Annotated in this window: 99 protein-coding genes and 2 pseudogenes (2 of these 101 cut by a window edge); 51 read left to right on the top strand and 50 right to left on the bottom strand. The window is 40.7% G+C overall.

The genetic code is table 11. From position 1 onward, the window contains the following. The 3 genes in view from CSC79_RS00315 to CSC79_RS00325 are tightly spaced (at most 14 nt apart) and all read left to right on the top strand, a layout consistent with a single transcriptional unit that may run on beyond the window. Positions 1-450 carry the 3' end of an extracellular solute-binding protein gene (locus CSC79_RS00315; protein WP_099292799.1) on the top strand. The gene continues 591 nt to the left of window position 1, outside the view, so only the last 450 of its 1,041 coding nucleotides appear in the window; the start codon falls outside the window, past its left edge; its stop codon occupies positions 448-450. Continuing rightward, a complete protein-coding gene (locus CSC79_RS00320; RefSeq protein WP_099292801.1) occupies positions 450-1,949 on the top strand; it encodes an iron ABC transporter permease in 1,500 nt (499 codons plus the stop codon). Before CSC79_RS00315 ends, CSC79_RS00320 begins: the two co-directional genes overlap by 1 nt. A gap of 14 nt (positions 1,950-1,963) precedes the next feature. Then, positions 1,964-2,974 carry an ABC transporter ATP-binding protein gene (locus CSC79_RS00325; protein WP_099292803.1) on the top strand — a complete coding sequence of 337 codons (1,011 nt, stop codon included), beginning with the start codon at positions 1,964-1,966 and terminating at the stop codon, positions 2,972-2,974. Between the two features lie 57 nt (positions 2,975-3,031). On the opposite strand, the gene CSC79_RS00330 is transcribed toward CSC79_RS00325, so the two are convergent. Then, positions 3,032-5,170, bottom strand: coding sequence for a TonB-dependent siderophore receptor (locus CSC79_RS00330; protein WP_099292805.1), 2,139 nt, complete (start codon positions 5,168-5,170; stop codon positions 3,032-3,034). Between the two features lie 172 nt (positions 5,171-5,342). Next, on the bottom strand, positions 5,343-5,747 hold the full coding sequence (locus tag CSC79_RS00335) for a hypothetical protein (protein WP_237113929.1): 405 nt from the start codon (positions 5,745-5,747) through the stop codon (positions 5,343-5,345). A 543-nt stretch (positions 5,748-6,290) separates the two neighbouring features. Here CSC79_RS00335 and CSC79_RS20150 point away from each other — a divergent pair. Beyond that, positions 6,291-6,539 (top strand): annotated as a pseudogene (locus CSC79_RS20150) (hypothetical protein); the annotation flags it as partial. A gap of 74 nt (positions 6,540-6,613) precedes the next feature. On the opposite strand, the gene CSC79_RS00350 reads toward CSC79_RS20150, so the two are convergent. Continuing rightward, entirely contained in the window at positions 6,614-9,388 is a 2,775-nt protein-coding gene (locus tag CSC79_RS00350) for a collagenase (protein WP_099292809.1), read from the bottom strand. Positions 9,389-9,681: 293 nt separating this feature from the next. Here CSC79_RS00350 and CSC79_RS00355 point away from each other — a divergent pair, with 293 nt between their 5' ends. Further along, the gene (locus tag CSC79_RS00355) at positions 9,682-10,713 is read left to right on the top strand and encodes a LacI family DNA-binding transcriptional regulator (protein ID WP_054452207.1); all 1,032 of its coding nucleotides are present in this window, start codon (positions 9,682-9,684) and stop codon (positions 10,711-10,713) included. A 373-nt stretch (positions 10,714-11,086) separates the two neighbouring features. Here CSC79_RS00355 and gtfA read toward each other — a convergent pair whose 3' ends face one another. Beyond that, positions 11,087-12,559 (bottom strand): sucrose phosphorylase, encoded by a 1,473-nt coding sequence (gtfA, locus tag CSC79_RS00360; RefSeq protein ID WP_099292811.1) that lies wholly within the window; start codon positions 12,557-12,559, stop codon positions 11,087-11,089. A 175-nt stretch (positions 12,560-12,734) separates the two neighbouring features. Between gtfA and CSC79_RS00365 the strand changes: the two genes are divergently transcribed. From CSC79_RS00365 to CSC79_RS00385, 5 genes are all read left to right on the top strand, one after another. After that, positions 12,735-13,964 carry an MFS transporter gene (locus CSC79_RS00365; protein ID WP_099292813.1) on the top strand — a complete coding sequence of 410 codons (1,230 nt, stop codon included), beginning with the start codon at positions 12,735-12,737 and terminating at the stop codon, positions 13,962-13,964. Between the two features lie 168 nt (positions 13,965-14,132). Further along, positions 14,133-16,529 (top strand): TonB-dependent receptor, encoded by a 2,397-nt coding sequence (locus CSC79_RS00370; RefSeq protein ID WP_099292815.1) that lies wholly within the window; start codon positions 14,133-14,135, stop codon positions 16,527-16,529. 65 nt (positions 16,530-16,594) lie between these two features. After that, a complete protein-coding gene (locus tag CSC79_RS00375; RefSeq protein ID WP_099292817.1) occupies positions 16,595-17,545 on the top strand; it encodes a carbohydrate kinase in 951 nt (316 codons plus the stop codon). Between the two features lie 179 nt (positions 17,546-17,724). Continuing rightward, positions 17,725-19,263 (top strand): catalase, encoded by a 1,539-nt coding sequence (locus tag CSC79_RS00380; protein WP_099292819.1) that lies wholly within the window; start codon positions 17,725-17,727, stop codon positions 19,261-19,263. Between the two features lie 107 nt (positions 19,264-19,370). Further along, complete coding sequence (locus CSC79_RS00385; RefSeq protein ID WP_099292821.1) at positions 19,371-19,847, top strand: ankyrin repeat domain-containing protein; 477 nt, start codon at positions 19,371-19,373, stop codon at positions 19,845-19,847. 53 nt (positions 19,848-19,900) lie between these two features. Here CSC79_RS00385 and CSC79_RS00390 read toward each other — a convergent pair whose 3' ends face one another. Beyond that, positions 19,901-22,399, bottom strand: coding sequence for a S8 family serine peptidase (locus tag CSC79_RS00390; RefSeq protein ID WP_099292823.1), 2,499 nt, complete (start codon positions 22,397-22,399; stop codon positions 19,901-19,903). Between the two features lie 572 nt (positions 22,400-22,971). Here CSC79_RS00390 and CSC79_RS00395 point away from each other — a divergent pair. From CSC79_RS00395 to CSC79_RS00415, 6 genes and pseudogenes are all read left to right on the top strand, one after another. Next, a complete protein-coding gene (locus CSC79_RS00395) occupies positions 22,972-24,486 on the top strand; it encodes a curlin (protein WP_099292825.1) in 1,515 nt (504 codons plus the stop codon). A gap of 42 nt (positions 24,487-24,528) precedes the next feature. Then, positions 24,529-24,927: a curli production assembly/transport protein CsgE gene (locus CSC79_RS00400; RefSeq protein ID WP_099292827.1), complete on the top strand. Its 399-nt coding sequence runs from the start codon at positions 24,529-24,531 to the stop codon at positions 24,925-24,927. Next, complete coding sequence (locus CSC79_RS00405; protein WP_099292829.1) at positions 24,917-25,357, top strand: curli assembly protein CsgF; 441 nt, start codon at positions 24,917-24,919, stop codon at positions 25,355-25,357. The genes CSC79_RS00400 and CSC79_RS00405 overlap by 11 nt, the downstream gene beginning before the upstream one ends. After that, entirely contained in the window at positions 25,358-26,131 is a 774-nt protein-coding gene (locus CSC79_RS00410) for a CsgG/HfaB family protein (RefSeq protein WP_099292830.1), read from the top strand. Between the two features lie 137 nt (positions 26,132-26,268). Then, positions 26,269-26,427 carry a hypothetical protein gene (locus CSC79_RS20025; RefSeq protein WP_180270362.1) on the top strand — a complete coding sequence of 53 codons (159 nt, stop codon included), beginning with the start codon at positions 26,269-26,271 and terminating at the stop codon, positions 26,425-26,427. Positions 26,428-26,570: 143 nt separating this feature from the next. Further along, positions 26,571-26,911, top strand: a pseudogene (locus CSC79_RS00415) (DoxX-like family protein). Positions 26,912-26,917: 6 nt separating this feature from the next. Here the strand turns inward: CSC79_RS00415 and CSC79_RS00420 are convergent. The 6 genes from CSC79_RS00420 to CSC79_RS00445 all read right to left on the bottom strand — a co-directional run bounded on the left by CSC79_RS00420 (position 26,918) and on the right by CSC79_RS00445 (position 32,852). Beyond that, on the bottom strand, positions 26,918-27,289 hold the full coding sequence (locus tag CSC79_RS00420; protein ID WP_099292832.1) for a hypothetical protein: 372 nt from the start codon (positions 27,287-27,289) through the stop codon (positions 26,918-26,920). A 44-nt stretch (positions 27,290-27,333) separates the two neighbouring features. Continuing rightward, on the bottom strand, positions 27,334-27,795 hold the full coding sequence (locus tag CSC79_RS00425) for an HIT family protein (RefSeq protein ID WP_099292833.1): 462 nt from the start codon (positions 27,793-27,795) through the stop codon (positions 27,334-27,336). Between the two features lie 45 nt (positions 27,796-27,840). After that, positions 27,841-28,521 carry a LuxR C-terminal-related transcriptional regulator gene (locus CSC79_RS00430; RefSeq protein WP_099292834.1) on the bottom strand — a complete coding sequence of 227 codons (681 nt, stop codon included), beginning with the start codon at positions 28,519-28,521 and terminating at the stop codon, positions 27,841-27,843. A gap of 463 nt (positions 28,522-28,984) precedes the next feature. Then, positions 28,985-30,490, bottom strand: a complete 1,506-nt coding sequence (locus CSC79_RS00435) for a trehalase family glycosidase (protein WP_099292836.1) — start codon at positions 30,488-30,490, stop codon at positions 28,985-28,987. Continuing rightward, entirely contained in the window at positions 30,490-31,734 is a 1,245-nt protein-coding gene (locus CSC79_RS00440) for an MFS transporter (RefSeq protein ID WP_099292838.1), read from the bottom strand. The genes CSC79_RS00435 and CSC79_RS00440 overlap by 1 nt, the downstream gene beginning before the upstream one ends. 110 nt (positions 31,735-31,844) lie before the next feature. After that, positions 31,845-32,852, bottom strand: a complete 1,008-nt coding sequence (locus CSC79_RS00445) for a substrate-binding domain-containing protein (RefSeq protein WP_099292840.1) — start codon at positions 32,850-32,852, stop codon at positions 31,845-31,847. A 260-nt stretch (positions 32,853-33,112) separates the two neighbouring features. On the opposite strand from CSC79_RS00445, the gene CSC79_RS00450 reads away from it, so the two are divergent. Beyond that, positions 33,113-35,383, top strand: a complete 2,271-nt coding sequence (locus tag CSC79_RS00450; protein WP_099292842.1) for a TonB-dependent receptor — start codon at positions 33,113-33,115, stop codon at positions 35,381-35,383. A gap of 435 nt (positions 35,384-35,818) precedes the next feature. After that, on the top strand, positions 35,819-37,672 hold the full coding sequence (locus CSC79_RS00455; protein WP_099292844.1) for a S8 family serine peptidase: 1,854 nt from the start codon (positions 35,819-35,821) through the stop codon (positions 37,670-37,672). Between the two features lie 260 nt (positions 37,673-37,932). On the opposite strand, the gene CSC79_RS00460 is transcribed toward CSC79_RS00455, so the two are convergent. Further along, complete coding sequence (locus tag CSC79_RS00460) at positions 37,933-41,082, bottom strand: M1 family aminopeptidase (protein WP_099292846.1); 3,150 nt, start codon at positions 41,080-41,082, stop codon at positions 37,933-37,935. Next, positions 41,073-41,945 carry an ABC transporter ATP-binding protein gene (locus CSC79_RS00465; protein ID WP_099292848.1) on the bottom strand — a complete coding sequence of 291 codons (873 nt, stop codon included), beginning with the start codon at positions 41,943-41,945 and terminating at the stop codon, positions 41,073-41,075. Before CSC79_RS00465 ends, CSC79_RS00460 begins: the two co-directional genes overlap by 10 nt. Before the next feature lie 226 nt (positions 41,946-42,171). On the opposite strand from CSC79_RS00465, the gene CSC79_RS00470 reads away from it, so the two are divergent. Next, entirely contained in the window at positions 42,172-43,671 is a 1,500-nt protein-coding gene (locus CSC79_RS00470) for a histidine kinase (protein WP_099292850.1), read from the top strand. After that, positions 43,641-44,345 (top strand): LytTR family DNA-binding domain-containing protein, encoded by a 705-nt coding sequence (locus tag CSC79_RS00475; RefSeq protein WP_237113930.1) that lies wholly within the window; start codon positions 43,641-43,643, stop codon positions 44,343-44,345. The genes CSC79_RS00470 and CSC79_RS00475 overlap by 31 nt, the downstream gene beginning before the upstream one ends. Here CSC79_RS00475 and CSC79_RS00480 read toward each other — a convergent pair. Genes CSC79_RS00480 through CSC79_RS00490 form a run of 3 tightly spaced genes read right to left on the bottom strand, consistent with a single transcriptional unit; the run spans position 44,342 to position 45,984 of the window. Continuing rightward, a complete protein-coding gene (locus tag CSC79_RS00480) occupies positions 44,342-44,941 on the bottom strand; it encodes a GDSL-type esterase/lipase family protein (RefSeq protein WP_099292854.1) in 600 nt (199 codons plus the stop codon). The genes CSC79_RS00475 and CSC79_RS00480 overlap by 4 nt on opposite strands. 2 nt (positions 44,942-44,943) lie before the next feature. Continuing rightward, positions 44,944-45,468 carry a DsrE family protein gene (locus tag CSC79_RS00485; protein WP_099292856.1) on the bottom strand — a complete coding sequence of 175 codons (525 nt, stop codon included), beginning with the start codon at positions 45,466-45,468 and terminating at the stop codon, positions 44,944-44,946. A gap of 51 nt (positions 45,469-45,519) precedes the next feature. Beyond that, entirely contained in the window at positions 45,520-45,984 is a 465-nt protein-coding gene (locus CSC79_RS00490; protein ID WP_099292857.1) for an NAD(P)H-dependent oxidoreductase, read from the bottom strand. A gap of 101 nt (positions 45,985-46,085) precedes the next feature. Between CSC79_RS00490 and soxR the strand changes: the two genes are divergently transcribed. The 3 genes from soxR to CSC79_RS00505 all read left to right on the top strand — a co-directional run bounded on the left by soxR (position 46,086) and on the right by CSC79_RS00505 (position 48,443). Further along, positions 46,086-46,550, top strand: a complete 465-nt coding sequence (soxR, locus tag CSC79_RS00495; protein ID WP_099292858.1) for a redox-sensitive transcriptional activator SoxR — start codon at positions 46,086-46,088, stop codon at positions 46,548-46,550. A gap of 179 nt (positions 46,551-46,729) precedes the next feature. Beyond that, on the top strand, positions 46,730-47,368 hold the full coding sequence (locus CSC79_RS00500; protein ID WP_099292859.1) for a hypothetical protein: 639 nt from the start codon (positions 46,730-46,732) through the stop codon (positions 47,366-47,368). Then, positions 47,358-48,443 carry a rhomboid family intramembrane serine protease gene (locus CSC79_RS00505; RefSeq protein ID WP_099292860.1) on the top strand — a complete coding sequence of 362 codons (1,086 nt, stop codon included), beginning with the start codon at positions 47,358-47,360 and terminating at the stop codon, positions 48,441-48,443. Before CSC79_RS00500 ends, CSC79_RS00505 begins: the two co-directional genes overlap by 11 nt. 30 nt (positions 48,444-48,473) lie before the next feature. Here the strand turns inward: CSC79_RS00505 and CSC79_RS00510 are convergent, their stop codons facing one another. Continuing rightward, positions 48,474-49,664, bottom strand: a complete 1,191-nt coding sequence (locus tag CSC79_RS00510) for an iron-containing alcohol dehydrogenase (RefSeq protein WP_099292866.1) — start codon at positions 49,662-49,664, stop codon at positions 48,474-48,476. A 45-nt stretch (positions 49,665-49,709) separates the two neighbouring features. Next, entirely contained in the window at positions 49,710-50,072 is a 363-nt protein-coding gene (locus tag CSC79_RS00515; RefSeq protein ID WP_099292868.1) for a DUF1294 domain-containing protein, read from the bottom strand. Between the two features lie 44 nt (positions 50,073-50,116). Here CSC79_RS00515 and CSC79_RS00520 point away from each other — a divergent pair, with 44 nt between their 5' ends. Further along, positions 50,117-50,647 (top strand): hypothetical protein, encoded by a 531-nt coding sequence (locus tag CSC79_RS00520; protein ID WP_099292870.1) that lies wholly within the window; start codon positions 50,117-50,119, stop codon positions 50,645-50,647. Positions 50,648-50,690: 43 nt separating this feature from the next. On the opposite strand, the gene CSC79_RS00525 is transcribed toward CSC79_RS00520, so the two are convergent. Then, a complete protein-coding gene (locus CSC79_RS00525; protein ID WP_099292872.1) occupies positions 50,691-51,233 on the bottom strand; it encodes a carboxymuconolactone decarboxylase family protein in 543 nt (180 codons plus the stop codon). 109 nt (positions 51,234-51,342) lie between these two features. Between CSC79_RS00525 and CSC79_RS00530 the strand changes: the two genes are divergently transcribed. Next, on the top strand, positions 51,343-51,930 hold the full coding sequence (locus CSC79_RS00530; RefSeq protein WP_099292874.1) for a TetR/AcrR family transcriptional regulator: 588 nt from the start codon (positions 51,343-51,345) through the stop codon (positions 51,928-51,930). Between the two features lie 196 nt (positions 51,931-52,126). On the opposite strand, the gene CSC79_RS00535 is transcribed toward CSC79_RS00530, so the two are convergent. From CSC79_RS00535 to CSC79_RS00550, 4 genes are all read right to left on the bottom strand, one after another. Further along, positions 52,127-52,567, bottom strand: a complete 441-nt coding sequence (locus CSC79_RS00535; protein ID WP_143483804.1) for a hypothetical protein — start codon at positions 52,565-52,567, stop codon at positions 52,127-52,129. A gap of 99 nt (positions 52,568-52,666) precedes the next feature. Beyond that, positions 52,667-53,116, bottom strand: coding sequence for a hypothetical protein (locus tag CSC79_RS00540; protein WP_099292889.1), 450 nt, complete (start codon positions 53,114-53,116; stop codon positions 52,667-52,669). Positions 53,117-53,393: 277 nt separating this feature from the next. Then, complete coding sequence (locus tag CSC79_RS00545; protein WP_099292891.1) at positions 53,394-55,514, bottom strand: methyl-accepting chemotaxis protein; 2,121 nt, start codon at positions 55,512-55,514, stop codon at positions 53,394-53,396. A 187-nt stretch (positions 55,515-55,701) separates the two neighbouring features. After that, entirely contained in the window at positions 55,702-56,130 is a 429-nt protein-coding gene (locus tag CSC79_RS00550; RefSeq protein WP_099292893.1) for an organic hydroperoxide resistance protein, read from the bottom strand. A 121-nt stretch (positions 56,131-56,251) separates the two neighbouring features. Here CSC79_RS00550 and CSC79_RS00555 point away from each other — a divergent pair, with 121 nt between their 5' ends. Both CSC79_RS00555 and CSC79_RS00560 read left to right on the top strand, forming a co-directional pair. After that, on the top strand, positions 56,252-56,689 hold the full coding sequence (locus CSC79_RS00555; protein WP_099292895.1) for a MarR family transcriptional regulator: 438 nt from the start codon (positions 56,252-56,254) through the stop codon (positions 56,687-56,689). Positions 56,690-56,777: 88 nt separating this feature from the next. Next, positions 56,778-57,788, top strand: a complete 1,011-nt coding sequence (locus CSC79_RS00560; RefSeq protein ID WP_099292897.1) for a zinc-binding alcohol dehydrogenase family protein — start codon at positions 56,778-56,780, stop codon at positions 57,786-57,788. Positions 57,789-57,853: 65 nt separating this feature from the next. Here the strand turns inward: CSC79_RS00560 and CSC79_RS00565 are convergent, their stop codons facing one another. Together CSC79_RS00565 and CSC79_RS00570 are read right to left on the bottom strand one after the other, a co-directional pair. Further along, the gene (locus CSC79_RS00565) at positions 57,854-58,867 is read right to left on the bottom strand and encodes an acyltransferase (protein ID WP_099292899.1); all 1,014 of its coding nucleotides are present in this window, start codon (positions 58,865-58,867) and stop codon (positions 57,854-57,856) included. A 9-nt stretch (positions 58,868-58,876) separates the two neighbouring features. After that, positions 58,877-59,566 (bottom strand): alpha/beta hydrolase, encoded by a 690-nt coding sequence (locus CSC79_RS00570; protein ID WP_237113931.1) that lies wholly within the window; start codon positions 59,564-59,566, stop codon positions 58,877-58,879. A gap of 487 nt (positions 59,567-60,053) precedes the next feature. On the opposite strand from CSC79_RS00570, the gene CSC79_RS00575 reads away from it, so the two are divergent. Both CSC79_RS00575 and astB read left to right on the top strand, forming a co-directional pair. Continuing rightward, positions 60,054-60,284 carry a hypothetical protein gene (locus CSC79_RS00575; RefSeq protein WP_099292901.1) on the top strand — a complete coding sequence of 77 codons (231 nt, stop codon included), beginning with the start codon at positions 60,054-60,056 and terminating at the stop codon, positions 60,282-60,284. A gap of 59 nt (positions 60,285-60,343) precedes the next feature. Beyond that, complete coding sequence (astB, locus tag CSC79_RS00580) at positions 60,344-61,684, top strand: N-succinylarginine dihydrolase (RefSeq protein WP_099293549.1); 1,341 nt, start codon at positions 60,344-60,346, stop codon at positions 61,682-61,684. Positions 61,685-61,767: 83 nt separating this feature from the next. Here astB and CSC79_RS00585 read toward each other — a convergent pair whose 3' ends face one another. Both CSC79_RS00585 and CSC79_RS20030 read right to left on the bottom strand, forming a co-directional pair. Beyond that, positions 61,768-62,073: a hypothetical protein gene (locus CSC79_RS00585; protein WP_135473409.1), complete on the bottom strand. Its 306-nt coding sequence runs from the start codon at positions 62,071-62,073 to the stop codon at positions 61,768-61,770. A gap of 304 nt (positions 62,074-62,377) precedes the next feature. After that, the gene (locus tag CSC79_RS20030) at positions 62,378-62,521 is read right to left on the bottom strand and encodes a hypothetical protein (RefSeq protein ID WP_167850786.1); all 144 of its coding nucleotides are present in this window, start codon (positions 62,519-62,521) and stop codon (positions 62,378-62,380) included. Positions 62,522-62,778: 257 nt separating this feature from the next. Between CSC79_RS20030 and CSC79_RS00595 the strand changes: the two genes are divergently transcribed. The 3 genes from CSC79_RS00595 to CSC79_RS00605 all read left to right on the top strand — a co-directional run bounded on the left by CSC79_RS00595 (position 62,779) and on the right by CSC79_RS00605 (position 67,385). Next, complete coding sequence (locus CSC79_RS00595; RefSeq protein ID WP_099292905.1) at positions 62,779-63,774, top strand: DUF4382 domain-containing protein; 996 nt, start codon at positions 62,779-62,781, stop codon at positions 63,772-63,774. Positions 63,775-64,247: 473 nt separating this feature from the next. Beyond that, a complete protein-coding gene (locus tag CSC79_RS00600) occupies positions 64,248-64,928 on the top strand; it encodes an SDR family oxidoreductase (protein WP_099292907.1) in 681 nt (226 codons plus the stop codon). Positions 64,929-65,312: 384 nt separating this feature from the next. Then, the gene (locus CSC79_RS00605) at positions 65,313-67,385 is read left to right on the top strand and encodes a bifunctional diguanylate cyclase/phosphodiesterase (protein WP_099292909.1); all 2,073 of its coding nucleotides are present in this window, start codon (positions 65,313-65,315) and stop codon (positions 67,383-67,385) included. Between the two features lie 48 nt (positions 67,386-67,433). Here the strand turns inward: CSC79_RS00605 and CSC79_RS00610 are convergent, their stop codons facing one another. The 3 genes from CSC79_RS00610 to CSC79_RS00620 all read right to left on the bottom strand — a co-directional run bounded on the left by CSC79_RS00610 (position 67,434) and on the right by CSC79_RS00620 (position 69,867). Beyond that, on the bottom strand, positions 67,434-68,153 hold the full coding sequence (locus tag CSC79_RS00610) for a Sir2 family NAD-dependent protein deacetylase (protein ID WP_099292911.1): 720 nt from the start codon (positions 68,151-68,153) through the stop codon (positions 67,434-67,436). After that, positions 68,150-69,172: a kelch repeat-containing protein gene (locus CSC79_RS00615; RefSeq protein ID WP_099292913.1), complete on the bottom strand. Its 1,023-nt coding sequence runs from the start codon at positions 69,170-69,172 to the stop codon at positions 68,150-68,152. Before CSC79_RS00615 ends, CSC79_RS00610 begins: the two co-directional genes overlap by 4 nt. A gap of 62 nt (positions 69,173-69,234) precedes the next feature. Then, the gene (locus CSC79_RS00620; RefSeq protein ID WP_099292915.1) at positions 69,235-69,867 is read right to left on the bottom strand and encodes an NAD(P)-dependent oxidoreductase; all 633 of its coding nucleotides are present in this window, start codon (positions 69,865-69,867) and stop codon (positions 69,235-69,237) included. A 124-nt stretch (positions 69,868-69,991) separates the two neighbouring features. Here CSC79_RS00620 and CSC79_RS00625 point away from each other — a divergent pair, with 124 nt between their 5' ends. The 4 genes from CSC79_RS00625 to dld all read left to right on the top strand — a co-directional run bounded on the left by CSC79_RS00625 (position 69,992) and on the right by dld (position 73,752). After that, a complete protein-coding gene (locus tag CSC79_RS00625) occupies positions 69,992-70,876 on the top strand; it encodes a LysR family transcriptional regulator (protein ID WP_099292917.1) in 885 nt (294 codons plus the stop codon). Between the two features lie 178 nt (positions 70,877-71,054). Continuing rightward, positions 71,055-71,612, top strand: coding sequence for a DJ-1/PfpI family protein (locus tag CSC79_RS00630; protein WP_099292919.1), 558 nt, complete (start codon positions 71,055-71,057; stop codon positions 71,610-71,612). Between the two features lie 39 nt (positions 71,613-71,651). Further along, complete coding sequence (locus tag CSC79_RS00635; RefSeq protein WP_099292921.1) at positions 71,652-72,050, top strand: ribbon-helix-helix domain-containing protein; 399 nt, start codon at positions 71,652-71,654, stop codon at positions 72,048-72,050. 13 nt (positions 72,051-72,063) lie between these two features. Continuing rightward, on the top strand, positions 72,064-73,752 hold the full coding sequence (dld, locus tag CSC79_RS00640; RefSeq protein ID WP_099292923.1) for a D-lactate dehydrogenase: 1,689 nt from the start codon (positions 72,064-72,066) through the stop codon (positions 73,750-73,752). A 68-nt stretch (positions 73,753-73,820) separates the two neighbouring features. Here dld and CSC79_RS00645 read toward each other — a convergent pair whose 3' ends face one another. Next, the gene (locus tag CSC79_RS00645; protein ID WP_099292925.1) at positions 73,821-74,066 is read right to left on the bottom strand and encodes a YfhL family 4Fe-4S dicluster ferredoxin; all 246 of its coding nucleotides are present in this window, start codon (positions 74,064-74,066) and stop codon (positions 73,821-73,823) included. Between the two features lie 593 nt (positions 74,067-74,659). On the opposite strand from CSC79_RS00645, the gene CSC79_RS00650 reads away from it, so the two are divergent. Further along, positions 74,660-75,391 (top strand): FCD domain-containing protein, encoded by a 732-nt coding sequence (locus tag CSC79_RS00650; protein ID WP_099292927.1) that lies wholly within the window; start codon positions 74,660-74,662, stop codon positions 75,389-75,391. A gap of 253 nt (positions 75,392-75,644) precedes the next feature. On the opposite strand, the gene CSC79_RS00655 is transcribed toward CSC79_RS00650, so the two are convergent. From CSC79_RS00655 to CSC79_RS00710, 12 genes are all read right to left on the bottom strand, one after another. Further along, complete coding sequence (locus CSC79_RS00655; protein WP_099292929.1) at positions 75,645-78,599, bottom strand: TonB-dependent receptor; 2,955 nt, start codon at positions 78,597-78,599, stop codon at positions 75,645-75,647. A 651-nt stretch (positions 78,600-79,250) separates the two neighbouring features. Next, on the bottom strand, positions 79,251-80,219 hold the full coding sequence (locus CSC79_RS00660) for a class 1 fructose-bisphosphatase (protein ID WP_099292931.1): 969 nt from the start codon (positions 80,217-80,219) through the stop codon (positions 79,251-79,253). Beyond that, positions 80,219-81,298 carry a class II fructose-bisphosphate aldolase gene (fbaA, locus tag CSC79_RS00665; RefSeq protein ID WP_099292933.1) on the bottom strand — a complete coding sequence of 360 codons (1,080 nt, stop codon included), beginning with the start codon at positions 81,296-81,298 and terminating at the stop codon, positions 80,219-80,221. Before fbaA ends, CSC79_RS00660 begins: the two co-directional genes overlap by 1 nt. 10 nt (positions 81,299-81,308) lie before the next feature. Beyond that, complete coding sequence (gene eda / locus CSC79_RS00670) at positions 81,309-81,929, bottom strand: bifunctional 4-hydroxy-2-oxoglutarate aldolase/2-dehydro-3-deoxy-phosphogluconate aldolase (protein ID WP_099292935.1); 621 nt, start codon at positions 81,927-81,929, stop codon at positions 81,309-81,311. 85 nt (positions 81,930-82,014) lie between these two features. Next, positions 82,015-82,941: a sugar kinase gene (locus CSC79_RS00675; protein ID WP_099292937.1), complete on the bottom strand. Its 927-nt coding sequence runs from the start codon at positions 82,939-82,941 to the stop codon at positions 82,015-82,017. Positions 82,942-83,007: 66 nt separating this feature from the next. Continuing rightward, positions 83,008-84,306 carry an MFS transporter gene (locus CSC79_RS00680; protein WP_099292939.1) on the bottom strand — a complete coding sequence of 433 codons (1,299 nt, stop codon included), beginning with the start codon at positions 84,304-84,306 and terminating at the stop codon, positions 83,008-83,010. A 1-nt stretch (position 84,307) separates the two neighbouring features. Continuing rightward, positions 84,308-84,655 (bottom strand): cupin domain-containing protein, encoded by a 348-nt coding sequence (locus CSC79_RS00685; protein WP_099292941.1) that lies wholly within the window; start codon positions 84,653-84,655, stop codon positions 84,308-84,310. An 11-nt stretch (positions 84,656-84,666) separates the two neighbouring features. Continuing rightward, positions 84,667-86,871, bottom strand: a complete 2,205-nt coding sequence (locus CSC79_RS00690; protein ID WP_099292943.1) for a heparinase II/III family protein — start codon at positions 86,869-86,871, stop codon at positions 84,667-84,669. A 17-nt stretch (positions 86,872-86,888) separates the two neighbouring features. Then, positions 86,889-89,144: a polysaccharide lyase 6 family protein gene (locus CSC79_RS00695; RefSeq protein ID WP_099292945.1), complete on the bottom strand. Its 2,256-nt coding sequence runs from the start codon at positions 89,142-89,144 to the stop codon at positions 86,889-86,891. A 116-nt stretch (positions 89,145-89,260) separates the two neighbouring features. Further along, positions 89,261-90,139 (bottom strand): NAD(P)-dependent oxidoreductase, encoded by an 879-nt coding sequence (locus tag CSC79_RS00700; RefSeq protein ID WP_099292947.1) that lies wholly within the window; start codon positions 90,137-90,139, stop codon positions 89,261-89,263. Positions 90,140-90,740: 601 nt separating this feature from the next. Further along, positions 90,741-92,129: a tRNA 5-hydroxyuridine modification protein YegQ gene (gene yegQ / locus CSC79_RS00705; RefSeq protein ID WP_099292950.1), complete on the bottom strand. Its 1,389-nt coding sequence runs from the start codon at positions 92,127-92,129 to the stop codon at positions 90,741-90,743. Positions 92,130-92,247: 118 nt separating this feature from the next. Next, positions 92,248-92,844 carry a hypothetical protein gene (locus tag CSC79_RS00710; RefSeq protein ID WP_099292952.1) on the bottom strand — a complete coding sequence of 199 codons (597 nt, stop codon included), beginning with the start codon at positions 92,842-92,844 and terminating at the stop codon, positions 92,248-92,250. Positions 92,845-93,074: 230 nt separating this feature from the next. Between CSC79_RS00710 and ndk the strand changes: the two genes are divergently transcribed. The 11 genes from ndk (at position 93,075) to CSC79_RS00765 (ending at position 104,449) form a co-directional block, all read left to right on the top strand. Beyond that, complete coding sequence (gene ndk / locus CSC79_RS00715; protein ID WP_008111339.1) at positions 93,075-93,506, top strand: nucleoside-diphosphate kinase; 432 nt, start codon at positions 93,075-93,077, stop codon at positions 93,504-93,506. Positions 93,507-93,662: 156 nt separating this feature from the next. After that, positions 93,663-94,793: a bifunctional tRNA (adenosine(37)-C2)-methyltransferase TrmG/ribosomal RNA large subunit methyltransferase RlmN gene (locus tag CSC79_RS00720; RefSeq protein ID WP_099292954.1), complete on the top strand. Its 1,131-nt coding sequence runs from the start codon at positions 93,663-93,665 to the stop codon at positions 94,791-94,793. A gap of 111 nt (positions 94,794-94,904) precedes the next feature. After that, complete coding sequence (gene pilW, locus CSC79_RS00725) at positions 94,905-96,839, top strand: type IV pilus biogenesis/stability protein PilW (protein ID WP_099292956.1); 1,935 nt, start codon at positions 94,905-94,907, stop codon at positions 96,837-96,839. Then, positions 96,836-97,675 (top strand): RodZ domain-containing protein, encoded by an 840-nt coding sequence (locus tag CSC79_RS00730; RefSeq protein ID WP_099292958.1) that lies wholly within the window; start codon positions 96,836-96,838, stop codon positions 97,673-97,675. The genes pilW and CSC79_RS00730 overlap by 4 nt, the downstream gene beginning before the upstream one ends. A 5-nt stretch (positions 97,676-97,680) precedes the next feature. Beyond that, positions 97,681-98,799 carry a flavodoxin-dependent (E)-4-hydroxy-3-methylbut-2-enyl-diphosphate synthase gene (ispG, locus tag CSC79_RS00735; protein WP_099292960.1) on the top strand — a complete coding sequence of 373 codons (1,119 nt, stop codon included), beginning with the start codon at positions 97,681-97,683 and terminating at the stop codon, positions 98,797-98,799. 121 nt (positions 98,800-98,920) lie between these two features. Then, positions 98,921-100,201, top strand: a complete 1,281-nt coding sequence (hisS, locus tag CSC79_RS00740; protein WP_099292962.1) for a histidine--tRNA ligase — start codon at positions 98,921-98,923, stop codon at positions 100,199-100,201. Between the two features lie 16 nt (positions 100,202-100,217). Beyond that, positions 100,218-100,838, top strand: a complete 621-nt coding sequence (locus CSC79_RS00745; RefSeq protein WP_099292964.1) for a tetratricopeptide repeat protein — start codon at positions 100,218-100,220, stop codon at positions 100,836-100,838. Between the two features lie 9 nt (positions 100,839-100,847). After that, positions 100,848-102,026: an outer membrane protein assembly factor BamB gene (gene bamB / locus CSC79_RS00750; protein WP_099292966.1), complete on the top strand. Its 1,179-nt coding sequence runs from the start codon at positions 100,848-100,850 to the stop codon at positions 102,024-102,026. A 73-nt stretch (positions 102,027-102,099) separates the two neighbouring features. Further along, positions 102,100-103,563, top strand: coding sequence for a ribosome biogenesis GTPase Der (gene der / locus CSC79_RS00755; RefSeq protein ID WP_099292968.1), 1,464 nt, complete (start codon positions 102,100-102,102; stop codon positions 103,561-103,563). Positions 103,564-103,719: 156 nt separating this feature from the next. Beyond that, positions 103,720-104,100 carry a VOC family protein gene (locus tag CSC79_RS00760; RefSeq protein ID WP_099293551.1) on the top strand — a complete coding sequence of 127 codons (381 nt, stop codon included), beginning with the start codon at positions 103,720-103,722 and terminating at the stop codon, positions 104,098-104,100. A 112-nt stretch (positions 104,101-104,212) separates the two neighbouring features. After that, complete coding sequence (locus tag CSC79_RS00765; RefSeq protein ID WP_099292970.1) at positions 104,213-104,449, top strand: hypothetical protein; 237 nt, start codon at positions 104,213-104,215, stop codon at positions 104,447-104,449. A 59-nt stretch (positions 104,450-104,508) separates the two neighbouring features. Here CSC79_RS00765 and CSC79_RS00770 read toward each other — a convergent pair whose 3' ends face one another. Next, positions 104,509-105,387: a LysR family transcriptional regulator gene (locus CSC79_RS00770; RefSeq protein WP_099292972.1), complete on the bottom strand. Its 879-nt coding sequence runs from the start codon at positions 105,385-105,387 to the stop codon at positions 104,509-104,511. Between the two features lie 98 nt (positions 105,388-105,485). On the opposite strand from CSC79_RS00770, the gene CSC79_RS00775 reads away from it, so the two are divergent. Together CSC79_RS00775 and CSC79_RS00780 are read left to right on the top strand one after the other, a co-directional pair. Next, positions 105,486-107,057, top strand: a complete 1,572-nt coding sequence (locus CSC79_RS00775; protein ID WP_099292974.1) for an NADH-quinone oxidoreductase subunit L — start codon at positions 105,486-105,488, stop codon at positions 107,055-107,057. Further along, positions 107,054-109,474, top strand: a complete 2,421-nt coding sequence (locus tag CSC79_RS00780) for a DUF2309 domain-containing protein (RefSeq protein WP_099292976.1) — start codon at positions 107,054-107,056, stop codon at positions 109,472-109,474. Before CSC79_RS00775 ends, CSC79_RS00780 begins: the two co-directional genes overlap by 4 nt. A gap of 511 nt (positions 109,475-109,985) precedes the next feature. On the opposite strand, the gene CSC79_RS00785 is transcribed toward CSC79_RS00780, so the two are convergent. The 6 genes from CSC79_RS00785 to CSC79_RS00810 all read right to left on the bottom strand — a co-directional run bounded on the left by CSC79_RS00785 (position 109,986) and on the right by CSC79_RS00810 (position 114,933). Further along, a complete protein-coding gene (locus CSC79_RS00785; RefSeq protein ID WP_099292978.1) occupies positions 109,986-110,579 on the bottom strand; it encodes a DUF4202 domain-containing protein in 594 nt (197 codons plus the stop codon). Between the two features lie 62 nt (positions 110,580-110,641). Next, positions 110,642-111,100: a thioredoxin gene (locus tag CSC79_RS00790; protein WP_099292980.1), complete on the bottom strand. Its 459-nt coding sequence runs from the start codon at positions 111,098-111,100 to the stop codon at positions 110,642-110,644. A 14-nt stretch (positions 111,101-111,114) separates the two neighbouring features. Continuing rightward, positions 111,115-112,776 carry a diguanylate cyclase gene (locus tag CSC79_RS00795; protein ID WP_099292982.1) on the bottom strand — a complete coding sequence of 554 codons (1,662 nt, stop codon included), beginning with the start codon at positions 112,774-112,776 and terminating at the stop codon, positions 111,115-111,117. Positions 112,777-113,111: 335 nt separating this feature from the next. Beyond that, the gene (locus CSC79_RS00800; protein WP_099292984.1) at positions 113,112-113,939 is read right to left on the bottom strand and encodes an alpha/beta hydrolase-fold protein; all 828 of its coding nucleotides are present in this window, start codon (positions 113,937-113,939) and stop codon (positions 113,112-113,114) included. A gap of 34 nt (positions 113,940-113,973) precedes the next feature. After that, positions 113,974-114,285, bottom strand: coding sequence for a hypothetical protein (locus CSC79_RS00805; RefSeq protein ID WP_099292986.1), 312 nt, complete (start codon positions 114,283-114,285; stop codon positions 113,974-113,976). A 162-nt stretch (positions 114,286-114,447) separates the two neighbouring features. Beyond that, the gene (locus tag CSC79_RS00810; RefSeq protein WP_099292988.1) at positions 114,448-114,933 is read right to left on the bottom strand and encodes a VOC family protein; all 486 of its coding nucleotides are present in this window, start codon (positions 114,931-114,933) and stop codon (positions 114,448-114,450) included. Between the two features lie 120 nt (positions 114,934-115,053). On the opposite strand from CSC79_RS00810, the gene CSC79_RS00815 reads away from it, so the two are divergent. After that, positions 115,054-115,343 carry the start of a LysR family transcriptional regulator gene (locus CSC79_RS00815; protein ID WP_099292990.1) on the top strand. 601 nt of this gene lie beyond the right edge of the window, so the window shows 290 of its 891 coding nt (coding positions 1-290); the start codon lies at positions 115,054-115,056; the stop codon falls past the right edge of the window.

The raw sequence follows: 115,343 nt of genomic DNA on the forward strand, positions 1-115,343 counted from the left end.
GATGATAAAACCGTTAAGTGGCTTAAAAAAACCAAACAGCGCGCCAAAACCTATGCGGGTGAGCTAGGTGTTGTCATGGCTGTTGAGCGTGGTGAAGTGGATATTGGCTTTGCCAATCATTATTACACCTTACGATTAAAATCAGGGAAGCCTGATGCTAAGCTTGATTTAGCCTTTACTGAGCAAGATGCAGGCTGTTTAGTTAATGCTTCAGGTATTTTGGCTTTAAACCAAGATCCACTGGCAACCAACTTTATGCGTTACTTATTAAGTACTCAAGTACAAAGCTACTTAGCTCAAGAGGCCTATGAAATACCTTTGGTTAACGGTGTAGCGCAACCAGAAGGACTGCCTTCTTTAGCGACTATTTCACCACCAAAAATTGATTTAACTCAGCTAGCTGATTTACGACCCACCATAGATTTGATGCGAAATAGCGGCGTACTTTAATGCGATTACCAGCCTCCTACCCGATGGCGCTGCTTGCAGCGCTTATCACACTAACACCTGTTTTTATTTTAATTACGCTGGCCTCTGATGCCAGTTCTTTTTTTGATAGCCATCATTTAACCATACTTGGCAATACCTTATCTTTAATGCTACTAACCGTACTTGGCTCAATTTTAATTGGCGTACCGCTGGCCTTTATAAGTGCCTATGTTGTGCTGCCATTTAAAAAGTTTTGGCTTGTTTTTTTTGCCGCCCCGTTAGCTATTCCAAGTTACATAGGCGCATTTACCTTGTATGCTGCATTTGGCACAGGAGGAGAAATACATAACCTCCTCGGTATTGAGCTCCCTGCTATGGATGGCTTGAGCGGTGCTGCGATTGTTATGACCTTATACACGTTTCCTTTTGTGATGATGACGACGCGTTCTGCCCTGCTCAGCCTTGATGCGAGCATGGTTAATGCGGCTCGTACGTTAGGTATGTCGATGACGCAAAGTGTATTTAAGGTCATTTTACCCCGCGTAGTGAACGGTATCGCTGCCGGTTCATTACTCGTTGCCTTATATACACTCTCTGATTTTGGCACCCCAGCCATGATGCGACTTGATACATTTACGCGCGTAATTTATGTTGAATACAATGCGTTTGAGCTAAGCCGTGCTGCCATGTTGTCTTTGCAGTTAATGGTCATTGTTGGCTTTTTATTACTGATTGAATCACAAATAAAAACAGCCAGTGAACGCCATGGTCGCCCCTTAATTTTACTCCCAAAAAAATGGCAATTAGCCGCAATGTTTGCCACTTTTGCACCCATCCTTTTGCTCGCAATAGGCCTGCCTTTAGCAATTTTTGCACTTTGGCTCGCTCGCGATGGCTTTAACAGTTTTGATTTTAGTATTGCGTGGCACTCTGCTTACGCCTCTGCCATTGCTGCGGTGGTTGCAGTTATTGTTGCCATTCCGGTTGCTCATGCCGCGCTATCAGGAAAAGCCGGCAAAGTGATGGAACGTGTGACTTATTTTGGTTTTGGTATTCCGGGTATCGTGATGGGCACCGCGCTGGTTTATGGGGGCTTACAGTTGCCATTTTTGTATCAAACATTGGGGCTATTGATTATTGCCTACATGCTGCGTTTTTTACCTCTGGCGGTGGGTTCGGTAAGAACTAGCACTGAACACCTTGACCCTAGTTTAGTTAACTCTGCCAGAGTGCTTGGCGCAAGCCCCCGTGAAGCTTTTACGCGTATAACATTACCTTTGACAATGCGTGGTATTGTCGCGGGTGCAGCTCTGGTTTTTTTAGAGTCAATGCGCGAATTAGAAGCCACACTTTTACTTGGCCCTACGGGGTTTGAAACCCTCTCAACTTATTTATGGCGAGTCTATGAAGCGGGCTACTTTGGCCGCGCTGCTATACCTGGATTATTACTAGTGGTGATTTCTGCGTGTGGCTTAGCTATTATGATGTCTGGCGAAAAACGCCAGCAGCTCGATCATTGAGGATATAAATAATCATGTTATCTGTAAGTCAGTTGTCTATAGATTACGGCAGTAACCGTGTTGTGAGTGACCTTAATTTGTCCCTCGAAAAAAGTGAAATCCTCATGCTTGTTGGCCCAACAGGCTGCGGTAAAAGTACAATATTACAAGCGCTCGCTGGGCTTATCCCAATTAGTGAAGGCAACATTAAAATGGGCAAGTGGCATGCAACGCCTAAACACACTGTTCCGCCAGAAAAGCGAAGTGTGGGTATGGTGTTTCAAGACTTTGCCTTGTTTCCCCATTTAACGGTTAAACAAAACATCTGCTTTCGGTTAAAAGACACAGCCATTGCCAATCATTGGATTAAATTGCTGGGCCTTGAGGCATTTGTTGACAAAAAGCCTGCGACTCTTTCTGGTGGCCAAAAGCAACGCGTAGCACTTGCCCGAACCCTTGCTCACGAGCCTGACTTTGTATTATTGGATGAACCCTTATCAAATCTTGACGCAGCGCTGAAAGATATGTTGCGCTGGGATATTCGTAATGCGCTTAAAGAAGCAGGCGTACCGGCTATTTGGGTAACTCATGATCAAGAGGAAGCCTTATCCGTTGGTGACCGTGTCGGTATTTTACAAGCAGGTAAAGTGCAGCAAATTGATACGCCTGAACGTTGCTTTAGTCTACCTAAAACACGATTTGTTGCGCGCTTTTTAGGTGAGGCCAGCTTTATATCAGGGCACTTTGCCAACAACCAAGCAACCACAGCAATAGGCAATGTACCAGCACATGCTATTGATACAGAAGAAGGCAATGTAGACGTTTTATTACGACCTGATGATGTGGTATTAGTAAAAAGTGACGTTGGCAATAATGGGACTATTGTGTGGGTTCGCTTTGAGGGAACGAGCCGACTATGCGCCATAGAACTTGCGTGTAAAACCATTGTTACTAGCCGTATCAGCCATGAACTGATAGTAAAACCGGGTGATAACGTACACGTATCGTTGAGCACTTCTCATCCATTAGCAGTGTATAAGCGCTAAATCCGTGTAATAAAAAAGCCCATTTCCATGGGCTTTTTAGCTTCAAAAAAACTAAACTTAAAACTGATAGCTAACGGTAAAATCAACTGTTCGAGGCTCGCCTGGCTGCACCCAAATTTGTGTATATGCATTAGGGAAGTATTTACGGTCAAACAGGTTATCAACCTGTAACTTAACCTCTAACTCTGAGCTAATGTCATATTTAGCAAACATATTTGCCACAGTATACGATGGCAAGTAAAAATCAGAGCCCCGCTGCCCCAAGCGCTCATCAACATAATTAGCACCCGCGCCTAGAGTTAATGCACGGTCAAGCACTGAGAATTGCTTGCTGATTTGTAAGCTTGCGCTATTTTTTGGAATATTAAGCAGCTCGTCACCTCGTTTTAAAGCAACACCTAAGCCTGTATCTTTTGCATCTTTATCTACTTGTGCATCAATGTATGCGTAAGAGAACCAAACATCAACATTACCCGGTAACTGCCCTGTTACATCAAACTCAAAGCCTGTGCTGCTGGCTTGGCCTATAGCAGTGTGAAAGCCTGGATTTGCGGCATCTGCGACGATGATATTTTTTTGTGTGCTATCAAAATAAGCAAACGTAACGCCTAGGTTATTATCGAGCAGATTAAATTTAGTGCCTATTTCTGCAGATTGAGTTTCATTTGGTTTAAAACCTTGGCCTTTTGCATCTGTGCCAAAGTTGAGGCGATAACCTTCGCCATAACTTGAGTATAAAGACCAACTATCACTTAACTCATAGACCACACCAGCTTGAGGGCTAAAATGAGTTTCAGATTGTTCAGCATCAAAATTTGTAATTTTATCATCAAGTGTTTGCTTTAAACGGTCAATTCGTCCACCAAGCCTAAGGTGTAAATTATCAGTTAAACGCATCTGATCTTGCAGATATAACCCTGTCGCAATTTGTTCTTGCACTCTTACAATTGCCGGAATAGGCGTAGGTAATGGATGTTGTCCATAAAGCGGCTGATGAATATCAATTGCATGTAACATTTCATTCGTTGGATTTGTAGATAGTGCTGGCGAACGGTAAACGCGGTAATCACGGTCATAATCAAACAAATCGTAGTCAACACCCACTATTAGTTCGTGTGCAATTGAGCCGGTATCAAATTGCCCAGACACTTCTGAACGGATCACAAACTGATCGGTATCATAATCACGCTGACGTCTTTGGCGTGTTAGCGTACGACCATTGTAATACAGCTTTTGTCTCGCGGGAGATACTTCTGCGTCACTCGATGTGCCTGTTAAACGTGTTGAGCGATAGCTTAAACCCGAATTTAAGTACCAATCATTAGACAACTCATATTGCCATTGCAATTGGTGTCCAAGTACTTCTGTAACTGTAGCGCCATCGTCGGGCTCGCCTAAAAAGCGCTCGATTGGCATCATATCAAAATCGCCACCTAGGGCTAATATTCCCCTGTCAAAAGGAATTTCTTGACGTGCAGCTTCTAATTCATATTGCCATACGGAGCGATCGCTCTGCTCAAATAAAACTGACGCCATCACACCTTTTTTGTTTATTTCAATGGTATCGCGAAAGCTATCACCCGTTTCATAATAGCCGATAACACGCGCAGCTGCTTGCTCAGTTAAACCACCACTATAGTCAGCCTCAAATCGGCGTTTATCACGGCTTCCAACTTCTAGAGCTATTTTTCCTTGCTGCTCGAACGTTGGTTTTTTAGTAACTAAATTAATTGTCCCTCCAGGTTCTCCTCGACCATAAAGAGCCGCTTTTGGACCTTTTAGTACTTCAACCCGTTCAATACCTGATAAATCTCTGGGCCCTGAAAAGCCACGCCCTGCGTTAAAACCATTAACTAAATAGCCACTTGGTACATTTTCATCACCAAAAAAGCCGCGTATAGCAAAGCTGTCCCATAAGCCGCCAAGACTATTTTGTCTTGATACTGATGCTGATAGGTCCAACGCTTGAGTTAAGCCTGTCACACCGGTATTTTCGATTAACTGCTGGTTTATCTCAGAAATAGCTTCAGGTGTTTCCAGTACATCAAAGTTGCCACGATAAGCCTGACGCTTTGCTGTAACTTCTATTATTTCGAGTGATTCGTCTTGTTTTGCGTAGGCTGGAGTTGAGCATAAACTCAGTGCAACCCCTAGGTGGAGGGAGCAAAGTTTAAATGAGCGAAGAGAAAAGTGCATTGTAGTTCCTTTAACAATATAGCGCTTGAGGTTTGTTATATCATAACACTTACTGTACCCATATTGTAAATAGCTTATTTATAGATTAGTTCTTTCGCTGTTTAAAATTAATATACTTACACATCATTTTAAAGGCACCATAAAGCTTGCACTGCCAATAAACGCGCCAGATTCAACAATTATTTTTGCATCTTTGTAATACACTAAATCCTCTGATAATTTCTTTTTTGCAGTGTTTAGGGAAAAAACCTTCAAAACTCACTTGCTCTGTTTTATTAATCGTACGTTTAAACTTAAGATCAATATCTCTCAAATACACTTCACCTGCTTTGGTCTCTAATTGATTATCCCAACAGCCATATATTATCCCTAGCTGCGAAATCCAAATCATTGCACTTTGCGCACTAAAATGAAACTCGCCATCTCCTGGCATTTGAAAATATTTAACATCTATTAAGCCTTTGATATAACCAGGTTCAAGGTGAACGGATGAAAACTCCATCACTTCTTGTTTCCAGCCTTTTTGCAAGTAATCAGACATCAGAGCCTGTTGTTGCTGTGTATTTAACTGTTGCATAAATTATCCTTTTAAATGTTGAATGTGTTTAGGGCGTGTTGACCTTTGTGGATTGAAATTTGTTCAATCTAGGGGCGATTTAATCGCAGCGCGAGGTTTGTAACCTAGCGGGCTAAGTAAAAACCGAGCAAAGCTACCGCGTCCTGCTAGCGCCCCTTACCTACATCCATGTAGGTAACAAAGAGTCAATCGCCCCTAGGAAGAACCCTTTGAGCAGCGCATGTTTGGCATTTATACTGCGTTATCGCCTATTTATGGGGAACACCACACTGCATAGGCGCTGCCTTGCCTAAATACCAAACAGACTGCTGCAAAATTAATCACGAAAGGTCAACACGCCCTAGCTTTTCTTCTTTATTTGGCGAGCTTAAATATAGATGTGCAAGTGCGCTGACTCCTCCTATTGAAGCAAATAAATACCAAATTAAGCCCGGTACTTGTTGCTCTAAATCTAAGGCATAACCAGCTAAAGCACTGCCTATGATTAATCCAAAACCTGCAAACAAGTAAAAGAATCCGTAATGAGTAGACACCGTTCCTGCCGCTCGCTTTAAAGCAATTTTAATAACATCACTCACTACATTCATTGGTTTATTACCCTTGATGTTTGAAAGCAGTTTACAAGCACAGTTTGTGATCCCAATGGCTGTTTCATTAAGTTTTGCTGTGCTATTTGCCACGCTAACGCCTTTGATTCTTTTGCCTTGCTTGCTTTATATTGCGAATGAGCTTAAAGCCATACCGCAGCAAGGTGCAAAAGCAATAAAACGACAGCTATCAAAGGCATTTTAACTATTTAAAAAATCTACAAAAAAGCCCATTTACATGGGCTTTTTGTGGATTTTTATTAAATAATTGGTTTCACTTTAACGGCAACCACCGCTGTTAAAGTCAACGACTAGGCTTGCACCCGTGCTATTGCCTGATACTTTTAAGTAACCCCAGTATTCGCTTTGATTGGTGATATATATACATTCACTGTTACCGCTATTGGTCGACACATCAATTTCATTGCTACCATTTGGCCAGCCACTTGCAGCGTAGCTTAAGCTGATATCGCCAGAGCCATTGGCCGTTGTAATTGCAATACCACTTTGGTTTTGCACATCAGCAATACTAAACCACATTGGATCGCTGTTGCCTAAGCAAATCACCTCGCCATCATTTAAGCGGCCATTGCTTCGGCTACCTTGCGTTGCGCACACATCAGGCACATTTGAGGTTACTTCAGTGTAAGAGGCCGTTAATTGAACACTTTCAAATGTGTTGTAACCTCTAAGCATGACGTTGTAGGTACCGACTTGCACTGGGTTAATAGTGCACTGCTCTTCATTCCCACCAACGTAAGGACGACAATCAAATATTGCTTCTGTCGGTGTTGCTTCGTAACTGACATATAAATCAGCATCACCCGTACCACCTGAGATAACAAAGGCTAAGTCAGTTGCGCCTTGTGGCACTGCAAAAGTGAAATATTGCAGCTCATCTTGTGCACCACTGACACTAATAGTTTGGTTATTTTGTAAAACACCCTCTCCAACACTGCTATCTTGCTCAATAGTCGCAGTTGTTGTTGTTGTTTGACTTGCACCTTGATTATCGGTGACTGTTAAGCTTACGTTGTACTCACCCGAACTGGTATAGACATGGGTAGGATTTGCTTGGTTAGCGCTGCTGCCATCACCGAAGTCCCATAGGTAATCTGTGATTGTGCCATTACTATCACTGCTGCCATTACTGGTAAAACTTACTTCACTATTTTGAGTGCCTAAGTAAGGCCCGTTAATTTGTGCAACTGGCGGTGGATTTGTCGTTGTACCCGCAACTAAATCGTCACACCACTGCACAAATTCATTTTCGTAGCTGTTAGCCCATTGCACTGTTTTGGCTTTATATGCGCTCCAATCACCAACACGGGTATGTGCGAGCATAGTGTTGATTTCATCATTATGGCGCTCAAACATAAAGCGAACGGCTAAATAGCCCCAGCGATAAATTCGGTCTTGATCAAAGCCATCATAATTAGTGGCAAATACCTGCGCGAGTGTATAACGAGAGCCATCACTGATGGTTGCTTTTGCGGCATCGTTATCATTTAAATTAGCCACATACTCTGCAACCCCTTCAGACCACCAAACTATATCTTCTGTGGGAGAATTAAAATTACCATAGAGATCAAAGCGACCATCGAGATAATGCACATACTCGTGCTCTAAGTTCCATACATAGTGATCGGCTTTTGCATAGCTAGCTTCATACGCAATAAAGTTTGCTTGGTTGCCAGCTACGGATGGATCGCCTTCTAAATACATGCCGCCGTTATTGGTATTGATACCAAAAATCACCCCCGCATATTTACTGTAATCATCACTACTATCGAAAATATTAACTTGTAAAAAACTATTATTATCATCTGCAACGGGGGTGTTATTTGTTGCTAACTTAGTATGAAATAAGCCTTCCTCTGCGCCCATTGCATCACACGCGGCAGCATGTTGTGCTGCGGTCATATTTTGTGAACGAATTTTGATAGTGTTGCTACAGCTATAATTTTGTGACAATGCCTGAGTTATTAAGTTATCAACAAATCCACAAATACCATAATCATTACAATCAGCGTAATAACTTACAGAGTCTGCCGCAGCGAGCCAAACAGCATCACCGAAACCAAAACTGTTATACGTAGTAAAAATAGCATTTAAGCCAGAATCTACAGTATTTTGAATGGGTGTATTTGAATACTGCTTTAACCGTGCAAGCTCACTAGCTGCATTAACAAGCAAGTACTGCGCATCCGAATCAATCATCCACTGTTTTTGAGTAAACGCATTAAGTTGGGTGACTAAATCGGTATTGGTGCCAACAGCTGAAACAAATGCATCATTCCATTGTCCCCGGTACAGTAGCGTAAAGATACCATTCACCGCGCCACGAATATTCCATTTAGCCGCATAGCTTTCGTTAAAACGGCTCAACCACTGTTTTACAACACCAATATAACGATGTTGTTGCTCTGAACTGTCCATAGTAATGATAACTTCATTAAGTGTCTTTCCGTGACCATCGTTATCGTCGTAAAAGTGACTATTGGCAACAAATGCATCAATGGCATCCACAACAGCAGGGGTAACCCAAGTGGCAAACCTAACATTGTCATTGTAGAATTCAGCATAGAAGCCTGTACGCAAATATAAAAACAGCGCTTCTAACTCTACATCCCCCCCACCTGCATAAGTCTGTGAGAGCGACTTTGCATGGTTGGCAACAGCGAACATTTTATCAGACGTAAACACCTGACTTTGTATTGATGCTGAGGCACTAAATAGTTCATTAATGCATTGTGAACCTTGGTTTTTAACTTCAGTAATAATGGTTGATGTACTCGCCGTTGCTAATGCATCCAAGTCACATGTAACAGCCGCGGCTTGCATTGTCATCATACGCGCGCTCAAAAGCTGCGGTTGGCTCTGCACTTTAGCAATTGGTGCTTTTTCGTTATGGTTTTGTTCAACACCATGATGATGTACACGCTCAACAGCTGCTGACTTAGGCTTAAATGTACGCTCCCCTACTTCCTCAGCCAATGCCATTGTACTCATGCCCCATATTGGTAACGCCAGAATCAGTGTATTAATTTTCATACTCTACCTTCAATTATTAGTGTGTTCTCAATCCAGAACGGGTTATTGAGGTACGTTTTGTAACATTTAATTATCATTGCATACAATATATTTTATATAACATTAACGAATATTCATATATTGGTTTTAACAAAATATTAAAAGGCAGTTCTTTTGGATTGTTTTTTTCAAAGGGGTTGAATAAACACAGACAGGAACCCTAAACCGGCGTTTTTCATAGAATTAGTGCTTTGATTTAAAGCCAAGTATGGTAATTTACTCTTTCAATCAACATCCTCGTTTGAGTAGGTTATATGAGTACAAAAAACCATTGGACACTAAAAAGTATTGCAAAAGAATTAGGTGTTTCAAATGCCACAGTGTCAAATGCGTTTAACCGCCCGGATCAATTATCTAAAAATCGCAGAGAATCAATTTTAGCGGCATGTAAAGAGTTGGGATATTTTGGTCCGAACAAAGCCGCTCAGTCTCTACGCCGAGGTAAATTTAATATTATTGCGTTAGTGCTTCCTGATAGCGTTGAATATATGGTGTCAGATCCGGTGGCGAGTAGCTTTATGAGAGGGGTCGCGTCTGTGCTAGAAAAAAGCGGCAATAATCTTTTGTTGTTTTCTGGCAATAGTGACAATTTAAACAGTGTGGTTGATTTTGTTGATGGCTTTATTTGCTATGGCCGCCCACGAAACCAGCTCTTAGTAGAACAACTAAAAACTGTGCCTAAACATGTGGTGACTGTTGACTTTGACATAGGCCGCAATGCCTCTGTAAATATAAATAATGAACAAGCTAGCTACGAAGTTGCAAAACATGCCCTGCAACATAAAGATGACCAAGTCGCTATTTTAGGCCTGCGTTTGCTCGATGAAAATGTATTATGCCGCGTATATGAACACCATGAATTTGAAGCGGGGCAATCAATCGCGCACCAACGATTACGCGGCTATCAAAAAGCCCTAGCAGAACAAGATATTACCATTGGGGAAGATCGCATTTGGAATATTCCTGAAAGTACTGAGCGCTATGCAAGTATTGCTGCTAAAGAGGCGCTGAGCTGCCTACCTCGCCCTTCAGTCATGCTGTGTATGAGCGATCTTATCGCCCTTGCGACAATGCGAGAAGCGATTAAAATGGGCCTAACAATTCCTGACGATATAAGAATTGTGGGGTTTGATGGCATTGATGAAGCGCAGCGATTCGTACCTAAGCTAACCACAATCCACCAAAACAGTGAAGAAAAAGGCGCATTAGCTGCTAATTTGTTTATTACCAAAGAAGAAAATAAAGCACTCATTAACCACGAACTGCAATTGGGTCAAAGTGGCTAGGGGTTGTTGACTTTTGCGGATTAAAATTTGCTCAAACTTGGGGCGATTTAACCGCAGCGTCAGGTTCGTAACCTTGTGGGCTACATCAAAACCAAGCAAAGCTTCCGCGTTCTGTGCACGCTTTTTACCACCCTCCATGTAGGCAACAAAGAGTAAATCGCCTTAGGCAAAACCTTTTGAGCAGCGCCTGTTTGACATTAATGCTGTGTTATCGCCTATTTATGGCGAATAACCACACTACATAGGCGCTACCTTGCCTAAAGAACAAACAGACTGCTGTAAATTCAACCTTGAAAGGTCACATACCTTAACCTTTCAAGGTTAACACCTGTTTAATTTTCAAAGGTAACCACACGCACTGTCTGAGCTCTCATTAAGCTAATAAATCATTTAACGAAGTAAGTACTTGCTCTGATGGGGTATGCTCAATGATGAGTGCTTCACGAGTTTCAAAGTTTATTTTGAATTCAATAGCATTGTCATCTTTACGCCATTTTAGGCAACAACTATTTGTGTTTCCTGTAACACTAAACTCGCCATTAAATGCGTTATGTGTATTGCGAATAGCAATCAATTTAAGAAGCCCTTTAACCACTGGCTTTGCTAATGATTCACAGATGATATCGGCATCTAAATACGGGCGGTTAATATCGCGACCCACGTTTGATTTTGCCAATAATGTCATATCATTTTCACAAGCAAACAGTCCGCTATAATAAACTTGGGGCACACCTGGGGCAAAAAACTGGATTGCTCTTGCAACTAAGTAATCAAAATCACTCGCGCCTAAGGCATTATAATAGGTGCAATTAACTTGATATAAATCGACATTACTCGCAGCAGCCCCAGTCGCTTGGCGACTTTGGTTATTACTATTTGCGTGAATAGTCTCGACTAAGTTATCTATTTGCGCCGCATTTAAAAGGCCCGGCTTCTCGCCCATAGGGCCGGCATCGATAATGCCAATGCCATCGTGTGTATCAAGCACGGTTAGGCAGTTTCGAGGTGAAATTTTAAGCCATTGCACTAATGCATCGCTATTATTAGTAAATAAGCTATGCAAAATCAGCGGCGGTAATGCAAAGTCATATACCATATTAACGCGTTTAGCGACTTCAACCTGTGTTTGGTAGTGGCTATGAATTTCAGCAATAGTTTCCATGCCTAAATCATTAGCCTGTGCTGATAACTTATCTAAATAATCAAAAGTTTGATCTAGCATAAAACAGTTAGTTCCAGCTTCTTTTATCGCATAACCTGCGGCATCTAAGCGGATGATATTGACATTATTCTGCGAAAACTTTGTCAAAACATTATCTAAATACTCAATACCTGGCGTTGACTTTACATTGATATCTATTTGATTATCAGTAAATGTTGTCCAAAACTCATACGTTTCCCCATCTTCACAGGTAATAGGCGTAAAACAACTCCCTGGACGTGGACGGTAGATTGCTTTTTGCTCTTGTTCACTCATACCACCAGGGAACACATCTTCTTTTGTTAAGAATAGATCCCAGTAATCTGATTTCTTACCATTTTTTAATACATCTTTAAACTGAAAAGACTGTGCTGAAACATGATTTACAATTAAGTCAGCCATTAAATCATAATGTTCACCTAACGCTTGAATATCTTGCCATGTGCCAATTCGCTCATCAACAGCACTATGGTCTATCGGGTCAAATCCCGCATCACTGCCATCTATTGGATTATAAAAAGGCAGTAGATGTACACCACCAAACACATTTTCTAGCGGGCCATTGAGTAAATTGGATAAAGCATTGATGCCTTGTCCTGTGATGCGATCTGCATAGGTGATCAGTTGAACTTTATTCTTCATCATGTGTAAATACCAAGTTGAATCTTAATCGATTAAGATATATCTTTAACTAGGAAACCAATTTTTACAAGAAGTTTTTACAACTTTGATACAAAAACGGGATGGTTAAACTATCATTTTATAATTAATGTACTGAGTTAATTATAAAAATGCTTAATCACCTAACGAGGATATAAAGATGAATAAAACGCACACTCTCGTTAGCAATACTTCATTGCAACACATACGTTGGCTCACATATATGATGTTCTTTATGTTTGCTATGACCTCAGATGCAGTTGGCATGATCATCCCTGAGCTTATAAAAGAATTTAACCTAACGATGACACAAGCCAGTGCATTTCATTATGCTCCCATGGCTTTAATCGCTCTAAGCGGGCTTTTCCTTGGGTTTTTAGCTGATAGCTTTGGCCGCAAACAAACTATTATGTTGGGCTTATTACTATTTTCTATCAGCTGCTTTTTGTTTGCCGTTAGCAGCAGCTTCATTATTTTTGTATTACTTTTATGCTTAATAGGCTTAGCCATCGGTTTATTTAAAACCGGTGCACTGGCGCTACTTGGCGATATTTCACAAAGTAATAACGAGCATACAAAAACCATGAATAAGGTAGAAGGGTTCTTTGGTATAGGCGCTATTGTTGGCCCAGCTTTAGTAAGCTTTTTACTAACCCAACAAGTAAGTTGGACTTATTTATATGTCATTGCAGGTATTATGTGCTTAATTTTAGCTGTACTTGCTTGGCGTGCTGACTACCCACCCGTGGTAAAAACCACAGCAAAACCAACCTCACTTGCAACCACCATGAAGATGGTGAAAAACCCTTATGCACTGGGCTTTTCATTAGCTATCGCACTGTATGTGGCAACTGAAGTGGCTATTTATGTATGGATGCCGACCTTACTCGCAGATTACACAGGATCATGGACACTCATGGCAACATATGCTCTGACTATCTTTTTTATCCTGCGTGCCGCTGGCCGTTTTATCGCCGTGTGGTTACTTAACCGCTTTAGCTGGCAAAGTGTCATGGTTTGGCTAAGCTTAGGGATAGCTGGTTGTTATATCGGAACATTGATAGGAGGCGTCAATGCAGCAGTCCTGCTGTTGCCTCTTTCAGGCTTGTTCATGTCGATGGTATACCCAACACTTAACTCTAAGGGTATTTCATGCTTTGCGGTGCAACAACATGGTGCCGTTGCAGGTGTTATTTTGTTTTTTACCGCCTTGTCAGCGGCTTTAGCGCCTCTGTTTATGGGTATGATTAGTGACATCTTTGGACATGTAAAATACGGCTTTATTCTAGCAACAGGCTTTGCAATATTGCTCTTTGTCGCCATGTTATATAACTACTTTAAAGACCCTTCAGCACAGGCATTGCATCAGATTAACGCACAACTCGATTAATTTGGTGCAAAAAAACAATATAAAAAGTTGTTTAAAAACAATGAAAGAGTAAAAAACAAACATTTAAATACAAAAATAAGTTGCTTAATGTAAAATCTTTGTTATTTTTACTTAATCGATTAAGTAAAAATAACAAACCCATTGGGTCAGTAATCAACGAGGCATATTATGACAACACACAACACAACACTTTATTTACTAAGCACACTTGCTTTAGCTGTGAGCCAAGGTTTATATGCGCAAGAAGCACAGCAAGAGACCGAAGCTAAAAAAGGCCTTGAAACCATTGTCGTAACCGGTGTACCAAGACGCACTACTATCATGGCTTCAAGCGTTTCAGTTAGCAGTGTTTCTTTGAATGAGATTCAAGTTGCAACTCCTCGTTCAACAGCAGAAGCCTTTAGAATCATTCCGGGTGTTCGTTCAGAATCGACCGGTGGTGAAGGCAATGCAAATATTGCTGTTCGTGGTTTACCTGTTGCCTCTGGGGGCGCAAAATTTTTACAACTCCAAGAAGATGGCCTTCCTATTATGCAGTTTGGCGATGTTGCATTTGGTAACGCCGACATTTTTATGCGATTAGACAGCACAGTACAAACGGTGGAGTCAATTCGTGGCGGGTCAGCTTCTACCGCGGCCAGTGATGCCCCTGGCGGTATTATTAATATTATTTCAAAAACAGGTGAAGAAGAGTCTGGCTCTGTTGCGACCACAATTGGACTTGATTATGACTCGTTACGAACTGATTTTGAATACGGTACTTACTTAAACGACAGTGTGCGCTTTCATGTAGGCGGTTTTATTCGTCAAGGTGAAGGCCCTCGTGAAGCGGGTTATACCGCTAACAAAGGCGGTCAAATCAAAGCAAACCTGACAAAAGAATTTGATTCAGGCTATGTTCGCCTTTATTACAAGCATTTAGACGACCAAAGCATTGGCTACTTACCAATGCCAATGTACGCTGATGGTAGCTCAATTAAAGGGTTCGATGCACAAACAGACACGCCACATTCAGCACAGTTTCTATCTACCACTCGCTTAGATGGTAATAACCAAATTAGCCGCGGTGATATGCGCAACGGTATGAACCCGCAAGTCGACGCAGTTGGCTTTGAAGCCGTGTTTGATTTAGACAACGATTGGCGTATTGAAAACCGCTTCAGAAAATCATCCGTTAGCGGTAACTTTACTTCTTTGATCCCTGCAGAAGTTGGTAACGCAGGTGATATTGCCGCAAGTATTGCGGGCAGTGGCGCAACATTAAACTACGCAACGGGCGGTTCAAAAGGGCAAGCCTTTACAGACGACCTTGCTATGCGTATTCATACCTTCGATGTCACCATGAATGACTTTGGCTCAATCGTTAATGACTTAAAACTAACCAAAGAGCTCAGCGACGATACCAGTGTAACCCTTGGCTATTATGCATCGAGCCAAACAATTAGTATGTCGTGGCTTTGGAACTCATACCTTATGGAGCTAAAAGGCGATAATGCAGCGCTCCTTGATGTTTTTGCACAAAATGGCGACAGCTATTCTGATAGCGGATTATATGCCTATGGCACTCCTTTTTGGGGTAATTGCTGCCAACGTAACTACGACACTGATTACGAAACCCGCGCACCTTATGTTGCCTTTTCAACCAAGCTTGGTGATGTAAGCATTGATGCCAGTGCTCGTTATGACAGTGGTGAAGCACGAGGTACTTATGCTGGCGCTGTAACATCAACCGTTGATATGAATCGTGATGGAGCGATTTCAATCCCAGAACAAAATGTTGCCGGTATTGATATCAGTAACCCTAGTATAGTTGATTACGACTGGAGCTACACTTCTTACTCTGTCGGCGCTAATTATCAAATTGACTCAAGTCTTGCTGCATTTGCACGTATTAGCCAAGGTGGCCGCGCCAATGCTGACCGCTTATTGTTTGGTAAAGTTCAAGCAGATGGCTCTGTTGCTGATGAAGACGCCGTTGATGAGGTAAACCAATACGAGTTTGGTGTTAAAAAGCGCTTTGATTCACTCTCAGTATTCGCAACCGCATTCTATGCTGAAACAGAAGAGCAAAACTTTGAAGCAACATCACAAAAGTTCTTTGATCGTGAATACGAAGCAAAAGGGATTGAGCTTGAATCCACCTACTTTTTAGATGCGTGGGATTTTCGCGGTAACTTTACGTGGACCGATGCTGAAATTGCAAAAGATGCGCTAACACCTGAAGTTGTGGGTAATACACCACGCCGTCAAGCTGACTTTATTTATTCATTGATGGCCCGTTACAACTTTAGCAAAGGTTCTGCTGGCATGAGCTTTATTGGCACCACTGACGCCTATGCTCAGGATAATAATGATCTTAAATTTGACGGCTACACGCAGGTCAATGGCTTTGTAAGCTACGATCTAACTGAAAACCTTAACCTTGCTTTGAACGTAAACAATCTGTTCGATACTGTTGGAATTACTGAAGCTGAGGAAGGCAGCGTGCCAGATAATAATATTATTCGTGCCCGCGCCATCAATGGTCGTACAACGTCATTAACGTTAAAGTATTTATTTAACTAAACGAATACTCTCTCTCCCTTGTTGAGTGCCCAGCTATTTTGCTGGGCTTTTTAAGGTTTTAACACATGAAAAAATTATTGAGCTTTGGCGAACTACTGATAGATATGCTGCCGGTTGATAATGACAATAGTGCCTACGCACCTATCGCTGGCGGAGCACCTGCAAATGTCGCTGTTGGGTATCAAAAATTAGGCGGTAACGCTTATTTTTGTGGTGGCATGGGCGATGATCATTTTGCACGTCAATTGCGACGCTCACTCGATCATTATCAAGTCGATACCGAGTATTTGTTTACCATCGAGAAGGCACAAACAGCGCTTGTTATCGTCAGCCTGGACGAAGTGGGTGAACGCAGTTTTAATTTTTATCGTCATAACACTGCGGACTTGTTAGTAACTAAAGCACATATTGATAAAATAAATTGGTCAGCATTGAGTACATTTCATTTTTGTTCTAACACATTGACTCACAGCAATATTAACACGACGACATTGAGCGCATTACAGGCCGCTAATACCAATAACATATTAGTGAGTTTTGATGTTAATTTACGCTACAGTTTGTGGTCAGACACTGCTGATATAGCAGATCGTGTGTTTGCTTGTTACCGTTTTTGCGATGTTGTTAAATTGTCTAATGAGGAATTAACGTTTTTAGCCAAGCAAGCTGCTATTTCGCCATTAGAATACACTCAGTTACTGTTAGATGAATGCGTCACCTTAGTGTTTTTAACTGACGGTGCTAACCCAGCTAAAGTCTATCATCAAACATTCGTTATCGAACAACCGGCCCCCCAAATTAAGCCAGTTGATACAACTTGCGCAGGCGATGCCTTTATTGCCGGCGTGCTCTATCACTTAAACCATGCCCATACAGCAGTTGAATTAACTGAAAAGTTAAACCACAGTCACTATGTGAAAGAAGCGCTGAGTTTTGGCCTTAAATGTGGCTCGAAAGCCTGTTTAATCAAAGGCGCTTTCCCTGCATTACCCTCTAAGCAGACTTTAATCGACTAAGTTTTACCTAAAAAGGCCTGATGAGGCCTTTTTAATTACACAACCTTCGTAGTTATACATTCAAAATACAAATCACACCAATCTAAACAATCAATTTTACCGAACAACGTTCATTACATACACTGAGCTCAGTTAAAAAGCTTGCGAGGCGCAAGCGCTAAAAATACATGAGGTCGACTATGAATACTCAATTAAACAAAATTAAAAATAAACCAGCACTAACACTGAGTGCACTTGCTTTAGCCATTGCGCTTCCAACAAGTGCCAGCACAACATTAACCAAAGACAACGGTGCGCCAGTTGGCGATAATCAAAACTCTATCACCGCCGGTGAACACGGCAGCGTATTACTTGAAGACGTACAGTTAATTCAAAAACTGCAACGTTTTGCTCGTGAACGTATACCTGAACGCGTAGTTCATGCCCGAGGTACTGGTGCCCATGGGGTATTTGTTGCTGCAAAAGAGTTAGACGATTTAACGATTGCTGCCCCCTTCAGTGAAGCAGGTAAAGAGACCGACGTGTTCGTGCGCTTCTCATCGGTTATTCACTCTAAAGGTAGCCCTGAAACGCTACGCGACCCACGTGGGTTTGCGACCAGGTTTTACACTGATGAAGGTAACTGGGATTTAGTGGGTAACAACCTACCGGTGTTCTTTATTCGTGATGCAATAAAATTCCCAGACATGGTGCATTCATTAAAGCCATCACCGGTTGATAATATTCAAGATCCGAATCGCTTTTTTGACTTTTTCTCTTATGAACCGGGTTCAACACATATGCTGACGTGGGTTTACAGTGACTACGGTACACCTGCAAGCCTTCGTAAAATGGATGGCTGGGGCGTGCATGCATACAAAATGATCAATAAGTCAGGCGATGTAAAATACGTTAAGTTTCATTGGGTAAGTCAACAAGGAATTGATAATCTAGATGGTAAAGAAGTCGCAAAAGTGCAAAGCCAGGACTTTCAGCACCTGACTCGTGATCTATATGCCGAAATTGGTAAAGGTAACTACCCAAAATGGGATCTGTATATCAAGACTCTTGAACCTTCGCAGCTTGATGATTTTGATTACAACCCACTTGATGCAACAAAAATGTGGTTAAACGTTAAGGAAACAAAAGTCGGCACTATGACATTAAATCGTATGCCAACTAACTTCTTCCAAGCAACTGAACAAGTGGCAATGGCACCAGCTAACATTATTCCGGGTATTGAGCCATCGGAAGACCGCTTACTGCAAGGACGTGTATTTTCTTACTCTGATACCCAAATGTATCGTTTAGGTGCAAACCACCAGCAACTGCCAATTAACCGCGCAAAAGTGGATGTTGTAAATTACAACCAAGACGGCGCAATGAATTACGGTAACACCACGAGCAACGTGAACTACCAACCGAGTGACGAAAACGTGGCAGAAAACCCTATCGCACGTAGGAGCCAAACAAAGCTTCAAGGCTACGTACAACAAGCCGCTATCAAAAAGCAGCAGAACTTTGCTCAAGCTGGCGTGTTATATCGTGGCTTTAGTAAGCAAGAGCGTACTAACCTCATCAATAACCTAGCTGGTGATTTAGGCAAAGTACAAAACAGCGATGTGAAACACAAAATGCTCAGCCATTTTTACAAAGCCGATAGCGAATACGGCACCCGTTTAACCAAAGCCGTAAACGGTGATATTAAAATGGTTAAGCAATTGGCGGCAAAGCTTTAACGATTAACGTAATTTAACTTTTCCAACCTTGATGAGGAAGGTGAGAGTCTGTTGACCTTTGAAGGCCAACAGCCCCTGGGCTTTCCTCTTTTTTAAAGGACACACTGATGCGTAAACTATTTATTATGCTTGCCACTGTTTTTAGTGTTAATTCAGTTGCGGTTGAGCCAGCACGCACCGATACCCAATCACAGTATGAGAGTCTGTTTGCCTATTATTTCGCGGCAGCCCGAACGGGTAATGAGCAAGTTATTAAGCAATTTGTCACAGCGGGTATTCCTGTTGATAGCTATAACAACAAAGGCTACACCGCACTAATGATAGCAACCTACCATGGCAATGAAAGCACAGTGGATTCGCTACTAAATTTAGGCGCAAATGCCTGCCTTGAGGATAACCGTGGTAACACCGCACTGATGGCGGCTATTTTTAGGGGGGAATTCAGTATTGCTAAAACCCTCGTTAGCCTTGATTGCGATACAGAGCACACAAACAAAGCTGGCCAAACAGCTGAGCAATTTGCACGCACCTTTGGTCAAGATAAAGTACTTGCATTGTTAGACTCAATAAAACCAAAGCAATAAAAAGCCCTGCAGGGGAGTGACAGGGCTTTGTTAGGGATTAAGGTTTAACTAGTTTATTCGAACGTAACTGTGACAGTATTTGAACATACATTTTCAGTAACACACAGTTGATAATCATATGAATCTAATGTAGCACCGCGTGTGAAATCACGATAGCGCCCTGTATCTGAAGTAGATCCAATAAGCTCACCATTGCGGTAAACATTTAAAGAATCTGCCCCCACTTGGGCCCAGCTAAGATCTACACGCATTGTGTTCAAACGCGTTTTATTCGCACGTTTTAAGTTAAGTTCTATTTGCACATCGCTCACTACAACAGTTTGAGTCGTAGTGTCTGTGTTTCCTTCGCTATCAGTTACGCTCAGTGTTACTTCATAACTGCCAGCCATAGCGTAGGCATGCATCGGGTTTGCATCCGTTGATGTAGCACCGTCACCAAAGTCCCAACTCCACTGCGAAATATCATTATTTGCATCGCTGCTTGTATCAGTAAAGTTTACTGATAAGCCTTGCGGTGCAAAATCAAAACCCGCTTGTGGTGGTTGAGGACTAACTTCACCAATAGCACTCAAAGTAATAGACCAATTGTTCAATGTGCCCGTGTCTGCTGAAAGCGTGTCTTCAACATGGAGAGTCCAATCACCTGTTGCTACTTCACCATTGAAGTCAGCAAGTGAATAACTTTGCACGATATCATCTGCCCCACCACCCGACTGGCTGTGTAATGTCGAACTTGTACCAGCAGGTGACGTTAAGGTCACAATTAAATCACCAATATAAGTATGAGTAATATCAATACTTGCCTGCGTTGCAAACACCGTTAATGGATCATTTATAGTGATAACAGAATCTATCCCATCAACATTACTATCAGGAATATCAACAGATGTGTCGTTACTGTAGGTAAAGTCATTCAAACCAACAGGATTAACCAGTAAACCAACCGACTTTTGCTTGGCTAATTCACCTGATGTTGCATTGACCGTAAAGCGATAACTTCCCCATTGAGTCGACTCTTGAGTAGGGACTGTAAGCACAACTGAATCGCCTGGTATTCCTGTCGTTGTAGACAAACTTGCTCCAGCTAAATCGCCAATAAGCTCAAGGTCAACCACCCCATCCCACTGTGCAATCGAGCCAATTTCAAACGTATAGGTAGCGGTGTCTCCCGCTGTAATTTGTTGCGAGCTCGGTGATACCGATAACTTAAAACTAGGCGTAGGATCGGCTTGCTCTAACGCTTGGTTTACATTTAAACGCTTACCTGACACTGTTTTACCTTGCAACTGAGCATTATCATCACCGCTATCCATCAGTAACTGCTTTAGCTCATTGGTTGTAAGATCAGGGTTAATAGACAGCACTAAAGCGGCTGCACCTGCAACATGTGGCGTTGCCATAGATGTACCTGAGTAACTCGCATAGCCATTGCCCGGTACTGTAGATAAAATAGCCGAGCCTGGTGCACCTAAATCAACACTGGTTGCACCCCACTGAGAAAAATCAGACATGTTATCGTTACGATCAGTACTGGCAACAGATAACACACTTTCATGCTCATAGTTAGATGGATAATGAGGATTTTGATCGTTATCTACTGCATCATTACCCGCTGCTGCGACAAACAAAATATCCGCTTGCTCACTGGCAGTAATTGCATCTGCTAGTGCTTGACTAAAACCTCCACCGCCCCAACTGTTATTAAGTACACGCACATTCACGCCATCGTTTTTTAAACCAACCATGTAATCAATACACTTAATTGCATCGGATGTAGACCCAGTACCCGCAGCTGTTAAAAACTTACAGCCGACAATTGCCGCTTCATGGTTAACACCGACTATGCCAGTATTGTTATTGCCTGCTGCACCGATTGTTCCAGATACATGCGTGCCATGGCCTTGATCATCCATCGGATCGCCTGAATCTGTAATCGCATTAATCCCGTGCACATCATCAATGTAACCATTTCCATCATTATCGATACCATCACCAGCAATTTCATTTGGGTTTACCCACATATTTGCAGCAAGGTCGATATGGCTGTGATCAACACCGGTATCAATAACACCGACGACCACATCAGTACCACCGGTTGAGATAGACCATGCTTCTAGTGCATCTATGTCTGCATCCGCGGTACCACCAGATTGGCCTTCATTATGTAATCCCCAAAGCGCTGAAAAATCTGGATCATTTGGCGTGTTAGCAATACTCACTTGATAGTCTGGTTCAACATATTTAATAGCTGAGTGATTTTGTAATAGCTTAATAGCTTCTTTAGTGCTCATCCCAGCAACTTCGAACTTGGCAAGACGCCCTGATAAGATAGCTGCGTAATTGTCATCAACTTCATCTTTGTTTAGATCGCTTACGGTGGCTTTTACTAAGCTACGCGCATGCAATCGCATCTGTGCTGATACTCCTTTTTTATACATAACCAAAAGAGTATTGTCGCTTGCTCGCACACCTTGATCAACGCTTGGTGTGACCTGAGCTGCAGCTAGACACGGCAAAATAGCTAAGCTCAAAATAGATAGTTTAGTTTTCATTTTTAAATTCCATAGTTAAAGTTTTTTAGCCTGCATAATTATGCGAGGCCATGTTTACTTCACTACTTTTGAATAAATCACGTGGCAAGGCTTATAAATGACGTCAAAATTAAACACACTCAAGAAAAATTTACTACAACAACTAAAAACCATTCTTTAACACCAGTTTTGAAGCGAAACCATACTATAAAACATTCATTTTTATGAGATTAGGTATGTTTTGACAGCATGTGAAAATCAGTGTTTTTTTACTAGGTACACCTCAAAATCAATTAACATTTTTGCAACAACTGCGTAACTCAATGATTTATATAAATAATAAAAACCCTAAAAAAAGATGATACAAGTCCCTTAATTAAACCAATACAGTGATTAATCTGTTAATACTGGTTTGTAAGTAAGCAGTTAATTACTTACCCCTACCAGGATTAACCAAGGCTTTACTTATTTTTGAATCTGTTTAGTTACAGCGTTTGAAATCACAAAAACTTATTCGGCAAGGCATGCCGAAAATCATATTAATCATCAGAGTTCTGGCGATGATTTAAATAATTATAAGTTAAGGAAAAATCATGACGTTAAAAAAATCCCTAATAACATGTGCGATCACTTTAGCACTGTCTACCACCTTTGCAGCTAACGCAAACATCGATAATAAAAAACAATCAAGCTCTGTACTTGTAAGTCAAGTTTCAACCACTGCAACAGGTAACTCCCTAGCCATTGAGCAAACATCATTACAAGGGTTAGGTAATGATGTTCTGGTGAGTCAACAAGGTGATGGGTTAAGTGCAACTGTCACTGTTAATGGAGATGGAAACAACACGGAAATTGATCAAAAACAAAATCAAAACCTGTCTATATCAAACACAAGTGGGGACAACAATGCATTACAACTTAGTCAAGATGGCGAGTGGAATGGCGCAATAACTGAGATTACTGGCGATGAAAACTCGGCGACTATCGAGCAAAATGGTGCAGGATTTTTTGGCATCAATAATGAAGTAATTAATACTTTGCAAGGAGATGCAAATACGATTGAAGTAGTGCAACAGGATGGTGGCCACTGGTTTTATAATTTTGATCTACAAGGTAACAGCAATACAATCTCATCCTCGCAAGCAGGCCTTTTAAACGAAGCAACGCTCAATGCAATCAGTGGCGATGAAAACACTATTGAAGTAACACAAAACGGGTTATTCAATGCGCTTACTGTTTCAGAGCTATCGGGTAATGAGAACGAGCTAGTTATTGACCAAGAAGGCAACTTCAATGGCACAACAGTAGAGTCTATCCGTGGCGATGAAAACACGCTCGAAGTTGAGCAAGCAGGTGACTCAAATACAGTTACAATCGCAACAATTGAAGGCAATGGCAATACGCTAGAAGTTGATCAAGAAGGAAATAATAACGCCTTCTCTTCAGAGCTGTTTAGCGGCAATAACAACGAACTTTCTGTGACTCAAATACAAGACAATAACCAAGTGTCCGGTGATGTAGTTGGTGACGATAATGAGCTAACTGTAATGCAAAATGGCACCAGCAACGAAACATATTTAGGTGTTATTGGTGCTAATAATGAGTTTTTAAGTAACCAGATTGGTAATGAAAATAGCGCCCATATTGCTAATTTTAACGGTGAGAATAATGACGTAAACCTAGTACAAGCCGGCGATATGAATACCGCTTTAATACAGTCGTCATATCCTGATACATCACTTACCTCAAATCAAAATGATATTAGTTTTAATCAATCAGGCAATGAAAACGAAGCCGTTATTACCTTCTCAAGCGTAGTTGATAGCAACAATAATTCGGTAGATTTTGTTCAAGATGGCAGCCTAAATGCGATTGATTTGATGATGGAAGGCAGTAATCATTCGATTGATATTTCTCAGCAAGGTGATATGAACATGGTTGCTGGTATCGGCGGCGGTGCGTTTGTGGTTGCTGGGGATAGTGTAAACCTGGCGGTATCACAAGTTGGTAACGGTAACTTGGTAGAGGGTTATATAACAGGTTCAAACAGCTCTGTCGTGATCACCCAAGTTGGTGATTACAACACTGCTACGGTTACTCAAGAGTAAGGAGACTGGGGGCATGCTAAATGTGTGCCCTCACTTAGCAACATGACTGTTAAATCTTTTCTACTGTTACTCAGCACACTGTGGTTTTTAACTTTTAGTTATAACTCAAAAGGTAGCGAGCATTTAGAACTTGACGGACTCGTGCTCGACCGCAGTATTAGTCGCTTTGGACATCAATTTTATTTTGAGTTTTCGAACCTTTGGCGCGATTTACCAACTACGGCCGGGTTTAACATTGAAATAAAAGAAACAGTTCTACCACGTGCCGGCACCCAACTCACATTATTGATGAATAACCAAATAGTGTACATCACTTATTTAGGTCGACGTCTAGAGCCTCTAAATGAGCGTGTTGAGCAGGCTCTTTATAGTGTCATGGATGCAATGGCACGTTCAAATTTACATAAAGCATCACCCGATATGGCAAAAAATGGATGGTAAAATGACTCCCCACTCTATGAAATACTTAACAACAATTATAATTACGTTTTTCTCGTTTACATCATCAGCAACAGAGCTAGTTTATACTCCAATAAATCCAAGTTTTGGTGGTAGCCCCCTTAACGCGAACATGCTTTTAAATAAAGCACAATCACAAAACAAACACAAAGCCCCCATTATCGAACAAAGTTACGCAGAAAAATTTCAAGACTCTTTAGAGCGAACATATTTAAACCGTATGGTTAGAGAGATCACAGACATCGCTTTTGGCGAAGAAATTGATGAGAGCATTTTTAATCAAGACTCCATATTTTTAAGCGGTGATTATGAAATACAAGTGATCACCAGCACTGTAGACTCAATCACAGTACGCATTACCAATACGACTGACGGTAGCATTGTCGTCATCGAAGTACCGAGGTTTAGTTAAATGAAATATATATTCATCGTCATGTTAGTTTTGAGTATAAGTGCATGTAGTAATATGGGCAATTTGATCCCACCAAGCCAACAACACGCAACAAGTTTAGTACCATCAGAAACATTTAAATCATTACAGCAACTACCAATGCCTGCGGGCAGTATTGCTGTATCTGTTTATTCATTTAGAGACCAAACAGGTCAGTATAAACCGCAAGGGAATGTTAGTTCATTTTCAACTGCGGTTACCCAAGGGGCTAACTCTATATTAATGCAAGCATTGCATGAATCAGATTGGTTTTTACCTGTTGAACGTGAAGGGCTGCAAAATATCTTAACTGAGAGAAAAATAATTCGCGCATCGCAAGCTGACCAAGCTAACGCCATTGAGTTGCCGCCTTTAACAACCGCTAAAATTATCTTAGAGGGCGGTATTATCAGCTACGACACCAATGTCAAAACCGGTGGTTTTGGTATGGAATACTTTGGTATTGGTGCGTCAGAGCTGTATCGTGAAGATGCAATCTCGATTTATTTACGTGCCGTTGATGTTCGTACCGGCCAGGTGCTGCTCTCTGTTGCTACCAGTAAAAAAGTGCTCAGCCAAGAAATGCGAGCAGGCTTTTTTCGTTATGTAAGCTACAAACGCTTGGCTGAAGCCGAAGCAGGTTTTAGTGATAACGAACCAATGAGTATTTGCGTAACACAAGCAATTGAAAAAGCCCTTAGTGACTTGGTTATCAAAGGCATCGACAAAGGCATATGGGCAACCAAACGAGGTTAATCCCCAGTACAGCCTTAGTAATAACCTAAGCTCTCTCATTCCCCTTGATTAGAGAGTTCAGATCAAAGAATTAAACCTGTTACTAAGGCTGTATACTTCTGTGTGCACCAATTAACTGCTTTTACAAAGGAAAGTATATGCCATCAGTCCAAATTGCTCGATATATCATTAGTTTTATCTGGTTATACCCAAACCACCTCAAGATGCGAGTTTCAGTTGGAATTAAAAGCGATTTAGGCAAGGCATTGATTGCAAGTAATAGTGGTTCTATTGTTAAAATCAATAACGCAGTATAAATCGCTTTTAAACCAACCCCTTGGGCGCTTCACAGGCACTTACTCTCATCGTTGTTCCTTCTTAAAAGGGAATGCCATTCTTGCAAAGTAACGCCTTGATATTAAGCCCCTGTGAAACGCTGAATTCTGTATCTTGAGGTGGTTTGGGTATATATCACGGCCTATTCCCAAAGTTAGTTCATATTGCCCCACTTGAAAAGCTGATGACGGCAAGCCTTGGCTTCTCAGAATCACTGTCTTACCTAATCACTAAATCGGCGGGGGTGGGTGAGGTTATCTTTGCCTTGTAAATTACCAATCAAAAGTAATCATTGTTTTAAATATCATGGCATTGATTGGCTTATTACTCTTTGTTGTTGCGCTACAACCACAACTTTTAATTGAAGCATTTAATCCAGTAACAACTAACTTGCCAATTATTGGCCTAAGCTTAGTGCTATTAAATAACCTAAAGACTCAGCCCAATAGCGAACTTGCAAAATAACCGCTGTTAGTAGTTATTACCAACAGCAATACATAACCCTGCAATGCAGAAAAAGAATAACCAAGACAAGTGTTTACCTCGTGTAAACGTCAGCGACATAATGCCACTTAGGATAAACACTACAGCAATAACATGCAGAATATCGATGCTGTAATTACCGCTGGGGTACAGTATAAAGTAGATGATCGCTGCAAAGCCCCACCACGCAATAGTAGTTAAGTGCCAAGCAAACCGTAATACACGCTTTGTAAACCAATCACTGCCAAGTAATTTTGGTAAATTGTCGCGCTTAAATAAGCGGATCAAGATATACCGTTCACCCAAGTATGAGTGAACTATTCCGCAAAATACTAATAAAAGTGCTGCAGCCTCTAACATGGTGCTCCCTAAGTCAGGTCAAAATAGTCTCATCATTTAAAACGTCACGCGTGCGCTCTTAATACCTCAGCTAAAGCGGCAAGATCACTATCGTCCGCTCTCTCGCAGTCATGAGATGATAAATACCCTTGATACTTTTCTATAAAAGGCCCAAACGTCGGCTCTATATGATGAAAGTCAGACCCATTACCCGTACCATGCATTGGTGATAACTTACTATGCAAATGATCAATTTCGAATCCCTCTAAAAACATCCCGGTTCGCCCTACTCCATCCAATGCAGAGTCTAAAATAAGCGCTACTTTTTTGGTTGCGACTATCAATTTTTCAAGTACTTGATCCGATTGTGCAAAGGCATAACTTGAATGGTGCTGCTTAGGAATGACCACCGTTGCCCCTTTGGTATTTGGGTAAATAGTTAAAAAAGCCAAATGTTCATTATCTTCCCACACTTTATGGCAAGGCTCATTTCCCGCAACAATATCGCAAAATATGCACTGTTCCATTATTAACCCTTATTATTCATAATTGATATGAGTATATAACCCTATTTAGTTATGCAAAGGTAATCTCACAGCCATATAACGCTGCGCCCAATTAGCAAGTTCAATACGATTACGTGAGCTGGTTTTTTTAAATGCACTATACAAGTGCGTTTTCACCGTGTGATCACTGATATTTAATCGATCGGCAATATCATGATTACTAGCGCCTTGGGCGAGTAAGTGTATTACTGATTTTTCACGCTTAGTTAAATTAACTAGTTGCCCGTGTGTACTATCGATATTGAGGGTAGTTGACTGTTCACTATTCGTAACCATAGCGAGAATTTCATTGAAGGTAGATGAAATAATTTTGCGGCTAAACCACAACTCATCATTTATTATGCGAACTAACCCTTTAAATACATTTTCAGGCGCGTCATGTTCATAAAAAACACCTTTAAAATTATTAAGTAATAAGTTTTTTTCACAGGTTACATCAGGGTTAGCGTTAAAAACAATAACAGGGCGCAATTTCGCTAGCATAATTAAATCGGCGGGCACCAAATCTTGCCAGTTACTTCCCATACTATCGATTAAGTACAAATCAAACTCAGACCGTTGCGCCACAGGCGGCAAATTATTATCCATTTTCACTTTGCCAAAAAACGCCTCTAGAATCTTAATTAAGTAAGCATAATTGTGGGTTTTTGCGGTTGCTTTTACATATACAGAATTTGGTTTCATCATGCCATTTCTTCCTTGAAATATTTTATTCACAATACCCAATTTAAATACAACATTCAACATATATAAAAGTTTAATTGACTGATATATATATACATTATCAAATTTAGCTGTCTAGATGTTTAAAGTACTTTAACTTTCAATTATCATCTTTAATTATTACAAAAAAAACAAAATTAATACTTATAAACTAATAATTAATAATGTTTTTTTAGCCACCTTCAAATTTTGGGGTGTCGAAATAATACTATTACAGTGGTTAATTGTATTAAACGGTTTGTACCTGAACGAGCAAATAAGTAAAGAACAGCACTTAAACGCTTTTCATCTCTATAAAATAGTTGCAAAATTTATTTAAGATTAATGACCCAACTTCAGCGTTTTATAGAAAATAACGCTATATACAAGCCTAACCCATTAAATCGCCAAAGAACTATCAAAATTCAACTTTGAAAAGTAAAATCTCCTAAGGCTTTTTTAATAACTGATAAAAACGCGATGTCACGCCATTAGTCCACCCGAACCCTTGTTGGACTGTGTATTCCCCTCCCCCGGCGCGGTTATTTACATTACACACGTCGTATTTTTCAAGTAAACAACCATCCTTAGAGAACCCTACTTCAATGGTACTTAACCAACGCGTCATAATTTCCGTCGCATCGTCATCAAAACTGTATTGCTGCAATCCTTTTACAGCAAACCACTGTAATGGTGCCCAACCATTAGGGCTATCCCACTGTTGAGCGGTCTCATTGAGCGTAGTCACTAACCCACCCACCTTTAAAAAATCGGACATAATCGTTGCTTTTACCTGTTGTGCTTGTTGGATACTGGCGCACTTAACAAATAACGGCACTACGCCCGCGAGCGATAAAACAGGTGATTGGCAGTTTTTTTGAAAATTATAATCAACATAAAAACCTAATTCTTCATCATACAAATATTGATTAATAGCCTCTAAACGCTGAGCTGCGTGTTGTTCATATTGCTGTTGCTTTTCATTGTAATCTAATAGCTGACAGTAATGACCCAGTAAATGTTCAAGATTGTACAATAAGCTATTAAGATCAACAGGGATGATAGCAGTGGTTTGTATACTGCTTAGTGAGTCAGAATCAGCCAGCCAACGGCTACTAAAATCCCAACCAGATTCGCACGCAGCCCTAATATTTTGATAATACTGCGCCCTTTGCGACTGTGGTAAAACGGCTGCATCCTCTAAATCCTCACGTAATGATTCAGGCCTTGGACTTGCAACGTCATCCCAATAGCGATTTAAACGTGCGCCGCACTTCATCTGTACTATGCGCCTATGAGCGGATATCTGCTTTGATAACAGATCACTGCCAGACATCCAAAATGCATATTCTTCTTCAAGTGCTTCAACACAGCGGGCTAACCATTTAACATCAGCTTTATGGCAATACTTATCGCGCCACAGTAAATCAACCATTAATGCCATCACTGGGGGCTGCGAACGAGAGCTGTAATACAGTCTATTTCCATTAGGAATACACCCATTACGGGTCTGTAAATCAATAAAGTTAGATAACATTGCTTCAATGCTGTCTAAGTCATTAATGTCTTGTAAACCCAGAGACGTAAAATAACTGTCCCAATAATAGATTTCTTGAAACCGACCACCTGGCACAATATAGCTGTGCTTAAGTGGTAGCAAAGAGCTGCTTTTCACTTCATCAGCAGGACGATGTAATTTAGGCCATAATTGAGCAATATACGTTTTCGCATTGTGGCTTTGTAATACATCTAACGCAATATCGGTTGATTCAAGCGTAAAGTGCTGTGTAACAAACTCTGTTAGCTGCTGTTTACTCAACGGCCGGATTTGTAAATAGTGATCGCAAGCTGCTTGCCAACTTTGCTTCGCAATTGCATCGGCAAATGTTTTGCTATCATCAAATATTGCGGCTAACTGTACATCTAAAAACAATTGGCTCTGTAAAAAATTCATCACTGCTTCACCTGCTTTACGCTCACGTCTAGGGTCATTTTTTTGAATAAAGTCACACTCGCTAACAACAGGCAAATTGGCACAAGTGTTAAATAAAATGCGTGCTGACCACTAAATCTATCAAAGATAAAGCCTGTTAGAATCGATCCCGTTGTCCCGCCAAGCGCTGAAAAAACCACGATTAATCCCGTCATAGCTGCTTGTTGGTGTGCCGCTAGAGCGCTCAACATAACTGAATTAAGTAATGGATAAAGCGGAGCCATAAAAAACCCAATCAATGGCAACATATAGGCTGAAAAAGGCACATCAAACACGCTCTGCACTTGGCTGCCATCAATATTATGAGTGAGTGGTAACACTAAAAGAACAAGCCCAGCCATTGCGATTAAGCAACCAATCAACAAGCTATACCAACCAATAAAACGCAGTAACTGCCCTGCCACCAGCCGGCCTATTGCCAGCGCACCGGCAAATATACTCGCCAGCTGTATACTCACATCAACCGGCAACTTAAGTACTTGGTTGTTAAAGGTAGGCAACCAAGTGCCCACGCCTTGCTCAATTAATACATATAAAAATGCACTAATAATAAAAATAAGCACCAAAGGTTTATAAGCAAGTGCCAACATGTCTAAAAAAGCACGCCATTGACTACTAGGCAGTGTTTCTTTTTGAGGTGATTGAATTGGTGAAAAAAGAACACTAATAAATGCAATGCCTACTAGCCCAGCTAAAAGGTAATACACATTTAACCACGATGCGCCTGAGTTATTGCCGCTACCGATAAAGCTTGAAAACACCCAATAACCAGACAACACGCCGACCATAAAAATACCTTCAATGGTATTGAGTAGCGCAGAGTGCTTATTTGCATCGTTAGTAACCTGCCCAATCACTGAGTAAACCGAAATTTTCATAATTGCAAAGCTGCAACCAATTACAGCGAATAAAAGCTTGAACACATAAAACTGTGCAATAGATGGCACCACTAAACATATTAGTGTCACCGCGCCCAAGGCGACTAGCATTGCAAATTTATAACCCACCCTGGGAATAAACGATGCAACAGCAAACGAAAAAACAGCGATTGATAAGTCTTTATAACCTTCTAAAACAGAGGCTTGTGTTTTAGTAATATCAAAACTGTTGATAGCTTGTAAAATGACAGTGCCGACGCTATTAAGCAATATTGCAAACACAAAGTAGCTGCATGCCAAGCCTATGGTTATTCTTAAAAGGTTCATGTGTGTTACCTAATGTTGGTTTCTTTTAGCATAGTGTAGTGAAAAACAAAATGCAAACGTTTGCATTTTATGGCCACTAGATCCCCCATTTTATGGGTTTATGATGCAAATCACGGTTTCGTTGACTGGCGATTTATAAGTTCTATTTCAATAACTTGTGAATCTGAAGGCTGCCCTTGCAGTTGTGTCAGTAATTTTTCGACTAAAATAACCGACGCTAGTTGCGTATTTTGCTTGATACTGGAAAGGGATGGGTGACTAATATCTGCCATGGCAATATCATCAAAACCCACTAATGCAACATCGTTTGGAATGCTTATATAACGCTCTTTCAACGCTTTCATTGCACCCAGCGCCACCATATCACTGCATGCAACAATACCATCAAAGCATAAACCATTTTTCAGTAGTAGTGCGTTAATTCCTTTGTATGCTGCACCACTGGTAATATCTATAGACACCACGTCTGGCGAATAGTTAGCAGCTTTCATAGCAGCTAAATACCCCCGGTAGCGCTCGCCGATTTCGCCATGCGCAGGATCACCCAAGAACACAATATTTTTCGCCCCACCAGTAATTAAATGCTCAGTTGCAATGCGACCGCCAACAAAGTTATCACTGCCGACAACAGGGTAATTACAATGCGTTTTAGGGTCGCCCCATACCACTAGTGGAACGCCAGCGGCGGCTGCAGCTTCAATATTGCTAGGGTCTTTTCCCTGCCCTACGACGATGATGCCATCAGCACGGCGGCTATTGATAAAGTAGTTTGCCCAATCATCTCCGGCCATAAAGGAGTTGGATAGCAACAGCTCGAGGCCTTGTTTATTTAAAGCGAGGTTAATCTCCCCCACAACCTTCAATAAAAAAGGGTCATTAATAGACTGCTCAGTGCCACTGTCAAAGTTAATAATAACGGCAACAACATTGGTTTTTTGCGTACGTAAACGACTAGCAGCGGTATTTAAACTAAAGTTATGTTGCTTTGCTAGCTGCTTTAACTTATCTCTCGTTTCCTTCTTTATCAATGGGTTATCATTCAACGCACGAGAAACTGTCGAGGTAGATACCCCCGCGAGCTTAGCTAAGTCTGCTAACTTAAGTTGTTTATTATTCATTGCTAAGTACGGAACCTTCCTTATCTTGTGAGTTGGCAATATACCATTATTATTAAATTTAGGCTGCGACCTCTGCTTTAATTTTTATAATAAACATCACTGTGTATAAAAATAATACAAAAACAATGAAAAAGTAATTGCAAACGTTTGCATAAAGTTCTAAGGTTTAAAAGAACTCAGTATTAACACAGTACAAAAATCAGTTAATGCTTTGTTATTTATATACTTATTAAATAACGAACAATAATAGGAACACCAACATGACAACAACACACACACCATGCATACTGGCATGCGCTGTTATTTTAGCGCTCAGTAATCAACACGCTTATGCACAACAAAATACCAATAATGATCAGTCAGCCACTACTGACAAAAACGTTGAGCGCATCATTGTTTCTGGTACCCCCGCAGGCATGGGCGTGCGAAAAATTGACGCAAGTTACGCTGTTACAAATATTGATGCTGAGCAGATCATTAAATTATCGCCAAAGAGTACGGCTGATTTATTTAAAGCCGTGCCCGGTGTGTGGGTAGAAAGCTCAGGGGGTGAATCCGGTGCCAATGTGTTTGTAAGAGGTTTCCCTGGTGGTGGCGACGCGCCATTTTTAACCCTAAGCCTTGAAGGGTCGCCGATTTATCCTGCGCCAACACTCTCTTTTTTAGAAAACTCATCGCTGTTCAGAGTCGATGAAACCATTGAAACAATGGAAGCACTTCGTGGCGGCCCAAACCCAGTTGTGTCTAATGGGCAACCCGGGTTAACCACCAATTTTCGTTTAAAACGCGGCAGTGAAGACACCCAAGGGCTCTTCAAATACACCACATCAGATTATGGCCTACAACGTGTTGATAGCATGATAAGTGGTGAAATTACGGACGATCTTTATTTTATGGTGGGCGGCTATGTAAAAAGCTCACCGGGCATACGTGATGCTGGTTTCACGTCTGAAAAAGGCAACCAGTTAACAATTAACATCACCAAAATGCTTGATAACGGTGAAATGAGTTTTTATACCCGTCAAACGGATGATCACGGCGCATGGTACTTACCCACGCCGTTAAATATAGACGGCATTGATGCAGGCTATACACAGTTAGGCACGTTAAATCGCCAAGCAACTATTTATACAGGTCCTGACAATGACGCCCACCAAATTGACCTTGGTAATGGTCGCGGTTGGAAGGGTCATGTGTCGGGTGCCAGTGTAAAACTTGAGTTTGATAATGGTTGGGCGTTCTCAGACCGTTTTAATATGACAAAGGGCGATGCCAACACATTTGGTTTAGTACCCGCAGGCTCGGCAACAACGCTTGGCGAAGTGGCGAATAATGGGCTAACAGCCAGTGGAGCTGCCACAGGTCAAGTTTATAATAGTAATACAGCAGTACAACAACTGGGCCGCTGGGTTGTGCTCAAAGAAATAGACTCATTCACCAATGATTTGGCTTTTTCAAAACAATTCGATGATTTATCACTCGCGCTTGGTTACTACACGGCAAACACATCGGCAAAAGATTGGTGGAGCTTAGGTAACATCGCTTACCATGTACTAGAAGCTGGCGGCGAAATGCTCAACGATATTGCCTGTAATGCAGATACCCAAGGGTGTGGCTTTAATTACAATATTAATGCGACAGGTGATGCCCGCACAAATGCGTTTTACACCACAGCACAATATAAACTCACCTCAGCCCTTACTTTAGATGGAGGCCTACGCCATGAAAACCATGATCTACAATACAGTGTTGACGAAGGGTTAGATGGCACAATTGATAAAACCGTACAATACGATGAGAGCAAAACATCATGGACCACAGGTCTAAACTACTCCATTAACGATGACATGGGTGTATTTGCGCGCATTAACCGTGGTTATAAAATGCCTTATTTTGATGACTTCCGTGATAACTATGGCGCGTATCAAGGTGGTGAAAAACTGATAAAAGAAGTGACTCAAGCTGAGTTTGGTTACAAACTTATTACGCAAAGCACAGACTTTTTCGCCACATTTTTTACCAACGAAGTTAAAGGCGACACATTTGTAAGTCGCCCAGGCGTGCCCGCTGAGATTCTTACCAACGAAGCCTATGGTGTAGAACTTGATTATAACTATAATCACGCATCTGGGTTATCCGTTAATTTAAACTCAACGATTCAAGAAACCGAAATAACCAAAAGCCCTGACAACAAAGGTAACCAAAGTCAGCGTCAACCTAAATGGCAAATGCGTGTAACACCAAGCTATGACTTTGAATTAGATGGTATGTATGCCACTTTATATGGCACGCTATCAGCGGTTGATGATCGGTTTGGTAATAACGAAAACACCGTCACACTTGATGGTTATGAAAAGTTAGATCTGGGCTTTATTCTTGAACCGATGGAAGGCATAAAGTTGCAAGTGGCAATTGATAACGTCACTGACGAGCAAGGTATCACCGAAGGCGATCCGCGTAATGCAGACGCATCAAATGGACGTTACATTATGCCACGCACCACGCGCTTTAGTGTGAGTTACGAGTTTTAATCCCTCCTGTATTAATGCTTAAAGCCGCTTGATTTAAATAAGCGGCTTTTTTATTGCGCTTTTAAACGAACACTATTAGTCACTAAAAGTTAAATAACCTGAACTCAGCTTAAGAGATATAACAATGTACTGATATTAAATCACAAATATATTTGTTCGTCTCCAGCCGCTGGCGATAGATGTATTATCCAGAGTTCAGGTTAAATATATCGAATCAATTGCGTACATATCTACAATCAAAAAACTTGGATACCGACAATGACACGTATTCGCTACGTACTTAATATAAATACAAAAAACCCTAAAATAGAAAAATTTGTTTACACATATTTACATTTGAGTTAATTAATTGTTAATTTAATGTTTACTTATTGTGCTTTCAAACTATCTTTTGGATTGCGTTTCAAACAATAACTATCCAAAAAGGATTAAGTAATGCGTAAATTAAGTTCTCTAAGTTTTGCTGTACTCATCGGTTTATCTGCTGGCCAAACTCATGCTGCTGAATTGCTGAGCGTCGACACAAACCGAGCCATTGAAGGTAAATATATCGTTGTGTTCAAAACCCCCACAGTGTTGAACACTCAAAGTAGTGATGCAATTGCTGACTTTGCCAGTACACAATCGGCAAGTTTAAGTAACCTTTATAATGTTGATATTGCTCAAGAGTTTGGGGGCGTGTTAAACGGTGTTGTTATCAATGCATCTGCACAAAAAGTACAACAAATGCTTAGCAACCCAAATATTGAATACATTGAACAAGATCAAATAATGTCGGTTGCACCGCTTGCCCAAACCAACGCAAATCAGCCAAATGCTATATGGGGTCTAGACCGAATTGATCAACAATCCCTCCCTTTGAACTCAAACTATTATTATGATTTTGATGGCTCTGGCGTAACAGCCTATGTTATCGATACGGGTGTCCGTGTAAGTCATAATGAGTTCGGTAATCGTGCTTCTCATGGCTATGATTTTATTGACAATGACGCTGACGCAACTGATTGTAATGGTCATGGTACACACGTAGCAGGTACCATCGGAGGCAGTGCTTACGGGGTCGCTAAAAATGTAAATATAGTTGGTGTACGTGTATTAGGCTGTAACGGCTCTGGTTCAAATTCAGGGGTTATTGCAGGTATTAACTGGGTAAAAAATAATGCCTCGGGTCCTTCAGTGGCAAACATGAGCTTAGGCGGAGGGGCATCACAGGCAACAGACGACGCAGTGAATAACGCCGTTGCAGCAGGTATTAGTTTTGTGGTGGCCGCGGGTAACGATAATAGAAACGCTTGTAATTACTCACCAGCACGCGCCGCAAATGCAATAACCGTTGGTTCCACAACAAGTAGCGACAGTCGTTCTAGTTTTTCCAACTACGGAAATTGCTTAGATATATATGCACCTGGATCTAGCATAAAATCTGCATGGTACAATTCAAATTCGGCAACCAATACAATAAGTGGCACTTCGATGGCTGCCCCACATGTGGCAGGAGCCGTCGCATTATTCCTTGATGAGACTCCTAGTTTAAGTCCATCCCAGATTGACACAAAACTCAGCCAGCGCAGCACAAAAAACACCGTCTCTGACGCCAAATCAGGCTCACCAAATGAGTTACTCTACACATTAGATGGCGGTGTTATTGAGCCTCCCATCGAAAATGAATTAACCAATGGGCAAAGTGTAAGCGTGTCAGGTGCACAAGGTTCAAATACATTTTATAAGTTGACTGTGCCAGCTGGTAGCTCTGCACTCACTTTTGATATGAATGGTGGCTCAGGTGATGCTGATATGTATGTTCAAGTCGGGCAAAAACCATCCATAAATAGCTACAATTGCCGACCTTACAAAAATGGCAACACAGAAAGTTGCTCATTCACAAATCCGCAAGCGGGTGACTGGTGGGTTATGCTCAATGGATACAGCCAATATAGTGGAGCTAATTTAACCGGCACGTATGATGGTAATGCATCGTGTGGCAATAACTGCCTCACCAATGGCGTACCAATAAATGGACTTGCTGGCTCACAAAGCCAAGAGCTAGTTTATACCATTGACGTGCCAGCCAATGCTGTATTGAATGTCAGCATGTCGGGTGGCACAGGCGATGCAGACTTGTATGTTCGAAAAGGCGCTCAACCGACTACGAATAATTTCGACTGCCGCCCTTATCTAAACGGTAACAATGAAACCTGTAGCTTAAATTCAGGACAAGGTGGCAAGTACTACATAACTTTACGAGGGTATACAGCATTTTCAGGTACAAGTATTGTGGCATCTTACTAACTACAAATAACAGTTAATAAATGCACTAGGGTCTGTTTACTTTTCAAGGTTAAATTTACAGCAGTCTGTTTGGTATTTAGGCAAGACAGAACAAATTTCAATCCGAAAAGATAAACAAACCCTAGCCAAATAAGGCCTATTCTCATAGGCCTTATTTGGCTATATATCTAAACCACCTCAGTAAAAAGCGTCCACTCTCCTGCCACTATTTAAAGATAAGCGAGTATTTTTCTTTTGCGGCGCGCACCCTTTACGCAATTTTACAAAATCAATTCATCTATTAACCTACTATCTTGTGGTTCAACTTGCTCTTTCAATGTAAGAATAAAGTCCATTGAAGTTGCAGGGCTATTAGGGTGAGCATGATTTTCCCATACTGAGTTAAGTGCCTTAATTATCGCTTCATCGCCTATTTCTTTCCTTAATTTTGCAAATGCGATAGTGGCTTTTGAGTATTGATCGTAGTTTTTTGTTGAATCAATTAACGCCATTTGGGCGGTAATATCCATACGTGATGCTTGCTTGTAACGTTTTGTTTCATACTCAACTAATGCATTCATAGCGGCTTTACCGTAGCGTTTTTCTATCACCACTAATTCGATATATTTTGCCATCGATTCAACTAAAAACGCACTGTCAGCAGGCACGCTATTGCCTATATCATGGCCAAACCATTGATGAGCGGTTTCATGCACTGCACGGCGATAACGCTGATCAAAACCGGCATCATCGCTTGGTCGTGCCCTAAAACCAACGGTATCTTCAATTAATATTATTTGTGGCAAGGCATACCCTGTGCCCCCAAAGGATGGGGCCGCAATTATGCTCAATTGCTTTGGTTTGTAAGCAACAACATTATTTTTAAACCAATCAAGTGTGTCTATCATTGCATGAAAGTTAACGGCAATTGCATCTGAGCGCTCAATCAGCTGTTGTTTTTTTACAAGAACTTGTAAGGTAACATCATCATGCTTTTTGGTTTCTGCAGTAAAAGGCACGGTTAGCCAAGCTGGTAAGTTATTAATTTCAGTTAATGTTTTAAACTCAAATATCTCACGTTCCCGTTCACGTTGATGCGCTATTTGCTTGCCCTGCGTCACAACATGATACCCCGCTGCCGTTGATATTTTGCTCGACATCGTGATACGCTCATAGTGTTTAGGCCTTTTATTCTGCTCATTAAATAATGTTGAAGCTAATGGCCGTGCCTTTTGTTGCAAACCATATTGAGCGCGTAACTGTGTATCGGTAAGCTCATAATTAACTTGATAGCCAATGGTTGGCAACGCAGGAACCGCACGAATATAACTAAATTCAGGCGTAATTATTTGATGCCCACCAGCAGGCCACAAGGTTCTTTGATGAACCTCAAAGTGTGTTGTTAATTGCCGTGTTTCACGTGGCTTTAATGCAACATCAAACTCATACACAGCTTGATTTAACTCAGGGTAAAACGCAATTTGGCTTGCGCCAGCAATCTTTACATCCGCCCATTTATAAAACCCAGCCCTGCCAACTAAAATTTGCTTAATAGCCGTTGGATGACGATTTTTTAAGGTGTACGTTAGATCAAACTTAACAAACTGCTGCTGCGGATAAAAATCAATTTTTGCATCAAGATGGCTAACTTGTGGTTGCAACTTATGCTGCCAATCTACAAAGTTCTTTTCATAATTGGCTTTAAACGCTTCACGCTTATGTGAATTGGTAAGGGGCTTTTCATCAACTAAACGTAGGTGTAATTGCACAAATAAACCAACGCAGAGCAACACTGGCATTATTAGCCATGCATCTTTTCGCACAACTGCACGCCTATCCAGCCCCGTACCGCGATGACTAAATACACACGTTAGCAATATAAAACTTATACCGGCCAGCAACCACACCCGCATATAAGGCCAATAACTGCTGATACTTGCCCGATAACCCCAAAACTCACTCGGTGGCTGCAATGGCGCCCAAGCTAGGCTCCAAAATGTGTGTGTGAGTCCTAAATAAGTCATAACGGGAGTAAATTTTAGCAACAGCATCACAAAAACGATTGCTCCTGCAACCAGTGTTGAGCGACAAATATTAAATACACATACCGTTACCCAGCCAATTAGCATCAGGGGCAGTGACGTTAAACACAAAACATATACATGGTCGTAAGCGTCATATTGGCTATCAATAAACCACTGCGCTAAAGAGGCTCCCACAAAACTCATTGTTGAAAAAGTAATAACCAGAGTAGCCAATACCAATAATTGACTATATAAAATTGTGTTCGTTTTGATAGGTGTTGCTGCGATTAGCTCAGCCATATTAAAGCGCCGTGCATAACAACTGATTTGCCAGCTCCAAAGCACCATCAGCAAACACCCAAACAGTATTTGCATATCAAATGCATAGTGACTAATTGCATCGATACTGGTTGTTGCATTGATTACACTCAATGGCTCTGCATAAGCAGCAGAAGAGGCTACGCTATTAAACAACATGACTGGACAAGCGAATAAAACGATCCATGTTATTGGATGCTTTAACACATTGAAAAGCGCGACTTTATAAAATGTGATAAATATCGCTAGACCATGACTTTGTGCAGCCGCAGGTCGGTACGAGGCATTTGCTACTTTAACGTGTTGTAGCTTGCTCACTGCATTTTTTACTGGCTTATTAAACAAGTTAGACTGATTACTTGCAACAGCGCTAAAATAAATAAGACTTGTGAGTAATAATATCAGCACCCGATTAAAAGCGACAATCCAGCCTTGTGGTTCACTAAAGCTAGCTATAATCGCGGTGTATGCGAAAGGGTCTAACCATATAAACAGTTGATAGCTAGTTTCATTAATAATACTACTGCCCGCCAGTATTGGGTTACCAGTAACACTTGCAAGTAGTAAGTAGCCAATCCATAAAACTGCAAATACAACATAATTCACCAAAGCACTGCTGAACTTTTGACAAAACCACAGGGCAATGACACTGAGCAAACACGCATTAGGAAACAACATAAAAAGGCTATTAACAAACAGTAGATTAATAATATGCCAGTCAAACCCGTTACTGAGTAACTGTGTTACAACCACCAGCATGCTAATAAACGCAATCGCAAACACACACATCACCAAAGCGCTCAAACGTAACCAAGCTCGCTTTCTAAAAGTAATAGGAGTCGCTGCTACAAGCTCGTGCATATTGTGTATTTGATCACGTAAAAAAATTGTCGGTGCAAGCGCGCCTGTCAGTAAAGCTAGTTGCATCATTTGTAGGGCAACTAGGTGCAGCTTTAACTGGTTTATCGCATCGCTTCCTTCAACAGCTAACCCTGCTGACAATGTATACGCAAACAAAGGTGCTGCTAAAAAGCACAACCAAAGCAGAGGCTGACGAGTGATGTAACGCAGTTCATTGATCAATAACATGTGTGACACCCTCTTGCTTTCAATTCATAAAAATAGCTATCTTGCAGTGTCGCTTCTGCGGGTATCGCACTTTCAGCAGGGGTCGATGTAGCATAAACACGAAATGAAGGTTTGCCGTACCGATAACTTTTGCTTAGTACAAAGCTCTCTTGTGGCAGTTCACTAGGCAGGGTGTCTAGCAGCCATACACATCCATGCAATGGCTTGATTAGAGCGGCTACTTCACCACTTTGAATTAGCTGGCCTTGGTTAATCATTGCAACAAAGTGACACTGATTTTCTATGTCTTCTACGATGTGAGTAGATAACAGCACTAAGCGTTGTTTACTAATCGTCACCAATAAATTATTGAGACTTTCGCGCTCAGCAGGGTCAAGCCCTGCGGTTGGTTCATCTAAAATAATCAGTTTAGGAGAGCCTAACAACGCTTGTGCAATACCAAAGCGTTGTTTCATCCCACCCGAAAAATGGCTCACCTTTTTGTTTGCAAACGAAGATAAATTTAACAGTGTCAAAAGCTCATCTATTTGCTGCTTTCGATCTTTTTTATTGAGTCCCTTTAACGTTGCAATATGTTCCAGTAATGCAACACAACTCATATTTGGATAAACGCCAAATTGTTGTGGTAAATAGCCCAGTTGTTTGCGCATCTGTTCGGGATGTTGCAGCACATTTAAGCCATCAAAATTTACCTGACCATTATCCACACTTTGCAAACACGCTAGGGTGCGCATTAAACTTGATTTACCCGCCCCATTTGGTCCAAGTAAACCAACCATGCCAGCAGGCAAATGAACCGACACATCATTTAAAGCGTGCGTGCCATCTGGGTATTTTTTATTTAAATTTGTAAGTGTCAGCATCTATTGCGTTCCTTAATTGACGAATAGTCACATTAAGCAACACCTTCCAGATCAGGTAGCAAGTAATGATCAAAGCCTATAACTAAGGGATAAGAGTAACGATTGGCTGCTCATCATTAAAAACCTTACTTTCATCATTATTTGTGGTTTTTTAGCAACGTAAAGATGTGTTAATAATGTTTAAAGGGTAAAGTAGTGTGAAGTAAAAATTATATTTAGGTGAAATGTGCAGGTGGTTATTTCCTTTTTATCACAACGGATTAAGGTAAAATATGTCATTGCCTTATTGCCGTTATTGGCTGCCATTTTACTTGAAGCCCATATTCGCTTTCTATCGTTAAGGCTCAGCTCAACACCGCTTTACTTACAAATAAACCTGCAACTTCTTTTAGTATGCCTGCCTTTTTTAATCGCCCATGCAATCGCATTTCAACAGCCATTAAGACTAGCCTTAATGAGCTGGCTGTTAGGTTTTATTGCTTACCCTATCTTGATATACGCGCTCGGTGTGCTGCTTCCACAATTTGCTCATTGGCACTATCTTGCCCCACAAGGCTGGGCCTTATGTACGGCAGCAAGCCTAACATGGCTGATATCTCAACGTGTTGCCACTCAGCCTTCACTCATTAGCAGACGACTAAGTTCATTAATATCATTGGATAATGTAGTGTTACTCACTCTTTTGGGCTGGTGTTTTCTAATGGCTGGGGTACTTAATACACATGAAGACCCACTATTAAATCAACCATTTGATTTAATTTTTGACCCAAGTAAAATCGTCTCGCAGTTTGGTCAATTTATCACTTATTTTTGGCAACTAGGCGTTTATACTGCAATTGTTTACGGGTTATATTTATTTAACCGATACTTTCTCATTCGCCACTTGCTTGCTGTTCACGGCGTATTTTTGTTTGTAGCCGTTTGCGTTATTGTAATGCTGGTATTAACACCTTTGTTGATAGCTGCCGTTCTATCGTTACCCATTAATGACTTACCCCACGGCGTTGCTAACCTCACACCAAGTGGTGATCAAAATATTTTTAGTAAGTTTAATTATCAGTTTATGCTGCTTTTTCTTGTTATAAGTACCCCGATTATTTTGGCGTTTGAGCGTCAACAGCAACACAGCAAGTTAAATGAAGTCGCTAAACAGCAAACTCAAACCGAACTAAAATTACTCCAACAACAAGTTAACCCTCATTTTTTATTTAATACATTAAATAATTTATATGCACTTACGCTGACAAAATCAGAACAAGCCCCACAGTTAGTGCTACATTTAGCAGACTTACTACGCTACACAGTGTATGAAGGGCAAAAGTCATCCGTGCCACTAGAAAAAGAGCTAGACTACCTTAAGAATTTTATTGAATTACAAAAAATAAGAAGTGCGAATAAGTGTAAGTTTAACCTTGTTTGGCCGCACAATTGTGACGACCTCAAAATCACACCGCTGCTGTTGATTATTATTGTTGAAAATGCCATAAAACATGGGGTTGAGCCCGCGAGCGACAAAACACACGTATCAATTGAAATAACAATCAATGACAATGTTTTAACGCTTTATTGCACCAACCCAATACCCGCTCGAGTAGTAAAAAAAGAACATGGGATGGGGCTCGTTAATTTACAAAAAAGACTACAACTTTTATACCCTAATAAACATTCACTAATAACCCGTGAGCAGGATGCAATGTGGCAGACAATACTGACCTTGGAGCTGTAAAAATGATAAAAGCCATCATTGTTGATGACGAGCCATTGGCGCACCAAGTGCTACTGCATCATTTAACAGCACACCCCAATATAAATGTGGTAGGCCAATACTATAGCGCTAAGGACGCCTTATGTGTGCTTGCCAAACCAGGCATTGATTTAGTGTTTCTTGACATTAATATGCCAGAGTTAACAGGGCTAGAGCTATTAAAGGCGCTCGCTAACCCGCCGCAAGTAACTATTAATAGTGCCTATCAAGAGTATGCTTTAGCTGGCTTTGATTTAAATGTTACAGACTACTTGCTCAAACCCGTTTCAGCGCCAAGGCTAAAGCAAGCTCTCAGCAAAGTGTGTCAACGTGCACTACCTCTAGAGCACCAGTCCAAAGATATAACGCTTAAAGTAGACCGAGAAAAGCGAAAATTCGCGTTAGACACCATTGAATATATTGAAGCTTACGGTAATTATGTAAAGTTACATCAAGCTGACTCTTTTACCCTTGCCACAACAACGCTTAAGCAACTGAATGAACAACTAGCAGGTACATTTATACAAATTCATAAGTCGTATTTAATTAATAAAAACAAAGTGACTGCGGTTAATCATGAGTATGTTGAACTAACTACGGGGGCTGTTGTTAAAATTGGCAAATCATATAAAGAGCTCTCTCGCACCCTACTTTAAACTATAGGGTGTAACTGCTTTGCAAGGCAAACATGCTCCTTATACGGCCAATGTACCCCCTCACTTTCACAAGCAGCAATAAGTGAAAAGCCATCGATAAACACACATGCGTGGCGATCAGCGACGGCTTTAAATTCAATAGATAATTGTTCAGCTTTTTTACTTGCACCTGCGTAAATGCTTTTATAACTTCCCACTTCATGAACCTTGGGCGGGCTTATAATGATTATCTTTGGTATTGTTTTACAATGATAAAAGGCTTTAATGGCTAAAATCAACTCCTCAAGCACTTTGCTAATATCGATAGCAGACAGTGCAATACGGGCTTTTAAATCATTAGTACCGAGTTGAATAATAACAACATCAACGGTGTGCACTTCAAGGTAAGGTTTTAAATACTTTACGCCTGATTTATCACCGCTAAATGGCGGGTGGTTCACCAAGGTACGATTAGGCTGCCCAGCTTCAATAACGAGGTGCTCTGTACCCAACAGCTCTGCCAATATGCCCGGCCAGCGTTCATGCGCAGGCAGCCGCTTTCCATCAACGGGTGATGTACCAAAGGTATTGGAGTCGCCAAAACAAAGAATATTCATGTTTAAAATGGGTTCAGCGTATAGCCTTTTTGCTGTAACTGGGCGTGGGCGGTCATTGCTGAAAGCGCCATTTTCACTCCAGGAATGAGTTGCTCAGCCGCCACTTTCATATGGGTTGCCGACTGCCCACAAACATATACCTGCGTGTTATTAGCAAGTAGCTGTTTAATTAAAGATTCGGTTTTATTATCTTTGTTAAAACGCGCTTTATAAACGCTGTTTTCAAGCACATCAACACTGGCGCCACCGTGTACCACTAATGCAAGCTGAATGTTTTCTGGTTTTACTCCGTGAGCCACATGCATATTGATAAAGCGCGCTAGCGAATTAATATGATTATTTTGCGCGCCCTTTTCAGCACCCTCACCTACATCAAAGGCAATTTTAAACTGCGCTTGGCTCAAATCTGACACATGGCTTGGCACATTATAAAAATAACCATAGTCTTTAATGACAGGCGCAGGCTCTGCTGCCAAATTACTGAAGCTAGCTAAAAGCAGGCTGAAGCCTAAAAGTGATGTTTTCATAAGTGACCCTTTTATTTTTGGTTTAGCCTACCCTAACGCTATTTAAAGTAATTAACTAGCCTGAACATGCGAATGCGCTTTAAACGTCATCCCTAAATAATTAAATGTATGTTTAAACATATCCAAAAATGCGTCAGGTGCAGAAGGTGATGCTGCATTAGACAAAATAGAAAACTGTTTTTGGCGTAAGGTTCTTAGCTTAGGTTTTAGCGTTTCATCATCCATGTAATCGGTAATTCTATCCATAAACGCTTTCATTTGTGGCGTGGTGTTATACCAATAAATAGGTGACGCAATTACCCAATGCTCAAAGGTAAGTAACTGTTCAAACAATGTATAAAAGTCATCTTCTGGGTAGTTTTTGTCATAACGATAAGGCGTGATAACAAAGTCATCGATGCAAAAGCCTTGCCCGCCTTCCTTAGCTATATAATTGTTGACTTGTGTACTGGTGTTACCTGATTTACGCGCACTTGAAAAAATTATGGCTGTGGTATTCGTTGATTTTTCTTGCATTTGCATCACTCCTTTTTTTATGATGGAGCAAAGCTTAAAACCTCAAGTTAAGTTAAGGTCAATAAGCAATAACCATATTTTTGCAAACAGGACGCATACCGATGACCGTACAACAAAAAAAGCTCACCGAAGCTAACTTAACAGTGGGCTATGTTGCCAAACGCAGTGGTGTAAAAGTGTCAACGCTACACTTTTACGAAACCAAAGGACTGATACGCAGCTGGCGCAACAACGGCAATCAACGCCGCTACAAACCAGATGTACTGCGCCGCATTGCGGTTATAAAAGCAGCTCAAGCCATGGGGATAACACTGGAAGAAGTAAAACAGACGCTTGCCACATTACCCGACGAGCGCACGCCTACAAAAAAAGACTGGTCAGCACTGTCTAAACAATGGCAAACGCAACTTGATGAACGCATTGCGTTTATGCAGCGCCTACGCGAACGCGTTGATGGCTGCATTGGCTGTGGCTGTTTATCGATGGAAAAATGCCCTATTTATAATAAAGACGACTACCTAGGTGAAAACCAAAGTGGTGCGGTGCTATTAGAAAAAAACACATAGAAAATAGAGTAATGCGTGGCAGCAGGTATAAAAAACACGCTCACTAAAACCTAAAAAACTTAATGTTCTTAGGTGCGAGGATAAAATTAAATGATGTAAAACAACATAGGCTGTTGTTAATTTATACAAATTAACGTACTCTACCGCGCTCAAAAAGGAAGCTCATAATAAGGACATTTATGGAACCCACTGATGAAGCAGTGAATAAACCAAATGAATCAGCAAGCAAGCCCAAATTAGTTCAAGCACTGAAAACTGTTGATAATAAAGAATTAAAAAGTACGGGATTTTGGTTAAACCAAGCCTTTTTAGTGCTTTCAACTATTTTTGGCGTTTACCTTGCCGCGCAAAGTGGTTTGCAACAAGCGCTTAAGTTCGACACTTTTAGCAAAATGGAAGACAATTTCTACCTACGCACCTCGCTATTCGATGAAGTTAAAGATAATGCAATAAATATACGTGCTTACGCCGAGCGCCTAGCTAAAAGCCCATCCAGTTCAGAGATGCAATACCACAAGCCAACACTCGAGAAATACATTTGGCAAACAATGCAATATTCGCCAACCACGCTCGAAACTCCTAGCGTATTTTTAACACAAGTACGCCGTTTTTATAGTCGCGCCAATTTTGTCATTGAAGCAGCCCTCAAACGCCAGATGTCTGCACGTCAAGCATCAATCGAACTCATTAAAATAGCAGATATGATTGAACTACAAACTTTACCAAAGCTTCAGCAAAGCGCATTAAAATTACAACAACAACTAAAACAAAACGACATTATTATTGGCGCACTCAAGGAGACTGATAATGCCAAGTAAAGCTTGCCCTCACTGTAAAGATATAGCTTTAGAAACAACCTATTACCAAGGTGAAGAGATAGATCTTTGCCGAAAATGTGGTGGTTTATGGTTTGAAAAAAACGAAGTAAATCGCATGATTACAGAAATAAATGATGGGCCAATAGGTGAAAAATATGAAACTCATTTTGGCCAGTCATTGGGTATCTCACAATTAGATTGCCCCGATTGCAAAAAAAACCTTGAGCGCTTTCACTTACTTGAAGATTTTCATACAGAAATTGATGTATGCCGCCATTGTGACGGTAGTTGGATTGAAAAAGATCAATTAGAAAGTGTAGAAAATAGCCCTAAACTAAAAGCAAGTTTAGACGAGTTGAATAAAAAAATAAGCTGGAAAACATATCTTTTCCAGTTTCTAACGCAAATGCCGGTTGAATATAACCTAAAGCCAAAACAAACACCGTGGGTTACACGTGGCTTAATCGTGATTAATGCAATCATTTTTGCATTGTACTTTTTTAATAGCGACACCTTTATGGCTACACTCGACATGTTTGCTATGAACCCCAGTAAAATTTCACAGGGTGAACATTTATGGACGGTGATCACCTGTGTTTTCTTGCATGGCTCCATCATGCACTTAGTCGGAAATATGTACTTCCTTTATATAATTGGCGATAACCTTGAAGATGTTCTAGGTCATAAAAAGTTTTTAATGTGGTATATGATATGCGGTTTAGCAGCGTCGTTTGCCAGCTTTGCCGTTCACCCAAACTCAACGATACCAAGCGTTGGTGCAAGTGGTGCGATAGCTGGGTTATTTGGCATGTATTTAATGTGGTTTAGGCATGCAAGTTTAACGTTTATGATCATTATTTATCAAAAGAAACTCTCAGCAGTTTGGTTCTTTGTGATTTGGTTAGGTATTAACATATTTGGTATGTTATCAGCACCAGATGGTGTTGATTATGGAGCCCATTTGGGTGGTTTTATTGCAGGTTTAATCATCGGTTACTTACTTAAAACCAAAATTAATCAAAAAAACCCAATCATTCGGTTGCTAAACCAACCTGAAGCTCAGTTAAAACGCTAATGGATATAGCCTTCATCATGAAGGCTACTTTCATTCGATGAGTTGGCTAATAATCGCCTCACATTCAGTGTGACTCATAAACGCGGGAACGGGGTAATCTGGATGTGCTTCTTTCATCGCAGCCGTTGCCAACTCACTAACATCTGTAGCACGTATTTCTGCTAATGTATTAGGAATTTCCAGCTCGAGCAATAGTTGCTCTATTGTTTTGAGCACTATTTTTGCTTTCTCCTGCGTGCTTTGCCCAGCGTGTGTTAACTCACAAAAGTCTCCAATAGCTGCAAGTTGAGGGTGAATTTTTTCACCATAAAGCGTTAATACAGGCATCAGTGATACACTATTAGCTAAACCATGCGCCGTGCCATAACGTGCTCCAAACTGATGTGCTATCGCATGCACATAACCCACAGAAGCCCTCGTAAATGCTTGGCCCGCATAGAAAGATGCAAGTAACATATTTTCACGCGCCACTAAGTTATCACCTTGATTAAATACCGTAGGTAGATTATTGAAGATAAGTTTAATCGCATCTAATGCTTTTTGATTGCTAAAGTCTGTGCCAATTTTACCAATGTAGGATTCAATTGCATGCGTTAACGCATCCACACCCGTTGCTGCAGTAATAAAGTTAGGTACACTTTGAGTCAATGGCGCAATTAAAACGGCATCACTGGGGACTAAACAAAAATCAGTTATTGCGTATTTTGTTTGCGCTTTAGGATCATTGATCACCGCTGCAACTGTAGTTTCAGAGCCCGTGCCTGCCGTTGTAGGGATCGCGCAAAGTGGCGGCAGTTTCTTCAAAACTTTAAACAAGCCTTTTAATTGTTTGATAGACTTTTTAGGTTTAACAGAACGAACCGCAATCATTTTTGCACAATCCAGTACTGATCCACCACCTATGGCAACAAGGCCTGCACATTGTTTTTCGTGGTACAAAGATAATCCATTTTCAACATTATCAATGGTTGGGTTTGGCGAAACATCAATGTATAAATGCCATGATACTTTATGCTTATCAATAAGTGCTAACGTATGCTCAAGCACCCCTAAGTTAAATAATGTCTCATCACTGACAACCAGTAATGGCGCTTTTTTATCCCAGGTTTTTAACCATTGCTCAAAACCACTGTAGCCTGTGTACAAACGTGGATTGGGTATACCAATAAAAGTAATAATACACTGTAAAATAAAATGATAGCAGCGGTAAAAAAATGTCATTTCAATAACTTATCATATTAAATGTAAATTCAATATTGCATCAATTTAACGATATTGCCAGTAATAAAGGTAACCTAACAGACCACAATTTATAAAAATAGTGACCCATAGCCCAAATATGAACGCACGTTTTTTTGATTTATGCCTAAACCACTGCTGCGCTATAAGTGCGCCAGGCCAACCACATGCTAGTGCTAAAATATGTAAGCTTCGTTCAGGAACTCGCATCATTTGCGTTGAAGGATTGGAAGCTAAACGCTTATCCCATTTATAAACCAATAGCGTAATCATACTCATTAATGCATAGCCACCTACAACTATATGGGGCCAATAACCCAGTAAGCTTCCGACCAAGAGTGTGGCTAAAAAACCCACCGAGAAAGTGATTAAAAATTTTTTAATTAACAAGCCGTGACCTATACTAGAATAATTGATAATAACTAGAGCTAATTATGTCATATATAAAAACAATTTTACTATTTCTAACCGTATTTATGGCGCCTGTTATAAGTGCTGAAGAACATAAAAACTTAGCCAAAGAACTACAAGTATTCGCGCCCTATCTAGGTACATGGCAAGCTGATTTTGAAGTAGAAAAAGACAAACCAGCCATTCAAGATGTAAGTAAATGGGAACGAGCGCTAAACGGCATGGCGATTCGTACATCACACTCAATCAATGAAGGAGTGTATGGAGGCGAATCAATGATCTTTTGGGACAGTAAAGAACAGTCTTTAGTATTTTACTATTTCACCACCGCGGGCTTTTACACTAAAGGAACAATGAGTGTGCTTTCTCAGAGCAAATTTGTCGCTTACGAAACAGTCACAGGCTCAAAAGAAGGTATCACCAAAGTAAAATCAACCAGCGAATACAAAGATAACAAGTTTACTGTACTTACTTCATACCTAAAAAAGGGTGAGTGGACTAAACCTGAGCAACGAGTTTATACCCGCAGTGATAAAAAAGTAAAATTTAAATAATAAAGTGTTGAGTACGCAGAACATGTCTGCGTACTCAATTCAATCATTTAACGAACGCTTTAAAAGGCTCATCAATAGGTGTTTTTGCAAGGTGATTTGTATAATTGCTCATAACTTTTTGCGATAAACCGACAACAATTTCTAATAATTGCTGTTGCGCATAACCCACAGCGAAAAACGCCTCTATTTGCTCATCACTTATAACACCGCGGTTTTGTGTCATTGCCAAGGTTGTTTCTCGTAATGTTTCTAACTTTTTATCTGCCAATGGTGTTTTATTTACTAGCGCATCAACAATTGCCGGGTCAACTTTCATACTTGCAGCAATTGCACTGTGTGCTGGTACGCAATAGTGACAATTATGCTCAACGTTAATCGTTTGCCATACAACCGTTAACTCCTCAGCATTAAATGATGTGTTTTGAAACAGTTCATGCAGAACCTGATACCCCTCTAACAAAGTTGGCGCTTCTGCCATCACAGCATGCAAGTTTGGCAGCATACCAAATGCAGTTTTCGAATTAGCAATAAGTGGTTTCGCAGCGTCAGGTGCAGTTTGCTCTGTATGTAATGTAAATTCTGCCATTTTAATACTCCAAATAATAAAGTGTTTAAGAAAGTTCATGAGTATACTATTTGATTTTGAGCGATCGCTCAAGTTAAAATTGAGCAAGTGTTCAAAATAGGTTTTAACTATGGCTAACAAATTAAAGTTCGAACGTAATGAAGTGGTGCGAACTGCGGGTCAATTGTTTTGGCAAAAAGGCTTTAATGCAACCTCTACACGTGACTTACAAAATGCAACGAACATGCGCCCCGGCAGCATATATGCTGCGTTTGGCTCTAAAGAAGGGTTGTATTGCGAGGCACTTAAAGACTATGCACAATTAATGGAAGGCCAACTCTCGCAAGCAATAAATGAACACAATTGCGTGCTAGACGGTTTAGCAAGCTTTGTAACAAGAGTGCTTATTGAGGACGCTGATTGCGCCCCGAGTAGGTTATGTATGTTAATAAAAGCAAATAACGAATTTACGCAAAATGAACCTGCATTGAAGGTTTTAAGTGTTGATTTAGCCAATGAATTTGAGGCTTTTTTAACGACACTCTTTAAACAAGCACAGCACCAAAATGAGCTTAGTACAGACTTGAGCGCACTAGAATATGCCCGTTACTTTCAAATACAATTTACCGGATTGCGAAGCTATTTAAATCGCCCAGACACACAAGCACTGGCATCATCATTAATTGATCAGATGTTTGCATCTCTCAAACAACTTTAAGTGCAATAGCAGCATAAAAAACTTAACTCAAAAAAACATGCTTCTGCAAACTGAGAAGGTGAATGATTGTCGTAAGCTACTGGCCAAACAGCCGCATCGACAGAACAAGTAAACAAATGTGTTTATTGATTTAGAATTGACGGTCAAAAATAATACGAGTGCCTACTAACAGAGTTAAGGCTTATATGTTTTATAACTACTTTTCGTCTCTGTCATAAATTATTGACTTTAAAGCTGGGCGAACGACAGCGAGAATTAAAATAATAATTACGAGTGCTCCCATAACCAATTTAACCAGTTTAAAGAACCAAGGTCTTTGCCATACATTTCCTGTTTCTACTTCTCGTTTCTTCTGTTTGATGAATTCATCATAAGCTTTATTCAGGTCAGTGTGTTTAGTAATTTCTGGGTACTCAATAACAATACCGATTTTCGCTAGCGAAACACGAGCTAATTCTGACTGCTCTTGGTTTACGTAAAGCATATGATTCTTCACGTCGGCGTAGTAATCAATGCGCTCTTGTTCTAAAACATCTGCGATTTTAACTGAGTCAACCAAGCGCATATCTTGAATAAGCGGTCTATAAACAGGACTATCTACATTTGCCCATTTAACGACAAAAATTGCAAGAAGCACTGATATACCCAAAACCAGCAGTAGCTTGCGTTCTTTTGTGATTAGTTTACTAATTTTATCTCTCCGTGATATCGATATTACAGCCGAGTTTGCAAGTCGTTATGTTTTTACTGCACTGATATATGACCAGTTTAATTTGATACCAGCAGCGTAAGATAAACCGATTGCTAACCATACAACTGAGCTTGATACCCAAAACCAAACTCCTAAATTTACAACGTATGGACTATCAAATAGCACTGGGATGAAAAAGCCGTACGTGCCTCTGATTATACATAAGGCAGCAATTAATATTAGGAATAACTTTAAAAATGGAAGTTTACGAATTATACCTGCACCAGAAAGTGCGTATATAGACCAACCTAAAAAAATACACACTAAAATTGAACCTACAAAAGCTGGATACAAAGAGCCTGATTCAGCTTGTTTAGCTAAACTTTCACCTGCTCCTGAAGCTAAATACCAATCTGGTCCACCAATTATTATTGCTATATGAAGTAAGCTACCAAGAAAGGTTAATACCGCACCAAAAATAAAACTCTGCTTCATCCGTTGACTCCTTCCTAAAATGAAAACATAACGGGCCTGTAGATTAACTCGTCTAAACTATTTTTATTGGTGAATCAACAATAGCCGAGTTCCTATTTTAGTTCAATCAGTTACTTTGATTCTACATAAAATAAAAAGAGGATTTGCTGTTGCTTTAAATTGTGCTTTGGAAGGTATGACAGGTGCTTTTTGTCGTTACTCATAACTGCTTTTCAGAACAAAATAGCGCCACTATACCTTAACCACTCGCTTGGTATAGCAGCGTTTAAATCTATTATCAGGTTTTTAACTTATTCAACTCATCATCTTGCTGAGCAACTAATTGATTTAGCATTTGGCTGCCATCGCCAGCTTGAGTTGAAAGTTCCGCTAGTTGTGACGCAGCATCCGAAATCAAAGTAAGATTCCGGTTAATCTCTTCTGTGACAGAGCTTTGCTCTTCGGCAGCTGTTGCTATATGTGTTATCTGCCCGGTAATATCTTCAACTTTAGTCACTACACTGTGTAATGCATCAAATGCCACAGTGGTTTCATCCACAGCCGTTTGCGCTCTGACAACGCCTTTCTCAATTACTGTAGAGGCATTACCTACTTCGAGTTGCAAGCTGTCTATTAAACCGCTGATGTCATCGGTTGAAGCACGGGTTTTTGATGCCAGCGCCCTAACCTCATCGGCAACAACAGCGAAACCTCGTCCTTGCTCACCAGCTCGAGCAGCCTCAATAGCTGCGTTAAGCGCAAGTAAGTTAGTTTGTTCTGAAATTGTACGAATAACATCTAATATTTGTGTAATGTCATTACTGCGCGCCGCTACCTTTTCAACGGCTTGATTGGCCTGTTTAATTTCATCAGACATGGTTTTCACTTGGGTGACCGCAGACGACAAGCTAGATTCACTGCTATTTACTAACGAGTTTATTTCGTCTGCTTGCTGGGCTGATTGCTCAGATGCACGCGCTACTTCAAGTGCAGTGGCACTCATTTCATTCATTGCTGTTACAACACTTTCAATCTCTTGAAACTGAGCCTGCACATTTTGTTTAGTATCAACAGCAACATGCGCCGCTGTTTGTGCCTGTAGTTTAGTTTGCCCTGACACATCTTTTAGTTGGGCGATTAAATCACGTAGTTTGGCTAAAAAAGCATTAAAACCGTCAGCAAGAGCAATTAATTCAGCGTGAGATTCAACGGTTAATGTTTGCGTTAAGTCACCTTCTGAGCTCGCTAAATTATCTACACGCATTTGAATTTGTTGCAGTGGCGCAATAATACTTTTGATAACAAGAGTCATTATTATGAAGGCAACTACAGCGATAATAATGCCTGTAACTAGAATAATACCACCTAGTGTATTGGCGTTTTTATCCATGGTGTCTGCCAATGCTTGCGGGCCTAATAATGCAAGCTCTGTAGGTACTTCAATCAGTAAATTCCATTGTTTACCCGCTAACTTAATGGAAATTGGGTAGTTAACTAAATAATCATCGTTTACTTTATGAATGCCACTGTCTTGTTTCAGACGGTCAAAACTGGTTGCTAAACTTGTAGACGTCGCTTCTTTAAGCGGACGCCCTAGTTTATCTTTGTAATGACTGCTACCAACAATTAAATCTAACGAGCTCAGTAAGGTCACTCTCGCTTTACCATTGTAGAGCTCTTTTGAAAGCTGCTCAGTCATGGTTTGAAAAACCGGTAATGTTAAATCAACCCCTGTAATTCCAATAAATTTGCCATTTCTCATAACTGGCACAACAAGGGATGTCATCATCTCAGAATATCCCGGCGATATTTCATACAGGTAGGGTTCCATAATGCAGGGCTGTTTTGTGTCTTTAGCGCATAAATACCACTCAGCTTCTCGTTGGCCAAACTCATTAAGTTTAGTTAAGTACTTTTCATTAATATCTTCAACAACTTGCTGTTCAATCACACCATCACGACTACGTGTAAAATACACTTCTAGCGTGCCTTCACCGGCAACTGAATGTTTAAAGCCTGATTGATATTGATCGTCATTGCCATCAAAGCCATTCGCTTCAAATTGCGAGTAAATTGATGAAATATTTGTGTTTTTCTTAAGTAGTGACTCGTTCAACGCAACCACAGACTCGCGGCTTAATGTGCTTGCCGCTTTTTCATCACCGAGTATTGCTGCGAATGAAAACGGCACTCGGTATGACTCATTGATAAACCCTGCAATTCGCTCCCCATACGATGAAGCGTTAGCGATGAGTTTTTCTTCTACCTCAGCAACAATTAGTTTTCTTGAATCAGCAGATAAATCTTTATTACTATTTGATAATTCCCACCACAAAATACTCGATAAAACAAAAACGGTAATAAAGATACTTCCCACGGTTATCCAAAGTAACTTTTTAGATAATGCTAATTGCTGCATTCGCCTATTCCTAACCCTTAATTAAACTGCTGTTTTGAGTTTAGTCTAATTATGAAAAGTTACAGCATATTATTGAAAAAACGTGATTAACATGGCAATTCTTGATAAGTAATAGTGATATGAATAATGAGTGTAAAGACAAGCCTACCAACCTAATAACTTACTTGGTTGATAGGCACTAAATAAATTAGATAACCGAAAGTTCCACGGCTATGTTATCGCGAGTTGCATTTGAATATGGGCACACCTCATGCGCTTTATTAACAAGTGCGTTGGCTGTGTCTTTATCCACATCACCAACATAAACCGCAAGCTTAACAGCAATACCAAAACCACCTTCGATTGGGCCTATAGATACTTCTGAATCAATACGCGTGTCTGCTGGTAGTTTGATTTTTGCTTGTCCTGCAACAAGTTTTAATGCACCAATGAAGCATGCTGCATAGCCCGCTGCAAATAATTGCTCTGGGTTAGTACCTCTACCATCATCTCCACCCAAGCCTTTTGGTGTTGATAAAGCAACATCTAGGCGACCATCATCTGATTTTGCCGTGCCTTCACGTCCACCTGTTGCCGCTGCTTTTGCCGTATACGCTACGCTTTGTAATTCTTTCATGAATGCCTCTTTAAGTTGATTGATTTATTTTGCATACAAAATAATAGAATTAAAAATCCAACATTGCAAATACTTTGTGTGCAAATTAAAATACCAGTAATACATTACACTTTGAGTCAGTATGAAATTTTCACAATTAAAGTTAGATAATCAAATTTGTCATCGCTTATACATGGCGTCAAACGGCATTGTTCGTGCTTACCGAGAAGCGTTACTCGCGCTTGATCTTACTTATCCGCAATATGTTGTAATGATGGCGCTGTGGGAAAAAGATAATATTAGTATTAACACGCTGCTTGAAAAAACAGCCATTGATGGCGGTGCTATGACTCAAATATTAAAAAAGATGACGGATAAACAGCTGCTTAAAATTGTAAATGATGACCAAGATAAGCGAAAAAGGTTAGTAAAACTGCAACAAGCTGGGCATGAACTGCAACATAAAGCAGCAGAAATTCCAATGCAAGTCCGCTGTAAGTTTCCTTCAATTTCTGAACAAGAAGCCGCGCAGCTAATAACCTTACTCGATAAGTTGAATAATGATTTAATTAGCCAATAATTTTTGAATGTCATTCTATCTAGCGGGACTTTTTATCTATGAGAACTGCGTTATAGTAACGCCATAACGTTAACTTATCGGAGTAAACATGAAAGCATTTGGTTATACACAAGCAACTAAAACACTCACACCTGAGTCATTTCAAGCGATTGAGCTTCCCACACCAGAGGCACACGGCCATGATATATTAGTTGAAGTATCAGCCATTTCAGTGAACCCTGTTGATGCAAAAATTCGTGCTAATGTATCTTCTGAACAAGGCTATAAAGTAATTGGTTGGGATGCTGTGGGCACAGTTAAAGCCGTTGGCGATAAAGTAACTTTATTTAACGTAGGCGATCGTGTTTACTACGCTGGCGATTTAACCCGCCAAGGCAGTAATGCTGAGTTACAGCTTGTTGACGAGCGAATTGTCGGCCGCGCCCCTAGCACCTTGAGCAACCCAGAAGCTGCGGCTCTTCCTTTAACAAGTATTACTGCATGGGAACTTCTGTTTGATCGTCTTCAAATTTCAAAGAGTCAGTCGGCAAAACCGGCATCACTTTTGGTCATTGGTGCAGCAGGAGGTGTAGGCTCTATTTTAGTGCAACTAGCAAAGCAGCTTACTAATTTAACCGTTGTGGCTACAGCATCACGCGCGCAAAGTGTTGCTTGGCTAAATAAGTTGGGTGTAGACGAAGTACTTGATCACACACAAAGCCTAGATGAGCAACGCACTCAACGTAACATGGATGAGTTTGACTATGTAATTAGCTTAACGCATACAGATCAGCACCTTGATGAAATTATTAATGTTATTAAACCACAAGGAAAGTTAGCGTTAATAGACGATCCTGCCAGCTTTGATATTTTAAAATTAAAACGTAAGAGTATTTCACTTCACTGGGAGTTTATGTATACCCGTTCGATGTATCAAACCGACGACATGATTGCGCAACATCAGCTACTTACTGAATTAGCAGAGTTAGTTGATAATGGCACCATTAAAACGACTTTAGGCCAACATCTAGGAAAAATCAGCGTTGAGAATTTAGTAAAAGCGCACCAAATTTTAGAATCCTATCAGTCACGCGGAAAACTTGTCCTAGAAGGGTTTTAAGGCAGCTTTTTTAATTTATTACTTATAATGCCTCAACCACTGAGGCATTCGCTTTACTGCTCACACTACAGGTTAGCTGCTCTTTTGTTTCGAATTAAGTTTGCTACTGGCTTTTCAAAATAAGTATACGATACAAAGGCGATTGCTATACTTGCAACCAGAGAAATAAATAACTTGCTCTCGACTGACACAGCCAGGTTATTGACCAATAAAATAACTGGCATATGCAGTAAGTATAATGAATATGAAATCTTACCTAATAAATCACCTACCCTATTAGCTAATATTCGATTGTTATCCGGTACTAAAAATACAATGGCAAAAAACACACTCGCCATTACAAAAAGTACTTCATAGCTCAGCCACATTCTGTATTTGGCATCACTCGTTACGGGTGAAAAAGCAGGGTAAAGTAAAGGGATTAAGCAAAGTGTTATTACAAAGCCATGGCTTTTCAAGTAATTAGGGATTGTTAACGTTGAATAATTTAGCCCCAAAATAACACCTATAAAAAAGTAAGGTAAGCTCCTAATGGTGTTGAATACATTGTAAGGGATGCTATTAACCTCACCACTTATTCTGGGAAAATTAGTCAAAAATAATAAAATCATGACTGCAATGATAACAATATAAATATACCCCTGCCGATTTTTAGCAAGCATCCAAAATATAATAAAAACAAAATAAAAATGCACCTCAGGTGGTATTGACCACAACACACTCTCGCCATGTAAAAATAACAGGTGGCCAATTAACACGTTGACGCCAGAAATGTCATATAGCAGAGGGAGTTCTAACAAGGTAAAAATATAAGAGCCCAATACAACCACTAAATATAATGGCACTACCCTGCCTGCACGAGCCAAAAAGTAATGCATTACGGTTGCTTTATTGAACGCTTTTTGTGAGTACAGGTGCGACATTAAAAAGCCACTTAACATAAAAAACAGCATCACACCGTAAGCACCTGAACCACCGCCTAATGCGCCATCAAACCATTGAGTGATATCACTAAAATGGGTAATAAAAACAATAATTGCAGCGAGTCCCCGCAGTGAATTTAATTTTCTGATTTGCAAAACTGCTCCTTACTTTGCATCTTTTAGCCATTTTTTAACGGGGTCAACCCACTGCGGTATTGGAGTATAAAAAGCCCCGTGCTCTTTCGATGTACTTATCGCAATTTCAGTAAAATGTGCAACCTGTTTACTACGATCAATCAAAAACTGACAAGAACCCACCTCATCCGAGGTTTCGTAAATTGATAAAACATTGCCGTACATTTTTAAGCTGGGTTGATTACCCACATAGCGGCCACAAGCTGCCAAAAGAATAAAGTTTACCTTCTCATTTGCTAACAAATTTGATGCCTCGATAGTAATCGCACCACCACGAGAAAAGCCAATCAGTGAAATATTACTCGCAGAAACCCCTTGTGCGATGAGCAAACGAACATCGTTTTCTAGTTTTTGGGCAAACGCTTTAGGCTCGGTATTTTTAGCCCTGTGATATGCAATCAGATTATAATCAGCATCTGCCAAGGCTTTTTTTATCATTGGAAATTCATACTTCCCCCACCGAGCATTAACAGGTGTCGGGTTAGTGCCTTCAACAATTAGGCCATGAGAATAAAATACGTATTTTTGCGATCTTTCTATCTTGTCAGGAAATTGCTCGTACACGTCTGCCGCAAAGAGCGATGAAGGAAAAAATACAACAAACAGTAGCCTAATACTCATCCAAAACATGGTGATAGCCGAACGGGCATCAAAAGCCATAAAAACACACTCTGAAATTTATAAAATTAATTATAAAACAATACCCTAACCAAGCTTTTTTACCAATAGGCGATTACTACCTAATTACTTATTTGCAAATTTGGCTCTGAACTCAATAACACGGTCCTTACCTTCATCTTTATTGCGCCAGCAAAGTGCAACAACATAAAAAGTTTCACCGTTTTAGTGCTTCTGTTGTTTGATGATTATTTAAAATAAAATAAACCATTGATTTTAAAATAGTAAAATTAACTTGTCGGCTGGCATGGATCTTTCATTGGTAATGATAAGTCTTTTTAAAAATTTTAATTTTTAAAAAGTAGGTAGCTAGGCTACATAACATGCGAAATTACACCTCTTCTACAGGGAGCACGAGCTATGACCAATTTTTACCACACTCTGTATCTATTATGGCGCTTAGATATAAGCGTTTGGCATGTACATGAGGCAAACGATACACATACAACAGCTGAAAAGGAGCGTCGATATGTTAAATAACGCCCCTCATCTGGATGAAGTGCTGCAAAAACTCAGTGGTTATCAACTAACGATTACTGAAGCGGCAGAGCAGTATGATTTACCAAAACGTGTCATTTATAAAGCTTTACGCCAACAACAAGCTAAAAATACCAAACAAAAAGCGTACTTAATCGCAGTACAAAAGCGTTTACAGCAAACATTGCAAACTGTAGAACTAGAATTAGCTAATTTAAATTGATCAAAAACGTATAAATTTCACTATAGTTATACAAAACCTAAAAATGTTGTCTCATAATGATTAAAGCAGTAGAAGTAAACTTCGATGGCCTTGTAGGCCCGACTCACAATTACGCAGGATTATCATACGGAAACGTCGCATCACTAAATAATGCGACAAGCTATTCCAATCCTAAAGAGGCGGTACTTCAAGGTCTCGCTAAAATGAAAGCCATGCATGACTTAGGCTTAACCCAAGGTGTGTTCGCTCCTCATGCAAGGCCCGACGTAGATGTTTTACGCCACCTCGGTTTTAGTGGTAGCGATACAGATGTAATAACCAAAGCCTTTAAGGTTGACCCAATTCTGCTGCGCGCGTGCTATTCAGCGTCAGCGATGTGGACTGCAAATGCTGCAACCGTTTCTCCCTCAGCTGATACACTTGATGGCAAGGTTCACTTTACTGCCGCAAATTTAAACAATAAATTTCATCGTTCTCTAGAGCCTGCAACGACTACGCGTTTATTAAAAGCTATGTTCAATAATGACACTTACTTTAGTCATCACACTCATCTTCCTGAACAAGGTTTTTTTGGTGATGAAGGCGCAGCAAACCACACTCGATTAGCGGATGATCATGCCAGCACAGGGCTTGAAATGTTTGTATATGGCGCCAGCGCCTTTAATAGCGCGTTACCAAAACCCGCCAAGTTTCCAGCACGTCAAACCCTTGAGGCCTCACAAGCTATCTGCCGGTTACATGAATTAAAGCCCACCAGCCAAATTTTGCTACAGCAAAACCCAGATGTAATCGATCAAGGTGTGTTCCATAATGATGTTATTGCCGTGGGTAACGCAAATGTCCTGCTGTGTCATGAACAAGCCTTTATTAATCAGCCGCAAGCTATTGAACAAATAAAGCGTGCCTATATAGGCGAAAAAACACTGCATATCATTGAGGTGCCAACAGCTAAAGTAAGTATTCAAGACGCTGTCTCAAGCTACCTTTTTAACAGCCAGCTTGTTAGTTTAAATAATGGCAATATGATGCTAGTAGCGCCGCAAGAATGCCAAAATAACAACGCCGTAAATACCTTTATAAATGAAATGATCGCGGCAGATAACCCTGTTAATCAGGTTCAGTTTTTTGATTTAAAGCAAAGTATGCAAAATGGAGGCGGGCCTGCGTGCTTACGGTTACGTGTTGCACTTAACCAACAAGAACTCGCAGCTGTTAACCCAGAGGTTATCTTAACAGATGATAAATACCTGCAGCTGTGTGCATGGGCCAACGACAACTACCGCGATAGACTGACCAGTGATGATTTTGCAGATCCGAACTTATTATTGGAAAGTCGACAAGCGCTTGACGAATTAACGCAAATATTAAAACTGGGCTCTGTATATTCATTCCAGCGTTAACTTGTACTGAGTATTGATTTTAACGCTCTATCTAGGACTATCGCTGTTAGTAATAAGTAACTTACAGCGATATAAAAAGGTTTTTAGCAGTAATCATTACGATTTTGTAATGTTATAAGCCATTCATATAAGCCATTTTCATAGCGTTTTAAACGTTGTTGGTGCTTATTTGTAAGCGTATAGAAAGGCGCCACACAAATAAACTTCTCACCCGTAATAATCACACCTTTTATGCCACATATTGAATAAGGACGAATATGGTTAATTTGTTTAGCCGAAAAATAATTCGCTCGCTTAAAAATAGAAAGCGTATGAACACCATGCTTACATATAGTGAGTGTTTTCTTGCCATTACCAAGCAATACAACAATAACCGCTGTCACTAACACAGTTAAACTATAGGTTAGTATGTTCAGCCAACCATCAGGGCTGATTAGGTTAGCCAATAATATTAAGGCGTGTTGACCTTTCGTGATTAATTTTGCAGCAGTATGTTTGGTATTTAGGCAAGGCAGCGCCTATGCAGTGTGGTTGTTCCCCATAAATAGGCGATAACGCAGTATAAATGCCAAACATGCGCTGCCCAAAGGGTTCTTCCTAGGGGCGATTGACTCTTTGTTACCTACATGGATGTAGGTAAGGGGCGCTAGCAGGACGCGGTAGCTTTGCTCGGTTTTTACTTAGCCCGCTAGGTTACAAACCTCGCGCCGCGATTAAATCGCCCCTAGGTTGAACAAATTTCAATCCACAAAGGTCAACACGCCCTAATAAATTGATGAGTACTAACGTCATTAATGTGTTTACTTCACCTTGTTTTTCTAAATCTAAGACGTGCATTTTTATTCCTGGTTTTATGGGGCTGGCGTTAACACCGTAAAATTACCCAACAAATGTGGAGCAAAAATGTAGAAATGGCGGATATGGTTTAAGCAATTACTAGTAATGAGTTTCATCAGCAAATATAAGTGCTAACCATTATCTAGGCCTCCAATTAAACCGACTAAATCTAATAGGTATTAATCAACCCTAATTCAAGTTGTGTTAAGTATTAACTCCTATACTGACGCCAACACTGAGAAGGAAAAGGTTAAATTATGAACATCAAAACAACACTTTTAAGTAGCACTATTTTAGTTGCACTCACGGCATGTGGTGGTTCAGACAATATTGATTCGCCAACAACTCCACAATCGGCAAAATTTAACTTAGGTGTTTCCGATGCACCGGTCAGCGGGTTACGTGAGGTTAACGTTGTATTTAACTCTATCACCTTAAGACAAACTAATGGCGCAGAAGATATTACCTTTGAAACACGCCAGACAGATGACCAAACTAAACCTGAAATGGTAAATTTGCTTGATTACACTGGCGATGATGTTTTCTCATTAATAGATGATGAAGACGTGCCAACTGGGCAATATTCATGGATCCGTGCCGATGTTATTAATGGCGATAAAAATGACCTTACTATGACCTCACACGTTGTGTATGAAGACGGAAGCATTGCACCTTTGGTTGTTAAACGTAAGGGTAACGACGGTATTGGTGAGATTCAACTTGACGGCTTTACCCTAAATCAAACTGATAATGATTTTGTACTTGAATTCGACTTGAAGAAGTCGCTTGTAAATCCACAAAACAGCGATGAAATATTCTTAAAACCTCGCGGCGTTCGTTTAGAAAACTTAGCTGAGTCAGAAGAAATTGAAGGTACTATAAGCGACGCACTTATTGCCAACTGCGAAACAGACAATATCGCACTGGCTGCTGAAGATGGCTCATTTGGTCATGCTGTTTACCTTTATGGCAATGATGTAGCCGAGCCACTGGATAATTACGAAGTAACCGAAGATGAAACTCCTGCTGATGCGCCTTTAGCGACAGCCAATGTGGTATTTGATAGTGACGACAATCAATATGAGTTTGAGCTTGCCTTCATCACTGCTGGTGATTACCAATTAGCTTATACCTGTGCGGCACATATTGATGATGCTGAACTACGCGATGAGGCATTTACACTGTATCAAGTTAAACCGGTTACGGTAACTGCGGGTGATGATCTTGACGTAACTTTTACTGTTAGTCAGTAACAAAAAACTATTTGTCCTGTTTAGGAAGAAAAGCCCCTCAGTTAACGCTGGCGGGCTTTTTTATCTACGTTCTGGTACCTATTCGAGGTCACCGACTCTGCAATGTGCAGCGTACGTTGCGAAAATATTAAAAGCATACTTTCACGTTTTAATTTCTTTGATTATTGCTGTAACTCAGCACAATATAAAAATAAGCAAACCCCCATAGCTTCTAACTAAAGGCCACTACTTCGCATAAGCTAGCTCAAATTTAACCATCAAATAAAAGTCGCGCGAGTATGTGGCGATAACGCAATTAAAACTATTTCATTTCACATATCCAAAGTTAGCCACTTAAATTTTTATAGTTATATTTTCTTAACATCAGCTTATTCAATTTGAGTTAATCGAAGGATGTTAGTGTGAACAACACGCTCTAATTAAAGTTAGTTAGTATCACACTCTTTTGAATATGTAATTAAGGAGAAATAAACATGGTCGAAGAAAAAATAGTACTTATTACAGGCGCTTCCAGTGGTATTGGGGAAGCTACAGCAAAAACATTAGTTGAAAATGGCCATAAAGTCATTTTAACCGCACGCAGCAAAGACAAATTAACAGCTCTTGTAGATGAGTTAGGAGCTGAAAATGCCTATGCTATTACTGCAGATGCAACTGACTTTAATGAGCTAGAAAATGTCGTTAAAAAAGGTATAAAAAGATATGGCCGCTTGGATGTTGCTTTCGCAAATGCTGGAATGGGCGTAAGCACAGCCGGCACAGAGAATGGTGATGTAGACGAATGGCGTCAGATGCTCGATATAAATATTAATGCGTTGCTTTACACCGCAAAACTCACTTTGCCTCATTTACGTGAAACCACCGGGCACTTTATTTTAACCAGCTCTGCTGCAGGAAGGGTTACTATTCCAGGCTCAATTTACGGAGCAACCAAGTGGTTTGCTTACGGTTTTGGCCAAAACCTCGCAGAAGAGATGAAAGAGTGGCAAGGCCGCTGCACTACAATAGCGCCTGGCATGGTAAATACCCCATTTTTTGATGAAGCCAAACCAGACAAGCTTGATCCAACCGACGTGGCGGAAGCGGTTTTATTTGCTATTGAAGCCAACCCTCGGTGTAACGTGCGCGAGTTATTTTTAATGCCAACAAACTAGCAGCCGTTTAATCATAGCGCGAGGTTTGTAACCTAGTCGGCTAAGTCAAAACCAAGCTATAAAGAGTCAATCGCCCCTCGACAAAACCGCCTGTTGGACATTGATACTGTTATCTCCTATTTATGAGGAGTCATCACAGCACAGGCGTTGACTTGCCCAAGTACCAAATAGACTACTGCAAATTTAACCTTAGAAGGTCAACAAACCCTAATATAATTAGTAGATAGGCTTTAAGCCTATCTACCTCTTCTGCTTCATTAATTACCTCGAAATATCAATAATAAATAAGCGCTTTTTGCAAAAACCACAGTGAATAACTACTAAAAATCACGCCTTTTTGTCTATGCTATAGATTAGATACACCCAATGATAGGACATCTGTGAATGGCTACAGACAATGCCAAGAGTTTGCCCACAGGCCACTATGTGACTAATGATCGATTGCATCAACTTTTTGATGCAATCGATTCTATTTCGGTGCAGGGCTATGATGAGCAAAGGCAAGTCATTTACTGGAACAAAGGCAGTGAAATACTCTACGGGTATACTCAGCAAGAGGCTATGGGCAAGAGGCTCGAAAGTTTAATTATTCCAGAACCTATGCAAGAACCCGTTATAAAAGCTCATAGCGATTGGGTTACGCTAGGAATCGAAATCCCAGCAGCAGAACTCACGTTGAGTCATAAAGATGGCAGTGAGGTTGCGGTATTTTCAAGCCATGTAATGCTTACCAATCAATACAACGCCAAGCAAATGTATTGCATTGACATTGATTTATCCGACGTACATAAAGCACAAGCCGAAGCCACATTAAATGCCAGTATGTTACAAACAATATTTGAAGCAATACCTGACTTATTTTTTGTGTTAGATCACCATGGGACAATCACTGATTATCATGCCAGCAATAAAAATGACCTCTACATCTCACCTGAACAGTTTGTGGGTAAAAAAATGGTTGATGTGCTACCTGATAAAGTCGCGCAAATGTTTAAGCTGAATATAGAAAAAGCGCTCACACACTACGAAATGGTCAATTTTGAATATGAATTAAGTACGCCTGATGGCACTAGTTATTATGAAGCCAGAATGCGCTTGCTGCCAAAGAAAAACCAAATCATGATGATCATTCGTGATATTACAGAGCACCATCGTTCAGCAGAGTTGATTCGCCATCAAGCGCATTTTGATAGCTTAACTGCATTGCCTAACCGTTTTTTGTCACTTGACCGGTTATCGCAAATGTTAGGCTCAGTAAAGAGCAAACATGAAAAAGTCGCAGTCTTCTTTTTAGATCTTGATAACTTTAAAAAAGTGAACGACTCATTAGGTCATGAAGTAGGCGATAAACTTTTGATTGAAGCTGCGTGTAGGTTAAAAAATGTTTTAGAACAAAGCGATACTATTGGTCGATTAGGTGGTGATGAGTTTATTATTTTAATTTCTAATTTAAATGATGAAAGTAATGCCAAAGCTATCACTGAACGCTTACTCAACGCGTTTAGAAAACCTTTTAAACTAGAGGGAAGAGAATTAATTCTTACATTAAGTATTGGCATCGCTATGTCACCCAAAGATGGAACGTCAGCGTCTGAATTATTACGTAATGCAGACACAGCGATGTATCAAGCAAAAGCACTTGGCCGAAACACCTCTTCTTTTTTTACCCCACAAATGAATACAGCTATGCAACGCCGTTTTGAAATAGAAGAGCAGATGCGTGGCGCACTTGCAAAAAGTGAATTTGAAGTTTATTACCAACCTCAGATAGATGTGCAAACTAATACGCTCGTTGGCGCAGAGGCATTACTGCGTTGGCATAACAACAAACTTGGCGCAATTACGCCAGATGAATTTATACCCATTGCTGAACAAACTGGTTTAATTATCCCTATAGGCGAGTTTGTAATGAAACAAGCTCTGCTTTTTTTAAAAAAATGGCAAGCAACTCACAAACAAGAGTATACGATGGCTGTTAATTTATCACCCTGTCAGTTTAGGGACCCTGAGCTACTCGATATGATTATTCATTCATTAAATGAAAATAATATAAATCACGAATGTTTAGAATTAGAAATCACCGAAGGTGTATTAATGAATAGCCAAGACTCTATACCTGATGCACTTAAGAGAATTGATGAGCTAGGTATAAAGTTATCAATGGATGACTTTGGTACAGGCTACTCTTCTTTAAGCTACTTACGTCAATATTCATTCGATGTCCTCAAAATAGACCGTAGTTTTATCAGTGTCATAACGGACAATAAAGCGAATTGTAATTTAGTTAAAGCGGCTATTGCCATGTCACATAGTCTAGAAATAGAGGTAGTCGCAGAGGGCGTCGAGACCAAGGAACAGCTCGATTTACTTAATGCGCTTGACTGCGACATCGCTCAGGGTTTTTATTTAAGTAAACCGTTACCCGCCGAGCAAATGATCGCCTTCTCACTAGAATAACGAAAAGTATTCTAATTACGGTTTTTTGGCTTATGTGGTTAAAGCAAATTACCCGTGGTTTTGAATGTACTCCAGTGCTGTCATTTTCTTATAAGTGACATTTGAGTGCATAACATGGGCCGGAGCGGGGTCAACAACCTCAATCGGTATGTCGTAGTTGCGCGCAATTTCCAATGCCATTTGCGTAATATTAACGCTAAATGACGTCCCCATAAATACGATTTTATCAGCCGCAAGCATTCGCGATTGAGCTTCACTAATACGATAAAGTTCAGTGTAATATTCATCAAATAGCAGCACAAAGGGCTTTAGCGATTGGTTAAGCACCGGCTGGGAGTTTTCAATTTTAAACAGTTCAAGCAACGAATTATGCAAGCGGCTTTCGTTTACGTTATCCCAAGGTGTAGCTTGTGGTGTGACATCATCCCCCTGATGATGAAACAACGTCATTTGATCAAGCCGGCCATGAATAGCAATGTACTCGCTGTTTCCTGCTTTACCGTCTAGTCCATCGATATTTTGCGTGATTAAGTTTTTATCGCTAAGCCAATGGTGTACCTCATTAGGACCATGATGTCGATAAGTCGCAAAACGATGGTAATACCATGCTAAAAACTCACGAGGATTGTTTTTATACATTGCGCGAGTGGCCATTTCCATTGGCGTATAGTTTTGACTGCCAATAGTCCAATAGCCATCTTCTCCACGAAAAGTTGGAATGCCACTAGCCGCACTCACACCAGCACCTGTTATATAAAGAGTATTCATAAGGGGAACTTAACCTTATAACCAAGTACATCGGCTATTACTTTTTGATCATTATTCATGCCACCAATACGGTACACGCTGCCTTGGTGTTCTAATAAGCCACGATGATCCATACTCGCTGTATCGGCTTTTGTCATTATTTGCCAATTATTTTTAGCTGCATCAAAGCGCCAAACATGATTACTCGCTGGCGCTGGTTTGCCATTATATCCCATACCATTGTAGTTATAAGGATTTGCAGACCCTCCCACCATGTAAATGCGACCTTTCAAACTTGTAGCCGCCATACGATAATGCGCCGCACTGGTTGGGTGAGGCAATGTTCGCCAATCTATTTTTAAAGGGTTGGTAGCGTCTATGGTACCTTTTAAGCACTGAGCAATTGGAGCAAATGAGCGTCGTTTATCAGCGTTTGCTTGAGTTTTAACGCCATCACAAATCACAATAGTGTTATCACTGATCGCAGCTGCATGACCAAACACCGGCTCACCTAAAAACGGCGAGGCTTGTTGCCAAGTATCTGTTTGTGTGTCATATACTTGCACTAAATTAACGTTGCCATCATTGTGCCAGCCACTAACTAAATAGATATAACGCTGCTGATAGCTCAATGCCACACTGTCATCCACAGGTACCGGCATATTTGCAAGCTGCGTATAGCGATCATTTTTTAAATCATAACGATAGACATCTGGGCTGGATATTTCTGTGTGATCACTACTAACCGTATAGCCGCCAAATACATAAGCATATTCGCCAAGGCCTACAGCGGTGCTGGCTAAACGCCCTTTGGGCTGCAAACTACTGGGCACAGGTGATTTTGCCTGCCACTGCTTGTCACCGAGTTTTAGCGCCCACACTTTGTTATGCACACTGTGGTGATCTTTATTTTCACCTAAACCCATAAAGCTTAAAAAATAAGGGTGTTTGTTTACAACAACTTTAGCAACCGCGTTATTTGCAACGGGTTCAGGTAAGGCAGGTAAACTTGCTAAAGCAATGGAGAAAAGTAGGCTCATAAATATCATTCACTGATCACATGTTGATCAAGAATAACATTTATGTGCCTTTGAAAAAAACCTTAATAAGCCACACTAATACGTTGATTAATATGCGCGGCATTTTGTGCTTCATCTAACATTGCACGGGCGTAATCAGCGACTGAAATTTTACTTTCACCTTGTTCATTAGTAAAAAAGGCGTCCCCCCCAATACGATACGCGCCTTCACTCGTGCCTGGGTAAATAACAGCTGCGGGGCTTACAAATGTCCATTTTGTAGCAGTGTTGCTTGCTCTAAAAACATCTAAAGCTTCACCTTGCGCCAAAGCCTCATCTTTATATTCTGCAGGAAAATCTGGTGATGATACTAAAGTAACGCCAGGTGAAATCTCTAAGCTTCCTGCACCACCGACCCACAGTAAACGAGTATTACTTCCTGACAGAGCCGTTAACAAACGTTTTGCAGTACGGGCAACCAACTCATGATTGCCTTCGGCACGCCCGCCAATTGACGCAATAACCACATCAGCACCAGTAAGCAAAGGGGTTATATCGTCATTTGATTGCAAATCAAAGCTCTTTACAGTGACGTTATTTGTGGTTAATTTCTCAGGGTTTCTGGCTACTGCTGTTATTTGATGGCCACGAAGCAATGCTTGTGCAGTGAGCTCACCGCCAATCCAACCCGTTGCACCTAAAATAGTTATATTCATATCTGTATCCTTAAAAAGTTTTATCACCTGAGTCGTACCTCAGCTGTTGATAATCAGTTTACTTGCTCACTAATTGATGATAAATAAACTTTATAGACACACATTAGTTCAAATTAGGATACTAATGGACAAAATAACTGCAATCCAAAGCTTTGTTGAAGTCGCCCGTACTGGCAGCTTCACAAAAGCAGCTAACAACTTAGACCTAAGTCGCTTACAAGTTACCCGCCACGTACAAGACATTGAGTATTGGCTGAGTTTGCGGTTATTTCACCGCACTACACGTAAAGTCAGTTTAACCAATCAAGGCGAAGAGGCGCTTGTCTACTGCAAGCAATTACTCAGCACCGTATCGGATTTGCAAAGTAGAGCCCATAGTCACAATAACGATCTGGTGGGCACAGTCAGAATTGCAGCCCCAATTGGCCTTGGACAAAACTTATTATTTGATGCAATTGAGGAGTTTGTAGGCTTACATCCGAATACGAAGTTTCAAATGGTGCTCTCAGATAGCCTATCGCAACTAGTGGATGAACGCGTAGACATCGCCCTGCGTTATACTCACCAGCCCGATGAACAGCTTATTGCTCGTAAATTAATGTTTATAAGTACAGTGGTATGTGCATCCCCAGACTATTTAGCTAATAACAGTCCCATTATCACTCCACAAGATTTATTAAAGCATAACTGTTTATCACACAGTGGTAGTTCAACATGGCATTTCTTGGGGGAAAACTCAGATGAAAAAATCTCAGTAAAAGGTAATATTGAAGCCAATGATATGACAGTGTTACGAAAAGCAGCAATCAGTGGAATAGGAGTTGCAAATCTACCTTGTGATTTAGCGCATGAATATTTGAAAACAAAGCAACTGGTTAAAGTAATGCCCAACTATTCTACCCCTGGCAACCATTTATGGGCCGTTTACTTATCACGCAACTTTCAACAAAATTTGGTCCGAGCTTTTATCGACTTTTTAGCCCAGCGTTGGCAACACGACATACTGTGACTTTTGATTAGCGCTTACCTAAATTAATTTCCCCCATTTTAAAGTCATTCCAATGCACTACAAATACAGCGTGTAGTATTGGTATATTACCCGTTCCCGATTTGTGTATGTTTTACTATAAATCAACAATACGTAGGGTACTTATACCTACATTTTTTACACATAAACGGAGCATAAAATGGCTAAAGTACTTATGATCACTGGCGACTTTGTAGAAGACTATGAAAACATGGTGCCTTTTCAAGCGTTATTAGCAATGGGACATGATGTTGATGCCGTATGCCCTGATAAAAAAGCCGGTGATACCATAGCAACATCAATTCATGATTTTGAAGGGGATCAAACTTACACAGAAAAACGTGGTCACAACTTTGCACTCAACGCGAGCTTTGCACAAATTGATATGAACGATTATGACGCGCTTTATTTACCGGGCGGCCGTGCCCCTGAGTATTTACGTTTAAACCCAACTGTGATTGAAATCATTCAACATTTTGCCAAGGCAGACAAACCAATCGCTTCTATTTGCCATGGCCCACAATTACTCACAGCGGCAGGTGTTATTGAAGGTAAAAAAGTCTCTGCCTACCCTGCATGCCAACCTGAGGTAGAAATGGCCGGTGCAGAATATGTTGAACTTCCTATGGATGGTGCAATAACCGACGGCCAATTAGTCACTGCGCCTGCATGGCCTGCCCACCCTGCCATGTTAAAACAATTTGTGGCATTGTTATAAACATAATATCAACGTACAAAGCATCAAGGGTTAAATGATATGTGCCAACTTTTTATAAATGCTGACAGCCGACTATGGACATGTCGTACCAAATCTTTACGTATTGATGGCGTAGTCACCTCTATTCGTCTCGAAGAGTTCTTTTGGGATATTCTAGCTGAGGTGGCGTTTCGTGACCAAATGACAGTTAATCAAATGATCACCAAACTCTACCTTGAATCTCTTGATGCTGACCATGATATTGGCAACTTTACGTCGTTCTTACGGGTCTGTTGCTCACGCTATTTATCGCTGGTGGCAGATGGCGATATAGCACGAGATGAGACTGTGGCACTTAACGATATCGATGCAAAACACGTTTTACAGCAGGAACAACTTCGTACAACACTGCGCAAAACACGCTTCGAAGACTCGCCTATAAAACCCGCTATAAACTAATCTGAGAATATAAATGTCACACTTATCACTTATTGCCTCATTAAAAGACTTAGTGGGCGCGCGGCATGTACTAACCTCTGAACGCGCAACAGCCCCATACCGTAAAGGCTTTAGAGAAGGCCAAGGCCCGGCACTTGCGGTTGTAAAGCCTGCGACATTATTGCAGCAATGGCATATTTTAAACGCTTGCGTAGACGCAGGAGTGATTATTATTATGCAAGCTGCCAATACAGGGTTAACGGGTGGCTCCACCCCAACTGAAAATTGCGACCGAAACACGGTAATCATCAACACCACACGTATCAAAGATATTCAGGTACTGCCAGCGCAGCAACAAATTGTCGCATTTCCAGGTGCCAGCTTATTCTCACTAGAAAAAGCATTAGCACCGTTTGGGCGCGTGCCTCACTCAGTAATTGGCTCATCATGCATTGGTGCATCAATTGTTGGCGGGGTTTGCAATAACTCAGGTGGCGCATTGGTAGAGCGAGGCCCAGCTTACACGGAGCTGGCCATATACGCACAAATAAACAACGATGGAACAGTCAGCTTAATTAACAACCTTGATATTGAACTTGGCACCACACCCGAGCAAATACTCACTAACTTACAAAATAGAAATTACACTCAGTCTGATATCAAAACAACCTCAAAACACGCATCAGACCGCGACTATGCCGACTGGGTAAGAAAAACAGATCAAGACACGCCAGCACGTTTTAACGCAGATCCTAGGCGCTTATATCAAGCCAGCGGCTGTGCTGGTAAACTTGCAGTATTTGCCGTGCGTGTAGACACCTTTGCTAAAAATGAACTTGAACATACGTTTTATTTAGGCACTAATTCAAGTAGCGCATTGCAAGCTGTACGTAAAACACTACTCGAGCAAGCCACTAGCCTACCAGTGTATGCCGAGTATTTGCATCGTGATATGTTTGAACTTGCGGATGATTATGGCCGCGACACAGTGCTTCTAATCAAGAACTTAGGCACTAACTGGCTGCCCAAATTTTTTAATATAAAACGCCAATTAGATACAGTTTGTCAAAAACTGCCTTTTTTACCAAAAAACGCAGTCGATAAACTCGTTTACCGACTTACAAAGCTATTCCCAAGCCAAACGCCTCAAACGCTAAAGCAGTATAATACGCAATATCAACATCAATTAATCTTGACCGTTAAAGGCAATGCATATCAACACACCTTAATGTTACTTGAGCAAGTACAAAAAGAATATCTCCTCGATTTTTTCCAGTGCGACGAGCAAGAAACTAAAGCAGCCTATTTACTGCGTTTTGCAGCCGCAGGCGCTGCTGTGCAATACGCCAAAGTAAATCACCACCAAGTAGAAGATATACTCGCACTGGATATTGCCTTAAAACGTAACGACACCGATTGGTTTGAAAAACTGCCACCTAGCATTACCAATAAACTCATAAGCAAACTCTACTACGGCCATTTTTTATGCCACGTATTCCATCAAGATTACTTAGTAAAAAAAGGAGAAGACTGCGAAGCTGTTAAAGCCGCCCTGCTTGAGTTATTAGAGCAACGCGGCGCTGAGTATCCAGCTGAGCATAACGTAGGGCATCATTATCATGCAAAGCCAGCACTGGCTGATAATTACCGCAATTTGGACCCAACCAACACCTTAAATGCAGGCATTGGCGGCATGTCTAAAAAACGTGATTACGCAGAGTGAGTTGTTGAGAGTTAGTCCATGTTTAAAAGCGCACAGTACTCAATAGCTTCAGTATGGTGCGCTAATAGTTACCCCGTTAACCTTACATATTTCTCTGCTAGCTCATCTAAGCTCTCACGATGATTAGGATCGGGCTTTATGCAATCTATCGGGCATACACTCACGCAAGTAGGTTTGTCGTAGTGGCCCACGCATTCGGTGCATTTTGCGGGATCGATTTGGTAGATTTTGGCGCCCATATAAATGGCTTCGTTAGGGCACTCTGGGTCGCACATATCACAGTTAATGCATTTGCTGTTTATAAGTAGAGCCATTTTTACCCTTATTTAATGAATAGTGTGTGGCATTCAGTAATGACTAGAGTTAGCCTGAGCCCTGAGGCTTAATAAATACTTTTATGATTTAACATTAGTGCTTTTTTTGAACAACCCTCAAGTGGTTAGCCTATTTTTAAATACTGATTACTGCCGCGTAGTATGCCTTAAATATATGTATGCTCTTTTGATTTTAATCAAGAAACACAGCGGGAGCCCTTTATATATAACAAATTTATAAAATTCTCCCCTTATATTCGTGTCTATGTTATTTTCCGCAAGTGGGTCAAAATCGTACCTTTTAAATAGGTGTAACCTCATAATTATATTAATAAATATTTATTTAAGGGTTACAATAGCCCTAATCTATCATGGCACTCTTTAAATAAAGCGGTTTTAATCGCTTGTTTTGCAGCTAAATTTAAACAAAAGCAAATTGACAAGCTAAACTAAGAAATGTAATTTACCAATTAGGGTAATTTTTTTACCAATTATTTTACCAATTTGTGGAGTGTTTAGCGGTATGTTCTGCTTGATTATTATCCACCTCATAGCAATGCAATCGACCGTTTAGTAAACTTGGGGAATAGCAAATGAAAAGGCGTAGACGTTTTTGGAACGTTGTTGATAAGTTAGAAGCCGCAATAGATCAAGGTGTCTATCATGTTGGAAGCCGTTTACCTGCTGAGCGAGAATTAGCAGAAACTCATCAAGTAAGTAGACCTACAATTAGGGAGGCCATTATTGCGCTTGAAGTCAGAGGCCGTGTTGAAGTTAAAACGGGCTCGGGCGTTTTTGTTACAGACACCAAGAAAGTAGAGGCAATTGATAAACCCATTAGTGCATTTGAACTAACCCAAGCTAGAGCCCTCATTGAAGCTGAAGCTGCAGCCTTAGCTGCTGCAACAATTAAAGATGATGAACTGGCCGAGTTAAAGCAAAGCTTGGACGACATGCAAGTACCAGAAATGGCAATTGAAGCTGACCAACGCTTTCATGAGATAATTGCTAACTCGACCCGTAATAACGCAATTTTCATGTCTATTCAAAACCTTTGGAAGTTAAGGCGCACCGAGCCACAAATAATCGCGGCCTATGATGATGTTTGTTCACAAAGCGACGAGCAGCGTTTACAAGAGCACACTTCGATTTATGATGCTATCGCCAGCCATGATTCGTCTGCAGCTCGAAAAGCTATGCATAATCACTTTAACCGTTTAATTAATTCACTCTTTGCTGCAAGCGAAAAGAAAGCTCTTGAAGAGATAAAACGTAAAACAAATGAAACACGTGGTTTGTATTCAATCTCTCATTTAACCAAATAAACTTTACTTCTATATTCCCCCCCAAAAGGCACGTTATTGTGCCTTTACTATTTGTGTTGCTTTACAGCTCTAACCTGCCTTGATATGACTGCTCAAAAAACTCCCAAGTAATTAAGAGTAAGGTGTAAAATACAGACCTGAATGTTTATGGTTTTTACAGATCTGGCTACATCTAAAAATAATGCAAAAAAAAAGCAAGCCTAGGGGCTTGCTTTTATACCAATTATTGATTGGTACTCACACACTTAACTCATTAAAAACGGTAACTTGCACCAAGCGTTATACGGCGATCTGTTAAACCTTGGTAACACAGCAACGCTCCTTCATTAACACAAGACTGGCTGACATCTGACTCTGTTAAGTTTACAGCTTCAATACCAACACTAAATTGCTCAGTTACATCATAGTTAACACTTGCGTTTAGCTGGCCGCGGTCCTCTTGCACAACAGGAAAGCCCCATGGGTAGCTAGATGTACTACCAAAGTCTTCTGAGCGGTAACCTTCTCGCCACGTGTATCTTGCACGCGCTGAAAAACCATATTTTTCATAGTAGAGAGTAAAGTTATACGCATTTTCAGACAGATCTAAAAGCGGCTGTTTAGCAGAAACATCAATATCATCAATGCCCGTTGTTAATGCAAATACGGCATTTGCACGACTCGTTGCATTATCAATTGCTTCGCCCCCAGATGATTCTTGATACGTATAATTAGCCATCACACCAAACCCTGATGCCCAACCTAAATCACCTTCAAACTCAGATAAATCATATTGAAATGCTAACTCGACACCTTGCTGAGTTCGTGTATCTGAATCATTAACTGTTGTTTGAGTCGGTACACACAAACCAACGCCTGGCTCTGGGCCAAATACATTAATATCAGCAATTGGGTTAAATGTACCTCCAGCTTCACAAGCCGGGCCTACAACATCACGAAACCCCGTAGCTGGGTCTTCATAGGGGTCAACTTGTTTTGTAACATGCAGGTCTTTACGCTTTTTATGAAAATAACCTACGCTCACTAAAGCTGAAGGAGCAAAGTACCACTCTGTTGAAATATCAAACGACGTTACCTCTTCAGGCTCTAAGCCTGGGTTACCAATTGCAACCGCTGAATTAGGGCTTGTGCTGTAAGATACCGACGTAGATAAATCATTATAATCTGGCCGACGGATATCTTTAGACCAACCTACACGCACCAACACATCCTCAGACACATCTGCACTGACGTTTAAACGAGGTAATACAAAATTATAATCTGCTTCCGATACAACTTGTGAAACAACTTGATTACCGTCATCGTCGGTTGTGACAGAGTTACCCGTTGAAGTAATTTCTGTTTGCAAATAACGCACACCAACATTGCCTCGGAACATTCCATATTCAAAGTTTGCTTGCGCATAGAGTGCATGCGTGGCTTCTTCAATATCAAAAAACGCACTCACTTGAGATGTAGGCGAACTAATTGGAGCACGATCAGACCCTGTTATCGCATTATTCGCTGCAATCGCTTTATTTAATACTTCCAGTACGTAATCTGGGTTTGATCCAGCAAGCTCTGGGTTTACTAATAAAAAGTCTTTGATAAAGAGGGCTCGACCATCTGCTTTGTTAAAATTATCAGGCCCTGCCACTAGCAATTCTGCAAATAAATCACCTGATGGGCTATCTGCCATTTTACGTAAACCCACGTTATTACGAATTTGATCTGAAGTGCTGCTTGATTTGTTATAACGGTAACCAAAATCAACCGATGTAATTGTACCATCAAGGTAATAATTAAAGTCAGCTCTGAGGGCATCTTCTTTGTTTTCAGTTGTATCACGCCCTTGGTTTACATCGCGTAATACAACATTTGCAGGGTCTAACAGCTGCGCGCTGGTTGGCGCATTTGCTTCCCCTTGGGCAATACCAAATGCGAGGGCCCCGCCACTCAAATCATATTCAAAAGGAGTTCCATTTTCGTTCGAGTCATTGCTAGCTACATTAGGGTTAATGAAGTTCAATGTTGTATTAAAACTTGGTGTGCTTGAGTCAGAGCGCGACGATGACGCCTCCATACTGACAAATAAGCTATCGCCTTGCCATTCACCGCCTATACGAAATATTTGACTGTCTGTTTGACGTGAATTTGTATCACTTGAAAAACGTAAATTAGGATCTGCGCCTCCGTCTTCAACGGGAATGACGCCTTTTAACGCAGCTTGAATGCTTCCTAAATCTTGACCATCGAGGATGCCAAAATCAACCGTTTCAAATTCGCTAGGGGCTGCAACATTACGCAGGTCACTCACGCCAGATGCTTGAACCCGCGAACTTTCTTGACGTCGGTCTTGGTCATTTATTACTGCATCAAAAAAGAACTTCGTGTTTTCACTCGGTGCCCATTCAAGCGTTCCGGCAAAGTTAACTGTTTCTGACTCATAGTTATCATAGTCTTGAATCAAAAACTGTATTGGTAAAAAGTCAAAAGGTTGAGCGCTCGCTGCATCACTTCCTGCTGCAACAGAGTTATCACGGTCGGCACGAGGTCGAAATGCTGTTACGTCTTGCTCTGCGTAACTTGCGCTAAATACGGCACCGAACTCACCACCTGAGTCGAGTTGCCAATTATCACCCCAAGAACCTGACACTCTTGGAGTTGCGCTATCTGTAGATAAGCTGCTGTCTTCTGCTTGCACGCGAAACGCAGCAAGCGTTTCATTGAGCTGCAATGGACGAATAGTACGCAGATTAATGGTACCACCAACTGAGCCTTCTATTGTTTTAGCTTCTGGTGATTTAATCACTTCAACACCAGAAATCATTGATGCAGACACATCTTCAAAGCTGATACCTGTTCTACCCGAGCCCGAACCCACTGTAGAAACACCATTAATTTCTGTGCGATTCGCATTTGTACCACGAATTTGTACACCTGTACCGACTCCCGCTTGACGCGTGATCTGTACACCGGTCACATTTTCTAATACTTCAGCTAAATTTTGATCCGGTAACTTACCAATATCGACGGCTTCTATCACCTCTACAAGGCTCGCTGCTGAACGCTTTTGTGCTAATGCATTAGTAAGCGACTGCCTGATACCAGACACTTCAATTACTTCTAGTTCATCCACAGATTGCTGCTTTGCTTCTTGCGCTGAGGCAACATTTAATGCAGTAGCTGAAAGTATCGCTAATGTAACGCTAGATAATTTATGCTTCATAGTGTTTCCTGTGTGTTCGAATGCTTTGGTTTATATTTGTTGTCATTGGCCGTTCGCTTTCACAAAAGGTTAACCAAATAATTACACTTGAACAGAAAAAGATCAACCCTTTTGGTAATAACATTTAATAAAAAGTTAAACCAATTTATATTACCAATAAACCTCAATTCGAATTAAAGCATAAACCATTGATAAATAAGGCCTTAAATTGTTTTGGTGTCAATTTAGTTACTTTATTAATTTACTATTAAGACTAATGTAGCAGTCATACAATTTAAAAAAAACTAATTGGTTAACCAAAACACGACAGAAAAAGGCGTCGCTATGTTAAAAATTATATCGCTAAGACTAGATTATAAAATCGCGACTTCCGCATAACTAAAAGCATTAATAACAACCTGCAGCTTGAGTATAGTTTGATTAGTTAACTGTTTTAAATAGGACTAGGCTTGTTTTGAAAATGATTTATTTATAACAATACCTTACTCAATATGAGTAAAGTTGACATATCACTCTTGTATCTTACTTGTCATTAGCTATAAAAAAGGGGGAAATAGGGATAAAATAAAAGCTTGTTGAACTTACGCTACAATTTTCACTTTCTGATTGATCATTTTATAGCGTATCACTCAAAGATATACCTCAGAAGCGTTACGACTCATAAACCGTCAAATTAAAAAGTGCCACGGCAGATGAAGATCCCATAACAACGGGTACCCGCTGATGAATATAATCCGGTTCCATCGTTAAAATGCGCTGGCCACGAGAGTAAGCATGCCCTCCCGCATTTTCAATCAACATAGACAGTGGGTTAGCTTCATAAAGTAATCTTATTTTCCCATTGTCATTTCCTGAACGTTTATCTTCTGGATACATAAATATTCCGCCTCGAGATAAAATACGATGTATATCTCCCACCATAGCGGCACTCCAACGCATTGAGCTGTTCTCAAACGTTTGGCTAGCATACAGCACATTATCAAAATAAGTTTGAATTGTTTCGTGCCAATAGCGGTAGTTTGCCATGTTTACAGCAAACTCTTTGCTCTCGCGCGTCACAGCCATTGCAGGGGTGGTTAGCAAAAAACCACCATGAGTCAAATCGAGTGTGTAACAACGTGTTGGGCCACCGGTGCTCATAACTAACAAAGTCGAAGGGCCATAAAGTACATAACCTGCACACATTTGTTTAATGCCGGCCTGAACAAACTGTTCATCACTGTCATAAGGCACGTCATCACGCTTCGCATAAATGGTAAAAATAGTGCCAATTTGACCATTTACATCAATATTTGATGAACCATCTAGTGGATCAAAAGCAACAATATAACGACCATCGGGATTACCACCTACGGCATGGTCTTCCTCTTCGGAGGCAATCGCAGCTACCGAATCTTCCTCAAGCAACATATCTTTAAGTAATTGATTAGCTATTACATCGAGTTTTTTTTGTACTTCGCCTTGTATATTTTCATCAAGCGTAGAACCTAACACGCCTGCCAGCTCGCCTTGGCTTACACGAAACGCAATCTCTTTACTGGTTGCTAAAATAGTGCGTATCAACATAATCAAATCTGTTTCAACACCATCACTTTTTAATACGGGAATGAGTCGTTTCATTATGAATACCTATTAATACAATTAAGATCGGTGAAACACTGCAATAATCTCATCGTCATGTTTTGTTCTGAATGGCTTAACCACACTCGCGGATCATAGTATTTCTTGTTTGGTTTATCGTCACCGTCGGGGTTACCGATTTGGCTATGTAAGTAATCTTGGTTATTTTGGTAATAATTAAGCACACCATCCCAACACGCCCATTGCGTATCGGTGTCAATGTTCATTTTTACAACGCCATAGGTTAGTGATTCAGCTATTTTTTCTTGCTCTGAACCACTGCCACCATGAAACACAAAATTTAAACTGTTGTAAGGTAAATTAAACTTATGCGAAACATAGGCTTGGGAGTCTTTTAAAATACTTGGAGTTAACACAACATTGCCGGGTTTATAAACTCCGTGAACGTTACCAAACGATGCTGCAATAATGAAGTTAGCACTCACTTTGCTTAGTTTTTCATAAGCGTATGCAACATCTTCAGGTTGGGTATAAAGAGATGCGCTATCAAGGTGGCTATTATCTACGCCATCTTCCTCCCCCCCTGTACAACCTAATTCAATTTCCAAAGTCATACCTATTTTGGCCATGCGTGCTAAATAACGCTCACAAATTTCGATGTTTTCATGCAGTGACTCTTCTGAAAGGTCAATCATGTGTGAGCTAAATAAAGGCTTGCCAGTTTGTGCAAAGTATCGCTCCCCTTCATCGAGTAGGCCATCAATCCACGGCAATAATTTTTTTGCCGCATGATCGGTATGCAGCATAACTGGCACACCATAATGCTCTGCCACTGAATGAACGTATTTAGCGGCACTTACAGCACCAAGAACTGCTCCTTGTTGCTCAGGTAAGACTAAAGCTTTACCACAAAAAAATTGTGCGCCACCATTAGACAGTTGAATAATCACTGGCGACTGAGCTTTTTTTGCTGCATGCAAGGTCGCATTTATCGAAGATGTACCAATCACATTAACCGCAGGTAGGGCATATTGGTGCTCTCGAGCATGCGCATATACATTTGCAACATCGTCAGCCACAATAACGCCAGGTTTAACTTTGGCTAGTAAAGATCCCATTTTTAGTCCCTTATGCTTTATTTGCCTCAATGCAGGCATCAGTAATCGCCTGCCAATTTTCTTGTTCAACCCACTCTTTAGGCGCAACCCACGTTCCACCCACTGCCATTACATTATTTAAAGCAAGGTACTCGTGCTTATTTTGCGCATTGACACCACCTGTTGGGCAAAACGTCACACCTTGGAACACCGTCGAAATAGCTTTTAAAAATGGCGCGCCCCCTGATAGTGAAGCAGGAAATAATTTTTGTTCTGTAAAACCGGCTTCTAATGCCAGTAGAATATCAGCGGTGTTTGACACACCAGGTACAACTGGCACTGGGCATTTTTTTAATGACTCTAATAACAAAGGAGAAACCGCTGGAGTCACAATAAAATCGGAGCCTGCATCAAGTGCCTGTTGTAAAATTTCAGCATTAATAACTGTGCCTGCTCCTACCTTTAATGAAGGCACAGCTTTCTTAATTGCTTTTATTGCAGCTAACGATGCACCTGTGCGAAGCACGACTTCCACTAAACCTAATCCTGCTGCCGCCATAGCTTTAGCTATATTTACTCCTTGATCTACATCATCGGCTTGAATTAAAGGAAGCAATGTTTGTCCTGACATAAGTTCAGTAAAACGAGTCATAGTTATATCTCTCTTAATCGTTATTATGTGTTGAGACAAAAAGACTCAGGCAATGCATTGAAGCCTTTTCGTTAAAAGTAAAGTATTAGGTATCAGCCATAGCTCTATTGAAAATCGTTTTAGCAGTAATTGCGCCCGGCTGCTGAATTACAACTGCAGCTGCTTTTGCAGCTTTATTAACAGCTTCACTCACAGGTAATGCTGATAATCGGGCTCCTAAATAAACACCATTGAAGGCATCGCCTGCTGATGTTGTATCAACAACGTTCTCTACTGGTGTAATCGTGTGTCGATCTAACTGGCCATCAGCCAAAGTTAAAACTGATTCAGGGCCATTTTTTATAACAATTTCGTTAATACCATAATTACTGAGGTGCGCGAGTACATCTTCGACCGACTCCACTGCATATAAAACCTGTAAGTCTTCCACGCCCGGTAACGTAATATCAGCAGATTGAAAAGCAAGTGCGTACTGTTGCTTGGTTTCTTCAATAGACTGCCATAATCTAGCTCTATAATTCGGATCAAAAACAATCTTTACACCAGCAGCTTTTAAGGTATCAATGGATTGCCAAAAAGCTGCCCGAGCATTAGGCTCAATTACGGCAAGCGATATTCCTGAGAAAAAAAACATATCTCCAGAAGCAAGCTCATCTATAACCGTAGGATTATAAAAATCAATCACTTTTCTAGCAGCTGAATCATTACGCCAATAAGTAAAGCTACGCTCTCCGTGCTCATCTGTTTCAATGTAATACACACCAGGCACTTTCTCTGCATGCGCAAAAACTAATTGCGTGCCCAGTTGCTCTTCAACAAAACAATGGCGCATTTTTTGGCTGATCGCATCCGTGCCTAATGCAGTTACTATCACAGAGTTAATGCTGTTAAAGCAGCGCTTTAGGTACACGGCAGAATTATATACATCGCCCGCGAATGCTTGATTGAGTGTTGTGCCATCTATAGCTCTCAGCTCAAGCATACACTCACCTAAAAAGAATATTTTTTTCATTTTCAACTTACCTTTGTCGTATGTAAGCGACAGAGTTTTGAGGTCACTCTGGCGCTATACAGGCTGTTATTTAGGCTCTTTGAGTGGCTCAATTTTTGGAATTAAAACCCAGACAGCCAACATTGCAGTAATGGCTAAAGAGGCACCAATAACAAACGCAGGTGTGTAATTTCCGCCAGCGGTTAAGTAAGGAACTAAGGAGGTGAGACCAACAGCGCCTAACTTTGCTGCCATGCCTGAAAAACCAGACAAAGTCCCGACCGCTTTTTTGCCTAATAAGTCACTTGGCAGGGTTTGAACATTACCAATTGCAGTTTGAAAACCAAATAAGATAACAGCCATAATTAATACCGCAACAACGGGCTCTCCTGGGTTTGCCATTGCGAGTAAAGCGGGTAACATAATTAAACAACCAAGCGTAATAGTCAGCTTTCGTGTTTTGTCTGTGTTCCAGCCTGCTTTTAAGCGATTTTGCGCTAATAAGCCGCCAAACCAAGCACCAAACATAGCGCCCACATAAGGCACCCAGCCATAAATACCAATTGATTTAACATCCATGCCATACACTTCATTTAGGTAGATAGGGATCCAAAATACAAATAACCACCAAATAGGATCAATAGCCGCAGAAGCGATAATCACGCCCCAGCTTTGCTTACGACTTAATAACTCTTTAGTTGATGGGTTATATTCTTCCTCTTCTTGTCCATCGTCATTTAATTCCCGACGTTGACCAGATAAAATATATTGCTTCTCTTCTTCAGTCAGCCATGGATGCGAACCTGGTGGAGCTTTAACTAAAACTAACCAAGGCACTAACCATAAAAAACCCATTACACCAACAACCACAAACACCATTTGCCAGCTAAAGTAGACTGTTAAGTAAGCAATAAGAGGAATAGCAATAATACCGCCAATAGCTGCACCAGAGTTAAATATACCTTGAGCTAAAGCACGCTCTTTAGTTGGAAACCATTCAGCATTTCCTTTTGCAGCGCCAGGCCAGTTACCTGCCTCTGCCACACCCAATATCGCGCGAAAAATACTTAAACTAAGCACGCCTTGCGCAAAAGCATGTGCCACTGTTGCAAGTGACCACACACCTATTGATAAAACAAAGCCAAATCGAGTACCGACCCAGTCAAATATTTTGCCAAAAATAGCCTGACCAAATGCATAGGAAAATACAAACACAATAGAAATATTGGCGTAGATTTGTTTACGCTCAAGTGCTGATTCATCGGGGAATAGTTCTTCAACTATATCTGGCCATAAAACACTTAATGCCTGACGATCGATATAGTTAATAATGGTAGCCAACGCAATCAAAGCGATAATCCACCAGCGTAAGCCTTGGAGTTTCATATTATTTTTCCTCTAAAAAGTCTTCACGCGCAGGGCTGAATGTATCAATTAAAATACCGCCTGTAGGGCATGTTGCACCGTGATCAGCATACGGAGGAATAAAACAGCTATCGCCCGCTTTTAAAACTTTAGTTACGCCATCAATATTAAAGTGAAACTCACCTTCTACAACATATGTTACTTGAGAGTGGCGATGTGCATGGTTATAACCTATTGCGCCTTCTGCGAACCAAATTTTTACTGCCATTAACTCTTCGTTATACCCAAGCATTTGGCGTTTTAAACCGTTTCCTAAGTCTTCAATTTCAGCTTCGTTACCAAAGGTAAAGTGCTCGCTTTGCTTTTTCATTGCAAATACTCCTAAATGTTGTTCATCAAATAAACGCCTAAACGGCCGTTTAATGAATATGATTGATTTTGATATTTAAATGATTTTTTACTTGCAAGCTCAGCCTTGTTGATGACTATCAAATAGTGCTTTTGTGCAATTTCAAGCTCAACAAACACCAACTCATCACGTTGTGTGTGGTTAAGGTTGGTCACTCTACTTTCAGCGACTAAGGTGTATTCTTTGCTTGGGTTATATTCCCCGTGAGGCTCCAGCACTGAGATAAATTGATGCTGCTTTTTATCTGATACCCTGCGAATAAAGCCATGTTCATTACGTAAATTAAAGTTAGGATCGTTCGCGCCAACTTGGGTGAATAGGAAGGACTCATCACCATTGACCAATGATGTTAAAGTATAAAAACGGCCATTTTCATTCAACCAAGACACCTTTGCCAACCCTTGCTTAGGCGCTGATTGCGCTTTTAGCCAAAGGTGCTGGTAGCCACTGTTATCTCCTAATGCAGATAACTGCTTGGTATTAGCTTGTAACTCAAAATTGGTATCAATTAGCTGGCCTTTATAGTGTAAAGGTAAATCCAGCTGATGAGCTTTATCTGCATCGATAGTGAATAAGTCCAGTGCAACGGTACTTTCAAGCTCTTTTAGATTTACTAAAGCAAGGGTGCGCTCTAGTTCAACCCCTTTATAAGCGGTGCTAATTTCACCACTGGATACTGTGCCGTAATCAGATGTTTCGAAGAAGTTGAGTGAAGGCGCATTTTTATTACCCACCTTTACATTAGCGTTAAAGTGACTCGTTTCATCAACTACTACAGTATTATGAGCAACCGTTTGCTTTGCGTAGCTATTATTTTCTGGCAGGTATCGGCCACCAAACTTAGCTTCTACATTTAAAAACCGAGCCGCACCGTAATCTGAAATTATTTCTTGCCCTTTATCATAAAACTGCCACGTTAATTTATCGAAATGGCCATGCCCTAAACCTTGTGCTGCAGGTTTAAATAAAAGAGCTTGATCACCATCAAGTTGGCTGCGCATAATCACCAGCGCCCCTTCTTTGCCATCACTGCCATCACCAAATGCCACCGACTTGAATGGGTAAGGCGTTGCTAAACCTTTATCAAGTGCCTGTGCTACCTTTAAGCCATCACCTGATAAAATTATTTGATCTTGCTGCGCTGCAATGTCTAAATAGCCAGTGTCATTAGTCAGGCTGTAAGCAACCGTGACACCATGAACAAGCTCTACGGTATCTATTCCTTTACTCTTAATCGCATCGTTAATTGGGAAAAATAAGCCGTTATAGCTAAGCTGAATCGTGGTATCAATTGCCTTTAGCAATACACCATCACGGTGCTCTGCAATTTTGCGTTCTGGTTCATTGTGTGTAATCGCTTGCGCAAAAGTCACAAATGGTAACAATGCAAAACGTTGATAGTATGGACCTTCGTTATAGTAACCTTGTGGTGAAAACAACATATCGAGCTGCTTTAAAAAACCGCCTTTGCCTGACTTATCTAAATCATACAAGGCTTGCTCAACCCATTCAGGTTCATTCATAACGTAACCTGCCATACCCACACCAGCCGTAGCCCACGTACCATGGTTATGTACTTTATTAAATGTTGATGGTTGCCCTTGCGATAAGAACAACGCAACAGGGCGAAGTAGCTTTTGCTCGATCGTATTGCTTTGTTGGTCAGTCAATGCATCATGCACTAAATCATAGGCTTGAATTGTGTACACTAACCACATAGCTTCATTTAAGCTTTGCCAAAATAGCTTACCTGGGTTTTGTGAGTTCACCTTACGCTGGGGATGAACATCTAAAGTGGGGTACAGTGTGGCATACTCAAGTAGCATATCGCGAACGTAGTCAGCGTATTTCTGTTGTTGACTAAGCTGGTAAATAATACCTGCGCGATACATAAGCTGATAATTCTTTTTATGTTGCTCGTGTGTATAACCACCACCACCATCTTTAGGCACAGGCACAACAATAGGAAAAGCAATCTCCTTATCTACCAGTGCTTTTAAGCTGTGATAACGCTCACTAAAAGCCCCCTGGGTATCAAGTGCACCACGCATTTTCACCACATCTTCTTCAGTTATTACTAAATTAGGGTGAGCTGCTAAAGAGCTCAGCGATGTAATAGCAAGTAACGCAGACAATGCACCTGCCTTTAACTTTGTTTGTAAGTTTAATAATGACATCTACAATACTCCGCGACTTAATTTATTACTTGGTTATTTTTTAAAGTAGCCGTGTGAGGCCCTGTAACTCTGAGCTCTTTAACACGCGGCTCAGCTGTGCCATCGAAAATATTATTAACAATCGTAGTATTAGGTTCACCCACCGTATGTTCGATAATAATAGGTGCCGATTTAACGAAAGTATTGTTATCTATATTTGTAACTTGAACACCATGCAGGTAAACACTTGATTTGCTTTTGTTGCGTTTGCCAAGTCCTACATTCAATAGTGTGTTATCAGTCATATTCAAATGAGGGCCAAATGTACTTTCATCACTGCCACCACGATAAAGTTTGATTAAACTGCCACGTATATTATTAAAGCGATTAGCACTTAGCGTTACGTAATCGGCGTTATAAATCCCTAAATCTTCGATTTCGCTATCTAATCGCAAAATATCACCAGACACTTTATCAAACGTGTTATTTATCATCGTAATTTCATCAGCAAGCGCACCTTTGCCGGTCTTAAAAAAGTCAAAAGTATGGTTGATATCTAAATCGACTAAATGACTATTCATCATTACCAGCCGGTAATTCTCAACCATGCCCCATTTTTTCGTTCTCACTACGCTGTTACCAGCAGAGTCTGGGCTGCTTTTGCCTGAAATAAATAAGCCATCAAGTTTTAAGCTGCCACCATCATGAATTTCAAATAAAGTTGAACGCTCAAACGTCAATGTTGCCTTGCCCTTTTGGCGTGCTTTAATTGTCAGTACTTTATCAATCGCAACAAGTTTAGCTACATCGTATTGCCCCGCTGATAGTTCTAGCACATCACCAGACTTAGCCTTTTCAATCGCGTTTAATAATGCGCTGGCAGAGTTTTTGACAAGGTGTGTTTTACCTGAGTCAAAGGCAATAATAGCAGGTACTTTTTCATACCAATTTACACCCGTTTGCTCTTTAGCCAATACTGTTAAATTTGCTTTTGCACCTACATTAGACATATTCGATATGGGCAGAAGTAACCCCGCCTTATTTCGCTTAAGTGATACCGACTGCTGCTTTACACCATAAGCAACTTTGTTAAGCACTTTAGTATTAGCAATATTCCCAGAGAAGGTAATACCGTTTACGTCGTCAAACACAGTAAAAGGTTGTTGGTTACTGTCATTAATAATGAGGTTATTCTTCATTACACTGTTGACTGGTACAGCACTGCGCTCAGCATCACTGCCCGCTGCAAGTTGGATATGACGCACATTAACAAATGTATTGTGTTCTATGAGTGCATTTTCTACCTGGTGGTAACGATTGATCGATGAGTTAGGCACACCATTCATTACAGTGAAGCCACTACCAAAACGAAAACCCGTTAACCCCTCAAGGTAGTTGTTACGAATTATTTGGTTTTTATTGATAACTCGAATACCTCCGGTATGGTCAACACCATTACCAAAAAAGATATTTTCTTCAATCAAGTTGCCGTTACCATGGCGCATGGTTAACGTACCGCGAGCTTCAAAAAAGACATTATTGCGGACAATATTTTTACCCGATTTAATCGAGATAATTTCTACTTCACCATTCGTTTGCTCAAAATAGTTATTCTCAACAAGCGTGAATGAATCCGTCAAAGAGTAATGACTTGTACCGATGCGCAGCGTTTCCCCTCCATTTGATCCAAATGTCGGGCGATAGCCAAAGTAGTTATGATCAATCTGGTGGTGGTTTTCTTGGCTCTGCTTATTATTCAAACGTACGGCAACCGTAACACCTTTATTGCGTTTACCCACTAAATGGTTGTGGTCAAACCGATTGTATTTACCATAAAGTGCAACCCAATAATCTGATTCGCGTTTGTCAGGATTGTTATAATTATCAATTACAACTTCTGAAACTCGTGAATGACGAGCTAGCTCATTTTTATTGCGGCGAAACTCAATAACAGCCGAAGTAGGCGTGTAGCCGTTTTTAAATACCAAACCGCTAGCATGAAGGTATTCCCCAGCAAGGCGAAGGTTAGACTGGCCAGTTAAAAAAACCTTGCCTTTGGTTTGTGCAGTCAACTGAATAGGAGATGTTTCTGTGCCTTGACCTTGAAACAAAATCTCAAAATCTGTCCAAGTACCATTTTTTAAAATAACTGTATCGCCCGCTTTTAAATCTTGGGCAATATCAGTGTAAGCTTGCTTATTATCAACAAAGTAGTCTTTGGCTGTCGTCGCAGTTGAAATACAACCAAGGATAACTAGGCTAAGCTTTATTATAGTTAGATTGATCAATCGCATAGTTAACTCTTTGACTGGATTGTGTAGTTAACCGATAAAGATAACTCGCTTTCCAGTATTTATAATGTGTGTGTAAAGGTGCTAAACATCCTGATTAACACCTAAATTAACTAGAACTATTTATCTAGTGTTTTAAAGTAATCAAAGATTTCAGGTACGTTACCTTGACCCATACCTGCATCAAATGCAGCTTGTAAATTAGCTGATGAACCCTCTGCAATCTTAGATTCAGTCCCTAAGTCTGCTACCATCTGTAAAAAGTAGCCTAAGTCTTTGTTAGCATTTGCAATTGAGAAGCCTAAGTCACTCACGTTATCTACAGCGTAATTTTTACAGAATTGCATAAATGGTGAGTTAGAAGGGCCTGTCGACATAATGTCAAACAACTGTTGGCGGTCAACGCCTGCTCGATCAGCTACTGCAAATGCTTGCGACATTGCACACACGGTAGTCATTCCCATAAAATTATTAATTAACTTTGTTGTATGACCCGCGCCTAGCTCACCTAAATGAAACACATTTTCGCCTTGTTCTGCTAAAACGGGCTTCACTTTATTGAATGTTTCTGCATCACCAGCAGCCATGATATTCAACAAACCATCTTTAGCATGGGCAGGAGTTCGACCTAATGGAGCGTCAACCATACCCACGCCTTTTTTAGCGAGATCAGCGCCAATTTTCTTTGTTGATGCTGGAATTGATGTACCAAAATCAATAAGTACTGAGCCTGCTTTAAAACCAGCTAGCAACCCATCTTCAGCGTAAACGACTTTTTCGACAATCGTTGATGTTGTTAAGCACAACATCACAATGTCAGTACAAGCAGCAAGCTCTTTTGCTGTTGCAACTGTTTTCGCACCACGCTCAACACATTTAGCAACAGACTCTTTATTAAGGTCCATTACAACTAGGTCGTAGCCTTTATTTTGTAAGTTCTCGACCATATTGCCGCCCATAAGGCCTAGCCCAATGAAACCAATAGTTGGTTTAGACATGAATAACTCCTAAATTATTGAGCGTTTAATTCAACGCTATTTATCAGCTAAGTATCAGTGACACAGCTTTACTTTATTGAACCTCTGGAGTTCTACTAAAAATGGTAAAACTCATAAACGTGCCGAGAGGTAAAATACATTGCTCTTAAAAAAATTACCAATCAACTTACAAAAACAGTATTACCCAACGAACCAATTGTCAACCAATTTGTATATCAATTATATTAACAGGTAATAATAAACTTAAGAAAAGTATTATAATCAAAAATGAAATAACGTATTAAACCCAACAAAAAAGACAACAAACCACTGATAATAAATAACAAAATATAAAAACACCGGATAAAGAAGTGGATAAAAGACTAAAAGCAAAGATTGGTAATAACAAAGTGGGAAAATGGTAATGCAACCAACGGGTAGATCTTGCTTATGCCTAAACTTACCAAGCACATTCTGATCGATAAAATGCTTATTTATAAGCTAAAAGATATTAGTAATGTGGCGTTTTGGAGTCTAAAGCTGTGATTGATATTGAAGGCTAATGTATGTTTTTAAAACGAGAGGTTAGATTAATACAGGGAAAAAATGTGTATTGCCGTGGTTAAACCACGGCTTTTTTAAACGGGTTGCGGGTGTCTTGATTTTCATCAAGATTGCGCATTAAAATGGCGTGTTCTAAATCAATACTTTCAGGCAGTGGGATTTTTACAACGTGGCCAGAGCCTTTTGCATCAGTAATTTCCTCGCCTTTTTTGTTTTTCATCGCCTGTAGCGTAAAGTTAAAGTTACCCAGCGGGGTCATTAATTCCAGTGAGTGGCCCACGCAAAACTTATTTTTTACGTCAATTTCAACTAGCCCATAGTCATCTCGGCCAAGCACTTCACCTACAAACTGCTGTTTATCAGAGACCGAGTGGCCGTATTCATAGTTTTGGTAGTCTTGATGGGCGTGGCGCTTTAAAAAGCCTTCGGTATAGCCACGATGAGCGAGGCTCTCAAGAGTTTTAAATAAATCAGCATCAAATGGCTTACCTGCAACGGCGTCATCAATTGCTTTACGATATACCTGCGCAGTGCGGGCTACGTAATAAAATGACTTAGTACGCCCTTCTATTTTTAAACTATGCACGCCCATTTTTGTTAATTGCTCTACATATTGCACTGCACGCAAGTCTTTTGAATTCATGATGTATGTACCGTGCTCATCTTCAAACGCCGGCATGTATTCACCTGGGCGGCCTTGTTCTTCAAGCATAAATACATCATTGCTTGGTGCGCCTTCACCCAGTGTTGGTATTACTGCTTTGGGGTCTATTTTGTGCACCATTTCACCGGTTTCGTTTTCAGTGCCAGGTTTAACGTCGTATTCCCAACGACAGGCATTGGTGCAAGTGCCTTGGTTCGGATCGCGTTTATTAATGTAACCAGAAAGCAGGCAACGTCCAGAATACGCCATGCATAACGCGCCATGCACAAATACCTCAAGCTCGGTTTCAGGGCACAGTGTGCGAATTTCGCTTATTTCTTCAAGTGATAATTCTCGCGATAAGATAACGCGTTCAATACCCTGCTTAGCCCAAAATTTTACGCTAGCGTAATTGACTGCATTGGCTTGCACTGATAAATGAATGGGCATATCAGGCCATTTATCTCGCACTAACATAATTAAGCCCGGATCAGACATGATCAAGGCATCTGGCCCCATCGCTATAACAGGTTCAATATCACGCAAATACGACTTAACTTTGGCGTTATGCGGCGCAATATTGGATACCACATAAAACTTTTTATTTAATGCATGAGCTTCATCAATGCCAACTTTAAGGGTATCAAGGTCAAACTCATTATTACGCACTCGCAGACTATAACGTGGTTGGCCTGCATAAACAGCATCAGCACCATAGGCAAACGCATAGCGCATATTTTTTAAACTACCAGCTGGTGAGAGTAATTCTGGTACAAACGTATTTGAAGAGGGTATTGACGACATGTGCGCTCCATACATCGAACTGGGGTCAAGCCAGTTGCATGAAAAATTAAATAGAGCGCGATAGTATAAATAGCTAATAAAAAGGAATGTTGATCCTGATCACAAAATCTCAATAGAGCTATTCATTGCCTGTAATTAATAGCTCAGTTGTCTCAATGATAATTTGCTTATCATCAACCATAAACTCAATATAAAATAGATGACTACTTTCAACCTCTGGGGCTTGATTTAATATTAAAGAAAAATATCGCGGCGCGCTGATAGGTAAGTCACCCTGTAGCTGTTTCAGTGTGAGTGATTCGCCATAGTCAAAATCCCCCGTATCAATACTCTGAACTGAAAACACCTCATTAAGGCTCGTTCCGGCGGTTAGCTTTGAATTGTAGTCAGCCGTAGAATAAATATTAAACTCAGAGAGTGTATTGATTGAGCCTAAAATAACCGGCAGTCCAACACAGTCGGTACTGTATTTTTTATTTGGATCAAATTCATTGCCCGGCGCAAAAACAGCCTCGCCACTTGACTCAAAGTTAAACACTAGATCATTAAACACCACGGCTGTGTTAACTTGAGACACGTTGCCGTCTACTGATAAATCGATTGCGTTAACATCCACACCAATTGCTGTTGGCGGACACGGTAACCCCCCTTCCTTATCTGAACCGCACGCGCTTAAAAATGCACCCAACATACAGATAAACATAAACTTTTTCATACTTTTTAAATCCCTTTAATGTGAACTAACAACGTTAGTCAAGTTTTGTGGAAAATACAACAATCGTTTTTGGGAACACATTACCGAGCAGGTTTTTGTGGGTATTTTATTCTTTCATTAAATTGCCACATAGACCCTATTTAATAAAATTAGGCATTTTGCTATAAAACGCGTATAATTCGCGCCCGTTAATATTCACACTTTTACTTAAAAATTATTGGAGCATAAAGATGGCTTTAGAGCGTACTTTCTCAATCGTAAAACCTGATGCAGTAGCTAAAAACCACATTGGCGCTATCTACAACCGTTTCGAAACTGCTGGCCTTAAAATCGTTGCAGCTAAAATGGTTCACCTTTCACAAGAGAAAGCTGAAGGTTTCTATGCTGAGCACAGCGAGCGTCCTTTCTTTGGTGCTTTAGTTTCTTTCATGACGTCTGGCCCAGTAATGGTTACCGTTCTTGAAGGCGAAAACGCTGTTCTTAAAAACCGCGAAATCATGGGTGCAACTAACCCAGCTGAAGCGCTAGCAGGTACTTTACGTGCAGACTACGCTGACAGCATCGACGAAAACGCTGTTCACGGTTCTGACGCTGTTGAATCTGCTGCTCGCGAAATCGCTTACTTCTTCGCAGATGAAGAGCTTTGCCCACGTACTCGTTAATTCGAACGCGCTGAGCAAAACAAAAAGGGCTTTCGGGCCCTTTTTTAGTGATTAGCTAAGCAATGAAAGATGTTTAGCTAATGACTAAACTGGTCGAATTGTGTACAATTCACCCCCGTAAATTTTATCACCACCGTCACTGATTGAGGTTGTTTCATGACCGAGCAAAAAAAGATTAACTTATTAGATTTAAACCGAGATGCAATGCGTGAGCTATTTGTGTCATTCGGTGAAAAGCCGTTTCGTGGCGATCAGGTGATGAAATGGATTTATCATTTTGGCGTTGATAACTTTGACGACATGAGCAACGTAAATAAAAAGCTTAAAGAAAAGCTAAAAAACGAATGTGAAATCGTCGCGCCAGAAATCTCTGTTCGTCAGCAAGCAAGCGACGGCACCATCAAGTACGCTTTAGTACTTGAAGGTGGTCAAGAGGTTGAAGCCGTATGGATCCCAGAAAAAGAGCGTGCAACGCTGTGTGTATCATCACAAGTTGGCTGCGCCCTTGAATGTACTTTTTGTTCAACAGCTCAACAAGGCTTTAACCGTAACTTAAAAGTATCAGAAATTATTGGTCAAGTTTGGCGCGTAGCCAAAGATATCGGCCTTGATGGCAATAGCGAAAAGCGCCCTGTCACTAACGTGGTAATGATGGGTATGGGTGAGCCATTACTCAACGTTAAGAACGTAGTACCAGCAATGGAACTGATGATGGACGATTGGGGCTTTGGGTTATCTAAACGCCGCGTAACATTAAGCACCTCAGGTGTAGTACCAGCGCTTGATTTACTAAAAGAAAAAATCGACGTTGCTTTAGCGATTTCATTGCATGCGCCAGATAACGCATTACGCGATGTGCTAGTGCCAATTAATAAAAAATACCCAATTGAAGAATTTTTAGCGGCATGTCGTCGTTATATTGATGGCTCTAAAGCTAACAAAGACGTCACTATTGAATACGTTATGCTCAATGGCGTGAACGACAGCACTGATCAAGCACACGCACTGGTTAAAACGCTTAAGGGCACACCGTCTAAAGTTAACTTAATTCCATTTAACCCGTTCCCAGGTAATGAATACACCCGTTCGAGCAACAGTCGTATAGACCGTTTTTCTAAGGTGTTACAAGCTGGCGGTATTACGTGTATTGTGCGCCGTACCCGAGGGGACGATATCGATGCAGCCTGCGGCCAGTTAGCGGGTGATGTGGTTGACCGTACCAAGCGTATGGCAAAAAAGAAAATGCGTGATGAAAATGCAATTTCGGTCAATATCCAACAAGCTTAACTAATCTAATGACTGAAACACTTGTGTAATGCATTAAATTCAAAAAGTTGATGCAACACAAGTGCTTTTCGGTAATATAGGCTGATATGGATAATAATAAGAGATAAGGTAATGCGATCTTTACTTGCTTTAGCGGCCAGTGTCATTGCGCTTAGCGGCTGTGTGACTGAAAACAGTTACGAAGGCAATGATAAACCCGTTGTCGAAAACACCATCAATAATACTGGCGCAGCGCGCACACGTATTGCACTTGCATTAGAATACCTCAATACCGGCAACAGCTCTCAGGCCAAGTATAACTTAGAACGCGCAGCCTCATTTGCGCCTGACTTGCCCGAAGTACACTACTCGTTTGCTTATTACTATCAACAAGTCGGTGAAGACAGCCTAGCAGATGATGCCTATCAAAAAGCGCTAAAAATTAATCCTAATGATCCAAATACTCGTAATAATTACGGGGTATTTTTATGTGGTATCAATGAATACGATCGCGCAACCGAACAATTTATTAAAGCCATTGAAATCCCAAGTTATATCCGCGTCGCAGAAAGTTATGAAAACCTAGCGTTATGTGCAATTGAATTTAATGACTTTGAACAAGCTGAGAAGTACTTTCTTTCTGCAATCAAGCATAGCTCCATGCGCGCATCTTCAATTATTAGTTTGTCTGCACTGTATTACGCAAAAAGTGATTTACATAAAGCACAAGAGTTACTCACTCGGTATGAAAAATCAGGTCAGGTCTCGCCACGCTCGTTACTTTTGGATTATTTAATTGATCAACGTATGGGCCATATTGAAAAAGCCCAGACCACCGCTGCAACCATATTACAAACGTACCCGGTGTCGAACGAAGCCGTTTTAATTCGCGAACAACGCTTAAAGCAAAGTGAATTTGAAATTCTACGATTTAAATATCGCCAAGCAAAACTCGATGAATTTAAGTCTGAAAATTCATCTGTTATGGTGAACGCAAACCCGAAAATGCGTATCGTAAAAAAGAAAAAGGTACCTCAATTTGCAGCAGCAAAAGTAGAGCTGGCCACTAATTCGATAAAAACAACGCAAAATGACTCATCTACTCGAACAGCACAAGACGTCACCGCTTCAGTTACCAAAACACAAGTAAATAATGAAGAACCACAAAAACCGCAAACAAGCGAAGCAACGCTGATCCCTGCAAGTATTCATATCGATGACACGCCAATTGATACTAATGCAGTAATGGGTGCATTAACCACTGTAGCCACCACTGCCCCCTTGGCTACTCAAGCAAGCGAGCCTGTTCTTGCAAAAACAAACTCCAATGCACAAGCCGTTTTGTCAGCACTATCGGTAGTAGATTCAAATAATGAGAATCAAGTGTCAACTCCCGTCTCTGATGGCTTTTTTACGTCAAAGGTCGAAAATTTGGGAGTGTCTACTGCAAAACCTAGTGTATCTAAGCCTAAGCCCAGCAAAAATGAGCCAAAGGATGGGGTTAAAATTGTGTCATTTGGCGCACCAAAAACCGAGCAAATGCTCAGTGCGCAAACAAATGTCAATGCAACACAACCGAGTAAAAGTGATTCTCAATCAGCAGGTGAGCAAGTTGAGTTTTATCAACCCGTAAAAAATGCAGCGGTTTTTGCAACGCAAAGTACCCGTACTAACCGTCAAGCAACGGTGCAATTTAATAATATTGACACGATTGACGAAGCACCACTGTTGAATTCACGACTATCTCCTCCTGCTATTCCGTTTCATATTTTACAGGCTGGTGAAAACCTATTTAGCATTTCAGTACGATACAATGTTAGACTACAAAAATTACTCCAATGGAATGGGTTAAGAGAATCTGATCGACTGGTCAATGGAACTAAAATTTACCTTAATGACCCCAATATATTTTATAAAATAAACGCAGGCGATACTTTGTATAGTATTGCCACAGAGCGTCGCTTGTTAATTGATCAGTTAATGCGATGGAATAAATTAAGCCCAGATATTGCTCTCAAACCTGGACATAGACTCTTACTAGTGGATCCCGAATCATACGCATTATGAATGATGAAAATACAGAATCAACTCAACCAAGCTTAGGCCAAACATTAAAAACAGGCCGTGAAGCGGCAGGTGTTAGCCTTGAACAATTAGCTGAAAAATTAAAGCTATCGGTGTTGCAGTTGCAGCATTTAGAAAATGACGAACACCACTTACTCGGCCCTGCAACTTTTGTAAAAGGGTATGCTAAATGTTATTGCCGCGAGTTTAATTTAGACAGCGCAGCCGTAATGGCATTATTTCCTGAAAGTCAGGAAACCGTAAAAAAATCGAATATGCAGAGCTTCTCAAAGCGTACCGAAAAAGAAGCGCATGACAGTCGGCTAATGCTTGTTAGTTACATTATTTTAGCAATAGCTATTGGCTCATCAGCATTGTGGTGGTGGCAAAATTCAACCCCATTAAATCAACAAACTGTCACCAAGCCGTTGGTTGATTTGAACGTAAACGACACAGTGCAATCGCAACCTCAACCAATTAGCACTGATGACGCAGAACCAATTCAACCTGAGTTTGAAAACAACACACCTGAACAGCCAGTGCAAATGCGTGAAGAGCCAGTTTCTGAGCCAGCACAACAAGAACAAAATGGTTTAAGCACGGTTGTAATGTTGTTTAACGAAGATAGCTGGGTAGAAATACACGACGGTGAAGGCGAAAAAGTCGCTTTTGGCGTAAAAAAAGCAGGCTATGAAATGACCCTAACTGGCACGCCTCCTTTTTCAGTGGTATTAGGAAAACACCAAGTAGTTGAAATTACACTCAATGGTGAAGCCATCGATATTTCGAATTTTCCTAAGAATCGTTTAGCCAAATTTAATTTACCATTAGCAGAGTAGTCGCTATGTTTTCAGAATCTCCAATCAAACGCAGAAAATCAACCCGTATCAATGTCGGAAATGTCCCTATTGGTGATGGCGCACCTATTGCTGTGCAATCTATGACCAACACAGATACCATGGATATTGATGCCACTGTAGCTCAAATTCAGGCTATACAAGATGCGGGAGCCGATATTGTCCGTGTATCCGTGCCAACCATGGCTGCCGCTGAAGCATTTAAAAGCATCAAAGAGCAGGTGACGATTCCACTTGTGACCGATATTCATTTCGATTACCGCATCGCTTTAAAAGTGGCGCAGTATGGTGCTGATTGTTTACGTATAAACCCAGGTAATATCGGCAGTGAAGAACGTATTCGCGCTGTGGTTGATTCTGCGCGTGAACACAACATTCCGATTCGTATTGGTGTAAATGGCGGTTCTCTTGAGCGTGACTTGCAAGAGAAATACGGCGAACCAACGCCAGAAGCATTACTTGAATCAGCCATGCGCCATGTAGAGATTTTACAACGTTTGGACTTTGATCAATTCAAAATCTCAGTAAAAGCATCTGATGTATTTTTAGCCGTTGGCGCATATCGCCTGCTTGCTAAAGAAATCGACCAACCATTACATTTAGGTATTACTGAAGCCGGCGGCATGCGCTCAGGCTCAGTAAAATCGGCTGTTGGTTTGGGTATGTTACTCGCTGAGGGTATTGGTGACACATTGCGCGTATCACTAGCCGCAGATCCTGTTCAAGAGATTAAAGTCGGTTTTGATATTTTAAAATCATTACGCATCCGCTCTCGTGGTATTAACTTTATTGCTTGCCCTAGCTGTTCTCGCCAAGAGTTTGATGTTGTAAGCACCATGAACCAACTCGAAGAGCGCCTTGAAGATATCATTGAGCCGGTCTCTGTGTCGGTGATTGGTTGTGTTGTTAACGGCCCAGGTGAAGCACTCGTTAGCGATATTGGTTTAGCTGGTGCAAATCGTCGCTCTGGTTTATATATCAATGGCGAACGTCAAAAAGCACGTATCGACAATAATAATATTGTTGAGGAACTTGAAGGCTATGTTCGCGATTTTATCGCTAAAAAAGAACAGCAAGCCCCTATCGACGTTAAAATCGTCGAATAAAATTAATATAGTCGGCAAACTGGGTGGTTTGCCGCACGCATGCCAGCTATAATAGCGGGTCAATTTTTAGCATTTTTGTTGTCGCACCCCTGTGCGCAAATACAGTTTTTAGGATTTATCAGTGGCAAAACAAATTCAGGCAATACGTGGAATGAACGATTGTCTGCCGGGCGACACCCAAGTTTGGCAGAAAGTAGAAAACATTTTACGCGAGACGGTCGCATCGTTCGGTTATCAAGAAATTCGTTTTCCAATTGTAGAATCAACCGATCTTTTCAAACGCTCTATTGGTGAAGTAACCGATATCGTAGAAAAAGAAATGTACACTTTTGCAGATAACAATGGCGATAGCTTAACTCTTCGCCCAGAAGGTACTGCAGTTTGTGTACGTGCTGGTAACCAAAACGGATTACTGTATAACCAAGAGCAGCGCTTATGGTATATGGGTCCAATGTTTAGACATGAGCGTCCTCAAAAAGGCCGTTATCGTCAATTTCACCAATTTGGTCTAGAAACATTCGGTATTGCAACACCCGATATCGACGCAGAAGTTATCTTGCTTACTGCACAACTATGGAAACAATTTGGTATCAGTGACCATGTTCGCTTAGAACTTAACTCACTGGGTTCAAATGAAGCCCGAGCACAATACCGTGATGCGCTAATTAGCTATTTAGAACAACATGTTGACGTACTAGATGAAGATTCTAAGCGTCGTATGCACTCAAACCCATTGCGAGTGTTAGACAGCAAAAACCCTGATGTTCAAGCCATCTTAGTCGATGCACCAAAACTGTCAGAACATTTAGATGCTGAATCAAAAGAACATTTTGCAAGTTTATGTGAACGTTTAGACGCTGCAGGCGTCATATACACGGTAAATGAACGACTCGTTCGTGGTTTAGATTACTACAACCGAACTGTATTTGAGTGGGTCACTGACAGCCTAGGCGCACAAGGCACTGTTTGTGCTGGCGGCCGTTATGATGGGTTAGTTGAGCAACTAGGTGGTAAAGCATCACCTGCCGTTGGATTTGCCATGGGCCTTGAGCGATTGGTATTACTGTTACAAGCATTAGAATGTGTAGGTGACATACGCCGCAACGCTGATGTATATTTGGCAGCAATGGGTGATAAGGCTAGTATCCAAGCCCCACTAATCGCAGCTCAACTACGTGCTGATGTGCCAGGACTTAGAGTCATGGTTCACGCTGGCGGTGGTAACTTTAAAAAGCAGCTTAAACGCGCAGATAAAAGTGATGCAGTTGTGGCACTAATTATCGGTGAAGACGAATTAGAACAAGGCGTAGTGACTGTTAAATATTTACGTGAACGTAAAGAACAAGTCACCTTAGAATTAGAACAAGTTAAAACGCTTTTAGCTGAGCTAGTACAAAGCTAAAACATTAGAGGTAATAATGGATATTTATTCAACAGAAGAACAACAAGCAGAAGCAATTAAACGATTTTTCCGCGAAAATGGCGTATCACTCGCGCTAGGTATTGTTATCGGTTTAGGCGGTTTATACGGCTGGAAAGCATATAACCAGCACCAAATTACAACAGCAGAAAGTGCATCGGATGCTTACACTACATTAGTAGAAAGTGGTGAAGTATTAGGCGCAGCCGATACATTTATTGCTGAAAATAAAGACTCTAATTACAGCGTACTTGCGTCATTTGTTGCAGCAAAAGAAGCGGTAGAAAAAGGTCAACTTGACGTAGCAAGTGAGAAATTAACTTGGGTTATGTCAAATGTTGATAACGCTGACTTAAAAGCAACAGCAATTACGCGTTTAGCGCGTGTACAAGTTGCTCAAAAACAATACGATGATGCATTAGCTACATTAGACAAAACACAAAATGACGCATACAAAGCGGCTGTTGCTGAAATTAAAGGCGACATTTATTTAGCACAAGGTAACGCTGAGCAAGCACGCGTTGCTTATCAAACAGCGGCTGATGCAGGTGGCCTTGAAAACAACCCATTATTGCAAATCAAACTTGATGACTTAGCAGTAACTAGCCCAGCGGCATAAGGGGTTACCATGAAAAAGTTAACAGCGGCAAGTATTGCTTTATGTATGGCGACTCTGGTTGGTTGCTCATCAAGTGATGACGAAGAAGAACTAGTATTGCCTGAAATCGTTAATCAGTTTGAAACGAACGTTGTATGGCAAGAAAGCATTGGTGATGGGGTAGAACATTACTTTTCACGCTTAACACCAGCTATTTATAAAGATCACGTTTTTGTAGCCAGTCGTGATGGTGATATAGAAGCACTATCAGTTGAAACTGGCGATACGCTCTGGGAAACGGACGTACGTGAGAATTCTACATTTTGGCCATGGGAAAGTGATATCAGTGCCAAGTTATCTGGTGGTATACTACAAGCCTACGGTAAATTATTTGTTGGCTCAGAGCATGGGTTTTTAATTGCCCTTGATCGTGAAACCGGTGAAGTAGTATGGCGTAAAAACGTACCTGGTGAAGTACTTGCTTCTCCTGCTGCCGGTGATGGATTAATTTTTGTTAATTTAGGTTCGGGCAAACTACTTGCGCTTCATCCAGATACCGGTGAAGAGCGTTGGAGTCACGAGCAAGAAGTACCCCCATTGACACTTCGCGGTCAAAGCTCACCGACTGTGGCTAATGGCGGTGTTCTGGTTGGGCTTGAAACTGGAAAGCTAAGCGTACTTATTTCTGAAAGTGGTTATTCTGCATGGAGTGCTGAAATAGCAACGCCTAAAGGTGCATCTGAGTTTGAACGTCTTGTTGATGTTGACACTCGCCCACTTATTAGCGGCCCGTATGCCTATGCTATCGCCTATAATGGTAACTTAGCAGCGGTTGATATTCGCTCTGGTAATGTTGTGTGGAAGCGTGAATACAGCAGCTACCGTGAAATAGCGATGGACGCTTTGACTATCTACGTTGTTGATAGCGATGGTGTTGTATACGCATTAGATAAAACCTCTGGCATTGAACGCTGGAGTCAACCAGCTCTTCGTGGTTGGTATTTGACAGGGCCTGCGGTAGCAGGGAATTATTTAGCATTAGGTGACCAAGAAGGTAACTTACACTGGCTAAATAAAGAATCAGGCGAGCTTGTATCGCGCGAAGACTTCGACAGTTCAGGCTTTTTTGTTGAGCCAATTGTTGCAGACGATAAACTGATTTTATACACCCGAGATGGTGAAGTTAGTGCGGTAACCATACCTAACTAACACACTAATCTACATGTATTTTTATAAGGCTTCGCACTGCGAAGCCTTTTGTTGTTTTTTAAAGAGGTAGTTTATGCTTCCCGTGATCGCTCTAGTTGGGCGACCCAATGTGGGCAAATCCACATTATTTAACCGTTTAACACGTACTCGTGATGCACTCGTTGCCGATTTTCCAGGCTTAACACGAGATAGAAAATATGGCCAAGCTAACTATGATGGCTATGAATTTATCGTGGTAGACACGGGCGGTATTGATGGTTCTGAAGAAGGCATTGAAATCGAAATGGCCGATCAGTCGCTACTAGCGATTGAAGAAGCTGATATCGTATTGTTCTTGGTTGATGCCCGTGTGGGTATGACAGTTGCCGATCAAGCCATTGCAAATCACTTGCGCAAGCAAGAGAAGAAAAGCTTTGTTGTTGCCAATAAAACCGATGGTATTGATGCTGATTCAAATTGTGCAGAGTTTTACCAATTATCGTTAGGTGAAGTACACCATATTGCAGCAGCGCATGGCCGTGGTATTACATTACTGCTAGAACACACGTTACAGCCTGTGATCGCTCAGCTCAGTGCAGAGAACGATGATGGTGAAGACAGCGATGACGAACTCATTGACTTATACTCAGAAGAAGACGGTGAAGCAGAACAACAAGCGTTTGCTGACAAACCAGTTAAATTAGCTATCATTGGTCGTCCTAATGTAGGTAAGTCAACACTAACAAACCGCATACTCGGTGAAGAACGTGTTATTGTTTACGATATGCCAGGCACAACGCGTGACTCGGTTTATATCCCAATGACACGAAATGACAAAGAGTACATATTAATTGATACGGCAGGCGTACGTAAACGTAAAAAAGTAAGCGATGTCGTTGAAAAGTTCTCTGTGATCAAAACACTCCAAGCGATTGAAGATTCTAACGTAGTACTTGTGGTTGTTGATGCACGCGAAGGTATTTCGGATCAAGACTTAAGCTTACTTGGTTTTGCATTGAACTCTGGTCGTTCACTGGTGATAGCCGTAAATAAATGGGATGGTCTAGACACCTACGTAAAAGATCGCATCAAATCAGAGCTTGATCGTCGTTTAGGCTTTATTGATTTTGCACGTATTCATTTTATCTCAGCGTTACATGGTACGGGTGTTGGTCATTTATTTGAATCAATTGATGAAGCGTACGAGTCAGCGACTAAGCGTATCAGTACTGCCATGCTACGCCGTATCATGGATATGGCACAAGCAGACCACCAGCCGCCACTTGTTCGTGGCCGTCGTGTTAAGCTTAAATATGCCCACGCCGGTGGTTATAATCCACCACGTATCGTTATTCACGGTAACCAAGTTCACGATTTACCTGATAGCTATAAACGCTACTTGATGAACTACTACCGTAAAGCGTTAAAAATTATGGGCACGCCAATCAAAATTGAATTTAGAGAAGGCGACAACCCATTTGCTGGGCGTACAAACAAAGTAACGCTTTCGCAAAAACGTAAGATCCGCGCGTTTAGTAAAGAAAATCGTAACAAATAGTAGCGCTTTTCATACGCAATTTAAAAACCTTACTGAGTAAACTCGTAAGGTTTTTTTATGATTAAAATTAATAGTTTAGTATTTTAATTTTCGCAAATACGCTAAAACTGTGCTTTATTTATATTTAGAAGATAAATGAACATCAGTGAGCTGTATATGGAATTAATGAGCCAAGTTATCTATGTTGATGACGTTGAAGAAACTTTAGACTTTTATTACCAAGCATTTGGCTTTGTTACTTTTTCATTAAGTGAAAACGCTGAATATGGAGAGCTCTCTACTGGCAATATAAAAATAGCATTTGCCGCTCACCCCTACGCGCAAGCGCATTTTAAACAAGGGTATATTCGCGCACATCCAAAGCAACCAGCACTAGGCTTTGAACTAAGGTTTAGCTGTACAAACCTGATTGAAAGTTACGATAAAGCAGTACTTGCAGGTGCCGAGCCACTTTGTTCTCCAAGTTTTAGAGAAACGCAGCATTATGCGTATGTTAGGGCAATAGAGGGGACGTTAATTTGCCTATACCAAGCCTGAACTGTCACCCTTCATCGAAATACCATGAAAGCTTAACCAAGTAGACATATTAGAAACACCGTTTTGTCATTAACTTTAGTTAATTTATAGCCAACTAAATAAGGAGATGACAATGAACACATTACTACTGACTTTATTACTACTTAGCCCTGCTGACATCGCATTAGATAAACAGATAAAGCAACAAACCGCGCACACTTTAAAAGCACTGAACACAACTCACGAATTGCAACTAAAAGCCGAAATATCAGCGACGCTAAAAAATGCAGAGCCACTCTTTGCTATCAAGGTTAATAAACAAACCTTGGCAAAAGTACAAACAGAACAACAGCCGCTAACACAAGAGTAAGTGGCTGTTTAATTCTGTCACATCAAGCATGACACTATATGGATGAATCGCTTCGTTAATTAACCACTTTTGGCCAATAGCTTCGTTAAAATTTCGGGCACAAATTTTCGCTGAGCAGTAATTGCGTAAAACAGCTCATAAGCATCAGTTAGTCGCTGATACTGCGATAAAATTCCTTGCTCTATTTCATCTTTAATAACAACTGGCGGAAGTACCGAAAAAGCACCACTGTCGCGTACAAGTAAACGTAACATGGCCATATCATCTGCTTCGGCTTTAATTTCAGGCTTGTATTGCCACTGCGCACACAGTGCATTAAATGAGTCTCTAATTGCTGATGTTTTACTAGGCAGTACCCATTGCGCATTTTCATAACCAACGGGAAAGTCATTCATTACTTTTTTATTAGCAGGTCCAACAATCGCTAATGGTTGGCGTGACACAAGTTGACTTTGCCACAGCTGATCGTAATGCTCTGTTCCAACGGGTTTGTTAGTTAACACAAGATCTAACTCATGCTCTGCTAAGCCATTCAATAAACCATCCATACGTCGTGCTGTGAGCGAAAAACTAATGTCAGGATCATTCAACAATGGATTTATAAACTCTTCAATAAAGTTACGCGAAAGCGTATTGAGCACGCCAATCGACAAATGCTGCTTCTGCGCAATGACTCCCTTCGTTAAAAAAGAAGATAATTCTTCGCCTGTATTAAAGATATCGTTTGCGTATGTCAAAACACGCTTGCCCATGTCCGTTAAATTTAGGCTACGCCCTTTTCGCTCAAATAAACTGACATCCATAGTTTGCTCGAGCTGTTTTATTTGGCTGGATAAGGCTGATTGAGATACGTGTAGTTCTTTTGCAACGTGGGTTAAATTGCCCTGTAACGCTACGCGCCAGAAATAATATAAATGATGGTAATTAAGACGGCTCATATATAGTTAACTAAAACAGAACGATTGATTAGATTATATCTATTTTTCTTTGATTTACAACTTTGCCATACTGGCTCCATTATTAAAAGGAGTCGACAATGAATGAATTAATCATGTCATTATTGGTTTTAACAATCCCCGTTAGCCTAATGATGACAGCGTATAAAGTAGGCGTCAAAACTCAATCAAACGATGGGAAACATCTATTTTATTTGCTCATTGCCAATGCGGCCTTACTAGCAACTGTTGCTGTAGCGCACACTGTATTCTCATTTACCCCCCATTCATTTTTATCTTTATCGCCCACACGGCTTATTATGCTTGCGCTGATTGTGTTTATAGGGACAAGCCTGGTCAAATTCTGTCAAAATTACATGGCAGGAGAGCCCCGCATTAATTATTTTTGGCGCTGGCTACTCACCACATTGTCTGCAGTAACCTTGGTGGTGATCAGTAATCATTTAGTGTTGCTTTGGCTCGGCTGGGTATGTATTAGCTTGGCATTGCATCAACTCCTTATGTTTTACCCAAACAGACCCCGTGCAGCCCTCGCGGCGCACAAAAAGTTCATTGTGGCTCGTGTAGCCGAAACCAGCTTACTGCTGGCCTTCGTTTTACTTTATAACGTTCATAACACGTGGTTTATTAGTGATTTGAGCCTTGCCTATACTAACAACAGCGGCCCGCTTAGCATAAGTGAACAACTTGCAGGCGTGCTCATTGCGATTGCTGCACTAATAAAATGTGCTCAGTTGCCTCTGCATGGTTGGCTTATACAAGTAGTAGAAGCTCCAACGCCGGTGAGTGCATTACTGCACGCTGGGGTTATAAACCTTGGCGGTTTTTTACTGATTTTATTTGCCCCTTTGTTTATGCAAGCGACAGTCGCACAGTGGTTGGTATTAGTTGTTGCAGGTTTAACCACAGTTATCAGTGCGCTAGTAATGACAACACGAGTCAGTGTTAAAGTAAGGATGGCTTGGTCTACCAGCGCGCAAATGGGGTTAATGTTATTAGAATGCGCGCTAGGGCTATTCGAATTAGCCTTGCTCCACTTAGTCACCCACTCTATGTACAAGGCCTATGCTTTTTTAAACGCAGGCAATGCGATAAATGAAGATATAAAGCGCCGTCATGCTCCTGAACACGTACCCACTACTGCAAATTGGTTACTGGGTTTTAGTGTGTCTTCAGTGCTTGTTGGTTTAGCTTGGTATCTCAGTGGGTACAGTGGTGCTGTAAGTATTTGGTTATTATTAACGTGTGCTTTGACAATGCTCATCGCAACAAAGCATGGCACTACAAATGGCTCAGTCATCATCTCCACGATTATGGCAGCTGTGATAGCAACACTTAGCTATATAAGTTTAAAAGCCGTTTTCACTCTAGCTATCGGTACCACTGTTTGGCGAGAAGCTGCTTTCAGCTCAGCTGATAACTGGGCTACCCTGCTTATTGTTGTGTTAGTCGGGTTAAGCTATCTACTAAAAAATCAAAGTCAACATCCTAAAGTAAAAGCCCTCTCAGCCCTGTTATTTGCAGGGTTATATTTGGATGAATGGTTTACCCGCCTCACATTAAAAATTTGGCCTATTCGCTTGCCAGTTAATGCGCGCACAAATACTAAAAATCACACTAAAATAGTGACGATACTGGAGTCAAAATCATGAACGCAGCAATCGCACAATGCGAAAAAAATACGCTCAGCCCTAAACACAAAGACATATTAAACACAGTATGTGGCTATATTGCACCTAGTTGGCCGTTAGACCAAATGATTGCCGTAAACCCATTTTGGCAAATGCGTACTATGCCGATAGAGCACGTTGCTGCACGCATTGGCACCCTTAGCAATGCCAAGCTACAAATGCCCAAAGCGTATTACCAAGAAAAATATAAACAGCATACTATTACCGGTAAACATCTGCAGGATGCCGCCTTTGTACTTGGCGTCGATATGACCATTGAGCAGCTCAAAGACTCTCTTAATATTGAATTGCCAGTTAAGCATTGGCATAACATTTCAGATTTGCTTGATACCCAACGAGACCCTCATAAAATGGCTTGGCATGATGAAATCATTCAGCAAATTAGTCAGTTTTGTGCAGCCCATTATCAGCAACTTGGCCCCATGCTGCATCGCAATGATGTGTCGCAGGTTGCCGACCTTTACGCTCATTGGCTAAAAGTAATCAAAGCTGACAAGGGTGTGAGCATTATTATGGATGAAAAACACCTTAACCATTATTTTGCTAAGCTGCCAGACACAGCAGATGAATTAATTGCCATGGCGATTGATTGCTTAGGAATAAGCGAAGATATCTTAGAATATTATGCGCACTCACTGTTACTGGATATTAATGGATGGGCATCATGGCTTGCTTATCTTCGCTGGCAAGGAGATTTGTATCAACAGCCTCATGAGGAAATGCATCAGCTGCTTGCAATTCGCATGGCCTGGGACGTAGTTATTTGGCAATACATTGAGCAACATGACTCCAAAAGCTTTCAATTACTGCGTTCACAATGGCAACACGAAAAAGCTGAACTATTTGAGCGTTTCAATAACCATAAAATAGCTCAACAACCAGGTTGGGTGTGGGCTAAGGCACACGAACTAAGTTATCAGCAAACGTTAAATGAAACTCTACTTAATGCAAGTAAAGCCACACCTGCCAAAGCGCAGCTTCAAGCCGTATTTTGTATCGATGTACGCTCCGAGGTCATGCGTCGTGCGCTAGAGTCACAAAGTCAAACAATTGAAACCTTTGGCTTTGCCGGTTTTTTTGGCTTACCTATTGAGTATCAAGCTAATGCAAGCGCGCTAAAACGTCCGCAATTGCCCGGTTTATTAAAACCGATCATTCAAGTCAGCGAGCAAAAAGGCAGCCATAAAATAACGGCAGAGCGCAGCTTAACTGCCGCATGGCAAAATTGGTCTAAAGCCGCTCCGTCAGCGTTTTCGATGGTTGAATCAATGGGTTGGCTCTATGCACTCAAGCTTTTAAAAAATACCTTTTTAGCAAACAATACGTCAAACCACCACTGTCATGATACTCAATGGCAATTGAGCAAAGATAACATTCAGCTCAATACAGAAGACAAAACTGAGCTGGCTTACACCGTGCTTAATGCAATGGGACTTACTGAGTATGCAGAAAAAATACTATTGGTAGGACACGGCAGCCACAGCACCAATAACTTACATGCTGCAGGCCTTGATTGCGGCGCATGTGGCGGGCAGACCGGGGAAGTAAATGTGCGAGTATTAGCATCCTTACTTAATGAGCCTGATGTACGTAAGCAACTACAAAACCGTGGTATATCACTGCCTGATGATTGCCAATTTGTAGCCGCTTTGCACAATACTACAACTGATGAAATCACCCTTTTTGATTCATCACTCAATCCAACCATGTCGCAATGGCTGCGAACAGCCACTAAACAAGCTCAACAAGAGCGTTTGCAGCACATCGACCCACGTTTAGCGAATGCGTCACACAATCAAATTAATCAAGCTTACCAAAAACGGGCGAACGATTGGTCACAAGTGCGCCCTGAATGGGGACTTGCAAATAACGCTGCATTTATTGTGGCACCGCGTAACTGGACCCGCGACGTTGACTTAAAAGGGCGCTGCTTTTTACATGATTACCAATGGCAACACGATACTGAGTTTGCTCTTTTAGAGTTAATTATGACAGCTCCGATGATTGTAACAAACTGGATCAACACCCAGTATAACGCCTCCGTGACTGATAACTATAAGTACGGCAGTGGCAATAAAGTGCTACATAATGCGGTAGGCGGTAATATAGGTGTATTTGAAGGCAATGGTGGCGACTTACGTATAGGACTCGCTATACAATCGCTTCACAATGGCAAGCAATGGATGCACGAGCCCTTACGCCTGAGTATATATATTGCCGCACCACGTGATGCAATCTTTGCGATATATCAAAAGCACTGCATGATTAAAAACCTCGTAGATAATGATTGGTTAACTCTACTGCGCTGGGGAGACAACAATGAAATTGAACGCTTGTACAAAAACGCATGGCATAGCCAAATAGCAAAAGCCGAATAACCATGCACCTGTGTTAGCCCCGCAGGCTATAACGCAAGCGAGACAGACACTTTTGCTTCTCAAAATTGGTGAGCAAGTAACCACTAAAACAGTGGAAAACGAGTGCTCAATTTAAAATCAGCACTGGATATTAACCTTGCCTAATGCTTTGGAAAAAGTGCTAAATCGAACCCAATTGCAGGCGCGATTTAATCATCATAAGCCGCTCATAGGACAGTTCATGCCAGACTTAAGGGCAATGAACAGCCCACAAAGATAAGCTATAATTGTCAACACCGCGAAAGACTTAGCATAGCGGCTTAACGCCACATGCCCTGGTGTGATACAGCAAACTTTGTAATTTAAAAGGCACTCCCGGGGAGAATATGTACGTAATGTTCACTCCCAACCAAACAAGTTAAAGAGTATATAAATCACAGAAAACACGCCGAAGGGCCCCCAGGTATTGTCAACTCTGTAACCCTTAAAGTTATCCATATACACTGATAATTTAGCCTAAACGCTGGTTAATTTAGTTATCAGCCAGCGCTTTTTCAATCAAAGGCACTAGAGGCGCTGGCAATGTAATGTTGCCGGCTAGTACAAATTCATGTGCCTGTGGTGACATTTTTTGCCACGTGCGCTGTAAAATCCCGATCCACTTTTGCTCATCATAGTCAGGCTTGGTTGCTGCAAATGCCAACATGTAGTGCTCTATAAACACAAGACTTGCAATATCTTCAACCAGTTGGCTGTCTGGGTTGCGTTTTATTTGTTGTTTAGCCACTGCTGCATAAACACGGTCTTGCTGTTGCTGTGAGAAGCCCGCTTGCTGCATTAACTTAACAACCGTACTGGCATGAAAAGTATAAAGCGCACTGCGCCATTGGTGATAACCTTGCTTATTCATAGGAAAATCACTGCGTGGCGATTTCCAGCGCTCAATATGCTGGGCACGCACTGCAACATGCATTAATTGATCGCTATTTGGCGCAAAGCGATCTAGCATATTGGTCATATGCTCTGAATATAACCGCTCCTTTGGCCACATCTCGTGTGCATACTGCTCTTTATTTGGATCGTGGCTATTTGCCTCATCAATTAACTGTATTACTTGCTTAAACATACTAACAATACCGCTCTCAATATTTATTTAACCTGATTTTAAATGGGTATATCCCATTATAGTCAGTTAAATTGACTCAGATCGCTGGCTAATGAGACCTTTGGCTTTTCAATCATGCGTGCAATCTCTTTACCGTCATCCAGCACAATCATTGTTGGGGTGTATTTTAAATTGTATTGCTGTGCAATACCTTGTGGGTCACGCTTGTCGTATCCTACGCCAACCAAGGTTAAACTTTTAAGTGCCACCTCAGACTGCGAAATAAGCTTTAGCAATCTAGGCACCTCGCGTTCGCTATCGTGGCACCAGGTTCCAAACAGAACCACAATATCTTTACCATCAAGCTGTTGAATTTTTGCAAGTTCATCATTAGAAGGAGTAAACACAGTAAACTCCTTATTAAACTTTGCATAATCAGCCAATAAACGTGTAGTTGAAATTTCGCCCACAAAAGGGCCTTTATCTGCCATGGCTAAAGGTGCAACGAACAGTGCAAGCACCAATAGAAATTGTTTAAACATATTATGTTCCTTTATTATTGTTGTAATACGTTGTGCTCTGTACGATGCTGCTCTTTTTGCAGGTACATGCGCTTATCCGCTTGTGATAAACACTTCGAAGGCGTGTCTTGCTCAGCACTATTACAAATACCATAACTAATGCCTGCTTGCGCCCACTTTTCGTGAATTTTGTCAGGCAATATATCCAATAGCTTTTGCGTGCTCTCTAACTTACTCGTTAATTGCTCAAAGCGAAGTAAAGGTAGCAACATAACAAATTCATCGCCGCCTGTTCTAAAAATACTGCCATGAGCGGCAAATGTCTCTAGTAAATATTTAGCCACGAAAGTGATAAGCTTATCGCCTTCGCCATGACCTAGGTTGTCATTTATTTTTTTAAGACCATCAATATCTAAATAAACCACCACATAGTGTGGCCCTAATTTTGAGATCCCCTCATTCAATGCATAGCGATTGCCTAACTTTGTCAGTGGATCTAAGCGCGATAAGTAAAAGTTACGGTTATATTCTGATTGTTTTATCTTAAACCATTCAGTGAGAGAGAGCATAATACATATGCAATCAATGGCCAATGCAGACACAACTAACGACTCAGCATAGTCAAGCTCACCAAAAACGTCACTATGAGATAGCATGTAATAAATAAGCGACAACCCATAAAGCACGTTACCAAATAAAAAGTACTTCGCTCTAAAGTCTTTTAATTTGAGCATATAAACGCCAATAACAATCGTCACGCTTATCCAAAGCATTGCAAATATATGTGAAACAGCAAAAGCAAATGAGAAAGAAGTAAACGCAATCACACCTGTGGCGACTGCACTGGCAATAGTTAGCCAATGTAAAAACTTATACGTTTTGCGATGGTTGTCCTTACATTCAAATAAATCAGCCACAAACTGGGCGGCAAAAGCGACGGCTAATGGGAAAATATACATTCCTAAATAAACAGTATTGAAGGAGAGATTAAGCAAATCATCAATTAATCCTGATGCCGCCGCCCATCCAATCCCATGAAAGCCTAAGTAGCCAGCACATGTTATCGCAATACGATTACGAGTACCAAAGTAAATAAATGATGTTAATAAAGCTAAAAGTAACATGGCAAAAATAGCCGCAACCGACAATACATTATTAACAGTTTGAAAACGGTAAAACGATTCACTATTTAATAATTTAATAGACACAGGGGATGGGTATTTTTGTGCTGAAATCACCACCCAAAGCTCCCCTTTTTCACCTTTATTCATAGAAAGGCTAAATGCTTGAAAGTGCAGTAATTGCGGTGTTTTATTATCTGCTAACTGAGAAAATTCTTGTGTAATAACGATTGAATCGATGGGGTTAAAATAATAGCCAAGTCCTTGGTCAATAAAATTAGTTTTGGGCACTATAAACCATCGCTCGGTGCTGTTAGCAACGACAGTTAACTTGGTAACAAAACGCCCAGACTTACCAATAATTGAATCAACAGCTTGCTGTTTATTGTACCAATTATCCAACACATCAATATTATGTGGGTCAAACTTATCAGGCAGCCGTTTCCACAGATTATTGTCATTAATGACCAACGCAGTATCGCTATTAAGAGTAACTGTTTCAGCGCATACTCGGAGGGGAAAAATAACAACAAATAGAAAAACGACACTAAAAATAATGTTTATTGTTGTTCTCAAAATAACTCCATCCAAAAGGCATGATTTTAATATCGTACAAAGCGATGCATGAGCACTAATCAAGTGGATAAAATGCGCCAATACGTTACCTATATCCAAGCCATCTAACGATACGATTGTCAGTTGGAATTAAAAGGGATAGCCAATGCGGCAAAATAACGCCTTAATATTAAATCCCTGTGAAACGCCAAAATTTGCATCATGAGGTGTTTTAGGTACATATTAACTTATTCAACATAAGTACTGCTAATATTAATATAGTATTAAACTTGCATAAGTACCTAAATGACTTGAAATAAAATACGTTGGATTGCGCGTAATCAAATTTTGTATTATTACTTTTTAAATATCCAATACAGGCCTTGAGTAGCGGTAGTGGGAAACGCTGTTTCATGACTTGCACCTAGAATAACGTTAAGCCTTACCTGAATATGCGGCAATAGCGGATCAGATAATTTCAACTTTAACTGTTTGGCGCCTAAAACCATATCGTGATCTGGCGAGTCAAATTCAGGCGTTTCATACTCTCCCACACCAATGTACACTTTATGAGAGCGCAGGCTTGGCGTAATTTTAACATTCAATATATCGTTATTTTTGTACCAAGTTGAAGGACTGCCCAACACATAATTATCAAACATAGTTGGATCAGTAAAAAGAATATACGCCCCAAATAACCCACCAAGAGAATTACCAACAAAAGTACGCGAACCACTCACTCTGTAGTGCTTGTTAAGATAGCCAAAAACAGATTTTTTAATGAACTGAGCATGCGCTTGGGCTTTACCTGTTTCTAGTTTCCAATTAGGGGCTACCTGATGAGTATAGTCGCGCACTCGGCTTGATGGACCTCGTGATCCTTTTGAATATGAAATACCCACAATTATGGCTTCGTCCATTTTTGCACTGTTCATCGCAAAGCGGGTAGCGCCAGACACAACTTGAAAGCTGTACATCGCATCCGTTAAATAAATAACTGGATAAGCTTTATTACTGTTTGCTGCATAAGACCGCGGTAATTTAACGAAAAGAGGATAAATACGGCCAGAAAGAGGGTCTTTAATTTCGACGATATTACTGCGGGGGATTTCAAATTTATTCTCTGCAGTAGTAGCAAACGCACATAGTAAAAAAACAATGATAAAAATAGGCTTCACAGGCATATAATTCTTTAATTATAAAAGTTCTGCTAGTCTATTAAGTCAGTTTCAAATAAACAATACCTATCACCAATACAGCAACGATATAAAACAAAAATTGTCTGCCGGCACGTTGGTGCTTTAATGCATTTTCACGCACTGTAGTATCGGTTACCTGTTTTAGCAACTTATTGCCCTTGGCTGAAACAAACACTATCGGGACTTTAAGAAAGCGAGGAGCACCTAGCTGCTGCCATATCTGCGGCTCACGAGTTTTAACTGATTGATAATAAGTATATTCAGCCATCACTGAGCGTAACATAAGGGCTGCCCAAACAGTTACTAACGTAACTAAAATTACCACTTCCAAAGCCTGTACTCCTTAAGGTTACAACTAGAGAAAAATGCCACATAACAAGTATTAATAAACTTAGCACATCCAAAAAAGCCCCGCTATGTAACATTCTAAAAATAACTAACGACCTCTCTTTACCTACAAAAAGAGCGACTCAATTGTCGCTCTAAGGATTACTTAATCATAGTCTGAAGAGTACGTTTCTTCATAGGTATGAGAATAAAGTTCAAATAGGTTGCCGAATGGGTCTTCTAGATACACCATTTTTGCAGGTCTATTGTCATCTTCAGGGTGATATCGCATGACATCCATTCTAACTTTGCCACCAAACTCCTCTGTCTTTTTCATTACACCTTCAAAATCGTCAGTTTGTAAGCAAAAATGAAAAATCCCCAACCGTGAAAAGTCAACATGATGGCGTTGATCTCGCTCTTTCATTTCAAACAACTCAACGCCGATACCATCTGTTGTTACTAAGTGTGCAATGTTAAACCCTTTAAAACCTTCACCAAAAACAGCAATGCACATTCTGCCAATGGCGGTTTCTCGTTCTTCTTGCACCTTGGTATTATTCATGATTATGCGTAAACCAAGCACCTCAGTGTAAAACTCAACCGCCTTGTCCATATCACCAACCATTAGGCCTACATGATTCATTTTCATCGCTTTCTCCTACAAAAGTTTGCTTAACTATGAAATCAGTAACACCAGTGTAGAGCAGAATATTGATTAAATTAAATTATCAAATATAATCACTTTAATAACTTAAAATTATGGTAAAACATGCTAAACCCTATTTGGTTAAATACGTTTGTAACCTTAATTAACACTGGGCACTTTACTAAAACAGCTGAAAAGCTATTTATGACTCAGCCAGGTGTGAGCCAACAGGTAAGTAAGCTTGAGCAAGCATGTGGCTTTACACTGATAAAAAGAGATAAAAAAAGTTTCGATTTAACTGAGCAAGGTCGCCTAGTTTATGATTATGCTACCACCCTGAAAAAGAACGAGCAGACACTCCTTGAAGCATTAGCATTTGATAACCCACATGCTGGAAACTGCACCATTGCCTG

Origin of the sequence: Pseudoalteromonas sp. 3D05, from assembly GCF_002723455.1 — a bacterium.
Taxonomy (GTDB): Bacteria; Pseudomonadota; Gammaproteobacteria; order Enterobacterales; family Alteromonadaceae; genus Pseudoalteromonas.

Excerpts from the sequence above, each read along its gene's own strand:
- CSC79_RS00320 (WP_099292801.1), top strand. The coding sequence starts at position 450 with ATGCGATTACCAGCCTCCTACCCGATGGCGCTGCTTGCAGCGCTTATC.
- CSC79_RS00325 (WP_099292803.1), top strand. The coding sequence starts at position 1,964 with ATGTTATCTGTAAGTCAGTTGTCTATAGATTACGGCAGTAACCGTGTT.
- CSC79_RS00330 (WP_099292805.1), bottom strand. The coding sequence starts at position 5,170 with ATGCACTTTTCTCTTCGCTCATTTAAACTTTGCTCCCTCCACCTAGGG.
- CSC79_RS00335 (WP_237113929.1), bottom strand. The coding sequence starts at position 5,747 with ATGCAACAGTTAAATACACAGCAACAACAGGCTCTGATGTCTGATTAC.
- CSC79_RS00350 (WP_099292809.1), bottom strand. The coding sequence starts at position 9,388 with ATGAAAATTAATACACTGATTCTGGCGTTACCAATATGGGGCATGAGT.
- CSC79_RS00355 (WP_054452207.1), top strand. The coding sequence starts at position 9,682 with ATGAGTACAAAAAACCATTGGACACTAAAAAGTATTGCAAAAGAATTA.
- gtfA (WP_099292811.1), bottom strand. The coding sequence starts at position 12,559 with ATGATGAAGAATAAAGTTCAACTGATCACCTATGCAGATCGCATCACA.
- CSC79_RS00365 (WP_099292813.1), top strand. The coding sequence starts at position 12,735 with ATGAATAAAACGCACACTCTCGTTAGCAATACTTCATTGCAACACATA.
- CSC79_RS00370 (WP_099292815.1), top strand. The coding sequence starts at position 14,133 with ATGACAACACACAACACAACACTTTATTTACTAAGCACACTTGCTTTA.
- CSC79_RS00375 (WP_099292817.1), top strand. The coding sequence starts at position 16,595 with ATGAAAAAATTATTGAGCTTTGGCGAACTACTGATAGATATGCTGCCG.
- CSC79_RS00380 (WP_099292819.1), top strand. The coding sequence starts at position 17,725 with ATGAATACTCAATTAAACAAAATTAAAAATAAACCAGCACTAACACTG.
- CSC79_RS00385 (WP_099292821.1), top strand. The coding sequence starts at position 19,371 with ATGCGTAAACTATTTATTATGCTTGCCACTGTTTTTAGTGTTAATTCA.
- CSC79_RS00390 (WP_099292823.1), bottom strand. The coding sequence starts at position 22,399 with ATGAAAACTAAACTATCTATTTTGAGCTTAGCTATTTTGCCGTGTCTA.
- CSC79_RS00395 (WP_099292825.1), top strand. The coding sequence starts at position 22,972 with ATGACGTTAAAAAAATCCCTAATAACATGTGCGATCACTTTAGCACTG.
- CSC79_RS00400 (WP_099292827.1), top strand. The coding sequence starts at position 24,529 with ATGACTGTTAAATCTTTTCTACTGTTACTCAGCACACTGTGGTTTTTA.
- CSC79_RS00405 (WP_099292829.1), top strand. The coding sequence starts at position 24,917 with ATGGATGGTAAAATGACTCCCCACTCTATGAAATACTTAACAACAATT.
- CSC79_RS00410 (WP_099292830.1), top strand. The coding sequence starts at position 25,358 with ATGAAATATATATTCATCGTCATGTTAGTTTTGAGTATAAGTGCATGT.
- CSC79_RS20025 (WP_180270362.1), top strand. The coding sequence starts at position 26,269 with ATGCCATCAGTCCAAATTGCTCGATATATCATTAGTTTTATCTGGTTA.
- CSC79_RS00420 (WP_099292832.1), bottom strand. The coding sequence starts at position 27,289 with ATGTTAGAGGCTGCAGCACTTTTATTAGTATTTTGCGGAATAGTTCAC.
- CSC79_RS00425 (WP_099292833.1), bottom strand. The coding sequence starts at position 27,795 with ATGGAACAGTGCATATTTTGCGATATTGTTGCGGGAAATGAGCCTTGC.
- CSC79_RS00430 (WP_099292834.1), bottom strand. The coding sequence starts at position 28,521 with ATGATGAAACCAAATTCTGTATATGTAAAAGCAACCGCAAAAACCCAC.
- CSC79_RS00435 (WP_099292836.1), bottom strand. The coding sequence starts at position 30,490 with ATGAATTTTTTACAGAGCCAATTGTTTTTAGATGTACAGTTAGCCGCA.
- CSC79_RS00440 (WP_099292838.1), bottom strand. The coding sequence starts at position 31,734 with ATGAACCTTTTAAGAATAACCATAGGCTTGGCATGCAGCTACTTTGTG.
- CSC79_RS00445 (WP_099292840.1), bottom strand. The coding sequence starts at position 32,852 with ATGAATAATAAACAACTTAAGTTAGCAGACTTAGCTAAGCTCGCGGGG.
- CSC79_RS00450 (WP_099292842.1), top strand. The coding sequence starts at position 33,113 with ATGACAACAACACACACACCATGCATACTGGCATGCGCTGTTATTTTA.
- CSC79_RS00455 (WP_099292844.1), top strand. The coding sequence starts at position 35,819 with ATGCGTAAATTAAGTTCTCTAAGTTTTGCTGTACTCATCGGTTTATCT.
- CSC79_RS00460 (WP_099292846.1), bottom strand. The coding sequence starts at position 41,082 with ATGTTATTGATCAATGAACTGCGTTACATCACTCGTCAGCCTCTGCTT.
- CSC79_RS00465 (WP_099292848.1), bottom strand. The coding sequence starts at position 41,945 with ATGCTGACACTTACAAATTTAAATAAAAAATACCCAGATGGCACGCAC.
- CSC79_RS00480 (WP_099292854.1), bottom strand. The coding sequence starts at position 44,941 with ATGAATATTCTTTGTTTTGGCGACTCCAATACCTTTGGTACATCACCC.
- CSC79_RS00485 (WP_099292856.1), bottom strand. The coding sequence starts at position 45,468 with ATGAAAACATCACTTTTAGGCTTCAGCCTGCTTTTAGCTAGCTTCAGT.
- CSC79_RS00490 (WP_099292857.1), bottom strand. The coding sequence starts at position 45,984 with ATGCAAGAAAAATCAACGAATACCACAGCCATAATTTTTTCAAGTGCG.
- soxR (WP_099292858.1), top strand. The coding sequence starts at position 46,086 with ATGACCGTACAACAAAAAAAGCTCACCGAAGCTAACTTAACAGTGGGC.
- CSC79_RS00500 (WP_099292859.1), top strand. The coding sequence starts at position 46,730 with ATGGAACCCACTGATGAAGCAGTGAATAAACCAAATGAATCAGCAAGC.
- CSC79_RS00505 (WP_099292860.1), top strand. The coding sequence starts at position 47,358 with ATGCCAAGTAAAGCTTGCCCTCACTGTAAAGATATAGCTTTAGAAACA.
- CSC79_RS00510 (WP_099292866.1), bottom strand. The coding sequence starts at position 49,664 with ATGACATTTTTTTACCGCTGCTATCATTTTATTTTACAGTGTATTATT.
- CSC79_RS00520 (WP_099292870.1), top strand. The coding sequence starts at position 50,117 with ATGTCATATATAAAAACAATTTTACTATTTCTAACCGTATTTATGGCG.
- CSC79_RS00525 (WP_099292872.1), bottom strand. The coding sequence starts at position 51,233 with ATGGCAGAATTTACATTACATACAGAGCAAACTGCACCTGACGCTGCG.
- CSC79_RS00530 (WP_099292874.1), top strand. The coding sequence starts at position 51,343 with ATGGCTAACAAATTAAAGTTCGAACGTAATGAAGTGGTGCGAACTGCG.
- CSC79_RS00540 (WP_099292889.1), bottom strand. The coding sequence starts at position 53,116 with ATGAAGCAGAGTTTTATTTTTGGTGCGGTATTAACCTTTCTTGGTAGC.
- CSC79_RS00545 (WP_099292891.1), bottom strand. The coding sequence starts at position 55,514 with ATGCAGCAATTAGCATTATCTAAAAAGTTACTTTGGATAACCGTGGGA.
- CSC79_RS00550 (WP_099292893.1), bottom strand. The coding sequence starts at position 56,130 with ATGAAAGAATTACAAAGCGTAGCGTATACGGCAAAAGCAGCGGCAACA.
- CSC79_RS00555 (WP_099292895.1), top strand. The coding sequence starts at position 56,252 with ATGAAATTTTCACAATTAAAGTTAGATAATCAAATTTGTCATCGCTTA.
- CSC79_RS00560 (WP_099292897.1), top strand. The coding sequence starts at position 56,778 with ATGAAAGCATTTGGTTATACACAAGCAACTAAAACACTCACACCTGAG.
- CSC79_RS00570 (WP_237113931.1), bottom strand. The coding sequence starts at position 59,566 with ATGGCTTTTGATGCCCGTTCGGCTATCACCATGTTTTGGATGAGTATT.
- CSC79_RS00575 (WP_099292901.1), top strand. The coding sequence starts at position 60,054 with ATGTTAAATAACGCCCCTCATCTGGATGAAGTGCTGCAAAAACTCAGT.
- CSC79_RS20030 (WP_167850786.1), bottom strand. The coding sequence starts at position 62,521 with ATGCACGTCTTAGATTTAGAAAAACAAGGTGAAGTAAACACATTAATG.
- CSC79_RS00595 (WP_099292905.1), top strand. The coding sequence starts at position 62,779 with ATGAACATCAAAACAACACTTTTAAGTAGCACTATTTTAGTTGCACTC.
- CSC79_RS00600 (WP_099292907.1), top strand. The coding sequence starts at position 64,248 with ATGGTCGAAGAAAAAATAGTACTTATTACAGGCGCTTCCAGTGGTATT.
- CSC79_RS00605 (WP_099292909.1), top strand. The coding sequence starts at position 65,313 with ATGGCTACAGACAATGCCAAGAGTTTGCCCACAGGCCACTATGTGACT.
- CSC79_RS00610 (WP_099292911.1), bottom strand. The coding sequence starts at position 68,153 with ATGAATACTCTTTATATAACAGGTGCTGGTGTGAGTGCGGCTAGTGGC.
- CSC79_RS00615 (WP_099292913.1), bottom strand. The coding sequence starts at position 69,172 with ATGAGCCTACTTTTCTCCATTGCTTTAGCAAGTTTACCTGCCTTACCT.
- CSC79_RS00620 (WP_099292915.1), bottom strand. The coding sequence starts at position 69,867 with ATGAATATAACTATTTTAGGTGCAACGGGTTGGATTGGCGGTGAGCTC.
- CSC79_RS00625 (WP_099292917.1), top strand. The coding sequence starts at position 69,992 with ATGGACAAAATAACTGCAATCCAAAGCTTTGTTGAAGTCGCCCGTACT.
- CSC79_RS00630 (WP_099292919.1), top strand. The coding sequence starts at position 71,055 with ATGGCTAAAGTACTTATGATCACTGGCGACTTTGTAGAAGACTATGAA.
- CSC79_RS00635 (WP_099292921.1), top strand. The coding sequence starts at position 71,652 with ATGTGCCAACTTTTTATAAATGCTGACAGCCGACTATGGACATGTCGT.
- dld (WP_099292923.1), top strand. The coding sequence starts at position 72,064 with ATGTCACACTTATCACTTATTGCCTCATTAAAAGACTTAGTGGGCGCG.
- CSC79_RS00645 (WP_099292925.1), bottom strand. The coding sequence starts at position 74,066 with ATGGCTCTACTTATAAACAGCAAATGCATTAACTGTGATATGTGCGAC.
- CSC79_RS00650 (WP_099292927.1), top strand. The coding sequence starts at position 74,660 with ATGAAAAGGCGTAGACGTTTTTGGAACGTTGTTGATAAGTTAGAAGCC.
- CSC79_RS00655 (WP_099292929.1), bottom strand. The coding sequence starts at position 78,599 with ATGAAGCATAAATTATCTAGCGTTACATTAGCGATACTTTCAGCTACT.
- CSC79_RS00660 (WP_099292931.1), bottom strand. The coding sequence starts at position 80,219 with ATGAAACGACTCATTCCCGTATTAAAAAGTGATGGTGTTGAAACAGAT.
- fbaA (WP_099292933.1), bottom strand. The coding sequence starts at position 81,298 with ATGGGATCTTTACTAGCCAAAGTTAAACCTGGCGTTATTGTGGCTGAC.
- eda (WP_099292935.1), bottom strand. The coding sequence starts at position 81,929 with ATGACTCGTTTTACTGAACTTATGTCAGGACAAACATTGCTTCCTTTA.
- CSC79_RS00675 (WP_099292937.1), bottom strand. The coding sequence starts at position 82,941 with ATGAAAAAAATATTCTTTTTAGGTGAGTGTATGCTTGAGCTGAGAGCT.
- CSC79_RS00680 (WP_099292939.1), bottom strand. The coding sequence starts at position 84,306 with ATGAAACTCCAAGGCTTACGCTGGTGGATTATCGCTTTGATTGCGTTG.
- CSC79_RS00685 (WP_099292941.1), bottom strand. The coding sequence starts at position 84,655 with ATGAAAAAGCAAAGCGAGCACTTTACCTTTGGTAACGAAGCTGAAATT.
- CSC79_RS00690 (WP_099292943.1), bottom strand. The coding sequence starts at position 86,871 with ATGTCATTATTAAACTTACAAACAAAGTTAAAGGCAGGTGCATTGTCT.
- CSC79_RS00695 (WP_099292945.1), bottom strand. The coding sequence starts at position 89,144 with ATGCGATTGATCAATCTAACTATAATAAAGCTTAGCCTAGTTATCCTT.
- CSC79_RS00700 (WP_099292947.1), bottom strand. The coding sequence starts at position 90,139 with ATGTCTAAACCAACTATTGGTTTCATTGGGCTAGGCCTTATGGGCGGC.
- yegQ (WP_099292950.1), bottom strand. The coding sequence starts at position 92,129 with ATGTCGTCAATACCCTCTTCAAATACGTTTGTACCAGAATTACTCTCA.
- CSC79_RS00710 (WP_099292952.1), bottom strand. The coding sequence starts at position 92,844 with ATGAAAAAGTTTATGTTTATCTGTATGTTGGGTGCATTTTTAAGCGCG.
- ndk (WP_008111339.1), top strand. The coding sequence starts at position 93,075 with ATGGCTTTAGAGCGTACTTTCTCAATCGTAAAACCTGATGCAGTAGCT.
- CSC79_RS00720 (WP_099292954.1), top strand. The coding sequence starts at position 93,663 with ATGACCGAGCAAAAAAAGATTAACTTATTAGATTTAAACCGAGATGCA.
- pilW (WP_099292956.1), top strand. The coding sequence starts at position 94,905 with ATGCGATCTTTACTTGCTTTAGCGGCCAGTGTCATTGCGCTTAGCGGC.
- CSC79_RS00730 (WP_099292958.1), top strand. The coding sequence starts at position 96,836 with ATGAATGATGAAAATACAGAATCAACTCAACCAAGCTTAGGCCAAACA.
- ispG (WP_099292960.1), top strand. The coding sequence starts at position 97,681 with ATGTTTTCAGAATCTCCAATCAAACGCAGAAAATCAACCCGTATCAAT.
- CSC79_RS00745 (WP_099292964.1), top strand. The coding sequence starts at position 100,218 with ATGGATATTTATTCAACAGAAGAACAACAAGCAGAAGCAATTAAACGA.
- bamB (WP_099292966.1), top strand. The coding sequence starts at position 100,848 with ATGAAAAAGTTAACAGCGGCAAGTATTGCTTTATGTATGGCGACTCTG.
- der (WP_099292968.1), top strand. The coding sequence starts at position 102,100 with ATGCTTCCCGTGATCGCTCTAGTTGGGCGACCCAATGTGGGCAAATCC.
- CSC79_RS00760 (WP_099293551.1), top strand. The coding sequence starts at position 103,720 with ATGGAATTAATGAGCCAAGTTATCTATGTTGATGACGTTGAAGAAACT.
- CSC79_RS00765 (WP_099292970.1), top strand. The coding sequence starts at position 104,213 with ATGAACACATTACTACTGACTTTATTACTACTTAGCCCTGCTGACATC.
- CSC79_RS00770 (WP_099292972.1), bottom strand. The coding sequence starts at position 105,387 with ATGAGCCGTCTTAATTACCATCATTTATATTATTTCTGGCGCGTAGCG.
- CSC79_RS00775 (WP_099292974.1), top strand. The coding sequence starts at position 105,486 with ATGAATGAATTAATCATGTCATTATTGGTTTTAACAATCCCCGTTAGC.
- CSC79_RS00780 (WP_099292976.1), top strand. The coding sequence starts at position 107,054 with ATGAACGCAGCAATCGCACAATGCGAAAAAAATACGCTCAGCCCTAAA.
- CSC79_RS00785 (WP_099292978.1), bottom strand. The coding sequence starts at position 110,579 with ATGTTTAAGCAAGTAATACAGTTAATTGATGAGGCAAATAGCCACGAT.
- CSC79_RS00790 (WP_099292980.1), bottom strand. The coding sequence starts at position 111,100 with ATGTTTAAACAATTTCTATTGGTGCTTGCACTGTTCGTTGCACCTTTA.
- CSC79_RS00800 (WP_099292984.1), bottom strand. The coding sequence starts at position 113,939 with ATGCCTGTGAAGCCTATTTTTATCATTGTTTTTTTACTATGTGCGTTT.
- CSC79_RS00810 (WP_099292988.1), bottom strand. The coding sequence starts at position 114,933 with ATGAAAATGAATCATGTAGGCCTAATGGTTGGTGATATGGACAAGGCG.